92 protein-coding genes and 4 pseudogenes (2 of these 96 only partly in view) are annotated in these 115,343 nt (G+C 71.6%); 48 read left to right on the top strand and 48 right to left on the bottom strand.

Going from position 1 to position 115,343, the window contains the following annotated elements; translation table 11 throughout:
* Positions 1 to 263 carry the 3' portion of a hypothetical protein gene (locus tag AC5L38_RS04555; RefSeq protein ID WP_495241467.1) on the top strand. The gene continues 4 nt to the left of window position 1, outside the view, so only the last 263 of its 267 coding nucleotides appear in the window; the start codon falls outside the window, past its left edge; its stop codon occupies positions 261 to 263.
* A 338-nt stretch (positions 264 to 601) separates the two neighbouring features.
* Positions 602 to 1,201, top strand: a complete 600-nt coding sequence (locus tag AC5L38_RS04550) for a hypothetical protein (protein WP_495241466.1) — start codon at positions 602 to 604, stop codon at positions 1,199 to 1,201.
* A 100-nt stretch (positions 1,202 to 1,301) separates the two neighbouring features.
* Here AC5L38_RS04550 and AC5L38_RS04545 read toward each other — a convergent pair whose 3' ends face one another.
* From AC5L38_RS04545 to AC5L38_RS04535, 3 genes and pseudogenes are all read right to left on the bottom strand, one after another.
* Positions 1,302 to 1,580, bottom strand: coding sequence for a hypothetical protein (locus tag AC5L38_RS04545; protein ID WP_495241465.1), 279 nt, complete (start codon positions 1,578 to 1,580; stop codon positions 1,302 to 1,304).
* Between the two features lie 263 nt (positions 1,581 to 1,843).
* Positions 1,844 to 2,281: pseudogene (locus AC5L38_RS04540) on the bottom strand (winged helix-turn-helix domain-containing protein); the annotation flags it as partial.
* Between the two features lie 160 nt (positions 2,282 to 2,441).
* Positions 2,442 to 3,833, bottom strand: a complete 1,392-nt coding sequence (locus AC5L38_RS04535) for an ROK family protein (protein WP_495241464.1) — start codon at positions 3,831 to 3,833, stop codon at positions 2,442 to 2,444.
* A 185-nt stretch (positions 3,834 to 4,018) separates the two neighbouring features.
* On the opposite strand from AC5L38_RS04535, the gene AC5L38_RS04530 reads away from it, so the two are divergent.
* From AC5L38_RS04530 to egtD, 10 genes are all read left to right on the top strand, one after another.
* Positions 4,019 to 5,236 carry an ABC transporter substrate-binding protein gene (locus tag AC5L38_RS04530; RefSeq protein ID WP_495241463.1) on the top strand — a complete coding sequence of 406 codons (1,218 nt, stop codon included), beginning with the start codon at positions 4,019 to 4,021 and terminating at the stop codon, positions 5,234 to 5,236.
* Positions 5,237 to 5,266: 30 nt separating this feature from the next.
* A complete protein-coding gene (locus tag AC5L38_RS04525) occupies positions 5,267 to 6,223 on the top strand; it encodes a carbohydrate ABC transporter permease (RefSeq protein ID WP_495241462.1) in 957 nt (318 codons plus the stop codon).
* Positions 6,220 to 7,068 (top strand): carbohydrate ABC transporter permease, encoded by an 849-nt coding sequence (locus AC5L38_RS04520; RefSeq protein WP_495241461.1) that lies wholly within the window; start codon positions 6,220 to 6,222, stop codon positions 7,066 to 7,068. The genes AC5L38_RS04525 and AC5L38_RS04520 overlap by 4 nt, the downstream gene beginning before the upstream one ends.
* Before the next feature lie 53 nt (positions 7,069 to 7,121).
* Positions 7,122 to 9,077, top strand: a complete 1,956-nt coding sequence (locus AC5L38_RS04515) for a DUF2264 domain-containing protein (RefSeq protein ID WP_495241460.1) — start codon at positions 7,122 to 7,124, stop codon at positions 9,075 to 9,077.
* A 329-nt stretch (positions 9,078 to 9,406) separates the two neighbouring features.
* A complete protein-coding gene (locus AC5L38_RS04510) occupies positions 9,407 to 10,057 on the top strand; it encodes an RNA polymerase sigma factor (RefSeq protein WP_495241459.1) in 651 nt (216 codons plus the stop codon).
* 117 nt (positions 10,058 to 10,174) lie between these two features.
* Positions 10,175 to 10,609 carry a zf-HC2 domain-containing protein gene (locus AC5L38_RS04505; RefSeq protein ID WP_495241458.1) on the top strand — a complete coding sequence of 145 codons (435 nt, stop codon included), beginning with the start codon at positions 10,175 to 10,177 and terminating at the stop codon, positions 10,607 to 10,609.
* Positions 10,610 to 10,829: 220 nt separating this feature from the next.
* Entirely contained in the window at positions 10,830 to 12,080 is a 1,251-nt protein-coding gene (locus tag AC5L38_RS04500) for a glutamate-cysteine ligase family protein (RefSeq protein WP_495241457.1), read from the top strand.
* A 107-nt stretch (positions 12,081 to 12,187) separates the two neighbouring features.
* Positions 12,188 to 13,597, top strand: coding sequence for an ergothioneine biosynthesis protein EgtB (gene egtB, locus AC5L38_RS04495; RefSeq protein WP_495241456.1), 1,410 nt, complete (start codon positions 12,188 to 12,190; stop codon positions 13,595 to 13,597).
* On the top strand, positions 13,598 to 14,314 hold the full coding sequence (egtC, locus tag AC5L38_RS04490; protein WP_495241455.1) for an ergothioneine biosynthesis protein EgtC: 717 nt from the start codon (positions 13,598 to 13,600) through the stop codon (positions 14,312 to 14,314).
* An 85-nt stretch (positions 14,315 to 14,399) separates the two neighbouring features.
* Positions 14,400 to 15,380, top strand: a complete 981-nt coding sequence (gene egtD / locus AC5L38_RS04485; RefSeq protein ID WP_495241454.1) for an L-histidine N(alpha)-methyltransferase — start codon at positions 14,400 to 14,402, stop codon at positions 15,378 to 15,380.
* A gap of 120 nt (positions 15,381 to 15,500) precedes the next feature.
* On the opposite strand, the gene metG is transcribed toward egtD, so the two are convergent.
* Positions 15,501 to 17,060 (bottom strand): methionine--tRNA ligase, encoded by a 1,560-nt coding sequence (metG, locus tag AC5L38_RS04480; protein ID WP_495241453.1) that lies wholly within the window; start codon positions 17,058 to 17,060, stop codon positions 15,501 to 15,503.
* A gap of 356 nt (positions 17,061 to 17,416) precedes the next feature.
* Between metG and AC5L38_RS04475 the strand changes: the two genes are divergently transcribed.
* From AC5L38_RS04475 to AC5L38_RS04455, 5 genes are all read left to right on the top strand, one after another.
* On the top strand, positions 17,417 to 17,653 hold the full coding sequence (locus tag AC5L38_RS04475; RefSeq protein ID WP_495241452.1) for a hypervirulence associated TUDOR domain-containing protein: 237 nt from the start codon (positions 17,417 to 17,419) through the stop codon (positions 17,651 to 17,653).
* Complete coding sequence (locus tag AC5L38_RS04470) at positions 17,646 to 17,996, top strand: DUF3140 domain-containing protein (protein WP_495241451.1); 351 nt, start codon at positions 17,646 to 17,648, stop codon at positions 17,994 to 17,996. The genes AC5L38_RS04475 and AC5L38_RS04470 overlap by 8 nt, the downstream gene beginning before the upstream one ends.
* A 187-nt stretch (positions 17,997 to 18,183) precedes the next feature.
* The gene (locus AC5L38_RS04465) at positions 18,184 to 19,140 is read left to right on the top strand and encodes an NADP-dependent oxidoreductase (protein WP_495241450.1); all 957 of its coding nucleotides are present in this window, start codon (positions 18,184 to 18,186) and stop codon (positions 19,138 to 19,140) included.
* Positions 19,141 to 19,366: 226 nt separating this feature from the next.
* A complete protein-coding gene (locus AC5L38_RS04460; protein ID WP_495241449.1) occupies positions 19,367 to 19,831 on the top strand; it encodes a cupin domain-containing protein in 465 nt (154 codons plus the stop codon).
* A 149-nt stretch (positions 19,832 to 19,980) separates the two neighbouring features.
* Positions 19,981 to 20,289, top strand: a complete 309-nt coding sequence (locus AC5L38_RS04455; protein WP_495241448.1) for a MiAMP1 family antimicrobial peptide — start codon at positions 19,981 to 19,983, stop codon at positions 20,287 to 20,289.
* A 228-nt stretch (positions 20,290 to 20,517) separates the two neighbouring features.
* Here the strand turns inward: AC5L38_RS04455 and AC5L38_RS04450 are convergent.
* The 4 genes and pseudogenes from AC5L38_RS04450 to AC5L38_RS04435 form a co-directional block, all read right to left on the bottom strand.
* Positions 20,518 to 20,850 (bottom strand): annotated as a pseudogene (locus tag AC5L38_RS04450) (NUDIX hydrolase); the annotation flags it as partial.
* Positions 20,851 to 21,156: 306 nt separating this feature from the next.
* Positions 21,157 to 22,860 carry a CocE/NonD family hydrolase gene (locus AC5L38_RS04445; RefSeq protein ID WP_495241447.1) on the bottom strand — a complete coding sequence of 568 codons (1,704 nt, stop codon included), beginning with the start codon at positions 22,858 to 22,860 and terminating at the stop codon, positions 21,157 to 21,159.
* Positions 22,861 to 22,996: 136 nt separating this feature from the next.
* Positions 22,997 to 23,446, bottom strand: a complete 450-nt coding sequence (locus tag AC5L38_RS04440; protein WP_495241446.1) for a DUF3237 domain-containing protein — start codon at positions 23,444 to 23,446, stop codon at positions 22,997 to 22,999.
* Positions 23,443 to 24,612 carry a flavin-dependent oxidoreductase gene (locus AC5L38_RS04435; protein ID WP_495241445.1) on the bottom strand — a complete coding sequence of 390 codons (1,170 nt, stop codon included), beginning with the start codon at positions 24,610 to 24,612 and terminating at the stop codon, positions 23,443 to 23,445. Before AC5L38_RS04435 ends, AC5L38_RS04440 begins: the two co-directional genes overlap by 4 nt.
* A gap of 72 nt (positions 24,613 to 24,684) precedes the next feature.
* On the opposite strand from AC5L38_RS04435, the gene AC5L38_RS04430 reads away from it, so the two are divergent.
* Positions 24,685 to 25,386 carry a MarR family winged helix-turn-helix transcriptional regulator gene (locus AC5L38_RS04430; RefSeq protein ID WP_495241444.1) on the top strand — a complete coding sequence of 234 codons (702 nt, stop codon included), beginning with the start codon at positions 24,685 to 24,687 and terminating at the stop codon, positions 25,384 to 25,386.
* A gap of 40 nt (positions 25,387 to 25,426) precedes the next feature.
* On the opposite strand, the gene AC5L38_RS04425 is transcribed toward AC5L38_RS04430, so the two are convergent.
* Positions 25,427 to 26,023 (bottom strand): DUF1349 domain-containing protein, encoded by a 597-nt coding sequence (locus AC5L38_RS04425; protein ID WP_495241443.1) that lies wholly within the window; start codon positions 26,021 to 26,023, stop codon positions 25,427 to 25,429.
* Positions 26,020 to 27,126: a Gfo/Idh/MocA family protein gene (locus tag AC5L38_RS04420; RefSeq protein WP_495241442.1), complete on the bottom strand. Its 1,107-nt coding sequence runs from the start codon at positions 27,124 to 27,126 to the stop codon at positions 26,020 to 26,022. Before AC5L38_RS04420 ends, AC5L38_RS04425 begins: the two co-directional genes overlap by 4 nt.
* A 460-nt stretch (positions 27,127 to 27,586) precedes the next feature.
* On the opposite strand from AC5L38_RS04420, the gene AC5L38_RS04415 reads away from it, so the two are divergent.
* On the top strand, positions 27,587 to 27,811 hold the full coding sequence (locus AC5L38_RS04415) for a hypothetical protein (RefSeq protein WP_495241441.1): 225 nt from the start codon (positions 27,587 to 27,589) through the stop codon (positions 27,809 to 27,811).
* A gap of 15 nt (positions 27,812 to 27,826) precedes the next feature.
* The gene (locus AC5L38_RS04410; RefSeq protein ID WP_495241440.1) at positions 27,827 to 28,210 is read left to right on the top strand and encodes a VOC family protein; all 384 of its coding nucleotides are present in this window, start codon (positions 27,827 to 27,829) and stop codon (positions 28,208 to 28,210) included.
* Between the two features lie 39 nt (positions 28,211 to 28,249).
* Here the strand turns inward: AC5L38_RS04410 and AC5L38_RS04405 are convergent, their stop codons facing one another.
* Entirely contained in the window at positions 28,250 to 29,452 is a 1,203-nt protein-coding gene (locus AC5L38_RS04405; RefSeq protein ID WP_495241439.1) for an ROK family protein, read from the bottom strand.
* A gap of 160 nt (positions 29,453 to 29,612) precedes the next feature.
* On the opposite strand from AC5L38_RS04405, the gene zwf reads away from it, so the two are divergent.
* The 8 genes from zwf to AC5L38_RS04365 all read left to right on the top strand — a co-directional run bounded on the left by zwf (position 29,613) and on the right by AC5L38_RS04365 (position 39,743).
* Positions 29,613 to 31,088: a glucose-6-phosphate dehydrogenase gene (gene zwf / locus AC5L38_RS04400; protein ID WP_495241438.1), complete on the top strand. Its 1,476-nt coding sequence runs from the start codon at positions 29,613 to 29,615 to the stop codon at positions 31,086 to 31,088.
* Positions 31,089 to 31,156: 68 nt separating this feature from the next.
* Complete coding sequence (gene edd / locus AC5L38_RS04395; protein WP_495241437.1) at positions 31,157 to 33,052, top strand: phosphogluconate dehydratase; 1,896 nt, start codon at positions 31,157 to 31,159, stop codon at positions 33,050 to 33,052.
* Between the two features lie 55 nt (positions 33,053 to 33,107).
* Complete coding sequence (locus tag AC5L38_RS04390) at positions 33,108 to 34,064, top strand: glucokinase (RefSeq protein WP_495241436.1); 957 nt, start codon at positions 33,108 to 33,110, stop codon at positions 34,062 to 34,064.
* Positions 34,061 to 34,672: a bifunctional 4-hydroxy-2-oxoglutarate aldolase/2-dehydro-3-deoxy-phosphogluconate aldolase gene (eda, locus tag AC5L38_RS04385; RefSeq protein ID WP_495241435.1), complete on the top strand. Its 612-nt coding sequence runs from the start codon at positions 34,061 to 34,063 to the stop codon at positions 34,670 to 34,672. Before AC5L38_RS04390 ends, eda begins: the two co-directional genes overlap by 4 nt.
* A gap of 283 nt (positions 34,673 to 34,955) precedes the next feature.
* Complete coding sequence (locus AC5L38_RS04380; protein WP_495241434.1) at positions 34,956 to 36,203, top strand: TIGR03118 family protein; 1,248 nt, start codon at positions 34,956 to 34,958, stop codon at positions 36,201 to 36,203.
* 1,243 nt (positions 36,204 to 37,446) lie between these two features.
* Positions 37,447 to 38,067, top strand: a complete 621-nt coding sequence (locus AC5L38_RS04375) for an AAA family ATPase (protein ID WP_495241433.1) — start codon at positions 37,447 to 37,449, stop codon at positions 38,065 to 38,067.
* 67 nt (positions 38,068 to 38,134) lie between these two features.
* On the top strand, positions 38,135 to 38,461 hold the full coding sequence (locus AC5L38_RS04370) for a cupin domain-containing protein (RefSeq protein ID WP_495241432.1): 327 nt from the start codon (positions 38,135 to 38,137) through the stop codon (positions 38,459 to 38,461).
* Positions 38,462 to 38,615: 154 nt separating this feature from the next.
* Entirely contained in the window at positions 38,616 to 39,743 is a 1,128-nt protein-coding gene (locus tag AC5L38_RS04365) for an AI-2E family transporter (RefSeq protein ID WP_495241431.1), read from the top strand.
* Between the two features lie 66 nt (positions 39,744 to 39,809).
* Here the strand turns inward: AC5L38_RS04365 and AC5L38_RS04360 are convergent, their stop codons facing one another.
* A complete protein-coding gene (locus AC5L38_RS04360; RefSeq protein WP_495241430.1) occupies positions 39,810 to 40,661 on the bottom strand; it encodes a LacI family DNA-binding transcriptional regulator in 852 nt (283 codons plus the stop codon).
* Positions 40,662 to 40,702: 41 nt separating this feature from the next.
* Positions 40,703 to 41,194: an Lrp/AsnC family transcriptional regulator gene (locus tag AC5L38_RS04355; RefSeq protein ID WP_495241429.1), complete on the bottom strand. Its 492-nt coding sequence runs from the start codon at positions 41,192 to 41,194 to the stop codon at positions 40,703 to 40,705.
* Positions 41,195 to 41,307: 113 nt separating this feature from the next.
* Here AC5L38_RS04355 and AC5L38_RS04350 point away from each other — a divergent pair, with 113 nt between their 5' ends.
* Positions 41,308 to 41,778 (top strand): DUF2000 domain-containing protein, encoded by a 471-nt coding sequence (locus tag AC5L38_RS04350; protein ID WP_495241428.1) that lies wholly within the window; start codon positions 41,308 to 41,310, stop codon positions 41,776 to 41,778.
* Positions 41,779 to 41,801: 23 nt separating this feature from the next.
* Here the strand turns inward: AC5L38_RS04350 and AC5L38_RS04345 are convergent, their stop codons facing one another.
* The 7 genes from AC5L38_RS04345 to AC5L38_RS04315 all read right to left on the bottom strand — a co-directional run bounded on the left by AC5L38_RS04345 (position 41,802) and on the right by AC5L38_RS04315 (position 47,970).
* Positions 41,802 to 42,653 (bottom strand): ABC transporter ATP-binding protein, encoded by an 852-nt coding sequence (locus tag AC5L38_RS04345; protein ID WP_495241427.1) that lies wholly within the window; start codon positions 42,651 to 42,653, stop codon positions 41,802 to 41,804.
* Positions 42,654 to 42,742: 89 nt separating this feature from the next.
* On the bottom strand, positions 42,743 to 43,555 hold the full coding sequence (locus tag AC5L38_RS04340; protein ID WP_495241426.1) for an ATP-binding cassette domain-containing protein: 813 nt from the start codon (positions 43,553 to 43,555) through the stop codon (positions 42,743 to 42,745).
* Complete coding sequence (locus AC5L38_RS04335; protein WP_495241425.1) at positions 43,552 to 44,418, bottom strand: ABC transporter permease; 867 nt, start codon at positions 44,416 to 44,418, stop codon at positions 43,552 to 43,554. The genes AC5L38_RS04340 and AC5L38_RS04335 overlap by 4 nt, the downstream gene beginning before the upstream one ends.
* Positions 44,415 to 45,380, bottom strand: coding sequence for an ABC transporter permease (locus AC5L38_RS04330; RefSeq protein WP_495241424.1), 966 nt, complete (start codon positions 45,378 to 45,380; stop codon positions 44,415 to 44,417). Before AC5L38_RS04330 ends, AC5L38_RS04335 begins: the two co-directional genes overlap by 4 nt.
* On the bottom strand, positions 45,377 to 45,619 hold the full coding sequence (locus AC5L38_RS04325; protein WP_495241423.1) for a hypothetical protein: 243 nt from the start codon (positions 45,617 to 45,619) through the stop codon (positions 45,377 to 45,379). Before AC5L38_RS04325 ends, AC5L38_RS04330 begins: the two co-directional genes overlap by 4 nt.
* Positions 45,619 to 47,181, bottom strand: a complete 1,563-nt coding sequence (locus tag AC5L38_RS04320; protein WP_495241422.1) for an ABC transporter substrate-binding protein — start codon at positions 47,179 to 47,181, stop codon at positions 45,619 to 45,621. The genes AC5L38_RS04325 and AC5L38_RS04320 overlap by 1 nt, the downstream gene beginning before the upstream one ends.
* 336 nt (positions 47,182 to 47,517) lie before the next feature.
* The gene (locus AC5L38_RS04315) at positions 47,518 to 47,970 is read right to left on the bottom strand and encodes an Lrp/AsnC family transcriptional regulator (RefSeq protein WP_495241421.1); all 453 of its coding nucleotides are present in this window, start codon (positions 47,968 to 47,970) and stop codon (positions 47,518 to 47,520) included.
* 111 nt (positions 47,971 to 48,081) lie between these two features.
* Here AC5L38_RS04315 and AC5L38_RS04310 point away from each other — a divergent pair, with 111 nt between their 5' ends.
* From AC5L38_RS04310 to glnII, 4 genes are all read left to right on the top strand, one after another.
* Complete coding sequence (locus AC5L38_RS04310; RefSeq protein WP_495241420.1) at positions 48,082 to 51,588, top strand: indolepyruvate ferredoxin oxidoreductase family protein; 3,507 nt, start codon at positions 48,082 to 48,084, stop codon at positions 51,586 to 51,588.
* A gap of 629 nt (positions 51,589 to 52,217) precedes the next feature.
* On the top strand, positions 52,218 to 53,738 hold the full coding sequence (locus AC5L38_RS04305; RefSeq protein ID WP_495241419.1) for a GMC family oxidoreductase: 1,521 nt from the start codon (positions 52,218 to 52,220) through the stop codon (positions 53,736 to 53,738).
* A gap of 445 nt (positions 53,739 to 54,183) precedes the next feature.
* Complete coding sequence (gene glsA / locus AC5L38_RS04300; RefSeq protein ID WP_495241418.1) at positions 54,184 to 55,818, top strand: glutaminase A; 1,635 nt, start codon at positions 54,184 to 54,186, stop codon at positions 55,816 to 55,818.
* 92 nt (positions 55,819 to 55,910) lie between these two features.
* On the top strand, positions 55,911 to 56,930 hold the full coding sequence (gene glnII / locus AC5L38_RS04295) for a glutamine synthetase (protein WP_495241417.1): 1,020 nt from the start codon (positions 55,911 to 55,913) through the stop codon (positions 56,928 to 56,930).
* A 68-nt stretch (positions 56,931 to 56,998) separates the two neighbouring features.
* Here glnII and AC5L38_RS04290 read toward each other — a convergent pair.
* Positions 56,999 to 57,328, bottom strand: a pseudogene (locus tag AC5L38_RS04290) (IS701 family transposase); the annotation flags it as partial.
* Positions 57,329 to 57,513: 185 nt separating this feature from the next.
* Between AC5L38_RS04290 and AC5L38_RS04285 the strand changes: the two are divergent.
* A complete protein-coding gene (locus AC5L38_RS04285; protein ID WP_495241416.1) occupies positions 57,514 to 58,245 on the top strand; it encodes a GNAT family N-acetyltransferase in 732 nt (243 codons plus the stop codon).
* A gap of 156 nt (positions 58,246 to 58,401) precedes the next feature.
* On the opposite strand, the gene AC5L38_RS04280 is transcribed toward AC5L38_RS04285, so the two are convergent.
* Together AC5L38_RS04280 and AC5L38_RS04275 are read right to left on the bottom strand one after the other, a co-directional pair.
* Entirely contained in the window at positions 58,402 to 59,445 is a 1,044-nt protein-coding gene (locus AC5L38_RS04280; protein WP_495241415.1) for a carbohydrate kinase family protein, read from the bottom strand.
* A gap of 59 nt (positions 59,446 to 59,504) precedes the next feature.
* Complete coding sequence (locus AC5L38_RS04275; RefSeq protein WP_495241414.1) at positions 59,505 to 60,569, bottom strand: LacI family DNA-binding transcriptional regulator; 1,065 nt, start codon at positions 60,567 to 60,569, stop codon at positions 59,505 to 59,507.
* 166 nt (positions 60,570 to 60,735) lie between these two features.
* On the opposite strand from AC5L38_RS04275, the pseudogene AC5L38_RS04270 reads away from it, so the two are divergent.
* The 3 genes and pseudogenes from AC5L38_RS04270 to AC5L38_RS04260 form a co-directional block, all read left to right on the top strand.
* Positions 60,736 to 60,906: pseudogene (locus tag AC5L38_RS04270) on the top strand (IS200/IS605 family transposase); the annotation flags it as partial.
* 40 nt (positions 60,907 to 60,946) lie between these two features.
* The gene (locus AC5L38_RS04265; RefSeq protein ID WP_495241413.1) at positions 60,947 to 62,131 is read left to right on the top strand and encodes an RNA-guided endonuclease InsQ/TnpB family protein; all 1,185 of its coding nucleotides are present in this window, start codon (positions 60,947 to 60,949) and stop codon (positions 62,129 to 62,131) included.
* A 331-nt stretch (positions 62,132 to 62,462) separates the two neighbouring features.
* The gene (locus AC5L38_RS04260; protein WP_495241412.1) at positions 62,463 to 63,752 is read left to right on the top strand and encodes an ABC transporter ATP-binding protein; all 1,290 of its coding nucleotides are present in this window, start codon (positions 62,463 to 62,465) and stop codon (positions 63,750 to 63,752) included.
* Between the two features lie 87 nt (positions 63,753 to 63,839).
* Here AC5L38_RS04260 and AC5L38_RS04255 read toward each other — a convergent pair whose 3' ends face one another.
* The 14 genes from AC5L38_RS04255 to AC5L38_RS04190 form a co-directional block, all read right to left on the bottom strand.
* Positions 63,840 to 64,589: a hypothetical protein gene (locus AC5L38_RS04255; protein WP_495241411.1), complete on the bottom strand. Its 750-nt coding sequence runs from the start codon at positions 64,587 to 64,589 to the stop codon at positions 63,840 to 63,842.
* Between the two features lie 230 nt (positions 64,590 to 64,819).
* A complete protein-coding gene (locus AC5L38_RS04250) occupies positions 64,820 to 65,458 on the bottom strand; it encodes an ACT domain-containing protein (protein ID WP_495241410.1) in 639 nt (212 codons plus the stop codon).
* Between the two features lie 94 nt (positions 65,459 to 65,552).
* Positions 65,553 to 66,815, bottom strand: coding sequence for a right-handed parallel beta-helix repeat-containing protein (locus tag AC5L38_RS04245; protein ID WP_495241409.1), 1,263 nt, complete (start codon positions 66,813 to 66,815; stop codon positions 65,553 to 65,555).
* Positions 66,816 to 67,029: 214 nt separating this feature from the next.
* Complete coding sequence (locus AC5L38_RS04240; RefSeq protein WP_495241408.1) at positions 67,030 to 68,061, bottom strand: SAM-dependent methyltransferase; 1,032 nt, start codon at positions 68,059 to 68,061, stop codon at positions 67,030 to 67,032.
* A 176-nt stretch (positions 68,062 to 68,237) separates the two neighbouring features.
* Complete coding sequence (locus AC5L38_RS04235) at positions 68,238 to 69,554, bottom strand: MFS transporter (protein WP_495241407.1); 1,317 nt, start codon at positions 69,552 to 69,554, stop codon at positions 68,238 to 68,240.
* Positions 69,551 to 74,050 (bottom strand): non-ribosomal peptide synthetase, encoded by a 4,500-nt coding sequence (locus tag AC5L38_RS04230; protein WP_495241406.1) that lies wholly within the window; start codon positions 74,048 to 74,050, stop codon positions 69,551 to 69,553. The genes AC5L38_RS04235 and AC5L38_RS04230 overlap by 4 nt, the downstream gene beginning before the upstream one ends.
* Before the next feature lie 8 nt (positions 74,051 to 74,058).
* On the bottom strand, positions 74,059 to 74,730 hold the full coding sequence (locus AC5L38_RS04225; protein ID WP_495241405.1) for a DUF6875 domain-containing protein: 672 nt from the start codon (positions 74,728 to 74,730) through the stop codon (positions 74,059 to 74,061).
* On the bottom strand, positions 74,727 to 76,154 hold the full coding sequence (locus AC5L38_RS04220; protein ID WP_495241404.1) for an FAD-dependent oxidoreductase: 1,428 nt from the start codon (positions 76,152 to 76,154) through the stop codon (positions 74,727 to 74,729). The genes AC5L38_RS04225 and AC5L38_RS04220 overlap by 4 nt, the downstream gene beginning before the upstream one ends.
* Positions 76,151 to 76,273 carry a hypothetical protein gene (locus tag AC5L38_RS04215; RefSeq protein WP_495241403.1) on the bottom strand — a complete coding sequence of 41 codons (123 nt, stop codon included), beginning with the start codon at positions 76,271 to 76,273 and terminating at the stop codon, positions 76,151 to 76,153. Before AC5L38_RS04215 ends, AC5L38_RS04220 begins: the two co-directional genes overlap by 4 nt.
* Before the next feature lie 345 nt (positions 76,274 to 76,618).
* The gene (locus tag AC5L38_RS04210; RefSeq protein WP_495241402.1) at positions 76,619 to 77,671 is read right to left on the bottom strand and encodes a LacI family DNA-binding transcriptional regulator; all 1,053 of its coding nucleotides are present in this window, start codon (positions 77,669 to 77,671) and stop codon (positions 76,619 to 76,621) included.
* Positions 77,661 to 79,289, bottom strand: coding sequence for a glycoside hydrolase family 13 protein (locus AC5L38_RS04205; RefSeq protein ID WP_495241401.1), 1,629 nt, complete (start codon positions 79,287 to 79,289; stop codon positions 77,661 to 77,663). The genes AC5L38_RS04210 and AC5L38_RS04205 overlap by 11 nt, the downstream gene beginning before the upstream one ends.
* Positions 79,290 to 79,339: 50 nt before the next feature.
* Entirely contained in the window at positions 79,340 to 80,209 is an 870-nt protein-coding gene (locus tag AC5L38_RS04200; protein ID WP_495241400.1) for a sugar ABC transporter permease, read from the bottom strand.
* Positions 80,206 to 81,219: a carbohydrate ABC transporter permease gene (locus AC5L38_RS04195; protein WP_495241399.1), complete on the bottom strand. Its 1,014-nt coding sequence runs from the start codon at positions 81,217 to 81,219 to the stop codon at positions 80,206 to 80,208. The genes AC5L38_RS04200 and AC5L38_RS04195 overlap by 4 nt, the downstream gene beginning before the upstream one ends.
* 3 nt (positions 81,220 to 81,222) lie before the next feature.
* A complete protein-coding gene (locus tag AC5L38_RS04190; RefSeq protein WP_495241398.1) occupies positions 81,223 to 82,515 on the bottom strand; it encodes an extracellular solute-binding protein in 1,293 nt (430 codons plus the stop codon).
* 366 nt (positions 82,516 to 82,881) lie between these two features.
* Here AC5L38_RS04190 and pulA point away from each other — a divergent pair, with 366 nt between their 5' ends.
* From pulA to AC5L38_RS04175, 3 genes are all read left to right on the top strand, one after another.
* Complete coding sequence (pulA, locus tag AC5L38_RS04185; RefSeq protein ID WP_495241397.1) at positions 82,882 to 88,707, top strand: pullulanase-type alpha-1,6-glucosidase; 5,826 nt, start codon at positions 82,882 to 82,884, stop codon at positions 88,705 to 88,707.
* 131 nt (positions 88,708 to 88,838) lie between these two features.
* The gene (locus AC5L38_RS04180; RefSeq protein WP_495241396.1) at positions 88,839 to 90,569 is read left to right on the top strand and encodes a carbohydrate-binding module family 20 domain-containing protein; all 1,731 of its coding nucleotides are present in this window, start codon (positions 88,839 to 88,841) and stop codon (positions 90,567 to 90,569) included.
* A gap of 107 nt (positions 90,570 to 90,676) precedes the next feature.
* The gene (locus tag AC5L38_RS04175) at positions 90,677 to 91,552 is read left to right on the top strand and encodes an AEC family transporter (protein WP_495241395.1); all 876 of its coding nucleotides are present in this window, start codon (positions 90,677 to 90,679) and stop codon (positions 91,550 to 91,552) included.
* Positions 91,553 to 91,565: 13 nt separating this feature from the next.
* Here the strand turns inward: AC5L38_RS04175 and AC5L38_RS04170 are convergent, their stop codons facing one another.
* Positions 91,566 to 92,522, bottom strand: a complete 957-nt coding sequence (locus AC5L38_RS04170; protein ID WP_495241394.1) for a GntR family transcriptional regulator — start codon at positions 92,520 to 92,522, stop codon at positions 91,566 to 91,568.
* Positions 92,523 to 92,762: 240 nt separating this feature from the next.
* Here AC5L38_RS04170 and AC5L38_RS04165 point away from each other — a divergent pair, with 240 nt between their 5' ends.
* Positions 92,763 to 93,641, top strand: coding sequence for an alpha/beta fold hydrolase (locus AC5L38_RS04165; protein WP_495241393.1), 879 nt, complete (start codon positions 92,763 to 92,765; stop codon positions 93,639 to 93,641).
* A 27-nt stretch (positions 93,642 to 93,668) separates the two neighbouring features.
* Here AC5L38_RS04165 and AC5L38_RS04160 read toward each other — a convergent pair whose 3' ends face one another.
* The 3 genes from AC5L38_RS04160 to AC5L38_RS04150 all read right to left on the bottom strand — a co-directional run bounded on the left by AC5L38_RS04160 (position 93,669) and on the right by AC5L38_RS04150 (position 97,918).
* A complete protein-coding gene (locus tag AC5L38_RS04160; protein WP_495241392.1) occupies positions 93,669 to 96,014 on the bottom strand; it encodes a WD40 repeat domain-containing serine/threonine protein kinase in 2,346 nt (781 codons plus the stop codon).
* Between the two features lie 147 nt (positions 96,015 to 96,161).
* Positions 96,162 to 96,812 (bottom strand): response regulator, encoded by a 651-nt coding sequence (locus AC5L38_RS04155; protein WP_495241391.1) that lies wholly within the window; start codon positions 96,810 to 96,812, stop codon positions 96,162 to 96,164.
* Positions 96,809 to 97,918, bottom strand: coding sequence for a sensor histidine kinase (locus AC5L38_RS04150; protein WP_495241390.1), 1,110 nt, complete (start codon positions 97,916 to 97,918; stop codon positions 96,809 to 96,811). The genes AC5L38_RS04155 and AC5L38_RS04150 overlap by 4 nt, the downstream gene beginning before the upstream one ends.
* Before the next feature lie 110 nt (positions 97,919 to 98,028).
* Between AC5L38_RS04150 and AC5L38_RS04145 the strand changes: the two genes are divergently transcribed.
* Entirely contained in the window at positions 98,029 to 99,021 is a 993-nt protein-coding gene (locus tag AC5L38_RS04145) for an ABC transporter ATP-binding protein (RefSeq protein WP_495241389.1), read from the top strand.
* Entirely contained in the window at positions 99,018 to 99,782 is a 765-nt protein-coding gene (locus AC5L38_RS04140) for an ABC transporter permease (protein ID WP_495241388.1), read from the top strand. Before AC5L38_RS04145 ends, AC5L38_RS04140 begins: the two co-directional genes overlap by 4 nt.
* 270 nt (positions 99,783 to 100,052) lie before the next feature.
* Here the strand turns inward: AC5L38_RS04140 and AC5L38_RS04135 are convergent, their stop codons facing one another.
* The 7 genes from AC5L38_RS04135 to AC5L38_RS04105 form a co-directional block, all read right to left on the bottom strand.
* A complete protein-coding gene (locus AC5L38_RS04135; RefSeq protein WP_495241387.1) occupies positions 100,053 to 100,850 on the bottom strand; it encodes an ArsR/SmtB family transcription factor in 798 nt (265 codons plus the stop codon).
* A gap of 171 nt (positions 100,851 to 101,021) precedes the next feature.
* A complete protein-coding gene (locus AC5L38_RS04130; protein WP_495241386.1) occupies positions 101,022 to 101,738 on the bottom strand; it encodes an MgtC/SapB family protein in 717 nt (238 codons plus the stop codon).
* Between the two features lie 60 nt (positions 101,739 to 101,798).
* Positions 101,799 to 102,071 carry a hypothetical protein gene (locus tag AC5L38_RS04125; protein WP_495241385.1) on the bottom strand — a complete coding sequence of 91 codons (273 nt, stop codon included), beginning with the start codon at positions 102,069 to 102,071 and terminating at the stop codon, positions 101,799 to 101,801.
* A 284-nt stretch (positions 102,072 to 102,355) separates the two neighbouring features.
* On the bottom strand, positions 102,356 to 102,706 hold the full coding sequence (locus AC5L38_RS04120; RefSeq protein WP_495241384.1) for a hypothetical protein: 351 nt from the start codon (positions 102,704 to 102,706) through the stop codon (positions 102,356 to 102,358).
* Positions 102,703 to 102,993 (bottom strand): hypothetical protein, encoded by a 291-nt coding sequence (locus tag AC5L38_RS04115; RefSeq protein ID WP_495241383.1) that lies wholly within the window; start codon positions 102,991 to 102,993, stop codon positions 102,703 to 102,705. Before AC5L38_RS04115 ends, AC5L38_RS04120 begins: the two co-directional genes overlap by 4 nt.
* Complete coding sequence (locus AC5L38_RS04110; protein WP_495241382.1) at positions 102,990 to 104,417, bottom strand: AAA family ATPase; 1,428 nt, start codon at positions 104,415 to 104,417, stop codon at positions 102,990 to 102,992. The genes AC5L38_RS04115 and AC5L38_RS04110 overlap by 4 nt, the downstream gene beginning before the upstream one ends.
* Positions 104,418 to 104,861: 444 nt before the next feature.
* Positions 104,862 to 108,383: a S8 family serine peptidase gene (locus tag AC5L38_RS04105; RefSeq protein ID WP_495241381.1), complete on the bottom strand. Its 3,522-nt coding sequence runs from the start codon at positions 108,381 to 108,383 to the stop codon at positions 104,862 to 104,864.
* A 273-nt stretch (positions 108,384 to 108,656) separates the two neighbouring features.
* Here AC5L38_RS04105 and AC5L38_RS04100 point away from each other — a divergent pair, with 273 nt between their 5' ends.
* The 5 genes from AC5L38_RS04100 to AC5L38_RS04080 all read left to right on the top strand — a co-directional run.
* The gene (locus tag AC5L38_RS04100; protein ID WP_495241380.1) at positions 108,657 to 109,619 is read left to right on the top strand and encodes an alpha/beta hydrolase; all 963 of its coding nucleotides are present in this window, start codon (positions 108,657 to 108,659) and stop codon (positions 109,617 to 109,619) included.
* Between the two features lie 197 nt (positions 109,620 to 109,816).
* On the top strand, positions 109,817 to 111,874 hold the full coding sequence (locus AC5L38_RS04095; RefSeq protein WP_495241379.1) for an N-acetylneuraminate synthase family protein: 2,058 nt from the start codon (positions 109,817 to 109,819) through the stop codon (positions 111,872 to 111,874).
* Between the two features lie 28 nt (positions 111,875 to 111,902).
* Positions 111,903 to 112,829: a glycosyltransferase family 2 protein gene (locus AC5L38_RS04090; RefSeq protein WP_495241378.1), complete on the top strand. Its 927-nt coding sequence runs from the start codon at positions 111,903 to 111,905 to the stop codon at positions 112,827 to 112,829.
* Complete coding sequence (locus AC5L38_RS04085; RefSeq protein WP_495241377.1) at positions 112,829 to 114,259, top strand: polysialyltransferase family glycosyltransferase; 1,431 nt, start codon at positions 112,829 to 112,831, stop codon at positions 114,257 to 114,259. The genes AC5L38_RS04090 and AC5L38_RS04085 overlap by 1 nt, the downstream gene beginning before the upstream one ends.
* Before the next feature lie 121 nt (positions 114,260 to 114,380).
* On the top strand, positions 114,381 to 115,343 hold the 5' portion of the coding sequence (locus AC5L38_RS04080; protein WP_495241376.1) for a serine hydrolase domain-containing protein. It continues 786 nt past the right edge of the window; the window shows 963 of its 1,749 coding nt (coding positions 1–963); it begins with the start codon at positions 114,381 to 114,383; its stop codon lies beyond the right edge, outside the window.

The raw sequence follows: 115,343 nt of genomic DNA, 5'->3' as shown, positions 1-115,343 counted from the left end.
CGGCCGAAGGACAGATGCCGGAAGAGACCTCGGCGAGCGGGAAGCCCATGGTGGCGGCCACCCCGCGCGACGTGGTCCACATCCGCCTGGGCTCGTTCGCCCTGATAGCGGTGATCGGCCTCGGGGTGCTCGGTTTCGTGGCCGGGATCACCTGGCTCACCGTCGCGATGGCCGTGCTGGCCGTGATCGCGATCGCGGACATCGTCCTGGCGATGCGCCGGCAGTCACGCACCGCTCCGGGCACGACGACGGAAGCGGGTTGAGAGCCGCCCCGAGCGGCTCCCGGGGCGCGCCCGCCGCGCGTCCTCCCCGGCCCGGACGGGCCCGGACGCCTTCCGCCTTCCGCCCTCCGCGCGTCCACCGCGCGGGGCCGGAGCGGGCCACCCCATTGATCACGCCCCCGTACGACGGAGGGCGTACGCGAGAAGCCACCCGGCGGAGGACGGCCCGGTGGACGTTCCCGGCCAGAGTGGAGTGGACATCACGACGATCCCGTCCCGCTCCCGCCGGGCCGCTTCGCCGGTCCTCCCACTTCCAGGCCACCTGACGGCCCGCGCGGCAGGGGCCGGTACGCGGTGCGGCACGTGCCCGGAAGGCGCCCATGCCCCCGACCGCCCCCTCCGACGACCGCGTCGCACGACGTCTCGCCCGCCGCCCCGCGCCGGCCATGTCGCCTCCGGTCCGCAGGACCGTCCTGACCCTGCACGTGGTGATCTCGGTCGGCTGGCTCGGGCTCGACCTGGGACTGCTCGGTCTCGGGGTCACCGCCCTGACGACCGGGGATCCGGAGACGCTGCGGGCCTCCTACCTGGCCATGGACGTCTTCGGTGACACGCTGATCGTTCCGTTAGGCCTCGGCGCGCTGCTGACCGGCGTGCTGCTCTGCCTGGGTACGCCGTGGGGGTTCGCCAGGTACCACTGGGTGCTGATCAAGCTGGTGACCACGCCGGCGGCGGTCACCGCGTCCGTGTTCGCGCTGCGCCCCCACATCGAGACGGCCGCCGCCGCGGTGTCCCGGGCCCTTCCCGCGGAACTGCCCTCCCTGGATCTCGGCGGCGTGGACCGCGTCCTGGTCGTCGCGCCGAGCGTCGCGCTGGCCCTCTACGTGCTCAACGTGGCGCTCTCGGTCTTCAAACCGTTCGGCCGCACGGCGTACGGGCGGCGACGATCGGCCCGGCCCGATCGTGCGGCCGGACCGTGACGGAAGGCGGCGACGCCACCGTCATCGTCACCGTGGACGTGAACGGCGCCCGGCATGGCTCGACCATGCCCGGCGCCGTTCACTCATGCCGTTTCAGGGTTTACCAGTGGGTGTAGAGAACCGGGCGGTAGAAAGGCCGGAAACCGAAAGGACCGAAGGTGTTGTAGACACCGAAAGTCGAATACCGGGGGTAGAAGCCGAAAGGACCGAAGGGGTTGAAAGGGTCGAAGCTGCTGCCGCCGGTGGTCACCGGAAGTGCCGACAGGGAGGCGACCTGCTGGGGCGCCGCGTTCGCGCCGGCGGGCTGAGCCGCCATCATCAGGCCGACGACCAGGCTGGATGCCACCAAGGTGCCGGCGGCGAGAGCATGCTTGAACATGAAGAATCACTCCGTGTCTGATGGTTGAACCCGGCGTGCCGCCAGGACTTACAGGGCGTCGAACAGATTTCCAGGAAATATGCTGAATCGACGTCACGTAAGACGCTAGTTCAGAGCCATAAGGACTTTCGCCCCAGAAAGGACAAAGCCTTGGTCGGGGATTGTCGCCGGAAAGGAAAGGCGGAGGTTACACCGGGGCGAGGATCACCGGCCCGGCTCCGCCCGCGATTCGCGCCCGGCTGTCACACCGCCCCGCGCCCCGCCTGCCGCCCCGTCCGGCGTACCGGCAACCGGAACCGGCCGGTCCACCCCAGCCGGTCCAGCAGGTAGGCCACACCGCGCGCGGTGTAGGAGACCTGGAACCTCTCCGCGATCAGCGCGGCGACGCGCTCGGTGGTCCAGCGGCCGTCGTCCCAGCCGTGGGCGGCGGCGCCCTCCTCCAGGGCCGCCTCCAGCCGCGCCAGCTGCTCGTCGGTGAGCTTGCGGCCACTGCCGGCGCCCTTGGAGACCAGCGCCGCCCTGCCGCCCCGACGCCAGAGCGCGTACCACTCGTAGGCGGACTTCCGGGTGATTCCCAGCAGCCGGGCCACCCGCGTCGGCGCGATCTCCCCCGCGAACATGTCGGCGGCCTGGAGCCGCACCCTTTCGCGCCTGGCTCGCTCCTGCGCGGACAGCCCACCACCCCTGTCTGAATATCTCATACTTTAAGGCTCTCACCTGGGCAAATAGGATCTAACAGGCACCCACCCCATGTCACCCCGGCCGTTCCTGGAGAGAGGCGGTGGCCGCGAAATCAGCGGGACGCGCCCAAGACGCCCAGCAAGCTCAAGACGCCCGGCGAGCCCAAGGCGTCCGGCGGGCTCAGGAGGGGTGGGCGTTCAGGAACTCGTCCAGGACGAGGGTGGCGGCCCCGTGGGCCACGGCGTCGGGGCCCAGGCGGCCCAGGACGATGGAGGTCGCCGCGTACGGCCGGGGCAGGGAGTTCTCCGCCGAGGCGGCGCGGATGTCGTCGAGCAGGTGCCTGCCGAGCAGGAGCCCGAGCCAGCCGCCGATGACGATCCGCTCGGGGTTGATGAGGTTGATCAGGTTGGACAGGCCGACGCCCAGGTAGGTGACGGTCTCGGCGATCACCGGCGACCCGGACTCCACCAGGGCGGACAGCTCGGCCTGCCAGTCGGCCGTGCGCGTGGGCACCCCGGCGCGGTCGAGGATGCCCCCGGCCCCGATGTAGGCCTCCAGGCAGCCGCGCCCTCCGCACCGGCAGGTCCGGCCGTTCACCACTATCTTGGTGTGGCCCCACTCTCCGGCGCTGCTGCTCACGCCGCGAAAGGTCATGTTGTCGGAGACGATGGCGGCCCCGACGCCGGAACCGATCAGCACGATCACCGCGTCACCGGACCCGCGTCCCGCGTCGCCGCCCTCACGTCCCGGCCCACCCGGGCGCGCCATGCCGTCCGGACCTCCCGGACCTCCCGGACCTCCCGGACCTCCCGGACCTCCCGGACCTCCCGGACCGAAAAGGCTACCGGCGACGCCGGTGCCGTACCCCGGCCCGCCGATCCCGCGCGCCGCGCCGTCACGCCACGGCTCGCCCCCGCCCCCGCCCCCGCCGGGGCGGGGGCCGGGCCACAGCTCGGCGCGGCCCAGTGCCCTGGTGCCGTTCTCGACGAACAGCGGGAGGGTGGTGCCCGCGCGTAGGAGCGCTCCCATGGGTACGCCGTCCCACCCGAAGGTCCTGGTGTGGATGAGCGCGTCGGGACCGCCCTCGACGATGCCCGGGACACCCACCCCCACGCCGAGTGCCCGGCCCGCCGGGACGCCCGCGTCGTCGAGGACGCCCTCGACCCCGGCGAGGATGTGGCGCACCACGAGCTCGATCTGGTGCCTGGCCGGACGCAGGGCGTACTCGACCCTGGCCCTCTCGTTCATCTCAAGGTCGAACAGCTCGACGCGCACGTGGGTCTCGGCGACGTCGACGCCGACCACGTGGCCGTACACGGGGTTGACGCGGAGGATAGCGCGGGGCCGGCCGCCGTCGGACTCGGTCTGGCCCGCCTCGACGACGATGTTCTCGGCGAGGAGGTCGCCCGTCATGCTGCTGACCGTGGCGGCGCTGAGGCCGGTGAGCCTGGTCAGCTCGTTGCGGGTCACGGGGCCGCTGAAGTAGAGGGTCCGCAGCAGCATGGCCCGGTTGCCCTTGCGCACGTCGCGGACCGTCCTGCGCTCGGGCCTCACGATGGCCCACCTCCCCATGTCACGGCACATGGTAATTGAGAACCGGAAGATCTCCGTCCGGCCTCCGAACCTCCGGACGCCCCCTGCCTCACGGGTGACGCACGTCCGCCTCTCCTCCGTGTTACCAAAGCGTTTCTTAAGGGGACTGAACTTTTTTCACATCTTACATTATCGTCCGTTGCACCCCCCATCAGGAGGAAGAAATGATCAGGAGAGTCACAGGGGCTGCGGCCGGTATGGCACTGCTCGCCGGACTCGTCGCCTGCGGCGGCGACAACGGGACGGCCTCGGAGGCCACGACACTGACCTACTGGATGTTCCAGGACCGCACCCCGCAGGCGGGGGAGGTCATCGAGAAGCTGCGTACCGACTTCGAGAAGGCCAACAACGTCACCGTCAAGATCGTCAAGATCCCCAAGGACGACTACAACACCAAGCTGGGCAGCGCCGTCGCCGCCGGGACCGTCCCCGACGTCGGCATCCTGGACCAGCCGCTGGTCGCCAGGTACGCCCTGGACGGCACCATCAAGGAGATGCCCGCCGGCACGGTCGACGAGAAGATCTTCTACGAGGGCGCCCTCAACACCAACAAGGTGAACGACAAGCTCTACGGGCTGCCGCTCGACCACACCGCCGTGGCGCTCTTCTACAACAAGAAGCTGGTGCCGACGCCTCCCAAGACCTGGGACGAGCTCAAGGCGACGGCCGCGAAGATCCACCAGGCCGACCCGAAGATCGCGGGCATGGTGGTGCCGAAGGGTGACGGCTACGGCGGCTGGATGTGGCCGGGCTTCCTCGGCGCCGCCGGCGGCTCCCTCGTCGACGAGAAGAGCAAGAAGATCCTGTTCGACCAGCAGCCCGGAGTCGACGCGCTCCAGCTCTGGGTCGACCTCCTGCCCTCGTCGCCCCGGCAGATCACCGACTCGGACAAGCCCTTCGAGAACGGCCTCGCCGGAATGATGATCTCCGGCCCGTGGGACGTGGCCACCATCAAGGCGGACTTCCCCGACCTGGAGTTCACCACCGCCCCGCTGCCGTACAAGACCCAGCCCTCCGGCAACATCGGCGGCGAGAACGCGGTGGTCTTCAGCAAGGGCAAGAACGCCGAGCTGGCGTGGAAGTGGCTCACCTTCCTGACGAACGCCCAGAACAACACCACGCTGGCGCAGGCGCTGGGCGGCTTCCCGACCAACATCGAGGCCGCCGAGCGGGACGCGGCCACGTTCGGGCCCGACCAGGCGGCGTTCCTGGAGCAGCTCAAGGTCGCCCAGGCCAGGCCCGCCCTGCCGGAGTGGATCCAGATCAACGACGAGATCATCGCACCCGCCATCGAGGCGGCGCTGAGCGGCAAGGTCACCTCCCAGCAGGCGCTGACCGAGGCCGCGGACAAGACGCGCGCGCTGCTCAAGTGGAACGGCTAACGCGAAAGCGAGGCAAACGTGGCATCTCCGGTGCTGGCTGACAAGCCCGCCGTGACGCCTCCTCCCGGGCGGCGGCGCCGTCGCCCGGGGTTCGGGCGACGCGACCACGTCATCGGGTGGCTGCTGATCGCCCCCGCGGTGATCTACTTCGTCATCTTCCTGCTCTACCCCGCCCTGGCCGCCCTCTACTACAGCTTCACCGACTGGAACCTGCGGACGGCGCCGAACTGGGTCGGGCTGGCCAACTACACCGACCTGCTGTTCGACGACGTGAAGTACCCGCACTTCTGGAAGTCGGTCCAGGTCACCCTGCAGTACACGCTGATCGCCGTACCGCTCACGCTGGGCACCGCGCTCGTGCAGGCGCTGCTGATCAACGCGATCCGCCGGGGTTCCAACATGTTCCGGCTGCTGCTGTTCCTGCCGGTCGTGACCGCCGAGGCGGCCGTGGGCGCCATCTGGCGCTGGCTCTACGACCCGCAGTACGGCCTGGTCAACACCATGATCGGCCTGGTCGGCATCCCGCCGCAGAACTGGCTCAACACCCCCGACCTGGTCATCCCCGCGTTGTCGTTCATAGCCGCCTGGCAGTGCGGCATCTCGATGATCATCTATCTCGCCGGGCTGAAGGGCATCCCCGACTCGATCCGCGAGGCCGCGATCATCGACGGCGCGGGGCCCGTCCAGCGGTTCTGGAAGATCGTCGTGCCGATGCTGCGGCCCACCACCTTCTACCTGCTGGTCACCGGCGTGATCGCGGCGCTCCAGGTCTTCGGCCTGGTGTACGTGATCTTCTCGGGCGGCGGCGGCAGGAGCGTCACCGGTGGCCCCGAGCAGTCGGGCCTGACCTACGTCCTGCACCTGTACCTGTTCGCGTTCCGCTACGACGCGATGGGCGCGGCCTGCGCGATGTCGTTCATCCTGTTCGTCTTCATCATGATCATTACTGCGCTGCAGTTCAAGTTCGTCAAGCAGGAGGCGTCGTGAAGGCCGCGAGGAAAGTACGGCTCGCGCCCATCTACATCGCGCTGGTGCTGCTGGCCCTGGTGTCGGTCGTCCCGTTCCTGTGGATGCTGGCGACCTCGTTCAAGCACGGCTCGGACGTCTACACCAAGGTGCCCAGCCTGCTGCCGCTCGACCGCAAGACCGGCGAGTTCTCCCCCACACTGGAGAACTACGAGCACGTCCTGCAGGTCAGCGGGCTGGGCCAGGCGTTCGTCAACAGCGTCTGGGTCTGCCTGATCCTGGTCCCGGCCAAACTCCTCGTGGACGCGCTGGCCGCCTACGCCTTCGCCAGGATCCCCTTCCCCGGCAGGGACAAGCTGTTCGTCGTCCTGCTCGCGGGCATGATGGTCCCCACGATCACGCTGCTGGTGCCGCGCATCCACGTCACCCAGGCGCTCGGCATGTTCGACTCCGGGTGGGGACTGATCCTGCCCAACATCGCCTCGGTGCTGGACATCTTCCTGCTGCGCCAGTTCTTCATGTCGCTGCCCACCGAGCTGGAGGAGGCGGCGCGCATCGACGGCGCGGGACGGATGCAGATCTTCTGGCGCATCATCATCCCGCTGTCGAAGCCGGTGCTGGCGGTCGTGACGATCACCAGCTTCATCTTCCACTGGAACGACCTGGTCTGGCCGCTGGTGGTGCTCAACGACCCCGAGCTCTACACGCTGCCGCTGGCCCTGCAGCAGCTGGCCAGCAGCGAGTCCGGGCGGGCGTACTACATCATGGCGGGCGCGGCCCTCGCGGTCATCCCGGTCATCATCGTCCTGCTGATCTTCCAGCGCCGCATCATGCAGGGGATCGCGTTCACCGGGCTCAAGAGTTGACCTCTCCGCCGGGTGCGAGTGGGGCGCCGTACGACAGCGAGGACCCGCCGGCCGTGGAGGACTCACCGGCCACGAGTGAGGCGGTGCGTGACCGCGAGGATCCGCCGGGAGCGGGCCGGACGGTGCGTGACCGCGAGGACATGCGCCGGCTCGTGACCGAGCTGGCCGAGCCGCTGGTCCCCCGCTTCAGCCCCGGGCGGGCGCGCCTGCGGCTCGGGGCCAACGCGGCCCACTACGGCGACGAGGCCGCCGAGCTGGAGGCGTTCGCCCGCCCGCTGTGGGGGCTGGCGCCGCTGGCGGCCGGAGGGGGGTCCTTCGGGCACTGGGAGCTGTGGCGGCGAGGGCTCGCCGCGGGGACCGACCCCGGGCACGGGGAGTTCTGGGGGGCGGCGGCCGACGTCGACCAGCGGCTGGTGGAGACCGCCGCGATCGGCCTGGCGCTCGCCCTCGCCCCCGAGGCCGTGTGGGACCCGCTGAGCGGCGCGGAGCGGGACCACCTCGCCGCCTGGCTGCTCCACGCGATGACCCGCGAGACCGCCGACAACAACTGGCGGTTCTTCCCCGTGCTGGTGGGGCTGGGGCTGGACCGGGTCGGGGTGCGCTTCGACCCCGCGCCCAACCTCGCCCGGCTGGAGCGCCTGGAGTCCTTCGCCCTGGGCGGCGGCTGGTACAGCGACGGCCCCACCGCGCAGCGCGACTACTACGTCCCCTTCGCGATGCACTTCTACGGCCTGGTCTACGCCGCCCTGGCCGGCGACCGCGACCCCGGGCGGGCCGAGCGCCTGCGCGGGCGGGCGGCGGCGTTCGCGCTCGACTTCCAGCACTGGTTCACCTCGGACGGGGCCGCCGTGCCCTTCGGCCGGAGCCTGACCTACCGCTTCGCCCAGGGGGCCTTCTGGGGCGCCCTGGGCTTCGCGGGGGTCGAGGCCCTGCCGTGGGGGGAGGTGCGGGGCCACCTGGCGCGGCACCTGCGCTGGTGGCTGCGGCGGCCGCTCCGCGACTCCTCGGGCCTGCTGACCCTGGGGTACGGCTACGCCCAGCCCGCCCTCGCCGAGCAGTACAACGCCCCCGGCTCCCCGTACTGGGCGATGAAGGCGTTCCTGCCGCTGGCACTCGCCGCCGACCACCCCTTCTGGGCGGCGGCCGAGGAGCCCGCGCGGGAGCTCCCCGAGATCAGCGTCCAGCCCGAGGCCGGTGTCGCGCTGATGCGGTGCGAGGAGGGCCGGCAGGTCGTCATGCTGAGCGCGGGACAGCACAACACGTGGGTACGGCACGGCGCGGCGAAGTACGCCAAGTTCGCCTACTCGACGTCCTTCGGGTTCAGCGTGCCCGCCGGATCGTGGGGCCTGGAGCAGGGCGCCTTCGACAGCACCCTGGCCCTGAGCGACGACGGGACGCACTGGCGGCCCTGCGAGGCGCCCGGGGACTTCTCCGAGCGTGACGGCCTGCTGCACGCCCGGTGGACGCCGTGGCCGGACGTGGAGGTCGACACCTGGCTGCTGGCCCGCCCCCCGTGGCACGTGCGGGTGCACCGCGTACGGTCGGGGCGGCGGCTGCTGTCGGCCGAGGGGGCGTTCGCGGTCGACCGCGACCCCGCCGCGCACCGCGCCGCCGAGGGGCCGGGACACGCCCGCCTCGACTCCCCCGCCGGGCTGTGCGTGATCGAGGACCTCGGCTCGGCGCGGGCCGGTGAGCTGGTCCGCCCCCTGCCCGGGACAAACGTCGTCGTGCCTCGCACGGTCGTCCCCACGCTGCGTGGCGAGCACCGGCCGGGCGAGCACTGGCTGGCCTGCGCGATCCTCGGCCTCTCGGGTTCAGGGCTTCCCGGCTCCGGTCCGCATGGTTTCGATCCGGACGATTCCGGTTCGCACAGGTCCCGGACGGCCGGCTCCGGGCTCTCCGGGCTTTCCGGCCCTGGAGCCGGATGGCAGGCGGGCTGGCCGGAGCCGCCCGGCCTGGACGGCGTCCTGGCACTCCTGCCCGGCGGCCATCCCTTCGGGACCGGCTGACCGGCCGACCGGCACGCCAGGAAGCAGGGGCGCGACCCCCGGTACGGCAGGGGTCGCGCCCCTGCCGTACCCGGCCACCGGAGGCGTGACCACGCTGGAGGCCACCCTCAGAGTCGAAAGCGACTTCGTAGACGAAAAGGTGTCGAACCAGGTCAGAACGGGAATTTTCTCCCAGAGCCACCATTCCCCCGGCGGCGTTCTCGATCAAGAGGGCGCCACGACGACCGGACCGCCGAACGGAGCGCCGCGTCGCCACCACGACCCGCGAGCGCCGCGCGCCGACCGCGCGAGCCGGCGGGTCCGCGGATGCCCACCGGGAGGAGGCGACCGTGAGGTCCTTCACAGACGGCGCGTTGCCCTCGGACGATGTCGTCGTCGCGGCCCTGCGCGCCGGGGATGAGGCGATGTTCACGGCACTGCTGGACACCTGGTCGCGGGGGATGCTGTGGCTGGCCCGCGCGCACGTGTCCACCAACGACTCGGCGGAAGAGGTCGTGCAGGACACCTGGCTGGCGGTGATCCGGGGCATCGAGGGCTTCAAGGGCCGCTCGTCGGTGAAGACCTGGGTCTACCGGATCCTGGTCAACACGGCCAGGAGGCGAGGCGTGCGCGAGAACCGCACGGTGCCCTGGAGCAGCGCCTTCGAGCGGGAGAGACAGACCGTCGACCGTTCGTGCTTCCAGGGGGCGGACGACCCCTTCCCGGGACATTGGAAGGATTTTCCCGCCGCCTGGCCTACCCCGGAGAGCGAGGTGCTCGCCGCCGAGGTGCGCGGCCGGATCGCCGCCGCCCTGTCCGAGCTGCCGATCAGGCAGCGCACCGTGATCACGCTCCGCGACGTCGAGGGGTGCACCTCCCAGGAGGTCTGCGAGATCCTGGAGATCTCCGCCGCCAACCAGCGCGTCCTGCTGCACCGCGCCCGCGCGGCGGTGCGCGAGCGGCTGGAGGATTACTTCGAGACGGCGAGACGACCGGCGTAGCGCGGGCGGCGCGACGGGTTCGCCCAAGGGTTCGGTCACATATTCGGTCACAGATCCGGTCGGCCAGGTCCGGTCGGTCACAGGTTCAGTCACAGGTCCGGTTGTCGGGACGGTGAGGTGGTCAAGGTTGTGAAGCGGTTCAGCTGCGAGGAGGCGGTGGAACTCGTCACCGCCTTCCTGGAGGGCGAGCTCGGCGAGCCCACCCGGCACCGGTTCGAGGAGCACCTGGACAGCTGCGAGGGCTGCGAGCGCTATCTCGGCCAGTTCCGCGTCACCGTCGAGGCCCTCGGACGTCTCCGGGCCACCGGGGCCCCCGAACGGCTCCGCACCGCCACCGGTACCGCTGACACCGACGAGACCACCGAAGCCGGCGACCCGCGCCACGACACCCCCGGCGGCACCGTCGACGCCCCCGATGCCATCGACGCCGCCGACGCCACCGGCACCGCCGACGCTCCCCGCGTCACCCCTGGCCCGGGCCTGCCGGAAAGCCTGACGAAGGGTACGCGCGACCGGCTGCTGGCCGCCTTCCGTGCCGGGCGGCCCACCTGAGCCGGTGGAGACCCCGCCTCCCCCGACACCGTTCCCCCGGCCGGACCGTTCGGGAGCCAGGGCACGATCTCCGGTTCCACGACCGGGCACCTCCGGAACACCGCCCTGCCGCCGGAAGGCTCACCCCTCGCCCCTGCCCCCTCGCCCCTGTAACGCCTGGGCGCCTCGCGACTCTGTAAATCCGTACACATCTGGACATATCAGGTGAAAGGGGATGAGGATGACCGGTCTGGCGACCGAGGACACACTGATCCGGAGCATCTCGGATGTGGAGACCTTCGCACGACGCTGCTTCCTCGGCTCCCCCGGCGACCGGGTGGGGATCGAGCTGGAGTTCCTGGTCTTCGACCGTGCGGCTCCCGCCCGGCAGGTCCCGATGGCCAGGATCGCCGACGCCCTGCCCCCGCTGCCCGGCGGGAGCCTGGTGACCTTCGAACCGGGAGGTCAGCTGGAACTCTCCGGGCCACCCGGCTCGCTGCCTGGCGCGATCGCCCTCCTCACCGCCGACGTGAACGCCGTGCGCCGGGCGCTGCGGGACGCCGGCCTGGCTCTGGGCGGGACCGGCCTCGACCCGCTGCGCCCGGCCAGGCGGCAGCTGCGCCTGCCCAGGTACGAGGTGATGGCGCGCTTCCTCGGCACGCCGTACGGGTCGCTGATGATGTGCTCGACGGCGTCGATCCAGGTCAACCTGGACCTGGGCGAGCGGCCCGCGGCGCGGTGGGAACGCGCCCACCTGCTGGGGCCCGTCCTCGTGGCGGCCTTCGCGAACTCGCCGCTCAGCGAGGGCCGGCCGTGCGGGTCGATGTCGGGGCGCCAGGCGGTGTGGGAGCGGCTCGACCACACCCGGACGGCCGCCGTCCCCGCGAGCGGCGACCCCGCGGCCGCGTGGACCGAGTACCTGCTCGACGCCCGTCTCATGGCCGTACGCGAGAGCACCGGAGCCGTGGGCGGGAACGGCGCGGAGCCGTACCGCCCGGTCCTCGACGGCTCGACCTTCCGCGACCGGCTGGCCTCGTCCGGACACCCGCCGACCCTGGCGGACCTGAACTACCACGCCACGACGCTCTTCCCGCCCGTACGGCCGCGCGGCTGGCTGGAGATCCGCTACCTCGACGCCCAGCGCCCGGCGAGCTGGCCGGTGTGCGTGGCGGTGACCCACGCCCTGGTGATGGACGACCGCGCGGCCGACGCGGCGCTGGCCGCGGCCGGGCCGTGCGCGGGGATGTGGTCGGCGGCGGCGCGCCACGGCCTGACGGAGCCACGGCTGCGCAGGGCCGCCGCCGCCTGTTTCCGTGCCGCCCTCTCGGCGCTGCCCCGCCTGGGGGCGACCCCGTCCCTGGTCTGCGAGGTGGCCGCGTTCGCCGACCGCCACGTGGCGCCCGGCCGGGCCCCGGCCGAGGACCTGCTGGATCTGGCGAGAGGACCGGGAGGGCGCCTGCGGGACTGGCTGGCCGAGGAGGGACGGATCTGAGTTCTTCCCGGAACCGGCCCGGGTCCTGATTCGGACCCGGACCGGCCCGGAACCGGATCGGGAGCCCGGGCCGGAAGAGCCCGGGGTCTCCACGCTGGAGGTATCTGATGAGCGACTTCAAGGAACGGATCGCCGCCGAGCTGACCGCCGCGCGGAACCGCTCCACCGCCTACACCGACGCCGAGGACGACCTGCTGGTCACACAGCACTCGCCGCTGATGTCACCGCTGGTGTGGGATCTGGCCCACGTGGGCAACTACGAGGAGCTGTGGGTGCTGCGGCAGGTCGGCGGGATCGAGCCGCTCCGCCCGGAGATCGACGAGCTGTACGACGCGTTCAAGCACCCGCGCGCGGACCGCCCGTCCCTGCCCATCCTGGGACCGGTGGAGGCGCGCCACTACATCGAGGGCGTGCGCGGCCGGGTGCTGGACGTCCTGGACACGGTCGACCTGCACGACCCCGACCCCCTTCGGCGGTACGGCTTCGTCTTCGGCCTGGTGATCCAGCACGAGCACCAGCACGACGAGACGATGCTCGCCACCCTGCAGCTCTCGGGCCGGCCGGGGCTGGTCCGCGACGGCGAGCTGCCGCCCGGCGGATCCTGGCGGACGCGGGGCCCCGACGAGGTGTTCGTCCCCGCCGGCCCCTTCATGATGGGCACCGACACCCAGCCGTGGGCCTATGACAACGAGCGCCCCGCCCACCGGCTCGACCTGCCCGGCTACTGGATCGACAGGCTGCCCGTCGGCAACCGCGCCTACGCGGACTTCATCGAGGACGGCGGCTACGAGGACCCCCGCTGGTGGGCCCCGGACGGCCTGCGCTGGCTGCGGCGGACCCGCGCCTCCGCCCCGCTGTTCTGGACCAGGGACGGCGACACCTGGTGGCGTACCCGTTTCGGCAGGACCGAGCCCGTCCCCATGGACGAACCCGTACAGCACGTGTGCTGGTACGAGGCCGACGCCTACGCCCGGTGGGCGGGACGGCGGCTGCCCACCGAGGCCGAGTGGGAGAAGGCCTGCGGCTGGGACGCCGAGGCCGGGCGGTCGCGCACGTATCCGTGGGGCGACGACCCGCCGGGGCCCGGCATGGCGAACCTCGGGCACCGGGCGGCACGGCCCGCGCCCCTGGGCGCCTTCCCCCTGGGGGCGGGCCCCTGCGGCGCCGAGCAGATGATCGGGGACGTGTGGGAGTGGACCGGTTCGTGGTTCCTGCCCCACCCCGGCTTCCGCAGCTTCCCCTACCGCGAGTACAGCGAGGTGTTCTTCGGCGCCCACTACCGGGTGCTGCGCGGCGGATCCTGGGCGTCGGACCCGGCCGTGGTCCGCACCACGTTCAGGAACTGGGACCGCCCGGCCCGCAGGCAGATCTTCTCCGGCTTCCGATGCGCCCGCTCGGCTTCGCCGGAGCACTCCCCCGGGCCTTCCTCCGAGCACTCGCCGGAGCCCGCGAGGCGCTCCCCGGGTTCCACGGGACGACCCCCGGGACGCTCGGCGGGCTCGGCGGGGCGAGGGTAGATGTGCCGTCACGCGTCCTGGCTGGGTGCTCCCCGTACCCTCGCCTCGCTGATCCACGAGCCGGTCCACGGCCTGCTCCGGCAGTCCTACAAGCCGCGCCTGCAGCGCCACGGCTCGATCAACGCCGACGGCTTCGGCATGGGCTGGTACGACGCCGCCCGCACGGAGCCCGTCCGCTACCGCCGGACGATCCCCGCCTGGACGGACGCCAACCTGGCGGGGCTCGCGTGGACGGCCCGCTCCGGCTGCATGCTGGCCGCCGTACGGTCGGCCAGCGTCGGGATGCCGATCGAGGAGACCGCCACCGCGCCCTTCGCCGACGGGCCGTGGCTGCTCAGCCACAACGGCTACGTCGCGAGGGAGGCGGTCAGGGAGCTCGCCGACGACTCGGAGAGCTCCTGCGACTCCGCGTGGCTGGCCGCCGCGGTGTTCCTGCGGCGGCGGGCGGGCGACTCGCTCGGTGAGGCCCTGGCGGAGATCGTCACCCGCGCCGGGCTGAAGGATCCCCTCGCCCGCCTGAACCTGCTCGCCTGCGACGGCACGTCGGTCGCCGCGACCGCCTGGGGCGAGACGCTCTTCCTCCGCCGCGACAGCCACCCTCACGACGGGGTGCTCATGGCGAGCGAGCCGCTGGACGACCGGCCCGGCTGGCAGGCCGTACCGGACCACACCCTGGTCCTCGCCTCACCCGACGGGGTGCGCGTCCAGCCCCTGTGAGCGGGCGGAGCCGGACCACAGGAAAGCACAGCACCCGGCCACGGACCGGCGAGCGGGACCGTGGCCCACACACCCAGGAGGCCCCGTGTCCGTCAGCCAGTCAGCCATCCACCTGGTCAACCATCTCGGCCGCGACCATCTTCGCCAGGCACTCGAACACGACGTCCGCGCCGGGCTGACCTCCACACCGAAGTGGCTGCCGCCCAAGTGGTTCTACGACGAGGCGGGCAGCGAGCTGTTCTCCCGCATCACCCGGCTGCCCGAGTACTATCCCACCCGCCGCGAGCTGGCCATCCTGCGCAGGGAGGCCCTCGACATCGCCGTGCGCGCCGGCGCGGACACCCTGGTCGAGCTCGGTTCCGGGACCAGCGAGAAGACCGTGCTGCTGCTGGACGCCCTCGCCGTGACGGGGAGGCTGCGCGCCTACACGCCGGTGGACGTCGACGCGGCCACCCTGGGCGAGGCCGCGCACCGGCTCGCCAACCGCTACCGTGGCCTGGCCGTGAACGCGATCTGCGCCGACTTCGAGGTGCACCTGGGCCTGCTGCCCCGTACGGGACGGCGGTTGGTGGCCTTCCTCGGCGGGACCATCGGCAACCTGGCCCCGACGGCACGCGAGGTGTTCCTGAAGGAACTGCGCGCCACGCTCCGCCCCGGTGACACCTTCCTGCTCGGCGCGGACCTGGTCAAGGACACCGACCGGCTGATCGCGGCGTACGACGACGTGAGCGGGGTGACCGCCGCCTTCAACCGGAACGTCCTGCACGTCATCAACAGGGAGCTGGACGCCGACTTCGAGCCGGACGCCTTCGAGCACGTCGCGCTGTACGACGCGCGGCGCGAGTGGATCGAGATGCGGCTGCGCGCGACCCGCGCCATGCGCGTGCGGATCGGCGACCTCGGCCTGCGGGTCTCCTTCGCGGACGGTGAGGAGATGCGGACCGAGATCAGCGCCAAGTTCCGTCCCGAAGGCCTGCGACGGGAGCTCGTCGCGGCCGGTTTCGGGATGATCCGCCAGTACACCGACCCGACCGGCGACTTCGTCCTCGTCCTGGCCCACCCGTGACCCGCGGCCACCGCGACACGCCCGCCCCGCCCCTGGCCGTCGTGTCGCGGTGAGCGCCAGGACGCGGGTCCGGGCCACGGGTCCGGGCCGCCGCGCGCGGCGCGGATCGGAGCACGGGAATCAGGACGCGGGGCCCGGCTCCCGAACGGTGAGCCGCCGGAAGAGCGGGCGTGCCTCGGGAAGCCCGCCCTCCCCGGCCGTGCACTGCGCGGCGATCCGGGCGGCCGCACCGGGCAGGAAGGGCGCCAGCTGGCCGGCCAGCGTCTCGCAGGCCCGGACGAGCGCGGCGAGGACGGCGTCGAGCCGTGCCGTGGCACCGGGAGCACCGGGGCCGCCGGGGTCGCCGTCGCGTTCGGCCCGGGCCAGCTCCCAGGGCCGGGCGCGCTCGACGTAGCGGTTGGCCTCGTCGACGATGGCCCAGACCGGCGCGGTGGCCCTGCGGAACGCGAAGTCGTCCAGGGCCGCGCGAACGAGATCCGGCGCCCGGCGGCAGGCCTCCTCCAGACCTTCCCCTCCCGGCGCGCCGGTTCCGGGCTCCGTCCGGGGAACGCGCCCGTCGCGGTAGCGGTGGACCATGGTGACGACCCGGTTGACGAGGTTGCCCAGCCCGTTGGCGAGCTCGTCGTTCGCGCGGGCGACGAGCCGGTCGACCGTGAAGTCGGCGTCCCCGACGCGCGGCACCTCGCGCAGCAGCCACCACCGGACGGCGTCGGTGCCGTACTCCCCCGCCAGGGCGACCGGATCGGCGGTGACCCCACCGGATTTGCTGATCTTGCGGCCCCCGGCGGTCAGGTAGTCGTGCACCACCACGTCCGTGGGCGGCGGCTGCCCGGCCGACAGCAGCATCGCCGGCCAGTAGACGGCGTGGAAGCGCAACACCCCCTTGCCGACCAGGTGGACCCGGCGGTCGGCGCCGGTCCACCAGCGGCCGTAGCTCTCACCGCCGGTGCCGTAGTCCAGGGCCGTGACGTAGTTGCCGAGCGCGTCCCACCACACGTAGACGACCTGGCCGGGGTCCCCCGGAACGGGGATCCCCCACCCCCGGGCGCGGGCGGTCGACCGGGAGACCGAGAAGTCCTCCAGGCCACCGGCGATGAAGCCGAGGACCTCGTTGCGGCGTTCGGCGGGCTCGATCCTCAGGCGCCCGCCGGAGACGAGGTCGTGGAGCCGGTCGGCGTGGCGCGAGAGGCGGAAGAACCAGTTCTCCTCCGCGACCCGCTGGGGCTCGACGCCGTGTTCCGGGCAGCGTCCGCCGGTGAGCTCGGCCGGGGCGTAGAACTGCTCGCAGCCGACGCAGTAAAGACCCTCGTAGTGCCTGCGGTAGAGGTCACCGGCGTCGGCGCAGGCCCGCCAGAGCCGCTCCACCCCGACCCGGTGGCGGGGGTCGCGGCTGGTGCGGATGACGTCGTCGACCGCGAGCGCCAGCGGCTCGCGCAGCGCGACGAACGCCTCGGCGTTGCGGTCGACGAACTCCTGGACGGGAACACCCGCGGCCTCGGCGGCCAGGACGTTCTTCAGCGAGTTGTCGTCGGTGCCGGTCTGGAACCGCACCCGGTCGCCCCGCGCCCGGCGGAACCGGGCGAGCACGTCGGCCTGCACGAGCTCCAGCGCGAACCCCAGGTGGGGACGGGCGTTGACGTACGGGATGGTGGTGGTGACGTAGGTGCGCGTCGTGGTCATCGGAACCTCCGGAAAAAGGGGGCTCCGGCCGATGAAACGCGTCGAGGCCCCGTTGACAGGGCCTCGGAGACAATCGTCCGTGCGGCGTCAGCGGCCCCGTGAGCGGGGCATCGTCACCTGACGTGCGGACGCGTTCATGCGGTCAGGCTAACACCCGCCCACCGGCACGAGCCTTCGGTTTTACGACGAGCGAGAACCGGCGCCGGGCCGGGGCGGCAATCAGCGGGTAAGCACCGGCCAAAAACGAGCCCTCGACCAGCGCGCCCCGTCGATCGTTCAGGGCGATCCGATCCAGTGAAGTGCCAGTTCAGGCCCGGCGCGACGGGTTTCGGAGGGGGACGGGGTAAGGGTCGGCTATGACCGACAAGCGCAAGCAGAAGGACCCCGAGGTGGGTGACGACGTCACGTGGGAGAGCCACGGCTCGTCGACCTCGGGCAAGGTGGAGAAGAAGATCACGAAGCGGACGGAGGAGTCGGGCCGCGCCGTGAACGCCTCGGCCGACGATCCGCAGTACCGCGTCCGCAGCGACAAGAGCGGCAAGACCGCCGTGCACAAGCCGTCGGCACTGCACAAGAAGAACCGCGATGACTGACGAAAGAACGGCGACGACCGACGACGGCAAGCAGATCGCCGCGGACTTCGGCCGGGCGGTCAACATGACCGCCGCGGAGCTGGAACGCTGGCTGGACACAGAGGAGTCCAGGAGCGTGGGCGACAAGTCGGGCGGCGAGGAGTCGACGGGGCACCAGTCCGGCCGCCGGATCACCGAGATCCTGCGCAAGCGGAAGGACGACCTGGGAGAGGACGACTACGCCCACATGCGCAAGGTGATCGGCTACGTCCGCCGCCACCTGACGCAGCGTCCGTCCGGTGACGTCAAGGAGACCCGGTGGCGATACTCCCTCATGAACTGGGGGCATGACCCGCTCAGATGAGCGGTGCGCCCCGGCCTCCGGGACGGGCCGTCCCTCTCGCGGCCGCCTCCGGCGGGACCGGCCTCGAGGACCGGTCGTCCCCCTCGCGGCCACGCCGAGCCGCCCGGGGTCGTCGCCGCCGGGGAAAGGCGCCTGACGGCGATATCGGGATTGCCCGTCACGGCCCGGGCGGCCGGGGAGGACGGGCGTGGCCATCTCCGCCAACGGCAAGGACCTGCCCATGCGAGCCATCACCGTCCGAGACCGCGCCGCCGGTCTGGCCGGGCTCTCCCTCACGGAGGAGCCGTACCCCCATGCCGCCGAGAACGACGTCGTCGTCCGGGTGCACGCCGCCGGGTTCACCCCCGGAGAGCTCGACTGGCCGGGAACGTGGTCGGATCGCGCGGGCCGGGACCGGACGCCCAGCGTGCCCGGCCACGAGTTGTCGGGGGTCGTCGCCGAGCTGGGGTACGGAACCACCGGCCTCACCGTCGGCCAGCGGGTGTTCGGGCTGGCCGACTGGACCCGCGACGGCTCGCTGGCCGAGTACGCGGCGGTGGAGGCCCGCAACCTCGCGCCACTGCCGGCCGACGTCGACCACACCGTGGCCGCCGCCCTGCCGATCTCGGGGCTGACCGCGTGGCAGGGCCTGTTCGAGCACGGCCGCCTCGCCGCCGGGCAGACCGTCCTGATCCACGGCGCCGCGGGCGGCGTCGGTTCCGTCGCCGTACAGCTCGCGCGCGAGGCCGGAGCCCGGGTGATCGGCACCGGCAGGGCCGACGACAGGGACACGGCACTCGGCCTCGGCGCCCACGCCTTCCTGGACCTGCGGGCCGATCACCTTGAGGATGCCGGTCAGGTCGACGTCGTGCTCGACGTGATCGGCGGCGACATCCTGGACCGCTCGGCCGCGCTGGTGCGCGACGGCGGCACGCTCGTCACCATCGCCGCGCCGCCCACGACCCGGCCCCGGGACGGGCGGGCGATCTTCTTCGTGGTCGAGCCCGATCGCGCCCGACTCGCCGACCTGGTCCGTCGGGTCCGGGACGGACGGCTCCGCCCGATCGTCGGGTCCGTGCGGACGCTCGCCGAGGCGCCCTCCGCGTTCGCGCCCGCCCGGCGCGTCCCCGGCAAGACGATCATCAGGGTCACGGAAGGGGAATAGCCGGGCGGACGCCGCCTCGGCATGGGTTCCAATTCGGATCCGCACTTGAACGGACCGTCGCCAAGGCTTGGACCCGCCCGCGATTGGGCGTCGAAACGCCTGGACAGGATACTCAGGCGACGACACGGACCCTCCGGGTGGAAGCCGGGACACCTCGCGACTCCCGGGCGTCCCGGAGGCCGGCTCCCGGACGTATCGAAGACCGGAGCAGGACAGGAGGGCCGTCATGATCCGGGTACGGGTCGCCGGTGGCTTTCTCATCGGCGGCGCGGTGGCCGCGGCCACCGCGTGCACTCCCCCCGTGGAGCGTGCGACCGGCGAGGTGCCGGTGGTCGCCATGGTTTCGCGGCCACCGTCCGACAAGCTGTCGCCCCTCCTGGAGCAGGCGCTCCCGAACGTCAGGGGCAAGACGTTCACCTCGGCGATCGTGGACTTCCCGCCCGCCGCACGCGCGGCGCCGCACCGGCACGGCAGGGCTTTCGTCTACGCCTACGTGCTCGAGGGCAGCGTGCGCAGCCGGCTCGGTGGCGAGCCGGCGCGTACGTACCGCCAGGGCGAGAACTGGGTCGAACCGCCGGGCTCCCACCACGTGCTCGCGGAGAACACCAGCCGGACACGCCCGGCGAAGCTGCTGGTCATCTTCATCTCCGACACGGGAGACAAGATCAAGGTCGACGATCCGCCGGGTTAGCCCGCCGCCCACCCCGGTTCGCCGACCCGGTTCGCCGACCCGGCGACACTTTCCGCGAGCGATCCGGGTCACGCACGACACGGCTTGCATACTGAGAGTAATGTTTTGATTACTCTCAGTAGAGTGCTGAGATCGTCGAGAGGACCGTCATGAAGCGAATCGCCCTCGTCCCCCTCATCTCCGCCGCCATGGTCGTGGTCATGGGCGGCGCCGCCTACGCCTCGCAGTACGTGGCCTACGAGGGACCGGGCTTCACCGGCCGGTCGGTGGTCATCGACCGCTGCGGCCCGTCCAACATCCCCTTCCACGGGTCGTACAAGTGGTACGGCGACGGCCAGAGCGGCCGGATGTACAACCAGCCCGACGCGCAGGGAGTGACGCACTTCGAGCTGGCCTCCAACCGCACCGCGGAGCAGAGGACGCCCGTCGGCTGGAAGAGCATCTTCATCGTGTGCTGACCTTCGGAACGCGTGACCGGAAACCGGAGCCCGTCCGCCTTCCGGTCACGCGCCCGCTCTGGCGCGGGCCAGGCCTCCATCGCGTGGAGCCGGGCCCAGCGCGTCGACCGAACCACGACAGGGTCCAGAGGGTCACCGCGAGGAGGCGGGGTCGACCGGGCCGCATGGGGAGTGTCGACCAGGTGCCGGCCAAGAACGCGCGTCCGCCGCCCCTCGGGACGAGAACGCTCAGTGCCGGACCAGGCCGCCGACCGGGACGGGGTCGACATGGCCGGTCGCCGGAAGGGTCCGCGCCAGAGAGAGGCCGACATCGACCAGCGACGATCGGCGCAGGCGCGCGACGCCGGGAATCGAGGTCCAGAGCGACTCGGCGGTTTCGCCGTTCGGCTCGGGCCGGAGCCGGCCACCGGTGATGCGAACCTGATAGAAGACGCCGACATTCTGGTGCTCGGGCAGGCCGGGCAGACGGTCGGCCGCGGGTATCACCCTCGAATCCACACCCAGCAGGCGTTCGACCACCCCGTCACAGCCGGTCTCCTCGGCGACCTCCCGGATGACCGCGTCGAACGGATCCTCCCCGTGCTCGACCTTTCCGCCGGGAAGAGTCCAGGTCCGCGCCCTCCGGCCCCACGTGGTGAGCGAGCAGCACCCGTCCGTCCTCGATGCACACGGCGTACGCCGCCAGCCGGAAGCTCATCGACGCACGCTATCCCGACGCCGTCGATCCCGGCCGATCGCCGCTCCACCGGGAGCCTTCCCGTCCACCCGAACAGCGCGGTGAACGCGATCGGTTCCGGGCCCGCCCGGCTCCCTGTGACGATCGGTGCTGAGGGGAGGTCGCGGGCGCGGTCGTACGGCCCGGGGCCGTCAGCGGGGGACGATCGGGAGGGTGATGTAGGAGTCGGGGAAGACGGTCTGGTGCTGGAGGACCAGGTCGGCCTCGGTGGAGTCGGCGGAGGTCCGGCCGTTGCCGGGGTTGCGGTCGAAGCGGGGGAAGTTGGAGCTGGAGATCTCGACGCGGATGCGGTGACCGGTCTTGAAGACCTGGCTGGTGGCGACGAGGTCGATCTCGTGCACTCCGGACCGGACGGAGGTCCGGACGATGCCGTCGGTCACGCTCATGGCCCGGCCGTCGGGGTGGACGTCGACGAGCTTGGCCGTCCAGTCGGTGGAGAGCGCCGAGGTCTCGGCGTGCAGGGTGACGGAGAGGTGACCGGTCACCTCGACATCGGAGGCGAGCGCCTCGGTGGTGAAGCAGAGCACGTCGGGGCGGAGCTCGACGTCGCGCTGGTCCTGGGGGCCGATGTTCGTCACGTCGGGGAGCAGGAGGGGGCCACCGGTCGTGGGTACGGGGTCGCGGGGGTCGAAGGTGAAGGTGGACGGCTCGGCGTCCGAGGAAGGCCTGGCGTCCGAGGAAGGCCCGGCGTCCGAGTGGGACGCGACGTCCGAGGAAGGTCCGCCGTCCGAGCGGGACGCGGCGTCTGAGGAAGATCCGGCGTCCGCAGGGGGCTCGACGGACAGCAGGCCGCCGGTGTGCAGGTGGTAGCGGGTGTCGACCGCGCGGGACAGTGGCCATTCCTCCTCGTCCCGCCAGACGTTGTCGCCCATGACGAAGATCTTCACGGCCGGGCCGGTGTCCTCGCCGCGCAGGAAGTCCATCTGCCGCTGCGGCAACCCGACCCCCTGCGCCGAGGAGAAGAACCCGAAGTCCAGGCGGCCGGTGCCCGTCGAGTTGGAACCGTGCGACCAGGGGCCGATGACCAGCGGGCCGCCCAGCCGCCGGTGGTTCTCCAGGGTTCCGGCGAGGAACAGGTCGAACCAGCCCCCGACGTGCATCACGGGCACCTCGATCCGGTCGTGCCGCAGGGTCTCGGCCAGTCCCTCCCAGTAGGCGTCGCGGGTCGGGTGCGAGATCCAGTCGTTCCAGCCAGGCACCCCGGTGATGTCGCGCAGCGGCAGCGTTCGCACGGCGGTGGCCTGGTCTCCCAGTACGGGCAGAAGCGTGCCGAAGCCCGCGCCCACGTCCTCCCCCGCCTCCATCCCGTGCATCAGCCCGAGCATCGCCTGCAGCAGGCCCCAGTTCAGCGCCGAGCCGAGCGCGAGGGCCCCGCCGTGGTACTTCAGCCCGTCGTAGAAGTCGTGCGGGGTCATCGAGGCGACCACGGCCTTGAGCCCCGGCGGGCGCGTCGCGGCGGCCTGGAGCGCGCATCCGGCGAGGTAGGACATCCCGAAGGCCACGACCTCGCCGTTCGACCACGGCTGGGAGGTGATCCATCCGATGGTGTCGTAGCCGTCGTCGCCCTCGTCCAGCCACGGCCGGAACTCCCCGTCGCTGCTCCCGCGTCCCCGGCAGTGCTGGAGCACCACCGCGAAGCCGGCCTCCAGCGCGGGCATCTTCGGCGCCATCAGGAACGAGCCCGCGCCGTACGGCGTGCGGACGAGCAGGGCCGGGAACCGCCCGTCCGAGGCGGGGCGGTAGACGTCGCCACGCAGGATCGTGCCGTCGCGCACCGGCATCGGGGTGTCGTGCTCGGCGACGATGGAGAGCGGGGCGCGGTTCAGCTTCGGCATCACGAGTTCCTTGGGGTGTCCGCCGAGCCTCGGAGGGTCGTGCCGGGGCCGTGGTGCGGTTCGGGAAGGGGCGGGTCAGGCGTGGGCGTCGTACGGGAAGAGATCAGATCAGAGTGCGGGCGTCGCGCGGGAGGAGTCAGGTCAGGATGTAGGCGTCGTAGCGGACGGCGTCGGGCAGCCGGCCGCCCGTCCCCACGGCGAGGGTGCGGTTGAGCCACGAGTAGCGCTCGTCACCGGTCTCGAAACGGCAGAACAGCCGGAAGTAGTACTCCGACGGGTCCACCGGCTCGCCCCGGGCGAGGCGGGCCATGACCTCGGCGGGGCCGTGCCGCACGCCGGAGGTGGAGAGGTAGAGGTGGGCGCCGTCGTGGGTGCGCAGGGTGTAGCGGGTGTCGACGCTGGCCATGCCGTCGGCGTGCACGATCTGCCAGTCGGCCCCGCCGGGCAGGACGACGCCGGAGAACCGGGGGCCCTCGAACGACCCGCCCACGATGTTGATCACCCGTCGCCGGCCCCAGTGGGTGCCGCCGAGTTCGAGGATCGGGTCCAGCATCACGGTGAACGTGGCCAGGTGTTCGAGGTTCATCGGGCCACGCTCCAGGACGGGGACTCGTTCAGCGAGGCCGGGTCGAACCCCGCCGTGCGCTTGTAGGAGGCGGCGATCTCGGCCCGCTCCGCGTAGGGGATGACCCGCTCGATGTCGTCGAACCCGTCAGGGGCGCGCTCGTGGGCGAGCCTCATCACGATCTCGGGGCCCATCCGCCGGTTGGACAGCTGCAGGGTGGTCGTGGCGGGCCGCCGGACGGCCTCGTACGCCGCCAGGTCGCCGTGCGCGAGGGAGTGGGCCAGTACCCGGGCGTCGATGATCGCCTGGGAGGCGCCGTTGGAACCGATCGGGTACATCGCGTGGGCGGCGTCGCCCAGCAGGGTGACGTTCCCCTCGGTCCAGTACGGCAGCGGGTCGCGGTCCACCATCGGATACTCGTAGGCGACCTCGGCCCCGGCGATGATCCCCGGCACGTCCAGCCAGTCGAACCGCCAGTCCGCGAAGTGCTTCTCGACCTCGGCCAGGTCCGCCCGGCGGTTCCAGTCGCCCCGGTCGGGGGCCGCGCCGCCGAAGGGCTTCTCGGCGATCCAGTTGATCAGTGGCCGCTCGCCGGTCTCGATCGGGTAGGCCACGAACTTCTGCGTACCGTCACCGACCATGACCATGGAACGCCCGGTCAGGAACGGGGCGCCGTACGTCGTCCCGCGCCACAGGACCAGCCCGTTCCACGGAGGGGGCCCCTCGCCGGGGAACAGGCGCGCGCGGATCGCCGAGTGGATGCCGTCCGCCCCGATCAGCAGGTCCTCCGCGCCCGGGCCGGTGATCCGGCTGCCGGTGACGACCGACCGCGGTCCGAGCCGCTCGATCACGGCGTCCAGCAGCATCGTCTGCAGCCGTCCCCGGTGGACGGAGTACTGCGGCCACAGGTATCCCGCGTCGAGGCCCCTGGGCTCGGACCAGATCGCGGAGCCGTGCCGGTCGAAGTAGCCGAGTTCGGCGGTGGCGACGCCGATCGCCGCCAGCCGGTCGGCGAGCCCGAGCTCCGTCAGTTCCCGTACGGCGTGGGGCAGCAGGTTGATGCCCACGCCCAGGGGACGGATCTCCCGCACGGCCTCGTGGACGGTGAGGTTCTCGAAGCCCGCCGCGTGCAGGCTGAGCGCGGCGGCGAGGCCGCCGATGCCGCCCCCGGCGATGACGATGTCCACGGGCGCCTCCCGTCGATTGTTATGGCCGTAACAATATTCACGGTGAGGGCGCGCCTGCGCAAGACTTGTCCGGTGGAATCAGTGGAGCCGGCAGGCGGGAGACCGGCGCGCGCGGGTTCCGGCCGACGGGCCGGAGACCGGGGACGCGCCAAGGCGCCGGGCACGGCCGGCGACAAGGGGACGTCGCGGGCCGAGGGCGGCGGGGGGTCGCGGGCGGAGGACAGGGAAACGTCGCGGGCCGAGGGCGGCGGGGGGTCGCGGGTGGAGTCGGCGGGGAGGGCGGACCTGCGGTACGCCGCGTACGCGCGGGAACGCCTGGCCGGCATGCCTCCCCCCGCCGACCCCGAGGGGTTCGAGCTCGCCTACAACCTGCTGCAACTGGCCTACCTGCTGGTGACGGACCTGGAGACACGGATCCACCGCCCGCGCGGCTGGACGCTGCCCGGCTTCCGGCTGATGTTCAAGCTCTGGATCCTCGGCCCGACCCAGCCCGCCCGGCTCGCCGAGATCTCCGCCATGTCCCGCTCCGCGGTGACGAACGTGGTCAACACCCTGGAGCGCGACGGCCTGGTCGAGCGTCGCCCGGTGCCCGGCGACAGGCGCGCGGTGGTGGTCACGCTGTCGGAGAAGGGGGAGGCCGCCGTCCGCGAGACGTTCGCCGAGCAGACCCGCAGGGAGCAGCAGTGGTTCTCCCCCCTGGACCCGCGCGAGCAGGCCGAGCTCAGCGGTCTGCTCGCGCGTATCCTCACCGCCCGCCCGGCCGACACCCCATGACCCGGCCGCCGTCCCACGGCTCTCGGCGGGGGGAGGCGGGTTACGCGCCGCCGCGCAGGTCGGACAGGCGCTTGGGCGAGTACGCGATGTCCTCGAAGCGCACCGTGCAGCCCTCACCGGTGGGGCTCTGCGCCAGGAAGCCGACCTCCGGGTCCCCGTCGAGCGCGAAGTATCTGATGAGGTTCCAGAACCCGGACTCGTCGGCGACGTGGAAGGCGAAGGCGGAGCCGAGGCGGGAGAGGCGCAGCCGGATCTCCGTGCCGTCCATGGTCACGGAGTTGCAGTCGTCGGACACCCCGCGGGTGACCACCGTGACGATCGTGGGCCTGCCCTGGGGGGAGAGTTCGAGGCCGCACTTGGCCCACCGGTCGTCGCCGGCGTACAGCAGCAGGGCGGCCGCGTCGTAGGTGGACAGCAGGTCGAGCCTGACCCGCGTGCTGAGCGTGAAGTCGCCGTCCAGGCGGCCGACGAGAGCGGGGGCGTTGGCGTAGCGGTTCGGCTCCCCGGGGTCGGAGAAGAGGTCGGTTCCCGCTCCCGCGACGATGGAGAGCGCGTCGTCCTCGGCGCTCCAGTCCGCGGGCCGGTTCAGCCAGCGCAGCGGCGCGGGGAAGGCGGGCAGGGAGACGGTCTCGCTCACGGGTGTTCCTCCAGACGGTTTGCGAACGCGTAGGCGTCCGCGATGAGACGGTCGACGGCCTCGGCGTCGCGGACGGGGCAGACCGGATCGGCCCCGTCGCGGACACCGCAGGCGAAGTCGGCCATGAGGGGCAGGTGCGGGTTGTCCGGCGGGGGAAGGAACTCCTCGACGGCGGCCCCGTCGACGATCCCGCGTACGGTCCCCGAGTCGAGGGGGTCGAGTTCCAGGTGACCACCGTCGAAGGACAGGTGGAAGCGGTCGTGGCGGGCGCCGGGCGCCCACGCCGCCTCCAGCCCGGCCGTACCTCCCGACGGCCAGGCCAGCTCCACCTGGGCGAGGCGCTCCGCGCCCAGGTCGAAGGGCAGGCCCGTCCGCGCGCCGGTCACGACGGGCTCCCCCAGCAGCCAGCAGAGCAGGTCGAGGCGGTGACTGCCGATGTCGGCGAGCACTCCCCCGCCGGAGATCGCGGGGTCGGTACGCCAGAGCCGGGGGTCGTCCGGTCCCGGGTCGAAGTGGCTCCGGAACTCCACGACCGCGCGGTGGACGGCGCGCCCGCGCAGGATCTCGCGTACCCGCCCGAGCGCGGGCGCGAGCCGGCGGTAGTAGGCGACGCCCACGTGGGCGGTTGCCAGCTCCGAAGCCGTCCCACGGGGGTGGGCGACCCCTGCGTGACCGATGGCCCGCTCTGAAGCCGTCTCGCGGTGGCGGGCTACACCGGCGTGACCGATGGCCTGCTCCGGAGCCGTCCCACGGGAACGAGCGACACCGGCGTGGCCGGCGGCCGGGTGGGGAACCGCCCCGGCGAGTGGCTTCTCCACGAGGACCGGCAGGCCCGCGCGTACCGCCGCGATCGCGAGGGGGAGGTGGGCCGCGACCGGCGTGGCGATGTAAACGACCTCGGCCACGTCGAGCAGCGCGGTGTAGTCGGACGTGCCGAAGGCGCCGGAACCGCCGAACTCCTCGCAGGTCGCCCGGGCCCGTGCGGCGTCCCGGCCCCACACGCAGGCGACGGTCTCGCCGAGGGACAGCAGGGCGGGCAGTGCCTTCCTGCGGACGATGTCGCCGTATCCGGCGATCCCCCATCTCAGTCCGGGTCCGGGCATGTGGCCGTCTTCAGGGTTTCCGGGAGCGGGGCACGGCGTGCGGCGGCTTCACCGGCGAGGTCCGGGCCGGGGAGCGTCGAGCGCCCCGGAGGCCGGATGACGCCACCGAGGTCTCCGTCATGCCGCTTCCCTTCACCTGCACGAACTCTCCCGGCCGCGCGAATGCCGAACCCGATGTACCGTACCGCGATAGAAAATGCCTCACAAGAGGACTTGATCCACTTTGGAATATCATTTATGCTCCAGAGTGGGAGCGCTCCCACTCTGAGGCGCCATGCCTCCGATCCGAATTCGGCTTACTTGAACGCGCACATGAGCGACGTACCGACTTTGACGAACGAGGATCGGCCGATCGCGTCCTTCATGGCCGAACGGGGAGAGGGAGGGCCACCGGTCCGCGAGGTCCGGCGGCGGGAAGGGCCCGGACCGGGCCGCCCCTGACCAGGCAAGCGCTCCCGGCGTGGTCACAGACCACGAGGACCCGCCCGGGAAGTTCGTCGACGGGGAGATCGCCCGGCCCGTCCATATGCGCATCGGCATCATGGGCGCCTGCGATGCGCGCTGCGATTTTCGCGACCTCCGTTCGCCGGACGAGGAGAATTTCCACGACCTGTTCTCCGCCAAGGACGCGATTCCCACCGAAAAGAACGTTGAGCTCATGCGGAAGTGTTCGTCACCGGAATGATGGCATTCTCTATGCATGATCGGACGTCTCGAGAAGACAGTGATCGACTGCCCGGACCCGCGCGCTCTCGCGGAGTTCTACTGCCGGGTGCTCGGCATGAGGGTGAACGAGGACATCGAGGACAACGGCGGCTGGGTGGTCATCGGCCTGGAACCCGGCCTTCGACAGCTGGCCTTCCAGAGGGCGGCCCCATGGGTCACGCCGCGCTGGCCCGACCCGGCGCATCCCCAGCAGATGCACCTCGACATCCGCGTGAGTGATCCAGACCGGGCCGAGCGGGAACTCCTCGCCCTGGGCGCCACCCGTGTCCCGGGAGAGCGCGAGACGGGCTTTCGCGTCTTCACCGATCCCGTCGGTCACCCGTTCTGCATCGTCTTCGGTGGCCACGGCACAGGCTGAACCGGCCCCGGTGCCCTGAACCTCGAAGGTCCGGGACCCTCAGGCCAGGGAGCGGACGGAGCGGAGCGGCTGCCAGCCGGCGGAGTCGACGGCCTCGGGCGACAGGATGTTGTCCAGGACCATGTGGGCGCAGCCGATGATCCCGGCGCTGGGGCCGAGCCTGCTGCGCTCGATGCGCAGGTTGCGGGTGGCCAGGGCCGTCGAGCGGCGGTGGATGACCTCACGTACCCCCGAGACCATCGGCTGGAAGGTCTCCGCGACGTCGCCGCCGAGGACCACCACCGAGGGGTTGAGCAGGTTGACCGCGCTGGCGACGACCTCGCCGAGCATCCGGGCGGCGTTGCGGACCACGGTCATGGTCTCCGCGTCCCCGGCCCTGACCAGGCTCACCACGTCGGCCAGGGTCGTGACCTCGTGCCCCATGTCGCGGAGCCTGCGCAGGATCGCGGTGCCGCTGGCGATGGAGTCGACGCAGTCGATGTTGCCGCAGCGGCAGAGGACTCCCCCGCCGTCGCGGACCGGGATGTGCCCGATCTCCCCCGCGGCGCCCAGCGCCCCCCGCAGGATCTCGCCCCCGGCGATGACCCCGGAGCCGATCCGGGTGGAGACCTTGATGAACAGCAGGTCGTCGGCCTCGCCCGCGTAGATCTCGCGGTGCTCGCCGATCGCGATGACGTTCACGTCGTTGTCGAGGAAGACGGGGACGGGGAAGCGCTCGGCGATGATCGGCGGGATGGCCACGCCGGTCCAGCTGGCCATGATCCGGGCGCTCTCGGTGCGGCCGGCCGCGAACTCCACCGTGGCGGGGACCCCCAGGCCGACCCCGCGGACCAGGGAGGCGGGACGGTCGCCGAGCAGCTCGCTCCAGGTCTGCATGACCAGGGGCAGGACGACGTCCGGCCCCTCCTCCACGTCCACGGACAGGGCGGCGCCGGCCAGCACCTTTCCCGCGAGGTCGCAGACGGCGACCTGCGCGCGGCTCGCGCCCAGCGAGCCGACCAGGACGACCCCGCCGGAGGCGTTGAAGGCCAGGCGGGTCGGCGGGCGGCCTCCGGTCGAGGGGCCCTCGCTGTCCTCCACGACCAGGCCCCGGTCCAGCAGCTCGGTGACGCGCAGGGAGACGGCGGGTCTGGACAGACCGGTGACACGCCCTATGTCCGCGCGGGTGACGGCCTCGCCGGAGCGGATGAGGCGCAGCACCTCACCGCTGGTGGCCAGCGCGGCAGCGGGACGTCGAGGCATCCGCCAAGTGAATCACACCCACTTTGGAAATGAAAACTTCCTACTTTCTCATCTCAAATGACAAAACTCCGCTTGTGTAGAGCGCAAGATCTAGCTACTGTCCGATCTATACCTAATTTCGATAGATCACTACTGGTAGATCACTACGGAGCGCCGCCCCATGTCTGAGACCCCGCAACCCGCCGACCTCATCGTCTTCGGCGGCACAGGCGACCTCTCCATGCGCAAGCTCCTGCCCGCGCTCTACCACGCCGACCGCGACGGGCGTCTCGCCCCCGAGACCCGGGTGATCGCGATGTCCCGCGGCGGGCTCGACGACGCCGACTTCCGCGGCAAGGTGGACGCCGAGGTACGCGGCTCGGTGCCGGTGGACGACCTCGACACCTGGCAGCGCTTCCTCGGCCGCCTGCACCACGTCACCGTCGACATCGGCGGCCAGGACCCGACGGGGTGGGCGAGGCTCGCCGGGATGCTCGGCGGGCACGAGCACCGCGACCGGGTGTTCTACCTGGCCAGCCCGCCCATGACCTTCGGCCCGTTCTGCCGGGAGGCGCACCGCGCCGGCCTGGTCACCCCCGCCTCGCGGGTGGTGCTGGAGAAGCCCCTCGGCCGCGACCTGGCCAGCGCGCTGCGCATCAACGACGAGGTCGGCGCGATCTTCGAGGAGCGGCAGATCTACCGCATCGACCACTACCTCGGCAAGGAGACGGTCCAGAACCTCCTCGTGCTCCGGTTCGCCAACGCGTTCCTGGAGCCGATCTGGAACTCCCTGTGGATCGACCACGTCCAGATCACCGTCGCCGAGACCGTGGGCACCCCCGGCCGCCGCGGCTACTACGACCACGCGGGCGCGCTGCGCGACATGGTGCAGAACCACCTGCTCCAGCTGCTGTGCCTGGTGGCGATGGAGCCGCCGTCGCGCAACGACCGCGAGTCGATCCGCGACGAGAAGGTCAAGGTCCTCCAGTCGCTGCGGGCCGTCACCGGCGGCGAGGTGGACCGTTTCACCGTACGCGGCCAGTACACGGCGGGCGAGTCCGGAGGCGTCCGGGTGCCCGGCTACCTCGACGAGCCCGACAACACCGCGCCCACCGAGGACTCCCGCCGGGTGGAGACCTTCGCCGCGATCCGCGCCGAGGTGAAGAACTGGCGCTGGGCCGGGGTGCCGTTCTACCTGCGGACGGGCAAGCGCATGCCGAACCGCTGCTCGGAGATCGTGGTGCAGTTCAAGGACGTGCCCCACTCGATCTTCCCGGGCAGCACGCCCAACCGGCTGGTGCTGCGGCTGCAGCCGAGCGAGGGCATCCAGCTGAACATCATGGCCAAGGAGCCGGGCGCGGGCGAGGTGGCGCTCAAGCCGGTCCCGCTGAGCCTCAGCTTCGCCGAGACCTTCACCGGCCGGGTGCCCGAGGCCTACGAGCGGCTGCTCATGGACGTCCTCACCGGCAACCCGACCCTGTTCATGCGGCGCGACGAGGTCGAGGCCGCCTGGCGGTGGATCGACCCGATCCTCGCCGAGTGGGAGTCCCAGGGCACCCCGCCCGAGCCGTACCCGGCGGGCAGCGCGGGCCCGGCCTCCGCCCACGAGCTGGTCGGCCGCAGCGGCCGCGTCTGGCACGAGGAGGGGCAGGCGTGAGCGCGCGAGCCGAACAGCCGGACCCGAACGACCGAGAGAACCATGCCGACCACGACCGAGGAGGCCGGATGCATCCCGTGATCCAGGAGGTGACCGACCGTCTGGTCGAGCGCAGCCGCCCCAGCCGCACCGCGTACCTGAACCGGCTGCACGCGGAGGCAGAGGCGGCCCGCCTGCGCGGGCCCGCCAGGGCGAGCCTGGGCTGCGCCAACCTGGCGCACGGCTTCGCCGCCGTGGGCGAGAGCGACAAGCGGGACCTGCGCGCCAACGTCAAGCCGGGCGTGGCGATCGTGTCGAGCTACAACGACATGCTGTCGGCGCACCAGCCGTACGAGGCCTACCCGGCGATCCTCAAGGCGGCCGTCAGGAAGGCGGGCGGCGTCGCGCAGTTCGCCGGGGGCGTGCCCGCGATGTGCGACGGCGTCACCCAGGGCCGGGCGGGCATGGAGCTGTCGCTCTACAGCCGCGAGGTCATCGCGATGGCCACCGCGATCGCGCTCTCGCACGACATGTTCGACGCCTCCCTCATGCTCGGCGTCTGCGACAAGATCGTTCCAGGCCTGCTGATCGGGGCGCTGCACTTCGGCCACCTGCCCGCGATCTTCGTCCCCGCCGGGCCGATGACCTCCGGCCTGCCCAACAAGGTCAAGGCCCGCACCCGGCAGCTGTTCGCCGAGGGCAAGGTCGGCAAGGACGAGCTGCTCGACGCCGAGGCGAAGTCGTACCACTCCCCCGGCACCTGCACCTTCTACGGCACCGCCAACTCCAACCAGGTCATGATCGAGGTCATGGGCCTGCACCTGCCCGGCTCGACGTTCGTCAACCCGCGCACCGAGCTGCGCGAGGCCCTGACGAAGGCGGCGGGCAGGCGCGCGGTCGAGCTGACCGCGCACGGCCCCGAGTACACCCCCGTCGGCGAGGTCGTCGACGAGAAGGCGATCGTCAACGCCTGCGTGGCGCTGCTGGCGACCGGCGGCTCGACCAACCACACCATGCACATCGTCGCCATCGCCGCGGCGGCCGGCATCGAGCTCCTGTGGGACGACCTGGCCGCGCTGTCGAAGGCCGTGCCGCTGCTGACCCGCATGTACCCCAACGGCCAGGCGGACGTGAACCACTTCCAGGCCGCGGGCGGCATGCAGGTGCTCATCGGCGACCTGCTGGACGCCGGGCTGCTGCACGGCGACGTGCTGACGGTCGCCGGGCACGGGCTGGACCACTACCGCTCGGCCGCCGAGCTGAAGGAGGGGGAGCTGATCTGGGAGGAGCGCACCGAGGGCAGCACCGACCTCGACGTGCTGCGCCCGGTCTCCGACGCGTTCTCCGCCGACGGCGGCATCCACATGCTCGACGGCAACCTGGGCCGCGCGGTCAGCAAGGTCTCCGCGGTCAAGGACGAGCACCTGGTCATCGAGGCCCCGGCCAAGGTCTTCGACGACCAGCTGGAGCTGCTGCGCGCCTTCGACGCGGGCGAGCTGGACGGGCAGGACTTCGTGGCGGTCATCCGCTACCAGGGGCCCAGCGCGAACGGCATGCCCGAGCTGCACAAGCTCACCCCGCCGATGGCGGTGCTGCTGGACAGGGGCCAGCGGGTCGCGATCGTCACCGACGGCCGCATGTCCGGCGCGTCCGGCAAGGTCCCGGCCGCCATCCACCTGTCGCCCGAGGCCGCCGACGGGGGGCCCATCGCGCTGGTGCGCGAGGGCGACCCGATCCGCCTCGACGCGGCCGCCGGAACCCTGGAGCTCCTGGTCCCCGCCGGGGAGCTGGCCACCAGGTCGCCCCAGGGCGCGCCGCTCACCGACGCCCAGTGGGTGGGCACCGGCCGCGAGCTGTTCGGCGCCTTCCGCCGCGCGGCGGGCCCGGCCGAGCGCGGCGCGGGCGTCTTCGCCCTGAACGGCCACGCCGAGGCCGTCGCGAACGGCACCCGCCCGGCGACCGCCCAGAGCGGGATCCGTGCGTGAGGACGCACACCACCATCTTCTCCTTCACCCCCGAACGACCCGCGAAGGAGATCATGTGAGCCTCCCCTGGCTCGTCGCCGACATCGGCGGCACCAACGCCCGGTTCGGGCTGGTCACCGAGCCCGGTGGACAGCCCGAGGCGGTGGCCGTGCTCGCGGGCGCGGAACACGATGGCCTACCCGAAGCCGTAGCCGCCTATATCGCAGATCATGCGAGCGGAGTTCAGCCGGGAGCCGCGTGCGTCGCGATCGCGGGGCCCGTGGAGGGCGACCGCTACCGGCTCACCAACGCCGGGTGGACGGGGTCGGTACGCGACCTGGGCATCCCGAACGCCTGGCTGCTCAACGACTTCGAGGCCCTGGCCGCGTCCCTGCCGTACCTGCGGGGCGACGACCTGGTCTCCCTGGGCGGCCCCGAGCCCTCGCACGGCGTCAAGGCCGTGCTCGGCCCCGGGACCGGTCTCGGCGTGGGCGGCCTGGTGCCCGCGGCCGAGGGCTGGGTGCCGATCCCCGGGGAGGGAGGGCACGTCACCGCACCCGTCCTCGACCGGCGCGACCACGAGATCGTCCGGGCACTGCGCGCGGACGGCCTGGAGCACGTGGTGGCCGAGCACCTGCTGTCGGGGCCGGGCCTGTCGCGCCTGCACCGGGGGCTCGCGCTCGTCCACGGGACGGACGCGCCGACGCTGTCCGCCTCCGACATCGTGGCCCGGATGGACGACTCGCTGTGCGCGGAGACCATCGAGGTCTTCTGCGCCATGCTCGGCACGTTCGCCGGGAACGTCGCCCTCACCCTCGGGGCGCGGGGCGGTGTCTACCTGGGCGGCGGCGTGCTGCCGCGTATCGTGGACCGGGTCCGCTCCAGCGACTTCCGCCGTCGCTTCGAGGCCACCCCGACCCTGAACGACTACCTGTCCGGCATCGCCACGTCGTTGATCGTGGCGCCCCAACCCGCCCTGACCGGCGCGGCGGCCTGGCTGAACCAGCGCCTGTCCACCCTGGAGTACGCATGAGTCTGCTCGACATCGCCCCGGTCGTCCCGGTCGTCGTGATCGACGATCCGGAGACCGCGGTCCCCCTGGCCCGCGCCCTGGTCGCGGGCGGCCTGCCGGTCATCGAGGTCACCCTCCGCACCGCCGCCGCGCTGGACGCCATCGCGCGCATCGCCGCCGAGGTCCCCGAGGCGGTGATCGGCGCGGGCACCATCCGCACCCCGGCCGACGTGGCGGCCTCCGTGGCGGCCGGTTCCAAGTTCCTGGTCAGCCCGGGAACCACCCCGGGGCTGGTCGACGCCATGGAGGTCAGCGGCGTGCCGTTCCTGCCGGGCGTGGCGACCGCGTCGGAGGTCATGGCGCTGGCCGAGCGCGGGGTGACCGAGATGAAGTTCTTCCCCGCCGAGGCCGCCGGCGGCCTGCCGTACCTCAAGGCGCTCGGCGGCCCGCTGCCGCAGGTCAGGTTCTGCCCGACGGGCGGCATCAAGCTCGCGACGGCCCCCGACTACCTCGCGCTGCCGAACGTGGGCTGCGTGGGCGGGACCTGGCTCACCCCGGCCGACGCGCTCGCCACCGGCGACTACCCGAGGATCGAGAAACTGGCCGCCGAGGCGGCCGCCCTCCGCTGATCCTCCCCTGCCCCTCCCCTGGTTCTCACCGCTCGGCGGTACCTCGCGAGACCCCGCGGGCGCGTCCTCTCCTCCCTTGGCGCGCGCCGCGGCCATGAGTCGCCGTGACCCGGTGTGACGCTCATGGGAACCGGCCCGTGGCCGCCCGACCGGGCGGTCACGGGCCGCCCTTTTCGGCTCTCCCGGCTCCGCCCAGGTCCGGGCCGTTCAAAACGGACTGAACCGCGCACGGACCCCACGCGTATCTCGCGGCGAAAGGCACTCCCTCACAGAGGAGCCATGAATGCGAGTACGCATCGTCACGATCTGCGCCACGGTTCTGGTCATGGGCGTCGCCGGTACGGCGTCCGCCGGGACCCACCAGGCGCAGGCCGGAGCGAAACAGACCAAAGCCGGCAGCGGCCCGGAGAAAGCCGGCGGGCAGACCCTGCGAAACCATTTCGCGGTCACCAACCTGGTCTCGGACGTCAGCGGCCGGGCCGCGGTCACCGACCCCACGCTGGTCAACCCGTGGGGCCTGGCCATGGGCAAGACCCTGTGGGTCTCGGCCGCGGGCACCGGCCTGGCCACGGTCTACTCCGGCGGCGCGGGCACCGTGAAGCAGGAGAAGACGCAGGTACGCGTCCCCGGCGGCAGGCCCACCGGGCAGGTCGTCAACAAGGGCGAGGAGTTCGTCGTCAAGGGCCCCGGCGGCTCCGGACCGGCCACGTTCATCTTCGCCAGCCCCAGCGGGGCGATCACCGGCTGGAACGCCGAGGCCGACCCGGACGACGCGATCATCAGCGCGTTCGTCAAGGGCGCCGACTTCAAGGGCCTGGCCCTGGCCGAGACGAACCGGGGGGCGATGCTGCTGGCCGCCGACTTCGCCCACAACAAGGTCCACGTCTTCGACGGCGACTTCGACCGGATCTCGTTCGGCCGCCGCGCGTTCCGGGACCCCGGCCTGCCGGAGGACTACGCGCCGTTCAACGTGGAGGTCGTGGGCAACTCCATCCTCGTCGCGTACGCCAAGCGCGACCCCGAGACCGGCAAGTCGGTGGCCGGGCAGGGCAAGGGGTTCGTCAGCCAGTTCAACGGCTCGGGCCGGTTCGTCGGCCGCTTCGCCGCCCGCGGGGCCCTCAACGCGCCCTGGGCCATGACGCTGGCCCCGAAGGGCTTCGGAGCCCACTCCGGCGCCCTGCTGGTCGGCAACTTCGGCGACGGCCGGATCAACGCCTACAACCCGCGCAACGGCCGCCCGCTCGGCCCGCTGCGCACCTCCGACGGCAGGGCCATCACCCTGGGCGGCCTGTGGGACCTGGAGCCCGGCACCGAGGCCGTCGGCGGCACGAACGCCCTGTGGTTCAGCGCGGGCAGCGACGGCGGCACGCACGGCCTGCTCGGCCTGATCAGGCCTTCGGGAGCGGCCACCTCCTCCAACTCCCCCACGGGCAACGCGTCCCCTTCGCCCTCCTCCTCGCACCCGAGTTCCCACAACTCCGGTTCCAACAACAACTCCAACTCCAACAACTCCAACAACTCCGGCTACTGAGCTCGTCCGTGGTGCCCCGGTGTGCACGCCGGGGACGACACGGCTGCCGCTCTTTCGTGCGGCGGAGTGAGAGACAGACGGCCCTCGCGGCGGATCGGCGCTCGGCGAGGTGCCCGCGTCAGGTACCGCCGGACGGGCGGGAACGGAGTTCGTGAGAGCTCGAAAGCCTGTGGAGACCCGGTAAGACCATCTCGGTGGCCCAGGTCGGTGAAGCAGGAAGCCTCAGAGGTGCCGCGGGAGCGGCACGGGCTGGACCCTCGGCGCGCACGCCGAGGAGCGCGTCGATGACGAATCCCCGACGGGCGTCAGTGCCCGGGGTATCTCCGGCGGCGCCGGCACTCCCACACCAGCGGGCCGCGAGGCCGAGCCGACAGGCCGGCTCGCGCGGATCGCCGGGGGTGCCGGCGCCGCGGCGCGTCCGGACCGGTGGTCGGTGGCCGGTGGCCGGTGGCCGGTGGCCGGTGGCCGGTGGCCGGTGATCGGTGGCCGGTGGCCGGGAATCGGTGGCCGGTGGCCGGTGGCCGGTGATCGGTGGCCGGTGGCCGGGAATCGGGACTTCCCGCTCCCTCCGGAGAGCCCCGGCGCGACGTCGTCCGGGAGAGTCACCCGCCGGTGACCGCGCCACCGCCCGCTTTCCTTTAACCTTGAACGAACGAGGGGAGTACTTCCCAAGAACCGGCCCGGTCAATACGGACGTCCTGTGGCGTCCCCGGACGGTCGCCCGTGAGGTGCGGGTGAAGGAGACCTCGAATGGCCGAGCGCATTCGAGGAGCGAGCATGCCCCTGACAGTCCACCCCCCCTCCGGGCACCACCTCACCGGCGTTCCCCCGCCACGGCACCCTCCCCTCCGGGGCCGTGTTGCCGGGGCATCCCGGATTTCCCAAATATCCCGGACATCCCGCGTTCGCCGGGCGTTCCCTGCCAGCCGGATGTCTCGTGTCCACCGGGCGTTCCCTGCCCGCCGGATGTCTCGTGTCCACCGGGTCTTTCGGGTCTTTCCGCGCGACGCCCCTCCTCGCCGTACCCCCGCGGCGACCCGTCCCGCGGCCGTCGCCGGTTCGTGCCGTTCCGGCCGCCGCCCGCCGGCATCTCCGGACGCGCCTCACGAGTAGCCCTCGGTCCGACCTTCGCCAGGTTCGTCCCCTCCGGTGACCGCCGGATCGACGGCCGACTCGATTCCGCCACTGGAAGGCTGCGAGACGCAATATGAGAGAAGTTCCCCATACCAGCGAGGTGCACGTGATGGCCAGCACACCGGCCGGCCGGTCCTCCGTCGAGGATCTGCGCTATCCGGCGGGATCGCTGGTGCTCCTCGCCGGGCTCCCCGGCGCGGGCAAGAGCACCCTGCTCGACCGGCTGTACGGGCTGCGCGGCGACGAGAGGGAGCCGGTGCGCGCCGGTGAGGCCCGCGTCATCGACTCGCGCCAGTCCCGCAACTGGTGGGCCCGCTACCTGGGCCCGGTCCCCCCGAGGGCCCGCATCCCGCTCGTGCACACCACCCACGTGGTGCGGATCGCCCGCGCCCTGCTGAAGGGGCACTCCGTCGTCGCGCACACCCGCGGCACCTGGCCGCACATCCTGTACGGGTTCGCCTGGCTGGCCCGCAGGGTCGGCAGCGAGGTCCACCTGATCCTGCTCGACGTGGAGCCGAGGCTGGCCCGCGAGGGGCAGCTCTCGCGCGGCCGGGTCGTCACGAGCGCGACCTTCGCCCGGCACTGCCGCCGCTGGCGAGTGATCATCGATCGCGCCCGCGGCGGAACGTTCCCTCCGGCCGCGAGTGTCACGATCCTCGACCGTCCCGCCGCCGACCTGCTCAGGGCCATCCGTTTCGACGAGCGGCCCCCCACGCGGCGGGACGGATGACTTTACCTTCGCCTGACTCTGCGCCTCACCCGCCCAGGGCAGGTTCAGAGCGACCGGAAGGAACCGAATGATCGACGTACTGGCTCTCGCCGCGGAGCACCTCAACCTCGCCAGGGCGAGCTCGCACGGCCGCAGCGCCCACACCTACCTCAACGAGGGCACCCTGCGTCAGGCGATCATCGCGCTGACCGCGGGAACGGCCCTCGGCGACCACGACGCCCCACCGGCCGCGAGCCTGCACGTCCTGTCGGGGCGGGTCCGGCTCATCGACGACGAGCGGACCGTCGGGCTCGGCGCGGGCCAGGCCGCCCCGATCCCGCAGCGGCGGCACTCTCTGGAGGCCGACGACGACTCGGTGGTCATCCTCACCAGCGTCGTCAACATCGGCGACTGAGGACGCCCGCGCCGCCCGCCCCTCGTCGGCCAGGGCCGGGGCGATCAGGGGTACGTCCGGCCGGGACGGCCAGGTTCGTCCCGGGTTCGTCCCGGTTCCGTCCCGGTTTCCCTCGCGGGTGCGGGCCTGATCCGACTTTGTCTAGGGTGTTCTCGTGCCTGCCACGCTGAACTCTAAGAAGACCCGCGCCGCGCTGCGCACCTCGGCGCGCATCTCCCTGGAGATGCTGCTCGTCGTGTTGATGGCCTCGGTGGTCCTGTGGATCCTGGGCCAGATGTGGTCCGTCATCTGGCCGCTCGTGATCGCCCTGCTCCTGACCACGCTGACCTGGCCCGTGACCCGCTTCCTGCGCCGGCACGGCTGGCATCCCACCCTGGCCGCCTCGGTCGTGACCGTGCTCTTCCTCCTGGTCGCCGCCGGCACCGTGGTGCTGATCGCCGTCCCGGTGGCGTCCCAGTCGGGCGAGCTGGCCACCGGCGTGGGCAACGGCATCAAGCAACTGCGCGACTGGGCCTCCGGGCCGCCGCTGAACCTCGGCGACGACCAGCTCAGCAAGGCACTCGACACCGCGGTGACCCGCATCCAGGCCAGCGTCGGCAGCATCGTCACCGCCGCCCTCACCGGCGTGGGCACCGTGGTCAACGGCCTGATCACCACCGTCCTCGCGCTCTTCCTGATGTTCTTCTTCCTCAAGGACGGCCCGCGGTTCCTGCCCTGGCTGACCCGCCAGCTCCCCGGCCGCCTCGCCACGGACGTGCCGGCCCTGGCCACGCGCGGCTGGAACACCCTCGGCTCGTTCGTGCTCTCCCAGGCCTTCGTGGGCCTGCTCGACGCCGTCTTCATCGGTCTCGGCCTGTGGATCGTGGGTGTGCCGCTGGTCCTCCCGCTGGCCGTGCTGACCTTCGTGGCGGCGTTCATCCCCATCATCGGGGCCCTGTTCGCCGGTTTCGTCGCGGTCCTCATCGCGCTGGTGTCCAACGGCCTGACGGACGCGCTGATCGTGCTCGCCATCATCGTCGCCGTGCAGCAGCTGGAGGGCAACGTCTTCCAGCCCATGGTGCAGAGCCGCGGTCTCGGCCTGCACGCGGCGGTGGTCCTGCTGGCGGTGACGCTGGGCGGCAGCCTGGCGGGCATCGTGGGCAGCCTGCTCGCCGTGCCGGTCGCCGCCCTGATCGCCGTGGCCTGGGACTATCTCCGCGAGCAGCTCAGCGACCCGTCGCCCCCGCCCCCGCCCGCGGAGCCGGACACCGGGGCGACCGTCCCCGCGAAGAAGCCCGCCTGACGCACGCGCCGCCCGCTCGGGCCCGCGGCGACGTCCGGGCCGCCGGGGGCACGTGGGCGGCGGGGCTCACATGGGCGGCGGTGCCGTCGAGCGGCGCGTGACGAGTCTGGGCGTCACGGAGAAGCGCACCGCCGACACGCGGCCCTCGATCCGTTCCAGCAGCAGCCGTCCCGCCGTGCGCCCCATGACCGCCCCGTCCTGGTCGACGCTGGTCAGCGCGATGTTGGGCAGGGCCGCGAGCAGCGTGTTGTCGTAACCGGCGATCGAGACGTCGCCGGGGACCGACAGGCCCGCCTCGTGGACCGCGGCCAGCGCGCCGATCGCCGCCTGGTCGGCACCGGCGAAGATCGCGGTCGGGCGCGGGGAGCGGCTCAGCAGCTCGCGCGTCCCGTCGTAGCCGCCCTTCTCGTGGTAGAAGGCGGTCGCGACGGCGATCTCGTCGCCCAGCCCGTGCTCGCGCATGACGCGCCGGTAGGTCTCGGCCCTGATGATGTGCAGCAGGTCGTCCGGCTGGGCGATGCTGTTGTCCTGGTGGGTGATGTGGGCGATCCGGCGGTGCCCGAGCTCGATCAGGTGCCTGACGACCGCCTCGGCGCCCGTGTCGTCGTCGTCGAAGACCGAGTCGTAGACCGTCGACTTCTCGTGCCGCGCCAGCACCACGGTCGGCGTCTCCCGCGCCACCTCCTCCATCCGCGTCCTGGAGGCGAGGGGGGCGACCATGATGATGCCGTCCACCTGCCGGTCCACCAGCGCGTCGACCGCCTGCCTCTCGACCTTGCGGGTGACGCCGCCCTGAACCATGATCGGCTGATAGCCGGTGCCGTCGAGCCGCTCGCAGAGACCGTCGAGGATGTCGGCGAAGAACGGGTTCCTGATGTGCGGCAGCACCATGCCGATCGTGAAGGTGCGCCCGCGCATCCCGAAGAGTTCGCGGGCACGAGAGACGCGCGGGCGCGCGTTCAGCGCCGGCGGGTCCGCGGCGGGCTGTGCCGCTCGGGGGGCAGGACCTCCACGGAGGTCTTGCGGATGTGGTCGTAGACCAGCGAGGTGCGCACGTCGGCGATGTTGCGGTGCCGGGAGACGTGGTCGAGGACGAAGTCGCGCAGGTGGCCGGTGTCGCGCACGGCCACCTGGATGATGAAGTCGTCGCCGCCGGACACCACGAAGACCGCGAGGGTCTCGGGGAGCGCGGCGACGTGGTCGCGGAAGCCCTCGACCGCCTCCCTGATCTTCGGGTGCAGCCGGACGTTGATGAGCGCCTGGACCGGACGGCCGATGGCCGCGAGGTTGACCTCCGCGTGGAACCCCTCAATCACCTGCCTGCTCCGCAGGGACCGCACCCGCTCCAGGCAGGTCGAGGGCGCGATGCCGAGCCGCTCGGCCAGCTCGCGGTTGGTCTGGCGGCCGTCACGCTGGAGTTCGGCGAGGATGGCCGTATCAAGTTCGTCCACGGACACATTTTCCCACGAATCCCCGAACCTTCTTCGGAAAGAGCGAGACGGAGTTGTGATACCTACGGAGTGGGTGCGAGCGTCCTCCCACAAGTTCGGAGAGAGGAACGCGAATGACCATGACGGCCGACTGGATCGACACCCTCGACCGCCGGACCGACCTGCCCACCCGGCGGCTTCCGGTGAAATGGGTGATCGTGATCGACCATGACCTGCCCCGGGGCCTGCAGGCCAACGCCGCCGCCTGCCTGGCCGCGTCCGTGGGCGGGGCCGTTCCCGCGATCCTGGGCTCGGCGGGCACCGACGCCTCCGGCCACGCCCACGCCGGGCTGCCCTGGACCGGGTGCACGGTGCTGGCCGCGCCCGGCGACGTCGTCCGCCGGGTCAGGAACGAGGCGGCGGGGGAGGCCGAGCTGGTCGTCGCCGACATGGCGGCCATCGCGCAGCGCACCAACGTCTACGACGAGTATCTGGCCGGGCTGGCCCGCGCCGACGGCGAGGACCTCTCGTACTACGCGGTGAGCCTGCTGGGCCCGCGCCGGACCGTGGAGCGCCTCACGGGCAAGCTCCCGCTGCTGCGCTAGGGCGGGCGCGGCGGGGAGAGCCGTCAGGCGGTGGGGAGTCTCGGCACGCTGTCGATCAGGCGCCGGGTGTAGGGGTGGCGCGGAGAGCCGAGCACGGTGGCGGTCTCGCCCTGCTCCACGATCCGGCCGCGTTCGAGGACCGCCGTGTGGTCGCAGAGCATCGCGACCACGGCGAGGTCGTGGGAGACCATCACGACGGTCAGCCCGTGGCTCTCGCGCAGCTCGGCCAGCAGGTCGATGACCCGTACGCGCGTGGAGACGTCCAGGGCGCTGACGGGCTCGTCGGCGAGCAGGACGCGGGGCTCGCACACGATGGCCCGCGCGATGGCGACCCGCTGGCGCTGGCCGCCGGAGAACTCGTGCGGGTAGCGGCGCGCGGCGTCGGCCGGCAGCCCGACGGCCTCCAGCGCGGCGGCGACGCGCAGGTCCGCGGCCGAGGAGTTCCACCGCGCCGCCGGTACCAGCCCGAGCGAGCGGAGCGGCTCGGCGACGATCCTGCCCACGCGCTGCCGGGGATCGAGCGAGGAGTACGGGTCCTGGAACACGGTCTGCACGCTGCGGCGGAACGCGCGCATCCGCCCGCGGTCGCGCGGCGACAGCGGCGTCCCGTCGAAGAGGATCCGCCCCGCGGTGGGCACGGCCAGGCCGAGCAGCAGGCGCAGCAGCGTCGTCTTGCCCGCCCCCGACTCCCCCACCAGGGCCGTGCTACGCCCCGGCAGCACCTCGAAGGAGACGTCGGAGAGCACCGGGGCCGCCGCCCCCCGGTAGGCGAAACCTACCTGGCGTGCCTCCAGGACGGGCCGGACCGCCTCGCCCCTGACGCCCCCGGTCCGGTCGGCGACGTCCGGCCCGTTCTTCGCATCAGCGGCGGGCACGGCGGGTGCGGTGGGTGCGGTGGGTGCGGTCGGCGCGGCGGGCCCGGACGGCTCGGTGGGTTCGGACGGCTGGTCCGGGAGGGGCCGGGTCAACGGTTCGTCCAATCCAGTGCGTTGTCGAGGTGCCGGGCGCCCGCCACCAGCGACCGGGTGTACGGGTGGCGCGGCGCGTCCACGATCTCCCTGACGGTTCCCGACTCGACGGCCTCGCCGTCCTTGAGGACGAGGACGCGGTCGGTGATCCCGGAGACGACCGCGAGGTCGTGGCCGATGAACAGCAGGGCCATGCCCCGGGCGGTGACCAGGCCGCCGAGCAGGGCGAGCACCTCCGCCTGCACCGTCACGTCGAGGGCCGTGGTCGGCTCGTCGGCGATGAGCAGCGCGGGCTCGCAGGCCAGGGCCATCGCGATGGCGACGCGCTGGCGCTGGCCGCCGGAGATCTCGTGCGGGTACGCCCGCGCGACCCTGCCGGGTTCGGCGATCCTGACCTCCTGGAGCGCGGCGGCCACGGCGGCGCGCAGGGCGGCGCCGCGCAGCCCCCGCCTGCGCCTGATGGGCTCGGCGAGCTGGCGGCCGACCCTCATCAGCGGGTCGAGGGCCGTCAGGGGCTCCTGGAAGACGACCGACACCGCCCGGCCGCGCAGCCCGTTCAGGCGCCGCTCGGAGGCGCCGACGATCTCGGACGGGCCCGTGCCCGGCGCGTCCAGCACGACGCTGCCGGACGCGGTCATGCCGGACGGCAGCAGGCCCATGACCGCGAGGGCGGTCAGCGACTTGCCGGACCCGGACTCGCCGATCAGGCCGAGCCGCTCCCCCGGGCCGATCGTGAAGGACAGGCCCCTGACGAGGTCGTGGCCGTCGGCGGAGCGCACGCGCAGCCCCGTGACGTCGAGCAGGCTCATCGCGTCCTCCGCCGGGTCGGGTCGGCCACGTCCCTGAGGCCGTCGGCGATCAGGTTCACGCCGACGACGAGCACGACCAGCAGCACGCCGGGCGCGACGGCGCCGGCCGGGGCGGTGAGCACGGTCGCCTGGGCCTCCTGCAGCATGCGCCCCCAGGAGGCGTTCGGCGGGGGCGGGCCGAGCCCCAGGTAGGACAGCGACGCCTCGGCCAGCACGGCGAGCCCGAGCTGGAGCGCGAGGTTGACCAGCAGCGTCGGCCAGATGTTCGGCAGGACGTGCTCGGTCACCACGCGCGGCCAGGAGGTCCCCGACGTGCGCGAGGCCGTGACGAAGTCCTGGGCCAGCACGCGCTTGACGAGCACCCGGGTCAGCCTCGCCACGATGGCGGACATGCCCAGCCCGATCGCGAGGATCGCCGAGCCGAGCGACGCCGAGCGCACCGCGACCACGAGCATGGCCAGGAGCAGGGTGGGGAAGGCGATGAGGATGTCGAGCAGCACCGAGACCGTGTCGTCGAGCCACCGGGTGGCGAACCCGGCCGCGAGACCGGCGAGCAGGCCGAGGACGCCGCCGAGCAGGACCGAGCCGACGCCGACCGTCAGCGCGATCCGCGCGCCGATCATCAGCTGGGTGAGCAGGTCCCGGCCCAGCTTGTCGGTGCCCAGCGGGTGGGCGGCCCCCGGGGGCATGAGCCGGTTCCCGGAGGTGTCGTCCGGGGCGTACGGGAGCCACAGGAGGGAGACGACCGCGATGACGACGACCAGGCCGGCGAGCACGCATCCGATCACGAGCGTCGTGGACCTCGTGGACCGTCGTGACCGGGCGGGGGCATCCGGTACGGGGATCTCGGGCACGGCCTTCATCGCGGGCCTCCGGAGACGGTGCCGCGCAGCCGGGGGTCGATGAGCCGCTGGGCGAGGTCGGCGGCGAAGCCGATCAGCAGGACCGCGAAGGTGCTGACGAACAGGATGCCCTGGATCACCGGGTAGTCGTGCTGGGCGATCCCCTTGACCAGCATGCCGCCGAGGCCGGGGAGGGCGAACACGCTCTCGACGACGACGGCCCCGAGGAAGGTCGTGGCGAGCTCGATCCCGAGGACGGAGACCACGGGCACGGCCGCGTTGCGCAGGCCGTGCCGCCACATCGCCCCGGTGAAGGAGGAGCCGAGCGCCCTGAAGGTCCGCAGGTGGTCGCTGCCCAGCACGTCCAGGGTGGCGGAGCGGACATAGCGGACGAGCGAGGCCGACATGACGAGGGCGATCGTGACGACGGGCAGCGCCAGCGAGGTGAGGGCCGCGACCGGGTCGGCCCAGTCGTCCCTGGGGAAGCCCCCGGCCGGGAACGCCCTCAGCCGGAGCGAGAACACCGTGATCAGCAGCATCCCCACCCAGAAGGCCGGGACCGCGATGCCCAGCTGGGACAGCCCGCTGAGCAGGGACCCGTACCAGGTGCCCGCGCGGTGGGCGGCGACGAAGCCGACCGGTACGGCGACGGCGACGGCCAGCAGGAAGGACAGCAGGGTGAGCGGGACGGTGACGACCAGGCGGGAGGCGATCTCCGGGCCGACCGGGAGGGTGCTGATGAACGACTCGCCCAGGTCGAGGGTGGCGAGCCGTCCGATCCAGGTGGCGAACTGCTCGGGCAGCGGGCGGTCGGAGCCGATCTGGTGGCGGGCTGCCTCGATCTGCTCGGGGGTGGCCCCGACCGACAGCAGCGCGTTGGCGGGGTCGCCGGGCAGCAGGCGCAGCAGCAGGAACAGCACGACGCAGGCCAGCAGGAGCGAGACGACGAGGAAGGCCGCCCGCCGCAGCAGGTAAGTGATCATGACAGGGGGCTCCGTACCGGCGGGCACGCGCGCCGGAGCCCGGCCCGCCGCACGGGGCGGCGGGCCGGGCGGGCGGGGAGCGGTACCTGGCCCGCGAGGTGGCGGGCCGGGCGGGCGGAGTGCGCGGGGTGCGGTGCCTGACCGGTGAGGAGGCGGGCGGGGTGCGGTACCTGACCCGCGAGGTGGCGGGCCAGGCCGGCGGGGTGCGCCGCCGGGTCGGCGGGGTGCGGGCCGGACATCAGCCCTTCTTGATGCCGTAGGCGTGGAACTGCGAGTTGAGGCCGTTGACCGGGTAGCCCGACAGCGACGACGAGGCCACCACGATCTGCGGGTAGAGGTAGAGCCAGTCGCTGGCGGCGTCCTCGGCGATCTTCCGGTTGGCCTGCTTGAGCAGCTCGGTCTGCTGCTCGACGGTGTCGCTCTTCTCGGCCTCGTTCACCAGCTTGGTCACCTCGGGGTTGTCGTAGCCCCAGTAGAAGTCAGGGTTGCCGTACCAGACGACGTCGCGGTCGTTGACGTGCTCCTGCAGCGTCGCGGTGAAGTCCCGGTTCTTGAACACCTTGGTGTACCACTCGTCGGCGGTGATGACGTTGATCGTCACGTTGACGCCGATCTTGGCCAGCTCGCCCTTGATGAACGTGGCCGCGGTGGGGTGCGGGTCGTAGTTCGGGGTGTCGAGCGTGAAGTCGAACCCGTTCGGGAGACCCGCCTCGGCGAGCTGCTTCTTGGCCAGTTCCACGTCGTAGGGGTCGACCGAGGTGAGGTCCTCGTACCAGGGGTCGCTGGGCGGGACCATCGAGCCGATCGCCGTACCGTAGCCGCCCCAGACGGAGTCGAGCAGCTTGCGGTCGTCGATGGCGGAGCCGACGGCCTTGCGGACGAGCTTGTCGTCGAACGGCTTGGCCTTGTCGTTGAAGGCCAGCAGGAGCTTGGTCGTCGACCGGCCGTCGTTGACCTTGTAGTTCGGGTTGTTCTTGAACTGCTCCAGCGCGTCCGGGCTCTGCTCGCTGGTCACGACGTCGACGGCGTCGGTCAGCAGCGCGTTGTTGAGCGCGGTCGCCGAGGTGAAGTAGTGGAACACCACGCCCTTGTTCGTCGGGGCGGTGCCCCAGTAGCCGTCGAACGGCGTCAGGCTCAGCGTGGAGCCGCGCTTCCACTCGCCCAGCCGGTACGGGCCGGTGCCGTCCTCGGACTTCGCCAGGTCCTTCGCCGTGTCGTTGATGATCCAGATGTAGCTGAGGTTGTAGACGAACGAGATCGACTTTTCCTTCAGCTTCACGACGACCGTCCTGTCGTCGGGGGTCTCGACGCTCTCGACGACGGCGAAGTTGCCCTTGCGGGCCGACTGCGACTCCTTCGCGGTGACCCGCTCGATGCTGCTCTTCACGTCGGCCGAGGTGAGGGGGTCGCCCGAGTGGAACTTCACGCCCTCGCGCAGGGTGAAGGTGTAGGTGAGGCCGCCTGCGCCGACCTTGTGACTCTCGGCGAGCAGGTTCTCGACCTTGCCCTCGTCGGTCAGCTTGAACAGGCCCTCGTAGACGTTGCCGTTGAACGCCTCCGTCACGCCCTGCCCGCCGCCGCCGGTGTTGTCGAGGTTCTGCGGCTCGTAGAGCGAGCCGACCTCGATCGTCGCGGCCGGGTCGAAGGCGGCGGCCGACCCCGCGGGCGCGGCGCTGCCCCCGGAGCCGGAGCCGGAGCCCGAACCGGAGCCGGAGTCCTGGCCGGAGCCCGAGCCGCATCCCGCGAGGACGAGCGCGGCCGCGATCACGGCTCCGATGAACGGCGTCGTCTTCCTGTTCACTGTCTCTCCTGATGGCCGTCCGCGCCATCGGGCCGCACCAGCCGCACGAGAGGCGTGGGGGCCGTTGCGGGCATGGTTTCGGACAGCTCACTTCGTCGCGTTCGGCGAGGGCTCGCCGTGGGGGTTTCCTGCGGTACGGCACCGGCGGCGCGTCGTAACACGTCGTCAGCGCCTTCTCCGCTAATCCTACAGAAATAGTAGGCTTTTTCCAATTTCGGACAAAAATTGGCTTTACGGCCAGCCCTCTACCGGCGAAACGGCACAGCACCTCTCCGGGAGGCCCCGGTCCACGGCCGGTTCACGGCCGGTCGCCGGTCCACGACCCGGCCCGCAGGGTCACAGGGGCAGGACGCCGCCTGGCTTGAGGGCCTTCATCGCGATCTGCGAGGTGAGCTTGTCGAGACCGGGCAGGCGGCCGAGCCTCTCCAGGCAGAGCTGGCTGTAGGCCTCCATGTCGGGCACCGCCACCCGCAGCACGTAGTCGGGGCGGCCGAACATGCGCAGGCACTCCACCACGTCGTCGATCTCCATGACGGCGGCCTCGAAGGCGGTGACCGTCTCGGCGTCCTGGCCCTCCAGCTCGACGTAGGCGACGACCTGGAAGCCCCGGCCCACGGCCGTGGGGTCGATGACGGCGCGGTAGCCGGTGATCACTCCCGTCTCCTCCAGGTTGCGGACCCGGCGCAGGCACGGCGAGGGCGTCAGCCGCACCCGCTCGGCCAGCTCCAGGTTGCTCAACCGCCCCTCCACCTGCAGGAGACCGAGAATTGCGCGATCCGTCACATCCATGACATCGGATGCTAACGAGACACGCCAACCTTGGAAAGTTTGACATCGAGTTTCGTTCTACCTGGCATAACCTTGCGGCAACGCAGGAGCGACGACGACGGGACCCAAACCATGACGATCTTCGCAGACGCCCGTGAGATCTCCCCCGACGACCGCTACCTGCTCGACGAGGGCCAGGTCTTCATGACCGGCACCCAGGCCCTGGTCCGGGTGATCATCGACCAGATGCGCGCCGACAGGCTCGCGGGTCTCCGCACCGGCACGATGGTGTCCGGCTACCCCGGCTCCCCGCTCGGCGGCTTCGACCAGGAGCTGGCCCGCTCCCGCCGGCACACCGAGCCGCTCGGCGTGGTGCACCGCCCCGGGCAGAACGAGGAACTCGGCGCCACCTCCGTCTGGGGCAGCCAGCTCGTGCCCTCGCTCCCTCTCCCGCGCACCTCCGGCGTGCTGGGCGTCTGGTACGGCAAGGCGCCCGGCGTCGACCGCGCGGCCGACGCGTTCCGGCACGGCAACTTCGTCGGCGCCCACCCCGAGGGCGGCCTGATCGCGCTCTGCGGCGACGACCCGACCTGCAAGTCCTCCACCCTCCCCTCGGCGACCGAGGGCACGCTCGCCACGCTGGGCATGCCGATCGTCCACCCCGGCAGCGTCCAGGAGCTGCTCGACCTGGGACGCCACGCGATCGCGGCGTCCCGGGCGAGCGGGCTGTGGGTCGCGGTGAAGGCCGTCTCCAACGTCGTGGACGGCACCGGCACCGTGGACGTCGGGCATGACCGGGTCGTCCCGGTCATGCCCGACGTCGACTACCAGGGCAGGCCGTACCGGCACGTGCCCGACGCCACGCTGCTCACCCCGTGGTCGCTGGAGATGGAGCGCACGCTCGTCGGCCCGCGCCTCGACCTGGCCCGCGCCTACGCCCGTGAGAACGGCCTCAACCGCGTCACCGCCGACCCCCGCGACGCCTGGCTGGGCGTCGTCGCCTCCGGGACCGCCTACTACGACGTCCGCGAGGGCTTCCGCAAGCTCGGCGTCACGCCGGAGGAGGCCGGTGTCCGCCTCCTGAAGATCGGCATGCTCTGGCCGCTGGACCCGGAGATCGTCCGGACCTTCGCCCGGGGGCTGACGGAGATCCTCGTCGTGGAGGAGAAGGCCCCGCTGCTGGAGACCTCGGTCAAGGACATCCTGTACGGGACGGCAGGCGCCCCCCGCGTGCTGGGCAAGCTCGACGAGAACGGCGCGCCGCTCATCCCCCGGCACGGGGCCGTCGACGCCGACCTGGCCGCCAAGGCGATCGCCTTCCGGCTGCGCCGCCGGAGCCCGAACGGCCTGGACGGCCTGAACGGCCTCGGCGAGCAGGTGGCGAGGGGGCTCTCCGTCATCTCGCGCCCGGCGCCGCTGACACTGCTCACCCCCAAGCGCACCCCCTTCTTCTGCTCGGGCTGCCCGCACAACCGCTCCACCGCCGTCCCCGACGGCGCGCCCGTCGGCGCCGGGATCGGCTGCCACACGATGGTGGTGCTCAACCGCGAGGGCAAGGGCACGCTCACCGGCCTGACCCAGATGGGCGGCGAGGGGGCGCAGTGGATCGGCCAGGCGCCGTTCACCGACACCCCGCACATCTTCCAGAACCTCGGCGACGGCACCTTCCACCACAGCGGCTCGCTCGCGGTCAGGGCGGCGGTGGGGGCGGGCGTCAACATCACCTACAAGCTGCTCTACAACAGCGCGGTCGCGATGACCGGCGGCCAGACGATCACCCCGGCGCTGTCGGTGCCCGACCTGACCCGCTGGCTGGAGACCGAGGGGGTGCGCAGGGTCGTCGTCACCACCGACGAGCCCGAGCGCTACCGGGGTGTCAAACTCGCGGGCATCGCCGAGGTGCGCGACAGGACCGCGCTGGAGGACGCCCAGCGCGAGCTGGCCGCGATCCCAGGCGTGACCGTGCTCATCCACGACCAGCAGTGCGCGGCCGAGAAGCGGCGGCTGCGCAAGAAGGGCGACCTGCCCGACCCCGCCAGGCGGGTGGCGATCAACCAGCGGGTCTGCGAGGGCTGCGGCGACTGCGGGCAGAAGTCCGAGTGCCTGTCCGTGCTGCCGGTGGAGACCGAGTTCGGGCGCAAGACCGAGATCCACCAGTCGTCCTGCAACAAGGACTACTCGTGCGTGGAGGGCGACTGCCCCTCCTTCCTCACCGTCCTGCCCGCCAAGGGCAAGGCCGCCTCCAGGAAGCGTGCCCCGCTGCCCGCGCCGCCGGACATGCCCCTCCCCGAGGCGCGCACCGGGGAGACCTCGATCAGGCTGGTCGGCATCGGCGGCACCGGCGTGGTGTCGGTCGCGCAGATCCTCGGCACCGCCGCGATGCTCGACGGCAGGCGGTCGCGGGGGCTCGACCAGACCGGCCTGGCCCAGAAGGGCGGCACGGTCGTCTCCGACATCCTCATCTTCGACGGTGACGGCGACCGCTCGGCGCGGGGCGGCGCGGCCAGCGTGGACGCCTACCTGGCGCTGGACCTGATCGGTGCCACCGACCCCGCCCACCTGGCCGCCGCCGACCGCGACCGTACCGTGGCGGTGGTCTCCACCAGCCTGGTGCCGACCGGTTCGATGGTGCTCGACCCGGCCACCCACCTGACCGACACGGCCTCGCCGATCGGCGCGCTGGAGTCGCGGACCCGGCGCGAGCTGAACGTCTACCTCGACGCCGAGGAGATGGCGCAGGCGCTGTTCGGCGACCACATGCCGGCCAACACGATCATCGTCGGGGCCGCCTGGCAGCGCGGTCTCATCCCGCTCGGCCTGGAGTCGATCGAGCGGGCCATCCGCGCGGGCGGCGGCCGGGCCGCCGAGCGGACCGTCGCCGCCTTCCACTGGGGGCGCGCGGTGGTCGCCGCCCCCGAGGCCGTGGCCGCGGCGACCCGCCCCGCAGCCCCGGCCGCGCCGCCCCCCGCCCCGGAGGCGGCAGGCCTGGTCGACGCGGTCGCCGAGCCCGGCACCGAGCTGCACCGGATCCTCGCGGTCCGGGTGCCCGACCTCGTCGCGTACCAGAACGCGCGCTACGCCGCCCGGTACGCCGACGCGGTCCGCGCGGTCCTCGCCAGGGAGCGGGAGGTCTCCCCCGGCAGCACCGCCGTCACCGAGGCCTACGCCCGGCAGCTGCACCGGCTGATGGCGTACAAGGACGAGTACGAGGTGGCGCGCCTGCACCTCGACCCGGCCGAGCGGGCGCGGATCGCCGCCGAGTTCGGTCCCGGCGCGCGGGTCTCCTACAACCTGCACCCGCCGTTCCTGCGCGCCCTGGGCATGAGGCGCAAGCTCCGCCTCGGCCCCTGGTTCGACCCGGCCTTCCGCCTGCTGTACGGCATGCGCGTGCTGCGCGGCACCCGCCTGGACCCGTTCGGCCTGGGCGGGGTGCGCGGGACCGAGCGGGAACTCGTCGCCGAGTACACCCGCGACGTGCACCGCGCGCTGGACCACCTGCGCCCGGAGACCGGGGAGCGGGTCCGCGAGCTGGCCGAGCTGCCCGAGACGATCCGCGGCTACGAGCACGTGAAGCTGCGCAACGTGGCCGCCTACCGCGCCTCCGCCAGGGCCGTCCTCGACGAGCTGACCGGCGCCTAGGGTCTGTACGGACTCCGGATCTTCAGAGGGGTCGAAGGCCTCGGATCCACAAGATGGCTCCTCGTAGACGAAGACCGGCGAGGTAGCTTTCGGGGGGGCTTGTCGAAGCGGGCCGATTGATACGGCGTTCCGCCGTGTCGCGCTGCCTGTAAAGCTCGGCGGCGGCGTTCCAGCAGCCGGGTGGGCCGCTCGGGCGCGATCAGCCGGCGCCGGCTGAGGGGCGGGACAGAAGCCGGTGTCCGGCCTCGGCCGTACGCGGAACGTCTTGCCGAAGTCAGTAGGGCGAGCCTGCTGGAGACGGACGGCCACAGCTCGCTCCAGCAGCCGTCGCAGGCGTGGCTATCGCTCTGACCTCCTACTTCCCGCGAGCGGTCCTGTTTGACACCTCCACACATCATGGGCAATATATTGCATACCGGGTTGGTGTAGTGAACCACCGGTGGCGTCAACGGGCGGGTGCTCCGAGCCCGGAGCAACGCCCTTCCCCCCGGGGCCGGCCGATGCGATGGATCGCCGACCCTCAACCCAGCCCCCCGAAGAAAGACAGAGAAGCCTCCGCTGTTCAGACCGCTCTGTGGTCGATCGGAGTGAACCGGACACGGTGAAGGGTAGAGAGAAAGGTATTCGTGGTGAAAAGGTACGACTATATTGTGGTGGGCGCCGGGTCAGCGGGTTGTGTTGTGGCGGCCAGGCTCTCCGAAGACCCGAATACGCGAGTACTGCTCCTCGAAGCAGGCGGACAGGATTCTTCGGAACTCATCCACGTACCGCCGGCGTGGCCTGGGCTGTGGGGCACCGAAGTCGATTGGAATTACAGTACGGAACCGCAGCGCGGCACGGCTGGATCCGTTCACGCGTGGCCGCGCGGGAAGGTGATCGGCGGCTCCAGCAGCATCAACGCGATGGTTTACCTCCGAGGACACCGTGAGGACTTCCACCAGTGGGAGCAGGGAGGCGCTTCAGGCTGGGGCTACGCGGATGTGTTGCCGTACTTTCGCCGTATGGAACACGTGGAGGGGCGTGAGCCGAACTATCGAGGTAGTGGCGGCCCGATACGTCCCAGTACCGCTGTCCATCCGAACCCTCTGTCCTCTGTTTTTCTGGAGGCCGCCGAGGAGTTGCACCACCCGATCACCGCGGACTTCAACGGTTCGGCCCAAGAGGGTGCCGGATGGCATGAACTGACGATTTCCGAAGGCAAGCGGATCAGCACGGCCGGTGCGTATATACACCCGATTGCGGACCGCCCGAATCTCACGATCCTCACCGGCGCGCGGGCGCGTCGCCTCCTCTTTCAAGGGCGGCGACGCTGCGTCGGCGTCGAGTATCAGCGTGACGGGGAGTTGGGCAGCGCAGGGGCCGATGCCGAGGTAATACTCTGCGCGGGTGCGATCGAATCACCGCGGCTGCTTCTGGCGTCCGGTGTCGGGCCGGCCGATCACCTGCGGGAAGTCGGCATCGAGGTAATTCATGACCTCCCCGGGGTGGGAATGAATTTGCACGATCATCCCCTGCTCGGGTACGTCGTGGAGTCCAGTCGGGAGATCCCGCCCGGTACGGCGAACCATGCCGAGGTGTCGATGCTCTGGAGAAGCGATCCAGGGCTCCCTGGGCCGGACATGCAGTTCATGTTCATTCACGTCCCCTTCCACCCGCCTACGGTGCGGGCGCCGGCGAACAGTTACACATTCGGCATCGTTGCCGTTCCGCGGAGCCGTGGTTGGATCAAGCTCGCGAGCGCCGACCCGGATCAGCCGCCATTGATCAACCCGAACTACCTCGATGACGAAGACGACGTACGGCGTCTGCTGCTCGGTCTTGAAAAGGCACGAGAGCTGAACGCGACGAGCGCGTTCGCCGCCTGGCGGAAGAACGATGTCCTTCCCGAGAGCGACATCCGGGATGAGGCGAGACTTCGTGAATTCGTGGCTCGCGGCACCGGGACTTACTACCACCCGGTCGGCAGTTGCAAGATGGGCGTCGACGACATGGCCGTGGTCGACTCTCGACTCGCAGTCCATGGACTGCAAGGTCTGCGCGTGGCCGATGCGTCCGTGATGCCATCCATCGTGTGTGTGAACACCAACGCGGCCACCATCATGATCGGTGAAAGAGCCGCCGACCTGATTCGGGAAGACTCCGCCGCATGACACCGACAGCGGCCTCCGGCGTCGTTCGTCGACGCCGGGGTTCGCGGCCGGTGGAGGGTTGACACCGCAGCCCCGGTGTCGGCGTCGACGACCCCTCACAGGTGCCCCCGGACCGCGCCCTGGAACTGATCGGTGGTTCGGCCCTCGGACCGGTGTTCCGGCCGGCCGACCACTCGAACGGGTTCTCACCGTACGTGCCCAACGAGATGGAACGGTCCATGCGCCCCTCGCACAGGCCCGGCACACCCGTGCGCCCCCCGGGGGACCGGAATTGACCCCCCGTCAGCCGACGTCGATCTCCGGAAGATAGTGCCTTGCATTCCTCATGGCGCGGAATGCTTTTCCCGGACGCCGGGAGAGAGCGCCTCCCGCAGGAGGCCGAAATCCGCCGACGTTCGTGACAGGCTATTGATCTTTTTGTCCACGGAGAATGGAAAGTCAAGTCATGCCCACGGCCAGGAAAGCCGGACCCCGGCTGCACGACACAAATAGCGAACCTTCCCCAGGGCCCGGCGCGAAAGCCGCGGAGGGCGATTCGGGAACCGGGTACTACCACAAGCTCTTCAAGTCGTTCGGTGTCGACGCGGACGGCCGGATCGCCGCTTCGGAGCTGGCCACACGGCTTCGGGAGTCCGGTATCTCGGAAACCGATCCACGGGTCACGGAAATGTGGGCGGCACTACGCCGGGGAATCGACATCGAGGGGCAGTCCCGGATCGACCTGGACCGTTTCATCAGCCTGTGCCAGAAGGGCGGCAGCGTCGTCGCGAAATCCATCAGGGGAGACTTCGTCATACCCGACTTCGCTGCGCTCCAGACGGAGATAGCCGGGATCTACGAAAGCCTGCGGCGCGTCGACGCAGGACATGTCGCCGACTACATTCCGCAACTCGGCCGCGTCGATCCGGAGAATTTCGGGATCGCACTCTGCACGACCGACGGGCAGCGTTTCGCGGTCGGTGACGCGGACACCATGTTTTGCGTGCAGTCGGTGTGCAAGCCGATCAACTACTGCCTGACGCTGGAGGAACACGGCGCGGACGTCGTGCACCGGCACGTGGGTCGGGAGCCCAGCGGCCGCGGCTTCAACGAGCTGACGCTGAACAGTGACGGCCTGCCGCACAACCCGATGATCAACTCCGGCGCCATCATGTCGTGCTCGCTCATCCGTCCGAAGCACGACACAGCCGACCGCTTCGAATACGTCGCCGAGACTTGGCGCAGACTCGCCGGGGGCGGCACCGTCGGCTTCAACAACGCCGTCTACCTCTCCGAGCGCCGCACCGCGGACCGGAACTTCGCCCTGGGCTACTTCATGCGGGAGCACGGCTCCTTCCCCGAGGGCACCGACCTGGTCGAGACGCTGGAGTTCTACTTCCAGTGCTGCTCGATCGAGGTCGACGCACGGTCGCTGTCGGTCGTGGCGGCCGCGCTGGCCAACGGCGGGGTCAACCCGCTCACCGGAGAACGCGTTTTCTCCGCCGACACCGTACGCAAGTGCCTGTCGCTGATGTCCTCGTGCGGGATGTACGACTACTCCGGCGAGTTCGCCTTCACCATCGGGCTGCCGGCCAAGAGCGGCGTCTCCGGCGGTCTGATGATCGTGGTCCCCGGCGTCATGGGCATCTGCGTCTGGTCGCCGCGGCTGGACGCGCTGGGCAACTCCGTGCGCGGTGTCGCCTTCTGCAAGGAACTGGTGGGCCGCTTCAACTTCCACGTCTACGACTCCTTCGCCGCCGGAGAGATCTCCGGCAAGCGCGATCCGCGCCGCGGCAAGAACGAAGAGGAGATCACCTCGACGATGCGCCTGCTGTGGGCGGCCAGCCAGGGCGACCTGGACGACATCCGCATCGCGCTGGCGACGGGGAAGGACCCGAACTCCACCGACTACGACAAGCGGACCGCGCTCCACCTGGCCGCCTCCGAGGGACATCTCGAGGCCGTCCAGTACCTCCTGGACCAAGGCGCTGACCCGAAGATCAACGACCGCTGGGGCGGGACCGCGCGCTCCGACGCCGAACGGGGAGCCCACGAGCGCATCGTGAAGCTCCTCACGCCCAGTCCGGCCGTTGCGGGCTAGCCGCTCCACCCGTCCGTCCGCGGCGGCACGTTCCACCTCCACCACCCACGTCCTGCCGACCCACGGCAGGCCATCCGAAGGAGAAGACACAAGTGGCTTACAAGGCCGAGTACATCTGGATCGACGGTACCGAGCCGACCGCGAAGTTGCGCTCGAAGACCAAGATCCTCGCCGACGGCGCCGAGCCGGGCATCTGGGGCTTCGACGGTTCCAGCACCAACCAGGCCGAGGGCCACGCCTCGGACCGCGTGCTGAAGCCGGTGGCCGTCCACCGGGATCCCATCCGCAACGGTGACGACATCCTCGTGCTGTGCGAGGTCTTCAACATCGACGGCACCCCGCACGAGTCGAACACCCGCGCCCTGCTCCGCCCGGTCGCCGAGAAGTTCGCCGCCCAGGAGCCCCTGTTCGGCATCGAGCAGGAATACACCTTTTTCCAGGGCTCGCGCCCCCTCGGTTTCCCCGAAGGCGGCTTCCCCGCCCCCCAGGGCGGCTACTACTGCGGGGTGGGCGCCGACGAGATCTACGGTCGTGAGATCGTCGAGGCCCATCTGGACAACTGCCTGAAGGCAGGTCTGGGCATCTCGGGCATCAACGCCGAAGTAATGCCCGGCCAGTGGGAGTTCCAGGTCGGCCCGCTCTCCCCGTTGGAGGTCGCCGACCAGCTGTGGATCGCGCGCTGGCTGCTCTACCGCACCGCCGAGGCCTACGGCATCTCCGCGACCTTGGACCCCAAGCCGGTCAAGGGAGACTGGAACGGCGCCGGCGCCCACACCAACTTCTCCACCAACGCCATGCGCGAGGGCTACGACGCGATCATCGAGGCGGCCGAGTCCCTCGGCCGCGACGACAAGCCCCTGAAGCACATCAAGCACTACGGCGTCGGTGTCGAGGACCGCCTCACCGGGGCCCACGAGACCGCCCCCTGGAGCGAGTACAGCTACGGCGTCTCCGACCGCGGCGCCTCGGTCCGCATCCCCTGGCAGGTCGAAGTCGACAAGAAGGGCTACATCGAAGACCGCCGCCCCAACGCCAACGTCGACCCCTACACCGTCACCCGCCTCATCGTCGACACCTGCTGCACCGCCCTGGAAAGGGCCGACCTCCTCTGAGGACGGCCGTGACGGACCGGCGTGCCCGGCTCCGAATCAGGCGCGCCGGTCCGTCCCTCATGGATCCCGATCGCACTCGTGTCGCCGGCGATCGGTATCCCCTCGGCGCGACCCGGATGCGACAGTACATGGGAGCGGACTTCGTCGCGCAGGGCGTTGACGTCCCATTTCGCGCGGTCCAGCAGGTGCTCGAACCGGTGGGCGGTGCGATGGCCGATGTGGTCGGCCGGCTGCCGGGAGTTCTTACGCGGCACGTCGGCCGACAGGGCGCGCACCAGGTCGGTGAAGGTCTGTCGCGGCTCGGGGCGGGTCGACAGGGGGTCGGCGATGCGCGCCGTCAGCGCCGTCGGTTCCGCATCCCAGCACAAGACGCGATCGTAGGTCAGAGCGTACGTCACGCACCGCCGATGACCCGACCACATCCCGTGGCGGAGCCAAACGAATCAAGACCTACGAATGTAGTACCTGTATGTGAACTTTATATACATATAGCACTGTGTGTCGTTATGCATACAGCGGGACAGCACCTCCCTCTAACGTCTGAGACGTTCGAGTACGGCACTGAAACAGGGGGAAGCACCTCATGTCCTTCATGCGCATCCGCACCACCGTCGACAGGCGGCCCGGCCACCTCGCCTCCTTCGCGTCCGCCCTGACCCGGCGTGGCGGTGGAACCATCGGCCTGTTCGTCCGGTCCGGCACCGGGAGCGAGGCGCACGCGTCCGCGGCCGGGATCTCCGCCGCGGCCGGCGACGTCGAGGCCGCCCGCGCCGCCGCCTTCGCCCGCCGCACCCGGTCCCCGGCAGGACCGGCCGTCGGCGAGCGCGCCCTGTGCCTGACGGACGGCACCGAGGTCCTCGTCCGCGCCCTGACGCCCGTTTCCGAGGAAGCGGTCCGTGGCCTGCACGAGCGCTGCACCCCGGACTCGCGCTGGTTCCGCTACTTCACCGCCATGCCGGTCCTGCCCCGGCGCATGTTCGACCGGCTCTGCGACCGCGACCGGGGTGAGTCCGTCATCGCCTGCCACGACGGCCAGGTCCGCGCCATGGCCAACCTCATGTACTGCGCCGACCCCGGCACGGCCGAGCTCGCCCTCCTCGTCGAGGACGACTGGCAGGGGCGCGGCCTGGGCGCCGAGCTCGCCCGCGTTCTCGTCGGCGTCGCCCGCGACCGCGGTCTCACCGAGGTCCACGCCGTCATTCTGTGGAACAACCAGCGCATGCGCCGCCTCATGGTCGGCCTCGGCTCCACCGTCGGCCCCACCGACGACCCCGGGGTCGTCGAGGCTCGCCTGCCTCTCGCCGCCACGGTCTGACCATGGTGCGGCCGCGCGCGGCGCGCGATTCCGCCTGACGCCGCCCTCCACGCGTCATAGCGACGGCCTACCAGGGCCGCGGACCACCGCGCAGGCGAATCCCGCTGATCTCAACCCCGTACAGGCCCCAGCCTCCGCGCCCCGGTGCCGGCGCGGTCAGCGGGCGAGGAGGTCCGGCGCGGTGATGGGGTTCTCGTGGGTGCCCGCCGACGTGCAGGCGTGGGCTCCGGCGACGGCGCCGAGAGGGATGGAGTCGTCGAGGGAGCGCCCGGAGAGCAGCCCGTACAGGACCCCCGAGACGAACGCGTCGCCCGCGCCGTTGCTGTCGACCACCGGTCCCGGGAGGGGTGCGGCGGGGAAGCCGCGGAAGCCGTCCGCGTCCAGGACGCGGCAGCCCTCGGCGCCCTCCGTGCAGACCACGGCCCTCGCCCTGCCGCGCGCCAGAATGTCGCGCATGACCTCGTCGCGGCGCGGGCCGAGTGCGGTGGCCGACAGGAATACCAGGTCGGAGGAGTAGGCGAAGTCCCTGTGGTGGTCGTTCTCACCGTCCCAGTCGTGCAGGTCGGTGGAGACGGACCCGCCGCCCGCGACGATCCCGGCGACCGGTTCGTGCCCGGTGACCCGCCCGGGTCCGGTGCTCGGGGCGGATCCGGTGCCCGGGTCGGGGCTGATGCTCGGCGCTGCGCCGCTGGCCGGGCCGGGTCCGATGCTCGGCGCTGCGCCGTTGGCCGGGCCGGGGGCGGTGCGCAGGTCGGGGTAGACGTGCCGGGAGAAGTCGGTGATCGACACGTGGACGTGCCGGGCCGCGCGGACCGCGTCCAGGTAGAGCTCCCTGGGCAGCCGCTCGCCCGGCGCCGCACGCGGGTCGAACAGCGAGGTGCGCCGCCCGTCCGGGCCGACGAGCAGAATGCTGCGCCGGGTCCCCTGCGGCGCGAGCGCCCAGCCGGTGTCCACCCCCCGCTCCGCGAAGTGGGCCCGGATGAACCGGCCCTGCGGGTCGTCGCCGATCAGGTCGACCAGCTTGACCCTCAGCCCGAGCGCGTGGCAGCCGAGGGCGACACCGCTGCCGGTGTTGCCGATCCGGTCGACCACCGGCGGGACCGCGTAGGTGTCGGCGTACGGCAGAGGGAGCGCGGGCACGTAGGCGGTGGTGTCGACCCCGGTGCCGCCGATGACGACGACGTCGTGACCTGTGTTCATTCGAAATCTCCCGGAAGCGTGGAGACCCAGGGCTCCGGCCGCCCGGCCGGACGCCCGCCCTAGCGGCTGACCAGGGGGCCGGAGCCGGTCGAGCGGCGGACGACGAGCTCGGGCTGGAACATCAGCTCGACGTGTTTGGCGCGGACCCCGTTGATCTCCTCCAGGAGGGTCGCCACCGCCGCCGAGGCCATCGCGCCGATGGGCTTGCGCACGGTGGTGAGCGGCGGGTCGGTGAACGCGATCAGCGGCGAGTCGTCGAACCCCACCACCGACACCTCCACCGGGACCGACAACCCGCGGTCGCGGCAGGCCCGGATCGCGCCCAGCGCCATCAGATCGGACGCGCACACGATTCCCGTGCATCCCCGCGCCAGCAACTGCGCCGCGGCTGCCTGGCCGCCCTCCACCGAGAACAGCGAGTGCGAGATCAGCTCGTCGGTGTCGGTGACGCCGAGCAGCTGGGACATGGCCTGCCGGTAGCCCTCGATCTTCCTGATCACCGGTACGAACCGGCGCGGCCCCACGGCCAGGCCGATGCGCTCGTGTCCCAGGTCGACCAGGTGCTGCACGGCCAGCCGGGCCGCGGCCCGGTCGTCCGGGGAGATGAAGGGGGCCTCGACGCGCTCGCTGTAGCCGTCGAGCAGGACGATCGGCAGCCCGCGCTCGATCAGGCGCGTGTAACGGTCCATCTTCGCCGTGGTGTCGGCGTGCAGTCCGGAGACGAAGACGATGCCGCTGACCCCGCGGTCCATCAGGAGTTCGGTGAACTCGTCCTCGGGGGCGCCCCCGGGCAGCTGGGTGCAGAGCACCGGGGTGTAGCCGTGCTGGGTCAGCGCCTTCTCGATGGCCTGGGCGAAGGCCGGGAAGATCGGGTTGTCCAGCTCCGGGGTGACCAGGCCGACCAGGCCGTTGCTGCGCTGGCGCAATCGCTGCGGGCGCTCGTACCCCATCAGGTCGAGAGCCGTCAGCACCGCCTGCCGGGTCGACTGCGACACGCTGGGCTTGCCGTTGAGCACCCGGCTGACGGTGGCCTCGCTCACCCCGGCCTGCGCGGCGATGTCGGCCAGCCGGATCGTCGTCCCGTCGGAGCGGAAACGTGAGGTCTGCGCGAGCTCACCGTCCATCAGATCCTCCCGAAGGGACCGTCGCCTTTGGGCGACGGGGGAGTCGGGAGCGGGGGGCCGTCAAGGCCCGAGCGTGGCCTGGCCGGTCAGGTCTGCGCATGGGGGGATCTCCGATCGTCGCGCGTTAGATGGACGGTGCTGTCATATTGATGGCGTGACTCGTCAGGTGCGCACCTGCCCCGGCGCGGCGTACGACCTCGGGTACCACGTGGTGTGGTGCCCGAAGTATCGCCGCCCGGTTCTTGGTGGGCGGGTCAAGGGTCGCTTTGGGGAGTTGATTCGCGCCAAGGCCGACGAGCACGGCCGACAGCTCGTGGCGCTGGAGGTGATGCCCGAATCGAGACCCGATACGAGCACCCCCACCGGTGGGGGTGCTGGTGCGCAGGTCGTTTAAGTTCCTGCTGCGTCCGACCGTCCACCAGCAGGTCGCGCTCACCGCGTGCCTGGATGACCACCGCGCCCTGTACAACGCCGCGCTGGAGCACCGCCGCACCGCCTACCGCAAGGCAGGCGTGACGGTCCGCTACGGCGAGCAGTCGGCCGACCTCAAGCACATCCGCGCCGACGACGCCGACGGTCAGGGCCGGTGGTCGTTCTCCTCCCAGCAGGCCACCCTGCGCCGCCTGGACACGGCGTTCGCCGCGTTCTTCGCCCGCCTCCAGGCCGGGCGCACACCGGGTTACCCGCGTTTCAAGGGCCAGGGCCGGTTCGACACGGTGACCTGGCCCAAGGACGGCGACGGCTGCCGGTGGGACTCCCAGCGCGAACACCCGTCCGCGACGTTCGTCCGCCTCCAGGGCGTCGGGCATGTACGCGTTCACCAGCACCGCGCGGTGCGTGGCATCGTGAAGACGATCAGCGTGAAACGTGAAGGTTCGCGCTGGTATGTGATCCTCGCCTGCGACGACGTACCCGCCGAGGCCCTGCCCGCCACGGGCGCCACCGTCGGGATCGACCTGGGAGTGGCGTCGCTGGTCACCACCAGCGACAGAGACCACCTGGACAACCCGCGCCACCTGGCCGCCTCCGCAGAGCGCCTCGCCGTCGCGCAGCGGGACCTGGCGGGCAAAAAGCGGGGCTCTGCGCGGCGCCGCAGGGCCGTGGCGCGGGTCGCGGCTCTGCACAGCAAGGTGCGCCGTCAACGCCTCGACGGCGCGCACAAGGCGGCCCTGCGCCTGGTTCGCGGCTACGACGTCATCGCCTACGAGGACCTGCGGATCGCCAACATGACCCGCTCGGCGTCCGGCACCGTGGAGGCACCCGGCACGAACGTGGCGCAGAAGTCCGGCCTGAACCGCAGCATCCTGGACGCGGGTTGGGGGGTGTTCCTGACGATCCTGTCGCACAAGGCTGAAAGCGCCGGTCGAGAGCTGATCGCGGTGAACCCCGCCAACACCTCCCGCACGTGCGCCGCCTGCGGCCACGTCGCGAAGGAGAACCGCGTCACCCAAGCCGGGTTCCATTGTCAGCGGTGCGCTCATACGGCGCACGCCGACGTCAACGCAGCGATCAACATCCTGCGGGCAGGGCTTGCCCTTCGCGACGTCGCGCAAGCGGCTTAACGAGAAGCCGCTCCCTTCAGGGAGCGGAGGAGTCACCAAGCAGTCACCCCACCATGCGATTCAACCAGGCGCGAACCGATCGGCATCCGGCTCCCTCTATGAAATTCGTTTCTGCAACTTTTCGCAAACTGTAACATTTCAACCTTCCTGCCGGCACTCCAGTAAAGGTTCGATGTCACGACTCACCGTCACATCGAGAAACGGGGAAGTAACCATTAGATGAGCAATTTCTAACGACATCTATGGACACACGGGCAAGTGTCGCGATGTACTACCTCATCAATCACACGGCTGGGATCCGGGCGGGGGCGTCCGGGAGGAACGAGCGCGCATGAGTACCGTCGTCCTCGACAACGTGAGCAAGGTATACCCGGGCGGATACCTCGCGGTCGACCGCATGAGCCTGCGCGCGGAAAACGGGGAGTTTCTCGTACTCCTGGGCCCCTCCGGCTGCGGCAAGTCCACCCTGCTCCGGATGATCGCGGGTCTGGAGGAGGTCACCGACGGGGACCTGTGGCTGGGCGGCACGCTCGCCAACGAGCTCGCCCCCCGCGACCGCGACGTGGCCATGGTGTTCCAGAACGGCGCGCTCTATCCGCACCGGACCGTACGCGGCAACATCGCCTTCCCCCTGGAGATCGCGAAGGCCGACCCCGCGATGGTCAGGGAGCGCGTGACGGAGCTGTCCAAGGCGCTGCACATCGACGAGACGCTGGAACGCCGCCCTGGAACGCTCTCCGGTGGCCAGCGCCAGCGCGTGGCGATGGGCCGCGCGATCGTCCGCCAGCCCTCGCTCTTCCTGATGGACGAGCCGCTCTCCAACCTGGACGCGGGCATGCGCACCGAGCTCCGGATGGAGATCTCGTCGCTGGTCCGCTCCCTCGGGGTGACCACGATCTACGTGACGCACGACCAGGTCGAGGCCCTGACGCTGGCCGACCGGATCGCCATCATGAACCGCGGCGTCCTGCAGGACGTCGGCACTCCCGGCCAGGTCTACAACGACCCCGCGACCGCCTTCACCGCGGCCTTCCTCAGCTCCCAGCAGATCAACCTGCTCGCGGCCACCGTCCGCACCCCGCAGAACCAGTTCATCCTGCTGGACTTCGGCCCGCACCAGATCATGATTCCCTGGACCGATCCCAGGGCCTACGTCATCTCCCAGCACGTGGGCCGCCAGATCATCGTCGGCCTGCGCCCCGACTGCCTGGCCCCGGTCCCCGACAGCTTCGAGGGGCCGACCTTCCTGGGCCGCGTCCGCGCCCTGGAGTACCACGGCCACGAGTGGCTCGCCTACGTCGAGAGCGGGCTGACCTCCGTGGCCGTGCCCGAGCCCCCCGACCCCCGGCACAAGGCCAACGGCCTGGGCGCCCCCCTCGTCGGCGGCCGGGTCCGCTCGGTCCTGCGGCGGCTCATGCCCGGCATCCCCTTCGACGAGGACGCCGAGCCGCAGCAGGCGCAGGAGCAGGTCAGCGGCAACCACCGCCGGGCCGACCTCATCGTCCGCCTGGGCTCCCGCCCGGTCTGGCGGGCCGGGGAGTCCGCCCGGGTGGGGGTCGACGTCACCCGCCTCATGCTCTTCACGATGGACGGCGCCCGCATCGACCCGCCGCAGCGCTGACGCGGCACGGGCCGGGAACCTGTCGTCAGGGCGGGAAGCCTGTCGTACGGAACCGAGATGCCCGCCGTGCCGGAAGCGGGACGGTCGTCAGAGCGGCCTGATCGTCTCGCCGATCCGGTCGAACAACTCCTGCTTGCCCTCGGTGTCGGTGCTGAGCGTGACGATGCAGGTCCTGTCCGCGACCGGCACGTAGTACTGGGTGCCCCGGACGTTGACGCCGTTGCTCTCGAACGAGTAGACGATCCGCGCCGCCTCCCGGGAGCCGAGCCGCACCTTCCCCGCCTCGACGACCTTGGCGTTGAGCTGTTCCAGCTGGGACCTGGTCTCCCTGAGCAGCTGTTCCGTCGAGATCTGCCGCCCGGCCTGGCAGAAGGCGTTGAGGTTGGTGGGGAACCCGTTCTTGGAAGACTTGGCCGATTTTGTGTCCGACGCCCACAGGCCGTTGTTGTCGACCAGGGTCTGCAGGCTCTTCTTCGCCTGTTCCAGCGTGGGGCCCGACAGGCCGCTGCTCTGCAGCCCCTTGTCGAGGTCGTCCTTGGTCAGGTCGAGCGCGACCCAATCCTTCGGGATCGCGACGACGACACCGTTGGCGGGGCCCCCGATCCGCTTGAACCCCTCCGGCACGGGTACGGCGCCCTCGGGAGGGGCGGCGGTGGGGGTCGTGCTCGCCCCCGGTTCCGCGCTCCGCGAGGGGCCGGGACTTCGGCCGAGGTCGAGGCCCCGCGCGAGGGCGGCGGGAGCGGCGTCCGTGACGGCCGGGTTCCCTCCCGCGCAGGCCGTACTCGCCGCCAGGCAGGACCCCAGCAGGATCATCGTCACGACGTGGCGCTTAGGCATCAGGCTGCCCTCCTCCCGGACCCGCGAGGGCCCGGTACCGATACGACCGGCGGTGTCATCGGGGGGAGATCTGATGCGGGTGCGCGACGGCCACCGTCCCGCCGGACGAGCCCGGCCGCCCTCGGCGGGCGGGACCGGACACGACGGACGGGAAGGCGCGGTCACGGAAGGTGGCGCCGAGTCACTCCTAGTTTCCTACCCCATAACCGACATATCGGAAACGCTGGGATTCAAGAGGCGCGGCTCATGACGGAGACGATCTCCAGAACGCGGGTGGCACGATCCAGTTCCGCGCGATGGAAGGGCGGACCGTCGGTCCTGGCCAGGATCAGGTGCCGGCTCGTCTCCGGCACCGGGAGGCTCATCAGCTGGTGCCGCCCGGAACCGAGGACGGCGGGGCGCAGCGTGGCGAGGTCGGCCGCCTTGACGCCGACGAGGCCCCCCGTCTCGTCGAGGGCCGCCGGAGCCTGCCAGCTGCGGTGGACGAGATCCTCGCTCTCCGGCGACAGGATCACCGCCCACTCGGCGCTCACCAGGTCGGGCATGGCGTCCACGAGGGTCTCGAAGGCCCTGCCGGGATCGGCGGCGACGTGCTTGAGCAGGTCGTAGTCGGGCGCGGTGCCGGGGATCTCGCGCGTGGGCCAGACACCCTCGACGCGCATCCCCGGGACCCCCGAGAGGCGGTCCCTGACCGTCTCCGCGTCCACGGTGCCGGGCCAGGAGACGGTGAAGTCGTCCACCGCCCTGCCGAGTTCACGTTCCAGGACCGTCACCTGGAGGATGTCCGCACCCAGCGTGCCCAGCACCCGGGCCGCCTGGCCCAGGGTGCCCGGCCTGTCGGGGAAGGAAACGCGTAGCCGCAACATCATGCCGATCACCTCGCTCTACGCACCAGACTGTCCTAGCCAGGTTTCACGAAGGTTCCGGGGAGATGTCCAGCATAAGACCCAAAACGCGTAAAAATCAGGATTGATAAGCCCCGGCGGCGGGGGTCGCGGACAGCTTGGCGCCGGAGAGGTCACGGGCCAGGCCCGTCCCTCCGTACCAGACGGGGCCGAGCTTGACGCCGCGGCCGAGCGCCGGGGAGCCGGGGCGCAGGCGCAGGTCCGTCCGGCTCCTGAAGCGGGGGTCGGCCATGATCGACCTGGGGCCGAGCTTGAACTTGCGGGAGCGGCCCTTGTAGACGCCGGCGTCCTCGTCGGCCCCCTTGCCGTCCTCGAAGCCCACCTCGCCGCCGACCACGATGACGTTGTTGCGCAGCTTCAGGATCGCCGGGGAGCAGCCGTCGTGGCAGGCCCAGCCGAGGGTCTTGCGGGCGGGCAGGTAGACCGAGTTGTGCACCGCGACGGTGCCCTTCACCGGCCCGACCACGTGGCCGGCGCCCCGGGTGACGAGGAAGGAGGCCCTGCGCGAGGAGGTGACCACGTTGTGGGCGAAGACGTTGCCCCCGGCGGTCTTGCCCTTCTGCGCGCCGAGCTCGACGAAGGTCTCGTTGTTCCTGGCGACGTTATGGGTGATCCGGTTGCGGTCGCCGTTGAACACCTCCACGGCGGCGCCGTCGGTGCCGTAGTCCTTGCTGCTCGCGTAGCTGCCGGTGATCAGGTTCCCGGTGACGAGGTTTTCGTCGCCGTTGAGCAGCACGCCGAACGCGCCGGAGTCGTCGTCGCCGCCCTCGTCGTTGACGCTCATGCGGTTGTTGTCACGCAGGACGCTGTTCTTGACGACGTTGCTCGCGCCGACGAAGTGGACCCCGGTGATGTTGCGGTCGGCGATGACGCGGTCGAGCTCGTTGCGGTTGCCGCCGACCTCGAAGCCGGCCCACTGGCAGTTGCTGGCGTGCACCCCCACGACCCGCACGTAGGAGCCCGAGATCACCACGCAGGCCGCGTCCCTGCCGCTGATCCTCGGGGCGGCGCCCTTGCCGTACGGCTCGACCGAGATGGGGCTGGCGGCGGTGCCCCTGCCGGACAGCGTCAGCGCGCCCGGCCAGCTGCCGCCGCGCTTGAGGCGCACGGTGTCGCCGGGGCCCAGGGTCGCGGCGTTGACGTTGTCCAGGCTGCGCCAGGCGGCCGAGGCCGAGGTCCCGGCGGCCGCGTCGTCTCCGGACCTGGAGTCGACGTAGTAGACGGTGCCCGCCGCGGCGGTGGCTCCCGGTACGGCGACGAGCATGTTTCCGGCCACGAGAACCCCCGCCACGGGAGCGGCCCACAGCCTCGTCGAGTTCATTTTGCTACGCTCCATCGCCGTTCCCCGCCAGTACGTCAGCGCAGATCTTCGCACACCCGGGGTTCACTCAGCGATCCGAGCGAAGGACGCACAGCCGACCGTTACCTCCGCTTCACTTCGGCGGGCCGGGCGGCGTCGCGGAGCCGGGCGGACCCGGCCGCCCCCGCCCGGCTCACACCCGACTCACACCCGGCTCACCCCCTGGTCAGGACGGTCATGCCCTGGTGGCGACGATCAGAAGGTGCGCCGGGGAGCGCGTCAGGACATACTCCTGCGGATCATGACAACCGGCCTCCGCGAGCCACCGGGTGACCGTCTCCGGGGAGTACAGCCGCCCGCCCTGGGTGTGGTGCAGGTTGAGCTCGAAGAGCGGGGTGAAGGCCCGCGCCGCCGCGTCGCCCGGATGGCCGGGATCCCTGTCGAGGACCAGCACGACCCCGCCGGGGCGCAGCGTGCGCGTCGCGGCCCGCAGCAGGGCCGAGGCCTGCTCCTCGCCGAAGCCGTGCAGCAGGTTGAACAGCAGCACGGCGTCCTGGTCGCGGTACGGGAGGTCGCCCAGGATGTCCCCGTCGAGAAGGGTGACGCGGTCGGCCAGCCCCGCCGAGGCCACCGCCGAGCGGCCCGCGTCGAGCCCCGGGGACAGGTCGACGACGGTGGCGCGCAGCTCCGGCCGGTCCCGGCAGTAGGCGAGGCTGTAGCGGGCGTGCCCGCCGCCCAGGTCCAGCAGCCGGGAGGCGCCGCGCGGCAGGGGGGCGACGGCGGCGATCTCCTCCGCAAGCCACCCCGCCTGGTCCTGGAGCAGCCGCTGGAAGCGGGCCAGCGTCTCGGGGCGCCCGGCCAGCCAGGTGTAGAAGTCGGCGCCACGCCTGCCGGAGCGCACCGACTCCTCCAGCCCGCCCCAGAGCCCGGCCAGGACCTCCTGCCAGAACAGCAGCGTGTTGCCGTACCCGCCGAGCAGCGGGCGGGACACGGCGGTCAGCGCGTACCCGCCGGGCTCAGAGGTCACGTACCCGGTCGCGGCGAGCGCGCCGAGCAGGACGCGCAGGCCGTCCCGGTCGGCGCCGAGCCCGGCGGCCAGCTCGGGCAGTTCCCTGGGCCCGTCCGCCAGGGCCTCGAACAGGCCGAGCCGGAGCCCCGCCGCGGCGGCGTGCGCCGACATGGCGCCGATCACGTCGAGATGGGGACCGGGCGCCTCTCCGCTCTCCAGGTAGCGGCGGGCGTCCTCGGGTGTCAGGTGCAGCGGCATCGGACCTCGTTCGTAAGGGTCGCGGTTCGTGTGGGGCGCGGTCGGTGAGGGTCGCGGTTCTGAAGGGCTTGTGAAGGTCCCGGTTCACGGAGGTCGCGGTTCGCGGAGGTCTCGTGGCGGTCGCGGTTCCGAGGACCGAGGACCGGGGGCAGGGGATTGGGGTCAGGGGACCGGGCTCAAGGGACCGGGGCGGGCGCGGCGTCCGCTCTGGGGGCGTCGGGGATCTCGCGCTCCAGGCGACGGAGCCGGGGAAGGACGAAGGTGACGACCGCGAGGGCGACGAGCAGGAGCCCGTCGATCAGGTAGATCAGGGCGATCCCCCTGCCGGGGCCCGTCCCGATCAGCTCCCCGACGCTCCCGGCGAGCGCGCCGCCCGGCATCAGCAGGGGCCCCGTCAGGTGTTCGGCGGTGGGCGCGGCGCTCAGGTAGGCGATGGGCATCGCGCACTGCGACAGGGTCCGCGCCGTGGCGAGCACCCGGCCGAGCGCCCCGGCCTCGGTCTTGAGCTGCAGGATCGTCATCACGCAGCCGTTCACCACCGGCAGGACGAACAGGAACGCCGGGGCGACCACCGCGATGAGCGCCACCGAGGGGGACAGGCCGTGCGCGGCCAGGGCGAGCCCGCCCAGCGCCATGAAGAGGCTCATCCCGGTGATCCTGCGGCGCGGCCCTCCCCACAGGCCCATGACCAGGCTCCCCGCGAACAGCCCCGCCCCTCCGGCGAACACCAGCACCCCGAGCGTGGCGGGCCCGGTGAACGACAGGATGAGCGGGCGGATCAGCACCCCCGCGACGGCGAACAGGAGGTTGAACGCGGCGAAGACCGCCACCAGCGGGAACAGTCCGTGGGAGCGCAGGTGCCGCAGCCCGAAGAGCAGGTCGGTGCCCAGCGACGGCGGGCTCGCCACGGCCTCGGGCCGGGTGACCGACCGGGGCAGCCTGGTCGCCAGGACCACGACCGTCGCCACGGCGAACGACAGGAGGTCCAGCAGGAGCACGCCGCGCAGTCCCACCACCTCGAGCAGCGTCCCCGCCGCCACCGGGGCCGCGATCTGCAGCCCCCAGGTGGCCTGCATCAGCCCGTTGGCCCGTCCCAGGTGGCGTTCGGGGACCAGCAGCGGCGTCATCGCCTGGTAGACGGTGAGATGGAAGGTCCCGCAGATCGCGCCGACGGCGGTGGCGACGTAGACGTGCCACACGGCCAGGTTCTGCGCCTGGACGATCAGCAGCAGCGCGGCCGTCGACAGCGCCGCCCCGCAGTCGCTCAGCACGAGCACCCACTTCCTGTCGAAGCGGTCGACGATCACCCCGGAGAAGGGGGTGATGAGGATGCCGGGCAGCGTGGCGCAGAGCATGGTGAGGGCGAACTGGGTCTCGGATCCGGACTCCTGGTAGACCCAGACGCTGAGCACGAAACCGGTGAGGCTGGAGCCGATCACCGACACCAGCTCGGCGGACCAGATACCGGCGAACCTCAGCGCGTCGGCTCTCAACGGAGCCCTCCTTCCACGGACGTTTCGGCGGACGTCCCGAGGGGCGTCCCGGCGGTTCTCCCGGTGACGATCCCGGCGGGCGGCTGTGGAGCCGTTCCGGGAAGCGGAGCCCTTCCAGGAAGCGGAGCCGTTCCGGGAAGGAGGCCGGGGCACGTTTCGAGGAACGCGAGATAGCGGCCGATCAGCGCGGAATCGGGCGGCGGGCAGGTGAACGAGGTGTCGAACCTCGGTCCGCGCGGCCCCGGCGGCCTCTCTCCCATATCGGCGGCGAACGGCCCCATGGCGACCGGCTCCCCCTCGGCGGAGCGCCGCAGGATCTCCCCCCGCCAGCGCTCCCAGGGGACCGTCTCGACGTCGTACCCGTGATCGGCCAGGGCCGCCGCCATCTGCCGGTAGGTGATCCCCTCGGCGTCGAAGTAGTGGAAGTCGCGCCCCGCCGACGCCGGGTCCAGGAGCCGCGCGGCGACGGCGGCGGCGAGGCGGTCGACGGGGACGACGTCCTCGGCGACCGGGATGTCGGGCACCATGCGGAGCTGGACGAACGTGGCGAGCAGCCGGTTGAGGTAGTCGGCGGGGTCGCCCCGGCCGGTGAGGCTGTGGCCGCCGACCCGCGCGGGCCGGTGGACCGTCACGGGCAGGCCGTGCTCGCGGGCCTCCCGCGCCATCGCGTCGGCGACCCACCTGGTCTGGTAGTACGGGGACTCCAGCCCCGCGGGGTCGTCCGGGGCCTCGTCCTCGGTGATCGGCCGATCCCGGCCCGACCAGCCGAGATACACGCCGAGGGTGGAGACGGTGTGCAGCGGGATCGGCCGCGGGCGCGCGGCCAGCCGGACCATCTCCACGGTCCCGCCGACGTTCACGGGGCCGAGCGTCCGGTACGGCTGGACGAAGCTGACGACCCGCCCGGTGTGGCAGATCAGGTCGACCCCCTCCGCCACGGCGTCGTGGGCGCCGGTCTCCAGCCCCAGCCGGGGCAGCGTCAGGTCACCGGCCAGACCGGTGACCCTTTCCCGGTAACCGGGCCTCCAGAGGCCGTGCCGGGTCAGGACATCCCGGACCCGGTCGGCGGCGACCCGCTCGTCCCCCGCCCTGACCAGGCACATCACCTCGGGGACGCCCCGATCGAGCAACTCGGCCAGCAGATGTGCCCCGAGGAGGCCCGTGGCCCCCGTCAGCAGCACCCGCGCGGGCCACCGCGCCGCCGCCCCGCCCGGCACGGAGCCGATCGAGCCGGGGACACCGCGCCCGCCGGACGCGTCACGCCCGTCCCCGGACGCGTCGCGCGCCGAGGTGAGGGCGTCGCGTACCTCGCCGGGCAGCGCCGCCAGCGCCCTCAGGTCGTCGTCGCCGAGGGCCGGTTCCGGCGTGGCCGCGGAGGCGGCGAACTCCGCCAGGTCGGCCGTCTCGAAGAGACCCCCGAGGGAGAGCTCGGCCCCGGTCTCCCCGCGGACCTCGCCGAGCACCCTGGCGGCCAGCAGCGAGGACCCGCCGAGGGCGAAGAAGTTGTCGTGGCGCCCCACCCGGGGAAGGTCGAGCACCCTGGCCCACACCCCGGCCAGCGCCGTCTCCAGCGGGCCGCGCGGCGGGACGTACCCGGGCGCGTCGCGCGAGGCGTCCGGGAGCCGCCCGGCGTCGATCTTCCCGTGCGGCGTGCGCGGGATCTCGTCGAGCGGTACGAGCACGGAGGGCACCATGTGCCGGGGCAGCCGCCCGCGCAGGAAGGCCCGCAGCTCCTCTGGGTCGGTGGCGCGCGGCGCCACGTAGCCGACGAGCCGGTCTCCCTCCGGGGAGGCCACCACGGCCGCGTCCCGCACCCCCGGGTACGCCGTGACGGCGGACTCGATCTCGGCGGGCTCGATCCGGTAGCCGTTCACCTTCAGCTGCCGGTCGACCCGCCCGAGGAACTCCAGCGTCCCGTCGGGCAGGTATCTGGCCAGGTCCCCGGTCCGGTACATGCGGGCCCCCTCGCGCCCGGCGTGGGGGTCGTGGACGAACCGCGCCTCGGTCTCCTCCGGCCGCGCGACGTAGCCCCGGGCGAGGCAGTCACCCCCCAGGTGGAGCTCGCCCGGCGTCCCGGTGGGCGCCAGACCGCCCCTGCGGTCGAGGACGTAGGCGCGGACGTGCGGCAGGGGGCGCCCGATCGGCAGGTGTTCCCGCCCGGCCGCCTCGGCGCCGTCGCGGGTGCGGTGCACCGTGGCGCACACGGTCGCCTCGGTCGGGCCGTAGTGGTTGAACAGCTCGGCCCTGCCACCGGTGGCGGCGGCCCAGGCGCGGACCGCCCAGAGCGGTACCCGCTCCCCCCCGACCATCATCGTGGTGACCGGCCAGTCGCCGGGCACCGCCCCGGGCTCCAGCCCGGCCGCCCACCCCCGCCACAGGGAGGCGGCGGTGTCGACCGCGGTCACGCCGTGCCGCGCGCAGAAGCGCACCAGCTCCGGCCCGTCGAGCAGGGCGGGGTCGGGATGCAGCACGACGGCGGCCCCCGAGCACAGGGCGGGGAACACGTCCCCCACCGAGGCGTCGAAGGTCAGCGGCGGCAGCATCAGCACCCGCCCGCCGGGCCCGAACCCGTGGACGACGCGGAACGACTCGGTCAGCCGGGCGAGGGTCCCGTGGGTCACCATCACCCCCTTGGGCCGCCCGGTGGACCCCGACGTGTAGATCACGTACGCGAGGTCGTCCGGCCCGGCGGGCGGCACCTCGCCGAGATCGCCCGTGTCGCCGTGACCACCGGCGTCCCCGACGGTGAGAACCGCGCCGGGGTAGCCCGCGAGCGCCTCCCGGTGCCCGTCGGAGGTGACGGCGGCGACCGCTCCGGCCTCCAGGAGGATCCCGGCGATCCTGTCCGGCGGGTCGGCCGGGTTGAGCGGCAGGTAGGCGGCCCCCGCCCGCAACGCGGCGAGCAGGGCGACGACGGCGTCCCCGCCGTTGGGCAGGACGACGGCGACGACGGACTCGCGCCGGGCCCCCGCCTCCCGCAGCCGCGCCGCCAGCCGCGCCGAGCGGCGTTCCAGCTCGCCGTAGCCGATCGTCCCCGCCTCGCAGACCATCGCGGGAGCGCCGGGAGCCTCGGCCGCCCACCGGGCGATGAGCTCGTGAACCGCCGTGAAGCCCTCCACAGGCTCTGTGGGCTCTGTGGACGGGGAACCGTGGACCTCGTCGTGCAGCGGGATCTGCCAGACCCGCAGGTCCGGTGTGGCGGTGAAGGCGGACAGGAAGACGACGACGTGGCGCAGGAACCGGTCGACGGTTCCCTCGTCGTAGAGGTCGGCGGAGTAGTCGGCGTGCAGGTCGATCCCTCGCTCGCTCACGCTCACGACGAGGGTCAGGTCGAAACGGGCGCCGGGCGAGGACTCGTCGAGTTCCCAGGTCTCCGTGGTGAGGTTCGCCGCCCGCTCGGTGGCCCGGCCTCCCTCCCCCATGACGAGCAGCGTCTGGAAGACGGGGTTCCTGCGCAGGTCCCGGGTGGCCCCGGCCAGCTCGGCGATCTCCTCGAACGGCGTCGCCTGGTGGCCGAGCCCCCTGATGACCGAGCCGCGCACGGCGCGCAGGAGCTCGGCCAGGGTGGGGTCGGCCCGCAGGTCCGTCCGTACCGGGATGAGGTTGATGTAACAGCCGACCGAGCCCTCCAGCTCGACCAGGTGCCGGTTGACCAGGGCGGTGCCGACGACCACGTCCTCCTCGTCGGAGTGCCTGGCCAGGGCGGCGGTCATCGCCGACATCGCGATGACGAACAGGGTGACGCGCCGCGCCTTGACGAGGGCGTACAGGTCCGCCACCAGGGTGTCGGGCAGGCGCAGGGAGCGGCGGGCCCCGCCCAGTACGGGTTCGCGGGGCCGGGCGCGGTCCAGTGGGAGGGTGGTGACGGCGGGCGCGCCGGACAGGTGCTCGCGCCAGTGGGCCAGCCCCTCCTCGCGCCCCGCCGCCCCCTGCCCGGCGAGCCAGGCGGCGTAGTCGGGGAACTGGGCGGACACCGGCTCCGGCGGCTCGGCGCCGTCGACCAGGACCCGGTAGCAGGCCCAGAGGTCCTCCTCCAGGATCCCGAGCGAGGGCGCGTCGCACATGATGTGGTGCAGGCACCAGGCCAGAACGTGCTCCCCGGACGCGAGCCTGACCAGCACGGCCCGGTGCAGCGGGGCGCCGTCGAGGGTGAACCTGCGCGAGAGCACGTCCCTGACGATGTCGCGCGCCCGCTCCTCGTCGGGCGCGTCCACCACCCGCAGCTCCGGCCCGCTCTCCCGTACCACCTGGGCGGGTCCCTCGACTCCCCCGGCTCCCTCGACGATGACCAGGCGCAGCGCCTCGTGCCGGCCCACGACGGTGGTGAAGGCCGCGCGCAGCGCGTCCGGGTCGAGCGGCCCGACGAGGCGCTGGAAGGTCCAGCAGACGTAGGACGCCCCGCCGCCGGCCCCGGCCCGGTCCAGGAACCACAGGCGCGCCTGGGCGGGGGTGAGCGGGATGGGCGCTGCGGGGTCGCGGCGCGCGGGCGGTGTCATGGGCGGTGTCATTCGACCCCTTCCATGATCGTCTCCATGACGATCTCCCGCAGGTGGGCGGGCACCCTGCCCTCGAACCGGGTCAGGTACGCGCGCCGGTGGGCCGGGTCCCCCCACAGGAAGGGCAGGTCCGTGGCGACCATGTGGCGGATCGCGAGCAGCGGCACCGGACCGGCCAGGGGACGCAGCGACGGGTTCCACAGGCCGGGCTTGTCGGGCGGCCCGTCGTGGAACTCCCCGATCATCAGGCCCTCCTCGACGAAGGCGTCCTTCAGCGCGTTCTGCGCTCCGTCGACGAGCGCCAGGCGGTCGCCGAGGCCGGGCAGGAGCAGCAGGATCGTGGTGAACACGCTCTCGGGCCCGGCCGGCGGCGCGAGCCGGGTGAACCAGGCCCGGTAGGGCTCCACCGCGGCGACGACGTCCTCGACGGTCTCGACGGTCTCCCCGGCGCGGGGCACCGCGAGGTAGAACCTGTTCCGGCTCAGCGAGCCCTGGGCGTACGGGCAGACCGGGCCGTTGCGGCCGAGGTCGGGGTGCGGGCGGCACAGGTAGGTCCCGGCCCAGTCCACGACGGCCCGCAGCGCGTCCCCGTGGGCGAGGACCTCGGGCGGCGGTGACGGGGCGTCGAGGTCGGCGACCTCGACCAGGCGGAGCGACGGGTCGTCGGGGTGCGCGATCACGGGGCCGTCCTCCGCGGGGAGGTGCCGATCCGCACGGCCGCCAGGGCGGCCCCCGCGGCCCCCGCCGCCAGCGCCGCGCCCGACCAGCGCAGCACGCGGTCCTGCCGGCGAGCCCGGCGCAACGCCTCGCCGTAGGGCATGTCGGTGTGCGAGACCATGGTGTAGAGCGGCTTCCACAGGGTCGGGAAGGCGCGGTTCAGCGCGAGGTCGGCCTGCCTGCGGGCCAGGCGCAGCGGTGAGCGGGTGCCGTCTCGCAGGTCGGCGAAGTTCTGCTCCGACAGGTCGGCCAGGATGTCGGTGTGCGGCTTGCGCAGCCGCTGGTACTCCTCGAACGCGGCCGCGCGGTCGCGGGGGTGCCGGGCGAGGCAGCCGTCGAGCACCAGGCAGTCCTCCAGGGAGGAGTTCATGCCCTGGCCGTAGAACGGGTAGACCGCGTGGGCGGCGTCGCCCGCCAGGACCACCCGGTCACCGTGCCGCCAGCGCGAGGTGCGGATGGTCACCAGGTTCCCCACCGGGTTGGCGGCGTACTGGGCGGCCAGGTCGGGCACGAGGTCCAGCACGCCGGGGAACACCCGCAGGAAGAAGTCCGTGACGTCCCGCTCCCCGGTGAGCTCGGCGAAGCCGGGGGCGCCGGAGTGCGGCAGGAAGAGCGTCGCGGTGAGCGAGCCGTCCACGTTGGGGTGGGCGACGATCAGGGCGTTCTCGCCGGGCCAGACGTGCAGCGCCTCCAGCGGGACGCGGGAGCCGCCGCCGGGGGCGGCGGGGATCGTGAGCTCCTTGTACCCCCATTCGAGGAACTCCTGGCGGTAGTCGGCGGCGAGCCCCCGCTGCATGGCGGCGCGTACGGCGGAGAACGCTCCATCCGCGCCGATCACGAAGTCCGCGCGGGCCTCGCGCGTCTCGCCGGTGATCGCGTCGGACAGGGTCAGCGCCCCGCTCTCGCGGTCGACCCCCGCGCAGCGGACGCCGAAGAGGTGCCGTACCCCCTCGTGTCCTGCCGCGCTCTCGACCAGGAGGGTGGTCAGCTCGTCCCTGTCGACCGAGTAGAGGATCTCCTGCGGGTCGGTGCCGTACGCCTGGAAGGTCGCGGCCCTGCCCGGACGGTGGATCATCCGTCCCCGCATGGGCACGAGCCTGTCGCCGAGAGCGTTCCACAGGCCGACGTGCCGCAGGGCGCGGATGCCACGGGCCGACAGGCCCAGGTTGATCGAGCGTCCCTCGCCGTCGCCCTTGCCGTCGCGCGGGTCGGGGCGCATGTCGTAGACGTCGACCGGGTGGCCCCGGCGGGCGAGGAGGATGGCGAGCAGTGATCCGGCCGGGCCCGCGCCGACGACCGCGGCCCTGCCTGCGGGGGCGGACTCGGTGGCGGGGTGGGTCTCGTGGCGGGGCGAGCCGCCGGTCGAGCCGGGTAAGTGGGAGATCACGGCGTCTCCTCCGGTTCCACGGCGCGGCACGGGGGCGTGCCCGCGCGGTCGCGGGCCGGGAGGGTGAGCCGTGAGGGATCGGCGGTCATGGGGATCTGGGCGGTGTCGTGCACACTCAAACCGGCCTCCTGGGGGCGCGCGAGGTCGACGGATCGTACGAGGGTGGGTTCCCGGGCCGCGGGCGACCCGGAAAACACGGATGACGCGGATGCCGAGGGTGAGGACCGGCGGCTGTGGCGGCCTTCGCGATGTTCGAGGGGACCGGCGGCTGTGGCGGCCTTCGCGATGCCCGGGAGGACCGGCGGCTACGGTCTTCGCGGTGTGCCGGAGGACCGGCGGCTGCGCCGGTCTTCGCGGGGTGAGGATTTCGGAGTATAGAGATCGACAGGCATGCCGGGGAAGCCCGTGACGGTGGCAGAAATGGGCGGAAATGGATCCTTGCGCAATGCCGCCGGGCGGGACGTTCAGCGAACGATCTTGGGACCCGAGCCCGTCGAGCCCCGCACGATGAGTTCCGGCTGGAAGATCAGCTCCGAGTGCTGGCCGGGCGCCCCGGCGACGGCCTCCAGGAGGGTGTGCACGGCGGCGGTGACCATCGGCTGCACGGGCTGGCGCACGGTGGTGAGCGGCGGGTCGGTGAACGCGATCAGCGGCGAGTCGTCGAACCCCACCACCGACACCTCCCCCGGCACCGAGAGCCCCCGGTCGCGGCAGGCCCGGATCGCGCCCAGCGCCATCAGGTCCGAGGCGCACACGATGCCGGTGCAGCCTCGCTCCAGCAGCTGTGCCGCCGCGACCTGGCCGCCCTCCACCGAGAACAGCGAGTGCGAGATCAGCTCGTCGACGTCGGTGACGCCGAGCAGCTGGGACATGGCCTGCCGGTAGCCCTCGATCTTCCTGATCACCGGCACGAACCGGCCGGGGCCGACGGCCAGGCCGATTCGCTCGTGTCCCAGGTCGGCCAGGTGCTGCACGGCGAGCCGGGCCGCGGCCCGGTCGTCGGGGGAGATGAACGGGGCGGGCACGTCGGCGGCGTGCCCGTTGAGCAGGACGATCGGCACGCCCTGCCCGATCAGCTGGGTGTAGCGGTCCGAGCGCGCGGTGATGTCCGCGTGCAGCCCGGAGACGAAGATGATCCCGCTCACCCCGCGCTCCACGAGGATCTCGGTGAACTCGTCCTCGACCGCCCCGCCGGGCAGCTGGGTGCAGAGCACCGGGGTGTAGCCGTGCTGGGTGAGGGTCTTCTCGAACGCCTGGGCGAAGGCCGGGAAGATCGGGTTGTCCAGCTCCGGGGTGACCAGGCCGATCAGCCCGTTGCTGCGCTGGCGCAATCGCTGCGGGCGCTCGTACCCCATCAGGTCCAGGGCCGTCAGCACCGCCTGCCGGGTGACGGCGGAGACGCCCGGCTTGCCGTTGAGCACCCGGCTGACGGTGGCCTCGCTCACCCCGGCCTGCGCGGCGATGTCGGTCAGCCTCGCGGTGCCGGCACTGCCGTGGCCGAGGGTGCTATGCGGCATCGCATTCCCACCAGACGGCGGAGTCGGGGGCGAGCCGTGCCACGCCGCCGGTGACGGCCGTCTCCGCGCTGGCCAGCAGGATCCGCCCGGGGGCGGGCAGCTCCACGGGCTCGCCGGTGAGGTTGACCGTGCAGGCGAACCCGTCGCCCCTGGTGAAGGCCAGGGTGCCCTCGGGGGAGGCGAGCCAGGTCAGGGGGGCGTCGTGGGAGGCGTCGGCGAAGGAGCGGCGCTCGCGCCTGATCCGCAGCGCCTCCCGGTAGAGGTTCAGCGTGGAGACCGGGTCGCCGAGCTGGGACGCGACGCTGAGCGGCCCCCAGGAGGGCGGCATCGGCAGCCAGGTTTCCTCGGCGCCGGGCAGGCTGAAGCCGAAGTGCGGCTCGCCGCCGGACCACGGGAGCGGCACCCGGCAGCCGTCGCGGCCGTCGTCGGGGTTGCGCAGGCGCTGCGGGTCGCGCTGGAACTCCTCCGGCAGGTCGAGGACCTCGGGCAGCCCGAGCTCCTCCCCCTGGTAGACGTAGGCCGAGCCCGGCAGGGAGAGCGTGAGCAGGGCGGCCGCGCGGGAGCGGCGCAGGCCGACCTCGCCGCCGCCGTACCGGGTGACGTGGCGCTTGACGTCGTGGTTGGACAGCACCCAGGTGGAGGGCGCGCCGACCGACCCGGCCGTCGTGAGCGACTCCTGGATGACCGCGCGGAACGTGGCGGCCTCCCAGGGGGCGACGAGGAAGTGGAAGTTGAACGCCTGGTGCATCTCGTCCGGGCGGACGTAGTTGGCCAGCCGCTGCGAGGAGGGCGCCCACGCCTCGGCGACGCCGATCCGCTCGCCGGGGTAGGAGTCGAGCAGCCTGCGCCAGGCCCGGTGGATCTCGTGCACGCCGTCCTGGTCGAAGAACGGCACCACCTCGGTGCCGATCATCCCGACCTGGTCGGGGTGGCCGACGTCGGGCAGGCCGTCGGCCTTGACCATGCCGTGGGCGACGTCGACGCGGAAGCCGTCGACCCCCATGTCGAGCCAGAACCGCAGGATCGACTCGAACTCCGCGTGGACCTCGGGGTTCTCCCAGTTCAGGTCGGGCTGCTGGGGGGCGAACAGGTGGAGGTACCACTCGCCGCCGGGCAGCCGGGTCCACGCGGGTCCGCCGAAGACCGACTCCCAGTCGTTGGGCGGCAGCTCGCCCGCCGCGCCCCGGCCCTCGCGGAAGATGTAGCGCTCCCGCGCGGGGTCGCCGGGGGGCGCGGCCAGGGCCTCCAGGAACCAGGCGTGCCGGTCGGAGGTGTGGTTGGGCACCACGTCCACGATGACCCGCAGGCCGTGCCGGTGCGCGTCGTCGATCAGCGCCCCGGCGTCGGCCAGCGACCCGAAGATCGGGTCCACGTCCCGGTAGTCGGCCACGTCGTAGCCGAAGTCGGCCATCGGCGAGGTGAAGAACGGGGTGAGCCAGATCGCGTCGACCCCGAGGTCCGCCAGGTAGGGGAGCCTGCCGCGCACGCCGAGCAGGTCCCCCACGCCGTCGCCGTTGCCGTCGGCGAAGCTGCGCACGTAGACCTGGTAGATCACCGCGTCGCGCCACCATCGGGTGGCGGTCCCGGCACCCGGTTCCGCCCGGACAAGCTCGGTCATATTAAATCCCCCGATCGGATGACATATCAGGACGTAGTAGCACAGTGGTGTTACGACTTCGTGGCACCGGCGGTGAGCCCGGTTACCAGATGCCGCTGGACGAGCAGGAAGACGACCGCCGCCGGGACCGCGATCAGCACCGCCGCGGCGGTGAGCAGGCCCCAGTCCGACCAGTGCTGGCCGACGAACTGCTGGAGCCCGATGCCGAGCGTGCGCTTCTCCTCCTGCGACATGAACACGGTGGCGTAGGCCACCTCGCCCCAGGCGGTCATGAACGAGTAGAACGCGGTGACCGCGAGGCTCGGCCTGGCCAGCGGCAGGATGACCCGCCAGAAGGTGCCGAACGGCGTCAGGCCGTCGACCAGCCCTGCCTGGTCGATCTCGCGCGGGATGGAGTCGAAGTAGCTCTTCATCATCCACGCGCAGAACGGCACCGCCACCGTCATGTAGGCGATGACCAGCCCGGGGATCTGGTTGAGCAGCCCGAGGCCCGCCATCAGGTTGTAGAGGGGGACGATCAGGATCGCCACCGGGAACATCTGGGTGACGAGCAGCATCCACATCACCCCCCGGTAGCCGGGGAAGCGGAAGCGGCTGATGGCGTACCCGGTCGTGGAGGCGAGGAAGACGCCGATGACGGTGGTCAGCCCGGCGACGATCACCGAGTTGAGCAGCCAGGTCGGGAACCGCGTCTCGGTGAGCACCCGGACGTAGTTGTCCAGCGAGGGCTGGTTGAAGATCTCCAGCTCGCTGGAGAGCCAGCCGTCGCGCGGCTTGAGCGAGGTCAGGACCAGCCAGACGATCGGGAACAGCGAGGTGGCGACCGCGGCGAGCAGGGTCGCGTGCAGCAGGATCGACTTGCCGACGCTACGCTCCCCGCGCCCCCGGACGCGTCCGGTGGCTGTGGTGGCTGTGCTCACCAGACCTCCCCTTGCTTGCGCAGCGAGCGCCGGTAGACCACGGCCAGCACGACGAGGAGCAGGAGGATGATCACTCCCCATGCCGCGGAGTTGGAGTAGTTGCGGACGCCGGTGAAGGCCTCACGGAAGGCGTAGGTGACCAGGATCTCGGTGGAGCTGCCCGGCCCTCCCCCGCTGATCAGGTAGATCACCGGGAACATGTTGAACGTCCAGATCGTGCCCAGCAGGACAACCGTGCTCGACACGGTACGCAGGCCGGGAACCGTGATGAAGCGGAAGCGCTGCCACGGCGTGGCGCCGTCGACCTCGGCCGCCTCGTACAGCTCGCCGGGGATCGACTGGAGCCCGCCCAGCACGGCGACCATCATGAACGGCACGCCCATCCAGACGTTGACCGCGATGACCGCGATCTTCGCCGTGGTCGGGTCGTCGAGCCAGCCGACCGCGCCCAGACCCGCGGCCCGCAGCATCGCGTTGATCACGCCGAAGTCGCTGTTGTAGAGGTAGCGCCAGATGAACGCCGAGACGAAGCCCGGGATCGCCCACGGCAGGATGAGCAGCAGCCGGTAGGCCGAGCGGAACCTGACCTTGCGGTTGAGCAGCAGGGCCAGGCCGAGGCCCAGTCCGTAGTGGAACGCCACGCAGGCGACGGTCCACACGACCGTCCAGGTCAGCTTCTCCCAGAACAGTCCGCTGGTCAGGATCGTGACGTAGTTGTCGAACCAGGTGAACTCATACGTCGAGGGGATGACGTTGACGCCGATCGTGCGGCCGATGTTGGCCTCGGTGGCGTCGGTCAGCGACAGGTAGACGCCCCTGGCCAGCGGCCAGCCGACCAGCAGGCCGGTGACCAGGATCACCGGGGCGACCATGGCCCAGGCGTACCAGTGCCTGCCCGTCGCCCGCCGGAACGGGCCGGGTTCCCTACCGCGGCCCCGGCCGCGGGCGCCGTCGGCGCCCGCGGCCCGGTCCCTGGCCGTGCCGTTCACACGACCGGTCGAGAGCGCCACGGGTCAGCTCCAGTCCTTGAAGATGCCTCGGTACTGGCCGTCGACCTTCTTGAGCATGTCCTCGGGGGTCGCGGTGCCGCCGACCAGCGACTGGTAGCCCTCAAGGAGCGGCTGGAAGAGCTGGCCGCCCTCGGGGATCCACGGCCGGGCGGTCGCGGTGTCCATGATGGGCTTGAAGACGGCGACGTCCTTGTTGGCCTGCACGTCGGGGTTGTCGTACGCCGAGACGCGGGTCGGCAGGAGGCTGATCTCCTTGGCGACCCTGGCCTGGGACTCGGGGGTGCTCATGAAGCGGACGAACTCATACGAGGCGTCCAGGTTCTTGGAGCCGGCGTAGATGGCCAGGTTCCAGCCGCCGGTGGGGGCGCCGGCCTTGACCGAGCCCGCCGGGACGGGGGCGATGCCCAGGTTCTCCTTGTCCTTGAACTCCTTGCCCTGGTAGATCTCCGACAGCGCCCACGGGCCGTTGTAGATCATCGCGGCCTTGCCGTCCTTGAGGGCGGTCATCGCGTTGGCGTAGCTGTCCTGGATGGCGGGTTTGGGCGCGGCGCCGGAGGTGATCAGGTCGGCGACGGTGGCCATCGCCTTCACGTTCGCCGGGGAGTTGACGGTGATCTTCTTGTTCTGCACGTCGAGGAGGTCGCCGCCCTCGCCGTACATGAAGGGCAGCAGGAAGTAGGAGTCGACGTTGAGCGCGAGGCCGTTGACGCCGGTCTTCTCCTTGACGTCGAGCGCGGCCTTCTTGAGCTCCTCGACCGTGGTGGGGGCCTTCTCGTGCCCGGCCTCCGCCAGCAGGCGCTTGTTGTAGATGAGCGCGAGGGTGTCGGTGACCTGCGGGACGGCGTACGTCTTGCCGTCGTACTTGGTGCTGCTCAGCGGCCCCGGCAGGAAGTCCGTCTCGTTCTCCACCGCGCGGGTGCCCTCCAGCGGCTGCAGGTAGCCGAGCGAGGCGAACTGGGAGGTCCAGGCGACCTCGGAGCGGATCACGTCCGGCGCCCCCGCGCCCGCCTGCGCCGCGGTCTGGAACTGGTTCTGCGCCTGGTCGGAGGGGACGTTGACGTACTTGACCTTGATGCCCGGGTACTTGGCCTGGAAGTCCTTGATGAGCGCCTGGAAGGTCGGGCCCTCGCTGTCGGGCCGGACGGTGTCCCACCAGGTGATCTCACCGGTGATCTTCGACGGGTCCGTCGCCGCGGGCTGGCTGGGGGCCGCCGTACCGGCGTCACCGCCACCACAGGCGGAGACCGCCAGGGCGAGGGCCGCGACAATCGTCGCGGCCGAGAAGGCTCGCCGCATGTTCTTCTCCTCGTTTTCAGGGGGCGGCCGGGACCGATGAGCCGTCCGGCCGGGTCTGGAGTACGCCGGACGTTACGCCGCCGCGAACCCCATTGGAAGAAGTTTCTGCAAGAGTCTGCAAAGTCGTTACAAATCCCTCCAAAGCTGAGGAGTCACCCCACTCTCCTGCTCGACCGACGAGCACCTGTATCGCCCTCTTAGTGATGAAAAATCACTATTTGTACGTTTTGGGCGGCCGATTGGGCCCCCTTCCGGACGGCCGCGAATTGCCGGGATTCAGAAAATTGCCGCAAGGGATTGCACAGACCATTCCCAGTGAGTAACTTCCGGGCAATACCCTCGAAACAACTCCCGTGGAGGCCCTCCGTGGTCTGGCCGTTCCCCCCACGGCGCGCGAGAACGACCTTCCTGACGGGGGCCGCGCTCGCGGTGACCCTGATCGCCACCCCCCTCGCCGCCACCCCGCTCCCCGCCGCCGCGTCCACCTCCCCGTCGGTCTCCCCCGCGACGCCGTCCCCGTCCGGCCCCGTGGTGTCCGCGCTCAGCCGCACCGCCGAGCCCTCCGACAGGGACCTCGCCCGCGACGCGCTCCGCGCCGACCTGAGCCGCGAGCGCTTCTACTTCGCGATGACCGACCGGTTCGCCAACGGCGACACCGGCAACGACCGGGGCGGCCTGTCCGGCGACCGGCTCGCCACCGGCTTCGACCCGGCGCACAAGGGCTTCTACCAGGGCGGCGACCTCAAGGGCCTGCTCGGAAAGCTCGACTACGTCAAGAACCTGGGCAGCACCGCGATCTGGATCACCCCGGCCTTCGTGAACCGTCCCGTGCAGGGCACCGGCGCGAACGTCTCGGCCGGATACCACGGCTACTGGATCACCGACTTCACCAGGATCGACCCGCACCTGGGCACCAACGCCCAGATGAAGGAGCTGGTGCGCGAGGCCCACCGGCGCGGGATGAAGGTCTTCTTCGACATCATCACCAACCACACGGCCGACGTGGTCGACTACGCCGAGAAGACCTACTCCTATCGTTCCAAGGGCGCCTACCCCTACGTCGACAAGAACGGCGTGCCGTTCGACGACCGCGACTTCGCGGGCAAGGACACCTTCCCGAAGGTCGACACCGGCTCGTTCCCGTACACGCCGGTCGCACCGAGGAACGTGAAGACCCCCTCCTGGCTGAACGACCCGACGATGTACCACAACCGGGGCGACTCCACCTTCAGCGGCGGCGAGAACGACGAGTACGGCGACTTCTTCGGCCTCGACGACCTGTGGACCGAACGTCCCGAGGTCGTCAAGGGCATGACCGACATCTACAGGACGTGGGTGCGCGACACCGGCCTCGACGGCTTCCGCATCGACACCGCCAAGCACGTGAACATGGAGTTCTGGGAGAAATTCTCCCCGGCGCTGCGCGGCTACGCGGCCCAGCGGGGCAACAAGCGGTTCTTCATGTTCGGCGAGGTCTACTCCGGCGAGCCGTCCTTCACCAGCCGCTACTCCACCCGGGGCGCGATGAACGCCACCCTGGACTTCCCGTTCCAGGAGGCCGCCCGCTCCTTCGCCGGCGGCACGGCGGACGCCTCCAGGCTCGCCCGGCTGTACGCGGGCGACGACTACCACACCGACGCCGACGGCAACGCCTCGTCGCTGCCGACCTTCCTCGGCAACCACGACATGGGCCGCATCGGCCGTTTCGTCGCCCAGGACAACCCCGGCGCCCCCGACTCCGAACTGCTGCGCAGGGACCTGCTCGCCCACGAGCTGATGTACCTCACCCGGGGCCAGCCGGTCGTCTACTACGGCGACGAGCAGGGCTTCACCGGCAAGGGCGGCGACCAGGACGCCCGCGCGTCCATGTTCGCCTCCAAGACGGAGAGCTACCTGAGTGACGACCTGATCGGCACCGACTCCACCCACGCCAGGGACAACTTCGTCCCCTCCCACCCGCTCTACCGGGGCATCTCCGCCCTCGCCGCGCTGCGCGACGCCCACCCGACCCTCGCCGACGGCGCCCAGGTCGAGCGGCTGGTCTCCGGCGGCGTCTACGCCTTCTCCAGGATCGACGCCACCCGGCAGGTCGAGTACCTGGTCGCGGTCAACAACGCCGAGCAGCCCGCCACCGCGAGCGTGCCCACCTTCTCGGCGGGCACGGCCTTCACGAAGGTGTACGGCGAGGGCGCCGCCACCCTCACCACCGGCACGGACACGAAACTGGCGCTCACCGTCCCCGCCCTGTCGGCGGTGGTCTACAAGGCGCCCGCCAGGCTCAAGGCCCCGGCCGCCGCCCCGGCCGTCTCGATCGCCCTGCCCGGGACCGAGATCAGGGGCACCGCCGAGGACGGCAGGATCCCGGTCGTCGCGACCGTGCCCGGCACCGGCTTCGACCAGGTCACCTTCGCCGCCAAGGCCGGAGACGGCGCCTGGAAGGTGATCGGCACCGACGACGCCCCTTCAGGCCGTACCTTCCGGGTCTTCCACGACCTGCGCGGCATCGCGGCGGGCACGAAGGTCTCGTACAAGGCCGTGGTGAAGGACTCCGCGGGCCGGTTCGCCTCGGCGGGCGCGCAGGCGACCGTCAGCGCCGAGCCCGCGCCCGAGGAGCCCGGCGCGGTGAAGCGTGACTGGCTGGTCGTGCACTACCAGCGCCAGGACGCCGCCGACTACGACGGCTGGGGCCTGCACGTCTGGGGCGACGTGGAGAACCCCACCGACTGGGCCAACCCGCTCCCGCTGACCGGCGAGGACTCCTACGGCCGCTTCGCCTGGATCAGGCTCAAGCCGGGCGCCACCAGCGTCGGGATCATCGCCCACAAGGGCGAGGAGAAGGACGGCGGCGACCGGGTCGTGAACCCCGCCAGGAACGGCGAGGTCTGGCTGGCGAAGGGGAAACCCGAGACCCACCTGTCCCGCGCGGCGGCCCAGGGGTACGCGACCGTCCACTACAGCCGCCCGGACAAGGACTACGACGGCTGGGGGCTGCACCTGTGGGGCGACGGGCTCGCCGACGGCGTGCCCACCGACTGGGCCGCGCCGCGCCCGGCGGACGGCGTCGACTCCTACGGCGCGTTCTGGAAGGTGCCGCTGAAGGACGCCTCCCTCCCGGCGAACTTCATCGTGCACAAGGGCGACACCAAGGACCCCGGGCCCGACCAGTCGTTCACCCCCGCGCTGCAGCCTGAGGCCTACGTCGCCTCGGGCGTGGCGAAGATCCATCCGACCCGGGCGGCGGCCGAGAACGTCGCGATCCTGCATTACCACCGGCCGGACGGGAATTACGACGGCTGGGGACTTCATCTGTGGGGCGACGTGGCGAATCCCACCGAGTGGGGCGCGCCGCTGCAGCCCGCGGGCGAGGACGGGTTCGGCGTTCACTTCCGCGTCCCCCTGACCGAGGGGGCCAAGACCGTGAACTACATCATCCACAAGGGCGACACCAAGGACCTGCCCGACAACCAGTCGCTGGACCTGACCTCGACCGGCCACGAGGCGTGGCGGGTCGCGGCCACCGAGGGCTACCTGCTGCCCCAGCCCTCGGCGCGCGGGGCCGACGCCGACCTGTCGAAGTCGTCGGCGCACTGGATCGACCGTGCCACCGTCGCCTGGAAGATCGACCCCTCCACCGCGAACCGCTACTCCCTGGCCTTCTCCGCCAAGGGCGGCATCGCCTACTCCGGAGGTGACCTGACCGGCGAGCTCAAGCTCATCCGCCTCGCCCCCGGCGCGCTGACCGAGGCGCAGAAGGCGAAGTGGCCGCACCTGGCCGGGCACGCCGCGTTCACCGTCGACCCGCGCGACGCCGACCTGGTACGGGAGGCCGTCCGGGGCCAGATCGTGGCCGTCGAGCGCGACCCCTCGGGCGCGCTGCTCACCGCCACCGGCGTGCAGTTCCCCGGCCTGCTCGACGACCTGTACCCCAAGGCGGCGACCGCCGAGCTCGGGCCCTCCTGGAGCGGCGGCACGCCCCGGCTGTCGGTCTGGGCGCCGACCGCGGGCAAGGTCGAGCTGGCGCTCTACCGCGACTCCTCCGGCGGGAGCCGCACCGTCCATCCCATGCGCCGCGACGACGACACCGGCGTCTGGTCGGTGCGGGGCCAGCGCGACTGGAAGGACCGCTACTACACCTTCCTGGTCACGGTCTACGTACCCGCGGAAGGCAAGGTCGTCGTCAACGAGGTGACCGACCCCTACAGCCTGTCGCTGTCGGCGGGCTCGGGCCGCAGCCAGCTGGCCGACCTGTCCGACCGGGCGCTGCGGCCCGACGGCTGGTCCTCGCTGGCCAAGCCGAAGGCCGTACCCCAGCAGAAGGCGTCGATCTACGAGCTGCACGTGCGCGACTTCTCCGCCTCCGACACGACCGTCCCGGCGGCGAAGCGCGGCACGTACGCCGCGTTCACCGGCGACTCCAGCGACTCCGCGGGGATGAGGGAGCTGCGCGGGCTCGCCAAGGACGGGCTGACCCACGTGCACCTGCTGCCCGTCTTCGACATGGCGACCGTCCCCGAGAGGAGGGCCGACCGGACCGAACCATCCTGCGACCTGGCCTCGATGCCCCCCGACTCCGAGGAGCAGCAGGCCTGCGTCGCGCTCACCGCGGCGAAGGACTCCTTCAACTGGGGCTACGACCCGCTGCACTACACCGTGCCCGAGGGCTCCTACGCCTCCGACCCGGACGGTTCCTCACGGATCAGGGAGTTCCGGAGCATGGTCGGCGGGCTGAACGGGGCCGGGCTGCGGGTGGTGATGGACGTGGTCTACAACCACACCCACGCCGCCGGCCAGGACCCCACCTCGGTGCTCGACCGCCTCGTGCCCGGCTACTACCACCGGCTGCTCGACGACGGCACGGTGGCCACCTCCACCTGCTGCGCCAACACCGCGCCCGAGCACGCCATGATGGGCAGGCTCGTCGTCGACTCCGTCGTGACCTGGGCCCGCGAGTACAAGGTGGACGGCTTCAGGTTCGACCTGATGGGCCACCACCCGAAGGCGAACATGGTCGCGGTCCGCGCGGCCCTCGACAGGCTCACCGTCGCCCGCGACGGCGTCGACGGGAAGTCGATCATCCTGTACGGGGAGGGCTGGAACTTCGGCGAGGTGGCCGACGACGCCCGCTTCGAGCAGGCCACCCAGGCCAACATGGCCGGCACCGGGATCGGCACCTTCAGCGACCGGCTGCGCGACGCGGTGCGCGGCGGCGGCCCGTTCGACGCCGACCCCCGCGTGCAGGGCTTCGGCTCGGGGCTCGCCGGGGCGCCCAACGGCTCACCGGCCAACGGCGACGAGGCGCAGCAGCGGTCCCGGCTGCTGAACTACCACGACCTGATCAAGGTCGGGCTCGCCGGCAACCTCCGCGACTACACCTTCACCGCCTCCGACGGCAGGCTTATCAAGGGCTCGGAGGTGAGCTACAACGGCTCTCCGGCCGGGTACGCCGCCGCGCCGGGCGAGACCGTCACCTACGTGGACGCCCACGACAACGAGACGCTGTTCGACGCGCTGGCGTACAAGCTGCCACCGGCGACCGCGATGGCCGACCGGGTGCGGATGCAGTCGCTCTCGCTGGCCACGGCCGCCCTCGGGCAGGGCACCTCGTTCGTGCACGCGGGCAGCGAGCGGCTGCGGTCCAAGTCGCTCGACCGCAACTCCTACGACTCGGGCGACTGGTTCAACCGGCTGCTGTGGGACTGCTCGGCGGGCAACGGCTTCGGCGCCGGGCTCCCCCCGAAGCCCGACAACGAGGACAAGTGGCAGTACGCCAGGCCGCTGCTCGGCGACCCGGCGCTGAAGCCCGACTGCGCGGCGATCGGCGCGGCCCGCGCCCGGTACGGGGAGCTGCTGAGGATCCGCTCCTCCTCGCCGGTCTTCGGCCTCGCCACCCTGGCCGAGGTGCAGAAGCGCGTCACCTTCCCCACCAGCGGCGCCTCGGAGACCCCGGGTGTGGTGACCATGCACCTGGACGCCACCGGGATCGACCCGCGCTGGAGGTCGGTCACCGTCGTCTTCAACGCCACCCCCGAGGCACGGACGCAGACCGTCGCCGCGCTGAAGGGCGCCCAGGTGACGCTGCACCCCGTCCAGGCGGCCGGCGACGACGCCGTCGTGAAGCGGTCGGCGTTCGACCCCGCCACGGGCACGCTGACGGTCCCGGCCCGCACGGTCGCCGTCTTCGTCCAGCCCTGACCCTCACGTACCCCGGAAAGCCGTCTTCGTCCAGCCCTGACCCCGCAGACCCCGGAAAGACGGCCGGGCCAGGTGTTGCAGCACCCGGCCCGGCCAGGGAACCCGTCCATCGATCCTGGAGGCCCCCACCCATGAAACCCTACAGAGTCGTCGTCGCCACGGCGTTGAGCGCCCTGGTGAGCGCCGCCGTGCTGGTGCCCGGCGTGCTGAGCGCCCCGGCGCAGGCGGCGCCGCCCACCCCCGGCCCGATCGTGAAACTGTGGAACTGGAACTGGAACTCCGTCGCCAGGGAGTGCACGGACGTCCTCGGCCCGGCCGGGTACGCCGCCGTGCAGGTCTCCCCGCCCAGCGACTCGATGTCCAGGGGCGGCGCGGTCTGGTGGGACATCTACCAGCCCGCCCGCTACACCCTCACCAGCAAGTTCGGCGACGAGAACGCGTTCAGGAACATGGTGAACGCCTGCCACTCCGCCGGGCTCAAGGTCCACGCCGACGCCGTGATCAACCACATGACCGGCCAGGGCAGCACCAGCTACGGCGGCTACACCTTCGGCAAGTACAACTACCCCGGCCTCTACTCCGCCGCCGACTTCCACTCCCCCACCTGCGGGATCAACGGCTCCGACTACACAGGCGACGGCTGGCGGGTGCAGAACTGCGAGCTGGTCGGCCTGGCCGACCTCAACACCGGCTCCGAGTACGTCCGCACCCAGATCGCGGGCTACCTCAACAAGCTCACCTCCCTGGGCGTGGACGGCTTCCGCGTCGACGCCGCCAAGCACATCAACCCCGGCGACCTCGCCGCGATCAAGGGCAAGCTCACCGGCTCGCCGTACATCCACCAGGAGGTCATCCAGGGCGACGGCGAGGCGATCAGCCCGAGCCAGTACACCGGCATCGGCGACGTGCACGAGTTCGTGTACGGGCGCAAGCTCAAGGAGCAGTTCAACGGCGGCCAGATCAGGAACCTGCAGTCCTTCGGGCAGAGCTGGGGCCTGTCGGTGCCCAGCGACAAGGCCGTGGTGTTCATCGACAACCACGACACCGAGCGCAACGGCTCGACCATGAACTACAAGTACGGCGACGCCTACCGGCTGGCCAACGTCTTCATGCTCGCCTGGCCGTACGGCACGCCGAGGGTCTACTCCGGGTTCACCTGGAGCAACGCCGAGGCCGGCCCGCCGTCGGCAGGCGGCGGCTTCGCCACCGACGCCAACTGCGGCAACGGCCAGTGGACCTGCTTCCACCGCCAGATGAACGGCATGGTCGGCTTCAACCGCGCCGTGCAGGGCACCTCCGTCGGCAACTGGTACGACAACGGCAACAACGTGATCGCCTTCAGCCGGGGCGCGAAGGGCTGGGTCGCGATCAACAACGAGGGCGGCGCCGTCACCCGCACCTTCTCCACCGGCCTGCCCGCCGGGACCTACGCCAACGTCGCGGGCGGCGGCTCGGTGACCGTCGGCTCGGGCGGCTCGGCCTCGGTGACCGTCCCGGCCAGGGGCGCGGTCGCCATCCACACCGGCGCCTCGGGCCCCGGCCCCAGCCCGACCCCCACGGTCAACCCCGGCCAGGTCGCCACCACGTTCAACGCCACCGCGACCACCACCTGGGGCCAGAACGTCTTCGTCGTCGGCAACGTCGCCGCACTGGGTTCCTGGAACCCGGCGAACGCCGTCGCCCTGTCGTCGGCCGCGTACCCGATCTGGAGGGCCACGGTGAACCTGCCGTCCGGCACCGCGATCCAGTACAAGTACATCAAGAAGAACTCCGACGGCTCGGTGACCTGGGAGAGCGACCCCAACCGCTCCTTCACCACCCCCTCAAGCGGCACCGCGACACGCACCGACACCTGGCGCTGACCCCTGGCACTGACCTCCACCCGGCACCGGCCGGCGCGACCTGGAAAACCGCGCCGGTCGAGGCCGGGCCTCCGGCCTCGTGCGAGGACCCGGATACGGTGTGCCGGGTGCAGGCGGTTATTGCGGCATTTATCCCCATATGGTTTATCGGTGCCCTCGGCTGGCTCGCCGCCCGGTTCGAATGGGCGGGCGACCAGGCCCGGCAGGCGCTGACGCGGTTCGCGTTCACCGTCGCGATGCCCGCGGTGCTGTTCACCACGCTCAGCCGTACCCCGCTCGACCGGATCCAGCCCGGCCCGCTGCTCGCCTTCGGGGTCAGCACCTTCGCCGTCGGCCTGCTCGCGCTCGCGCTGTTCCGCGGCGGGCTGCCCGAACGGGTGCTCGCCGCGATGTCGTCGTCCTACGTCAACGCCGGCAACCTCGGCATCCCCGTCGGCCTCTACGTCCTGAACGACGCGACGTTCGTGGTGTCGGTCCTGATGTTCCAGGTCCTGACGGTCTCCCCGCTGATCTTCCTCGGCCTCGGGGCCGGGCGCGCGTCCTTCCTCGCCCCGCTGCGGACGCCGATCGTGATCGCCTCGTTCCTCGGCCTGGGTGTGTCGGCCCTCGGCCTGCGGCTGCCCGACCTCGCGCTGCGGCCCCTGGAGATCCTCGGCGGCGCCGCGGTGCCCCTGGCGCTCTTCTCGCTGGGCATGTCCCTGAACGGCACGGCCGTCTCCTGGCGCAGGACGGCACCGGTGGTGATGTTCAAGCTGCTGCTCCAGCCGCTGGTGGCCTTCCTGGTCGGGCGCTTCCTCCTGCACCTCGACGGCCCGGCGCTCTTCGCGGCCGTCCTGTTCGCCGGGCTCCCCACCGCCCAGAACACCTACGTGTACGCCGCCGAGTACGGCCGCCCCACCGACCTGCCCCGCGACGCCATCCTCGTCTCCAGCGTCCTGTCCCTGGGCACCCTGTCCGTCATCGCCCTGCTGGGAGCCCCCTGATCCGATGACGGGACTACGGGCGCGTCCGCTCCACCAGGACGGCGAACCCGTCGAGGTGACGCGCGAGGCTGTACTCGAACAATCCGTCCACGTCCGGCACCTCCTCCCCGGTGAGCGTGGCCAGCAGCGGGAACCGCCCGGAGTCGAGGAGCTCGTCGGCCCGCTCCCGCCGCGCCAGCCACCACCGGTCGAGCGTCACCCCGGTCTCCTGCTCGGCCTCGGCCTCGTCCGCCATGGACAGCGCGACGCTGATGACCAGCGCGGGCAGCGTGAGCGCCTCGCGGATCCGTGTCGCCATGGGCAGCCCGAGCCCGTCGAGCGCGCGCAGGGTCCACTCGGTGTGCTCCATCACGTTGGGCGCCAGCGACGGGCGGACGAACGAGACGGCCCTGGGCAGCCAGAGGTGCCGCCGGCACAGCTCCCACTGCAGGCGGGAGACGAGTTCGAGCTTGGCCCGCCAGCCGTCCGGCCCCGGGACGGGCAGCTCGGGTTCGCCGAAGACCTCGTCGGTCATCTGCGTCACCAGCTCCTCCTTGCTCGACACGTGCCGGTACAGCGACATCGGGCCGACACCGAACTCGGCCGCGAGCCGCCGCATGGACACGGCGTCGAGCCCCTCGGTGTCGGCGATCGCGATGGCGGCGCGGAGCGTCCGCTTCCGGCTCAGTGCCTGCCTGGGAACGCCCGCCCGCCGTGGCCTGGCGGGAGCGGCCATGCCGACCGGCTGCTTCCGGCCCGTGGAGGCGCTGACCACCGTGCCGGCGCCGACCCTCGTCTCGACCAGCCCCTCGTCGCGAAGGGTGGCCGTCACCCTGGTCGCGGTCGCGACCGCGACACCCCATCGCTGAGCGATCTCCCTGATGGACGGCACCCGCTCCCCCGGCCGCAGGTCGCCGCCGAGGATCCGGGCCCGGATCTCCGCGACGATCTGCCGGTACGGCGGTTCCGGCCGCTGCGCTGACGACGACATGGATCCCCGATCTCCCGTGGTTGCTGCCCGCCATGAGTGTACTAGTTCAATTTTTCCGTACCAGTTCACTTCCGCTCGCTCATGCCTCGAAAAATGAACGTTTATCAGCCCCGCTTCGTACGCTGTACTCATGACAGCCGATACACCGTACGCAGGCGGACGGCCCGCCCCTGTGGCCGATGTGGCGTCCACCGCACCGCTGACCGTCCCCTGTTCGGCAAACAGAAGGAGAGAACATCGATGACGACGAACCGCGACGCCGACCGGCGGCAGCCGACCCTGGTGCTCGTCCACGGCACCCACTCCTCGTCGGCCTGGGCCTCCGGGCTCACCACCGAGCTCACCCTGCGCGGGCACCGGTGCGTGGCCGTCGACCTTCCGGGGCACGGCGCCGAGGCGTTCTATCCCCGTTCGTACCAGAGCCCGCAGAACCTTGAGGAGCTGGCGACCGAGCCGTCACCGCTCGCCAAGATCACCATCGACGACTACGTCGAGCGCGTGGTGGACGTGGTGCGCCGCGCCCGCCGCCACGGGCCGGTGATCCTCGCCGGCATGAGCCAGGGCGGCGTCACCGTGAGCAGGGTCGGCAACGCCGTCCCCGAACTGCTCGACCGGGTCGTCTACGTCGCCGCGTACTGCTGCGTTGACCTGCCGAACATGGTCGCCTACCTCGACACGCCGGAGAACCGCGACAGCCTGCTCCCCCGGATCTCCGAGACCGTGGTCGCCGATCCGGCGGTCCTGGGGGTGACCCGGCTCAACTGGCGCTCGGCCGACCCGGCGGTGTTCCACGCCGTCAAGGACGCCCTGGCCGGGGACTTCACCGACGAGGGGGTGCGGCGGCTGCTCAGCGTGCTGGAGCCGGACGAGACCGCCGGCATCCCGCTGGCCGAGGCCAGGGGCGAGGCGCACACCTGGGGACGGATTCCCCGGACCTACGTGCGCTTCACCCTCGACCGGCTGATCCCGCCCGCGTTGCAGGACCGGTTCATCGCGGAGGCCGACCGCCTCACCCCGGACAACCCGACCGACGTGCGGAGCGTCGCGGCTCCCCATGTCGGCCCGTTCGACCGGCCCGAGCTGGTGGAGATCTTCTCGGAGCTCGCCTCCGGTCGCTGACCCGCTAACCGGGCACCGGGAGACCGGTCAGCGCAGGCGCCAGACGCGGACGGTGTCGTCGCCGCCCCCGGTGACCGCGACGGGGCTCCCGTCGAGGTCGGCCACCGCGGCGGCGAACACGTTGTGGTCGTGGGCCCTGAACGGCCGCCCCGCCCGCTTCCCGGTGTCGAGGTCGTGGACCTGCGCGGTGGAGTCGTTGCTGCCGGAGACGACGACGGTGAACGACCCCACCCGGCCGACGGCCAGGGAGTAGACCCAGCCGCTGTGGCTCCGGATGGGCGGGCGCGCCTCACCCGCGCCCGCGGCGTCGTCGATGTGGATGTCCTGCGCGCCGCCGGCGGACAGCACCACGAGCCTGCCGTCCAGCTCGGCCGTGGTGACGGCGGTGACCTGGCCTCGCTGGGTGAGGATCGTCTCGCCGGGCCCGGAGCGCAGCGGCCAGCGGCGCACCGTGCCGTCGCCGCCGCCGGTGAACACGACGGGCTCGCCGTCGAGCTCGGCGGCGGCCAGGCCGAACACGGCGCCGTCGGAGGCACGGCGGGCCTTGCCGATCGCGGCGCCCGTCCTCAGGTTCCACAGGCGCAGGCTCCCGTCGCGGCCTCCGGTCACCACGACGGGCTCGCCGTCGAGGGTGGCCAGGGCGAGGGAGAAGACGGGCGCGGCGGCGTCGATGGCCCTGCCGACCGGCTTGCGGGTGGCGAGGTCCCAGCGGCGTACGGTGCCGTCGTCGCCGCCCGACACCACGATCGTCCTGCCGTCCAGCTCGGTGACCGCGACGGAGCGCACCCAGTTGGTGTGCCCGGCGAGCGTGGCCAGCGGCCTGCGGGTGGCCAGGTCCCACAGGCGGACGGTGCGGTCGTTGGCACCGGAGACGATCACGGACCTGCCGCCGACCCGGGCGATCGCCACCGACTGCAGGTCGTCGCGATGGCCGCGCAGCGGGCCGCCGACCGGCGCGCTCCTCCAGTCCCCGGTGACGGAGGTGGGGGTGGCGGCGGGAGACGGGGAACCGCTGGGGGACGGCGAAGCGGTGGGCGGTACGGACGATTCGCCGGGCGAGGGGGATTCCCCGGAGACCGGCGGGGAGCCGGTCAGCGCGACGGGGGTGGGCCCCACGGGTTCCTCCCCCGTCCCCGCCAGCAGCGGCGGGAGCACGAAGACACCCGCGGAGACCGCGACGGCGGTGGCGGCGACGGCGGCCCCGATCCACCACGGGCGCGACCGTCCGGCCCTTCCCGGCAGGGTCACCCCGGGAGACCCCTCCCACGCCCCACCGGGAAAGGCGGGTGTCCCGGGATCCGACGGCCGCCACTGTCCCGGAGCGGGAACAGGGCCGGCCGGCGGCTGCCCGGCGTACGGCGGCTGCGGCTGCGGCTGCTGAGAGGACGGGAGCCCGGACGGCTGCCGGGGCTCGGTACCCCACGCGGACGGCGGCTGCCCGGACTCGCCCTCCCACCCGGGAGACGGCTGGGGTGTCGGTGGCCGCTCGGCCCACGAGGGCTGCCGGGACGACGGCTGGTCCCCTACCCGGTGCCCGGGGAACGAGGAGGGTGGGGCGGTGCCCGCCGAAGGCTGGCGGATCAGCCGGAACAGCAGGTCGGAGGCGACCGGCCGGTCGGCGGGCGCCTTGACCAGGCAGGCGCTCAGCAGCGGCCGCAGCCCCTCGGGCACCCCCGACAGGTCGGGCTCGGCGGTGAGGATGCGGTGGAGCACGGCCGGGATGGTGTCCCGGCCGAACGCGGGGCTGCCGGTGGCGGCGAACACCATCGTCACGGCCCAGCTGAACACGTCGGAGGGGGCGGCGGCGGGCTCGCCGTGGATCTGCTCGGGCGACATGTAGGTCGGGGTCCCGACGACGCCGCTGGTGTTGCCGGGCGTGGCGTCCAGTGCCTTGGAGATGCCGAAGTCGATGACGCGCGGGCCGTCGGAGCCGAGGAGCACGTTGGCCGGTTTGAGGTCGCGGTGCGCGATCCCCGCCTGGTGGATGGCGACGAGCGCGGTGACCGTGCTGATCGCGATGCGCTGCAGGGCGGCGCCGTCGAGCGGCCCGTCCTTCTCGACGGCCCGCTGCAGCGACGGCCCGTCGATGAATTCGCTCACCACGTAGAGGTGGTCGCCACTCTCCCCCGCGTCGAGCACCCGGGCGGTGCAGAACTCGGCGATCTGCCGGGCGACGGCGATCTCCCGCTGGAAGCGCGCCCTCGCGACCTGGTCGGCGGCGAACCTCGGGTGCAGCACCTTGACCGCGACCCGCTCACCGGCCTGGTCGCGGCCGAGGTAGACCGTGCCCTGCCCGCCCTCGCCGAGCCTGGCCTCGATCGCGTACGGGCCGAGGCTCGCGGGATCACCGGGCCGTAGCGCCGTGCCGGCCATCGTGCTCCTCCCCGCCGCGAACCCGCCGCGGGCCCGTCCGAATGGTCCGGCGGCCGGCGCCCCGCCGCGCGCGCCGGGTTCCGGGCAGCCGAGTCCCGCAGAAGAGGATGCCAGTATCGGCAGATTAGACCAAATGACCGCTGACCGTCAGTCGAGGATGTCGGCGTGCAGGGCGCGCAGCACCGCGTTGGTCCGGTCGCGCGCCCCGAGTTTGAGCAGCATGGTCGAGACGTGGTTCTTCACCGTGCCCTCGGCCAGGAACAGGGCCCGGGCGATCTCGCGGTTGCTGTACCCCTCCGCGACGAGCCTCAGCACCTCCAGCTCCCGTTCGGTGAGCCGCTGGATCGGGGGCAGGTCGTCGTCGTCCGCCGGCCGGCGGCGGTGCACCGCGCGCAGCAGCCGGTCGGTGATCGACGGCGAGATCAGCGTCCCCCCGCCGGCCAGGACGCGGATGGCCCGGGTCAGCCGTTCGAGCGTCACGTCCTTCAGCAGGTAGCCGCACGCCCCCGCCCGCATCGCGTCCAGCACCAGGGTGTCGTTGTCGAACGTGGTCAGCACGAGCACCGGCGGCGAGCCGTCCGCGCGCTCCTGCAACGCCCTGAGCACCCAGATGCCGTCGTGGCGGGGCATGCGAAGGTCGAGCAGGACGACGTCGGGGGCGTGCTCCCCGATCGCCGCCAGCGCGGACATGCCGTCGTCGGACTCCCCCACCACCTCGATGTCGTCGGTCAGGTCGAGCAGGCTGCGGATGCCCTGCCGCACCAGGGTCTGGTCGTCGACCACGATCACCCGGATCATCGCGCCGGCACCCTGGCGGTGACGCGGAAACCGTCGCTGCCGTCGAGCCGCACGTCGCCGCCGACCGCGCCGATCCGCTCGCTCAGGCCGCGCAGCCCGTTGCCCGGCCGCAGCTGGGGACTGCCGCGCCCGTCGTCGACGGAGGTGAGCCGCACGCCCCGGTCCGGCGTGCTCTCGATCCGGATGCGCAGCGAGGTCGCGCCCGCGTGCCGGACGGTGTTGGTGACGATCTCCTGGACGACGCGGATGAGCGTGATGGTCACCTCCTCGGTGGGGCGTACGTCGTCGTCGATCCACACGCCGATCTCCAGGCCGGGGATGTCGCGTACCACGTCGGTCAGGGACTCGCGCAGGTCGGGCGCGTCGGCGCGCAGCTGCCCGACGGTCGTGCGCACGTCGCGGAGCAGGTCCCGCGCCACCCGGTCGGCGCGCTCGATGTGCACGCGCGCGCCGGGGCCGTCGCGGTGCCGGGCGACCTCCAGCTCCAGGGTGAGCGCCGTGAGCTGGTGCCCCATCAGGTCGTGCAGTTCCCGGGCGATGCGCAGGCGTTCGTGAGCGCGTGCGGTGTCGGCCAGGATGACGCTCGCCGCCCGCAGCTCCAGATGCGCCTCGCTCAGCTCGCGGCGCATCCGCTGCTCCCGGATGATCGCCAGCGAGCTCAGCAGCGTCGCGGTCTGGATCAACAGGTACAGCAGCGCGCTGAGACCGATCTCGGGCAGGGCGGCCTCGGTGCGGCCCACGGTCACGGCGATGACGACGGTGTTGAGCACGACCACCGGCGGGCCGACCCACGGCGGCGCGACGTACGCGCCCAGGGCCGCGGTGAAGACCAGCAGGATCGGCAGCCACCCGGCGCCGGGCGCCGTCAGGATCGTCAGCCACCCCAGCACGACGGCCGTGCCGTAGCAGGCCCACGCCCGTCTCGGCCGGCAGTCCTCCCAGAGCGCGGCGGTCAGCGAGGTGACCACCAGCGCCACGAACAGCACGCCCCACACCGGCCGGGGCACCCGTGTCTCGGCCGCGCCGAGCAGTATCGGGGTGCCCACCGCGAGGCACACCAGCAGCCCCGCCAGGCCCGCCCACACGTCCGGCTCGATTCGCCGCATACCAGCACTCTACTGGCGCTCGCATCCGCGCTGAGGTGCCGAAAGTCATGGGTACCGATGCTGACCATCGGCACAGGCGCCAGGGGCTCGCCCTTCCTAACGTCGACGGCATGCACACGACAACGTCATCTCCCGCCGTCGAGGCGGACCGTCTGCACAAGCGCTACCGTTCCAAGGTCGCCGTCGAGGAGGTCAGCCTCTCGGTCGCCGCCGGCGAGATCTTCGGCATCCTGGGACGCAACGGAGCCGGCAAGACGACCACCGTCGAGCTCATCGCCGGGCTCAGGCGGCCCGACCGCGGCACCGTCCGCGTGCTCGGCCTGGACACCCGGCGCGACCGGGCCCGGCTGCGCCACGTCCTCGGGGTCCAGCTGCAGGAGGCCGCCCTGCACTCCGCGCTCACGGTCACCGAGCTGGTCCGCCTGTACGGGACCTTCTACCGCGACCCGCTGCCGGCCGGCGACCTGATCGAGTCGGTCGGCCTGACCGCCTCCCGCCGCACCCGCTTCGAGAACCTCTCCGGCGGCCAGCAGCAACGGCTGTCGATCGCCCTCGCCCTCGTCGGGCGGCCCCGGGTGGTGATCCTCGACGAGCTGACCACCGGGCTCGACCCCGAGGCGCGCCGCCAGATGTGGTCGACCCTTGAGCGGCTGCGCGAGTCCGGCGTGACCGTCCTGCTCGTCAGCCACGCCATGGAGGAGGTCGAACGACTGTGCGACCGGGTCGCGCTGCTCGACGAGGGACGGATCGTCGCCCTCGACTCGCCCTCCGGGCTCGTGCGGAGGGCCGGGTTCGCCCAGCGGGTCACCTTCCGCGCCGTCACCCCCGTGCCTGGCGGGCTGCTCGAAGGACTCGACGAGGTCGAGCGGGTGCGCGCCGACGGCGACCGCGTCGTCGTCGAGGGCCGCGGTGACCTGCTCCAGGCCGTCAGCGTCGCGCTCGTACGCGCCGGCGTCGTGGCGACCGGGACGCGCGGCGAACAGGCCGGCCTGGACGACGCCTTCGTCGCCCTGACCGGGCACCGGCTCGACACCGACCTCGACACCGACCTCGACACCAGGTTCCGCACCGGGCTCGGCACCGGGAAGGAGACGATCCGATGACGGACATCGTCGCCCACCGTCCCGGGCCGCGCGCCTGGGTCGCGCTGCTGGTCTGCGAGCTCAAGATGGTCGCCCGCGACACCGCCGGGCTGATCGTGCCGATCGGCCTGCCCGTGCTCATCCTGGTGATGAACGCCTCGGCCGCCGGGCGGGAGACGGTCGCGCATGGCCGCACGGCGTTCGACGTCTACGTGCTGCCGCTGGTGTTCACGATGGTCGTGGCCACGACCGGCATCGTCAACATGCCGAGCTTCCTGGCCTACTACCGTCGCAGCGGCATCCTGCGACGCCTCGGGGTGACACCCGTCTCGCCCGCGCTGGTCCTCGTCGCCCAGGCGGCCGCCGGCGTGCTGCAGATCGCCGTCGGCGTCGCGGCCGCCTGGATCCTGGCCGTGCTGGCGTTCGGCGCCAATCCCCCGGTGCGCGTCGGCGCGGCGCTCGGCGTGCTGGCGCTGACGGTGGCCGCCATGTACGCCGTGGGCCTGATCGTCGCCGCGCTGTCGCCCACCCCGAACTCCTCCGTGGCGATCGGCCTGAGCGTCTTCTTCGTCCTGGGTGCCGCGGGTGGCATGTTCGGCGGGCGTGACAGCCTCCCGGAGGTGATCACGACGATCGGGCAGTGGCTGCCGTTCGGCGCCGGGAGCCAGGCCCTGTCGGCCGCCTGGATCGGCGCACCCGTCGAGGCCGCCAACCTGATCGGCCTCACCGCGACCCTGGTGTCCGGCGTCGTCGTCGCGGCCGTTCTCTTCCGCTGGGACTAGTCGTACCTCCCGTCGGCGGGCGGCTGACGGGACGGTCCGCGAGCCGGCCCCCGCCAGGCTCGCGGCTCTCCCCGCAGCCGGTACGACACCCGCGAAACGATGCCCCCCGTGGATCGGTCAGGACGGGTTTTTCCGAACGCTAGGCGGGGCCGCTGCGGAAAGCATGAGTAACCCCTACTCATCCCACCGGATCCTCGCGTAACAAAATTCGCAAACACCCATATATCAACGCCATAGGCCGCTGGAGGGCCGTGGAGGCCGCACCCGCGTCTAGCCGAGCGGCAGTGTCTCACCCGATTCCAGCAGGGTCTTCAGGTTCGACAGGATCTCGGGCCAGCCCTCGCTGACACCCTTGATCATCTCGCTGCCCGCGACGAGGCCCTCGTGGGTCACGGTCAGCTTGACCGTGGCCCCGCCGGCCGGCTCGATGTCGAAGGTGATCTTCGAGATCGGCTCCTTCCTGAGCTCGGCGAGCTTCTCGTCGCTCCAGCCGAACAGGTCGGCCACTTCCTGCTCGTAGTTGTGCCAGGTGTACGACAGGCGTTTGCCGGGCTCGGCCTCGATCACCCGCTGGCCCCAGTCGTTGAACTCGCCGTCCGCGGTGACCTTCCACTCGATCGGGGCCCCCGGCGTCCAGTCGGATCGCGGGCCCCCACCGCCGAAGTAGCGACTGATGAAGGCCGTGCTGGTGAGGGCCTCCCACAGCCGGTCGGGAGTCGTCCTGATGTAGCTGACGTAGACGAAGCTGGTCTCGGACACGTCCGTACCCTCCAGGGCTCGTTTCAGGTCGGCGAGCGCGCGCGCCCGCTCGCGGTCGTAGCGGCCGATCCACCGGTCGGCGATCTCGTTGATGGGCGCGGCGTTGAGGTGGTGGAGCTTCTCCCTGCCGCGTTTGACCGTCTCCACCAGCCCGGCCGCCTCCAGGACGGACAGGTGTTTGGTCACGGCCTGCCGGGTCATCTCCAGCCCCGCGCACAGCTCGCGCAGGGTCTGGCCGTTGCGCCGGTTGAGACTGTCGAGCAACCTCCGGCGACTGGGGTCGGCGAGGGCCTTGAATACCGCGTCCATGCCGTCTCACAGAGTTAGGCAACCTTTTGGGTGCATGTCCGAATATAGGGAACTTTTTGGTTGCATGTCAATGCGGGCGTCGCGGCCCTCGCCTCAAGATGTCTCGCGGGGTGACGAGCACGGCGGCCGCGGCGACGCCGGAGAGCGGTCACCGAGGACGCGCGACCGCGGTCAGGGCACCGCCGTGTTGGCGTCCCGGCTCACCACGGCGAGCACCCCGTCGATCTCGGAGAGTGCCGTGGTCAGCTCCGCTATCGGACCGGAGCCGCGCACGGTGAGCCAGAGCGACACGGTGTCGAGGTCCTGCCCCGCGGGACGCTGATCGACGAACAGCTCGTCCACGGCGAACCCCCGGCTCGTGCATTCGGCGAGCACCAGCCGCAGCACGCCCCGCCCGTCGAGGTAGCGCAGCCGGAGCCGCGAGGGCGCGTACTTGGACCGGGGAAGCCGGTCGGCCAGGGGCGTGAGGACGAACAGCGTCGCGAAGTAGCCGATGGTCACGACGATCGCCAGCAGCCACAGCCCGGCCCCCGCCGCCATGCCCACCCCGGCGGTGAGCCAGGTCGCCGCGGCGGTGGTGAGGCCGCGGACCGCGTCACCGCGGACGAATATCAGGCCCGCGCCGAGGAATCCGATACCGGACACGATCTGGGCGGCCACCCGGGAGGGATCGAGCCCGACGTTGTTTCCCAGAACGTCGTAGAAGCCGTACTTCGACACCAGCATGATCAGGGCGGCGGCGAAGCCGACCAGGGTGTGGGTGCGCAGGCCCGCGCTCTTCTGGCGGACCTCCCGCTCCAGGCCGATCATCGCCGAGAGCACGAAGGCCAGGAGCAGCGCCCCTATCTGCGCCCAGCCCTGTCCGGCGAGTTCACCGAGAGGCGCCATCCCCCTCACCCCCGGCCCCGGCGTTGGCCTCGGTTCCGGGGGGAACGCCCCCGGAACCGGTTACGCCGCCTCGGCGGCCAGTCCGGCCTGCCGGAGGGCGGGGAACACCCGCTGTTCCGAGAGGTAGTGGCCGACTCCGACGACGAGCGCGACGGGCCATTCGATGACTCCAAACGCTCCCAGCGCGCCCAGCACCCCGTAGAAGACCAGCCGATCCGGTGTCGGCAGGGTCAGCGTGCCGATCACCGGCACGGTGATGTGCGGTGGCGGCTGTTCCCCGCCCACCTGGACGTGCGTCCTGCCGTTCGAAGCGGTGGTGGTTGTCCTGACCATGGCGGCCTCCGTGACTCACGACACACCACGCCAATCCCCGGCCCCGCATGCCCCGTAACACCCTTTGGCCAGGACTTTGCCCATCCCACCAGCCATTGGATCACCAGGAGGGGACGAATTCCTCCCGACCCGGCACGTCGATCGAGGCTTGGTCCGTATGGCGGTATGAGTGTCTTCGTTGACGCCCTCGGGCACCTGCCAACGCTCGTACCCGGTAGAGGGAGCCGGTTGGCTCCTGGTACGGCGCACCTATGAAAGAGGAGCCGCACCAGGAACCGGCTTACTCACTCCCGTTGTTCGATGATCGCGTCGATGTCCGCGACCAGCCGCTTCCAGCTCGGCAGCCCCGAGACCGGACCCGCGCAATCCAGCCTTTCCAGGAGTTGACGGCGGTGCTGAAAGAAACGCTTCGCGACACGGTCATGACGTCGTCCGGCCACATCCGCCGCCTTGATGAGGCATTCCTTCAGCAGACGCTTCGGATCGGCGACGTCCTCGACCTCATGGGCCTTGGGCAGCCTGAGGTCATGTCGTCCACGGGGGTTACCCGCCACCTGACGTATTCCGTCCTCGTCGAGCAGCAGCCATGCCTCGGTCATGCGCACCGGTATCACCGGGATGACGGAGGAGGTCACTCCGCCTCCAGAACAGCGGCTTCGATCTCGGTTCGGCGAACCGCGTGACCCACGTTGTCGGAATCTCGATGCACGACGACAAGATCAACCGGGTCGCGCAACAGCTTCAGGCCGGCGGTGACCCGCGACCTGACATCCTTGGGAACCTTGTCGAGAAGCGAGAAGTCCGGCTTGCTCAATCTGAGCGCCACATCTCTGGCGACGAACAGGGATTCGACGAGGTCGGCCAGCGGCAGATCCGAGCTTCCTTCGGCGATGAACAGCCCTCTGAGCGATCGTGAACTCACCCTGCCACATCCAGGGGCAGACGAAGTCGGGCACCGGGAGGCGCGACCAGATAGGCGACCACGTCGCCCTCGGAAAAGGAAGGTTCGCCGGACGTCGCCCTCCACGAGCCGCTGAAGGGAACGAGAGAGAGCGCCGTGGTCACCGATCCGTCCGGGGCACGCAACGGGCGCCCCTCGGCCAGCAACAGGTCTGCGGGATCACAAAGCTGCACGACGCCCGGAGCATGCGTATTGATGATCACCTGCCGGAAAGGATTCGCGGCGTCAGGCGCCTCTTGAGGATCCACCGCCAGATCTCGCACCAGATCCACCATGGCGGGGAGGTTCGCCGGGTGAATGCCGTTCTCGGGCTCCTCCATACAGATGAGGCCGGTCACCGTCGGATCCTCAAGGAGGACACACAACGCCAGAAAGCGCAGGGTCCCTTCGGAGAGTGCCCTGGCCGGCAGGCGAAGACCGCCCCGCTCCTGCAAAAAGAGCGTGAAGACCTCACGAACCGGATCTGACTCGACGCGCAGGCTTTCCACCCCGACGGCGGCAAGGTCTGACAACCGGTCGGCGACCTGCGCGTAAACGGCGTCAGCGTCGGGGGCTCCCACCAACCGCCCACTCTCGTTGGCGATACGGAAGAGAGTCGCGGCGAGATGACGACCGTCCGCGTCAAGTGTCCGGGAGTCTCCGAAATTGTCAGGGGCACGCAAGGCTGACGGTTCCAGCGCGAGACGACGCCAGCTCTCCATCTCCCTTCGGGCGGCCAGAATTGTTGGATAGTCGTTCGTGGTCACCGTGCTGAGGACCGTGCGGCCGGCCCTGGCGGCAGCCCGTGGTTGCGGCTTGCCGAAACTTCCCCCGTCGCCGTGGACGTTGACGACGGTGCCGCTCTTCCGTTTCTCCGTGGACAGGAACGCTCCGCCCCTGCGCTGTCCCAGGACAACGGCGTTCCGGAAGTTCTTCGCACTGTGCGGGAAGCGAAGGTGTTTCCCCGCGTCTCCACGGTTGATGTGGTGAAGATCCTCCCTGGCCAGAACCAGGCGTCCCACACTGCTCTCCCCCTCGGGAGGCGTGTATTCCAGCTCCAGTTCATAGCGGAGGAATGTCGTCGTCGCCTTGGCCGGCGCTCCCAGATCGTCTTCGACCTCGGCCGGAACGACCATCTCGGCGGCGAGGGAGATGCGCCGTTGATAATCCCTGTATCCGTCCCAGAAGAGATCACGTGGATCGCCTCCGCGTATCCCGGAGGCCCCGCGGACCCGCTGGGAGGCCTCGACCAGGGTGTCCGTGGCGAGATGGGACAGGAACTCGATGGCGTCGAACACATTCGACTTGCCGATGCCGTTCGCACCGGCGATGCAGGTGAACGGGCCGAAGTCCACCCGAACGTCCAGGAGGTTCTTGAACCCCCGCACCTCAAGCCGGGTCAACACGTAGCACCACCACCGATCAGCGCCGTACCTCTATGGCTACCCATCTGAATCATCCATGGCCTTCGCACATCCGGCGTCGGCGAGAGCGGGGAACTTCAGTGGGAGCGCTGGAAATCGACAGCGATCTCTCAGGCGGCGATGTGGGGAGACCTGGCGAGTCACCACGTCCCGCCTGGAGTGAACGGGCTCTGCCTGCTGCTGCTTCACAAGCGAATCAGCCTAGCGTTCTTCCGCTGAACTCCGATGCGTACTGAGGCGGTGTCCGGTCCCAGTTCGTACCCGAACGCCGCCCAAGCCGTTTTCCGCTTCGGCCACATCGCGGAATCGTCGGCCTCGTCGGCCTCAGCGGCCCTCCTTGAGATGGCCGACAGTCCCGGACGAGCAACGGCCCGCCCCGCGGGGAAGGCGGGACGGGCCGTCGAACCGTCGGCGGGATTCAGGCCGCTACGGGGCCGCCCTGTCGGGGCGCTCGGAGACGCGGATGCTGTTGAGCACGGTGTCGCCGGTCCGCTTGGCGAACCGCACGTTGAGCTGGCCGTCGGTGACCTTCACCGTGTACTGCCGGGTGGTGGCGGTGTACGCGCCGGTCTCCAGGGCGAGGTCCAGCGCGGGGATCGCCAGCTGGCCCTCGACGATGACGTCGAAGACGCGCTGGCCCTCACGCTTGCCCCGGGTCTCGGCGAAGCCCAGCTCGACGGTGTAGGTGCCGTTGGGCACCTGGTCGAACCGGTACTCCAGCATCCCCTCGCGGACGCTCCTGAACAGCGCCTGCTCGGTGGTGCCGGTGATCGTCCTGCTGGTCGTGTTCGTCTTGGTGCTGGTGCCGACGTAGCCGTGACCGCCGGTGGTGTGCTTGCGGTCCGCGCTCCAGCGGTCACCGGCGGCGTCGACGACGTCCCTGGTGGCGCCCACCTCGACGGCGACCTGGTGCTTGGGCACCACGACCGTCACGACGATCTCGATCTGCGGGTTGCGCCCGCTGGCCGAGCGCACCAGCACCTTGCCGGTGCGTACGGTGCCCGGCGTGACGCCCGCGCTGGAGGCGGTCACCTTCAGCGTCACCGACGCGCCCTTGGCGAGCTCGCCGGTCGCGGGCGTCACGCTCAGCCAGCCCTGGGCGGGGTCTGTCAGCACGGTGTAGGCCGTGCCGACGCCCAGGTTGGACAGTTCGACCGAGCCCGTCCGGGTGGTCTCCGCCGGTTGCACCAGGGTCAGCTCGGCGACCGAGGCCGTCACCCTGCCGGTGGCCAGCGCGGTGTCGGCCCGGGTCACGCCCCCGGCGGTGACGGTGACCTCCTGGGTGAAGGTCCCGTAGTTCTCCTTGGAGACCTCGACCTGGTAGTCGCCCAGCAGGATCTGCCCGAGGAACCTGCCGTCCGCCCCGGTGGTGAAGGTCGCCACGTCGCCGACCTTCACCGTCGCGCCCGCCAGCGGCTCGCCGTCGTTGGCATCGGTGACGACGCCGGTCAGCAGCCCGTGCCGGCTCGCGGTGAAGGTCAGGCTCTGGCCGTCGCCGATCGCGGCGCTGTTGAAGGAGTACTGCAGCGCGTCGGTGCCGTCGGCGTTCTCGATGCCCACCGTGGCGCCGATCCCGGCGTCGCGCTCGCTGTCGACGCTGTCGTAGCGGTACCCGACCGACCCGTTCTCGCCGAGCAGCGCGGAGAACGTGACGCGCTGGGTGGCGTCGGCGTAGAAGCGGGCGTTGCGCCACTCGACGACGAAGGTCCGGTTGGGCGCGGTCCCGACGGTGGCGGTGTAGATCCCGGACTGGTCGTCCAGCACGAGGTCATCCCAGAAGGCGTAGAGCGCCGCGTTGGGCGCGCCGGAGGCCGGCAGGGTCACGTTGCCCGCCAGGGCGGTGCTCTCCCTGAAGGACAGGAACCCGTTGGTGCTCACCCAGGCCCCGTTGTAGCCGGTGCCGTAGAAGGGGAAGGTGAACGGCAGCGTGATCTGCTGGACCGCGTCGTCGCCGGTGAGCGTGCTCTTGGCGGTGCCCGCGACGAACGCCTCGGCGGCGCTGTCACAGGTGTAGCCGAAGGAGTCGGCGCGGCGCGGCAGCTCGACGTCCCTGGTCAGGTCGCCGTCGACGGTGAGCGGCACGGTGAGCTCCCCGGCGCACCGGGAGCCGGGGGTGACCTTCAGCTGGTAGTCGCCGTCGGGCAGCGTGAGCTGATAGCGGCCCGCCGCGTCGGCGACCGTGCTGACCGGGGTGCCCACCGCGGTCAGCGTGGCGCCCGGCTCGGGGGTTCCGGCGGCGGTGACCGTGCCGGAGACCGTGCCCGAGGACAGTCGCGTCACCGACACGTCCTCGGTGACCGTCTGGTCGGACACGACGGTGACGGTCGCGACGGTGGCGTCGTCGTACCCGAACTTCCTCACGGTGAGCTGGTAGTCGCCCGCGAGCAGGCGGGGCAGCGCGTACGTCCCGTCCTGGGCGGTGGTGGTCGCGCGGTTCAGCGGCCCGGTGACGGTGACGGTCGCCGAGGCCAGCGGCGTGCCGCCGGAGGTGACGGTGCCGGCCAGCCCGCCGAGCTCGGCGGTGGGGGTGGCCTGGACGGCCGCGAACGTGTCGAGCCTGCCCTCGCCCCAGATGTTGTTGTCCGCGGCGGTGCCGCCGCAGCGCGTGTCGTTCACGTCGATCGCGGTCCGGTCGAGCAGGTCGCGCGTGGTGGCGATGTCACCCAGCAGCGGAGGGGACGCCGACCACATCAGCGCGACGGTGGCCGCCAGGTGCGGCGCGGCCATCGACGTGCCGGAGTTGGAGCCGTAGCCGCCGTTGGTCACGGACGAGCGCACGTTCACGCCGGGTGCCGCGAGGTTGGGCTTGATCTCGCCGTTCTCGCCGGTGCCCCGGGTGGAGAAGGTCGCGATGGTGTTGTTGACGTCGAACGCGCCGGCGCTGTAGCTGGCGACGTACTGGCCGGGCGAGCCGCTGGAGTTGCAGCCCGCGTTCGTGACGTTGCCGTTGGAGAAGACCGGGAAGATGCCCGCCGCGACCCACGCGTCGACGATCTCCTTGTACCAGGGGTCGAAGCCGGCGCCGCCCCAGGAGTTGTTGACGACGTGCGGCGCCAGGTCGGGACGCGGGTTGCCGCCCTCCAGGTCGGTGGGCGCGAGCACCCACTGACCGGCGGCGAGCAGCGAGGCGTCCGAGCAGGTGGTGGACTCGCAGCCCTTGACGGCGATCCACTTCGCGGCCGGGGCGACGCCGATCGTGTTGGCGCCGCCGTCGTCTCCCACCATCGTGCCCATGGTGTGGGTGCCGTGGCCGTTGTTGTCGCACGGCACGGGGCCCGAGCAGATCCCGGCCGGGTCGAACCAGTTGTAGTCGTGGTCGACGACGCCGTCGGCGCTCCTGCCGCGGTACTTGGCGGCCAGCGCGGGGTGGTCGAACTGCACGCCGGTGTCGATGTTGGCCACGACGATGCCCTCGCCGCGGACGCCGAGCTCGTTCCAGACCCGGGGGGCGTTGACGCGGTCGATGTTCCACTCGATCGCGTCGACCTTCGCCACCTCCTTGCCGGGCAGCGGCTCGGGCACCTTGGCGACCCGGCCGGGCTCGATCCGCTCCACCTCGGGCCGCCGGGCGATCTCCTCGGCCAGCTTGGCGTTGCCGGTCACCTGGACGGCGTTCGCGATCCAGAAGGGGGTGAAGTCGACGCTCTCGGCGGTGAGGAACTCGCGCAGGCCCGCCTGCGAGGAGGCGGCGAGCTCGGTCTTGGCCCGGAAGACCTGCGCGGCCTTCTCGGTCTTCGTCTTCGCCCTGCGGGCCGCGCCGAGGTCGGCGTCGGCGTTCAGGCGTACCCAGAAAGTGGCCTTGTCGTCGGTGGCCAGATCCGCCAGGACGGTCTTGTCGATCTTGTCGGGGGCGGGTGCGGCCTGGGCCACTCCCTGGGGGAGCACGAGCATCAGGGCGGCGGCGATCCCGATCAGGGCCGATCGCCGGTGTCGAGGGGTGTGTGACACACGATCTCCTTCACTCCGGGCGGGAGTGTCCCGCCGGGCAGAGCGCCGTGGGAGGTACACGATCTTTACAACCCACGTGGAGAATCCTGAATAGATCTTGTGTAATTTTCAAGCTTTCGGGTTACTAAAACGCCATATGTCATCAGAATTAACATGAATAGACCGACCCAAAACGGCGGGCCGTACCGGCTCGCGGACTCCCCGCCCCCGCCGCGAGCGCCGTTACGGCATGTGGGCTTCACGCGATCAACAGGACACGGGAGGATTGGCGGCGTGAACCGCACCGCTGTACGTCTGGGAGTGCTCCTGCTGGCCGCCGTCGCGGTCGTGGCGGTGCTGCTCGCCCTGCTGCCCCCGTCCTCGACCGGCACGTACGGCGAGGAGGACGTCAAGGCCTCCCCCGTCGAGGTGAGGAAGCTGGGCGAGCGCGACCACGAGCTCACCGTCACCTCCGCCGCGCTCGGCCGCGAGGGCAAGGTCAGGGTCCTGCTGCCCGAGGGGTGGGCGCCCGGCTCGGGCCCGTGGCCGGTTCTCTACCTGCTGAACGGCTGCTGCCAGTCCGCGTACGACACCTGGATCACCAAGGGCGGCGCCGCGGAGCTCACCTCGGGCTACCGCGCGCTCGTGGTCATCCCCGAGGGCGGTCCCGTCGGCTTCTACTCCGACTGGCGCGAGGGCCCCGGCTGGGAGAGCTTCCACCTCACCGAGGTGCGGTCCGTCCTGGAGCGCGACTACGGCGCCGGGGACCGGCGGGCGGTGGCGGGGCTGTCCATGGGCGGTTTCGGGGCGATGTCGTACGCGGCCCGCCACCCCGGCATGTTCCAGGCGGCGGCCTCCTACTCCGGGGTGCTGCACACCCGCGATGGCAACGGCGGCGTCGACTGGCTGCTCGGGCAGTACGGCGAGGAGTCGGTGAAGCTCTGGGGCTCTCCCCAGGATCCGGAGTGGGCCGCCCACAACCCGTCCGACCTCACCGGCGCGCTGCGCGGGGTGCGGCTCTTCGTCTCCAGCGGCGACGGCTCCCCCGGCCCGCTGGACGACGCCTCCGAGGCGCGCGACGAGGGCGAGGCCTCACTGCTGCTGCAGGCCGTGACGTTCGTCGAGCGGGCCAAGGCGGACGGCGCCGAGGTGGCGGTCGACTTCTACGGCCCCGGCACCCACTCCTGGCCCTACTGGCGCCGCGGCCTCGAACGTTCGCTCCCCATGCTGATGGGCTCCATCGGCGCGGCCGTCTAGGGGCCGCCGCCCTGTTATCTTCCCGTGCCGTCCTGTGCCGTTCACGGCGCCTCCAGCCTGGCGCTCCCGGTCGCGCGCAAAGTTAAGACGGGCGACTCTGGACGTTCAACTCAGACACCCCTTTCCGGTCACCCCCGTGGCTAGGTTCCAATGACACCCCAGCTCAGGGGCGTTCGCCGTATGTCTGAGGAGCCACCTTGCGAGTCCTGGCAGTTGTCCCCGCCCGTGGAGGTTCGGTGGGGGTCCCCCTGAAGAACCTGGCCGCGGTGGGCGGCAGTCCCCTGGTCGCCCGTGCGGTACGGGCCTGCGTGCGTGCCGAGCTGGTCGACGAGGTCGTGGTCAGCACCGACCACGAGGGCATCGCCGAGGCGGCCCGCGCCGCGGGCGCGACCGTGATCGACCGGCCGGACGAGCTGAGCGGCTCGACCGCCTCCAGCGAGTCCGCCGTGCTGCACGCGCTGGACCACGTGTCCGAGGTCCCCGAGGTGGTCATCCTCGTGCAGTGCACCAGCGCGTTCATCGACCCCGCCGACCTGGACAGCGCCATCTCCAAGGTCCTGGACGGCAGCGCCGACGTGGTGTTCTCCGGGCTGGAGACGCACGAGTTCCTGTGGAGCTCCAGCGGCGCGGGCGTCAACCACGACCCGTCCTACCGCCCCCGCCGCCAGGACCGCGAGCCGCACTTCCGCGAGACCGGCGCGTTCTACGTGATGCGCGCCGAGGGCCTGCGCGAGCACGGCCACCGCTTCTTCGGCGCCGTCGCCGTGCAGCAGGTGCCCTCGCGCCACGCCATCGAGATCGACACCCCCGAGGACCTGGAGATCGTACGGGCGCTGGCGCCCTTCGTCGACGAGCCCGAGCCGATCGACGTGGACGCGGTCATCACCGACTTCGACGGCGTGCACACCGACGACCGCGCCTACGTCGACCAGGACGGCCGCGAGATGGTCGCGGTCAGCCGCTCCGACGGCATGGGCATCTCGCTGCTGCGCCGCTCCGGCGTCAAGCTGATGATCATGTCCACCGAGCACAACCCGGTGGTCGCGGCCCGCGCCCGCAAGCTCGGCGTGCCCGTCCTGCAGGGCCTGACCGACAAGCGGACCGTGCTGCGCGACTGGCTCGCCATCGAGGGCATCGACCCGGCCCGCGTCGCGTACGTCGGCAACGACGTCAACGACCTGGGCCCGATGAGCGACGTCGGCTGGCCCGTCACCGTCCCCGACGCCCACCCCAAGGTCCGCGCCGCCGCCAGGACCGTGCTGACCAGGCCCGGAGGGGCCGGGGCCGTACGGGAGCTGTGTGACCGGGTCCTCGCGGCCCGCCCGCTGGAGGAGGTCGCCACCGCCCCCGCGCCCCGCGCCGAGCTGCGGCTCACCCCGGTCGCCAAGCCGGTCCAGATCGGCGACGCGCTGGTCGGCGCCGGCCAGCCGGTCTACATGATCGCCGAGATCGGCATCAACCACAACGGCGACCTGGACATCGCGCGCAGGCTGATCGACGTGGCCGCCGAGGCGGGCTGCCAGGCGGTCAAGTTCCAGAAGCGCACGCCGGAGATCTGCGTGCCGCTGGAGCAGCGCGACCAGATCCGGCAGACGCCGTGGGGCGAGATGACCTACATGGAGTACAAGATCAGGACCGAGTTCGGCCTGAAGGAGTACACCGAGATCGCCAAGTACTGCCAGGAGCGCGGCCTCGACTGGTTCGCCTCCCCGTGGGACGTGCCGTCGGTGGAGTTCCTGGAGTCGATGGACGTGGTCACCCACAAGATCGCCTCGGCCAGCGTGACCGACCTGGAGCTGCTGCGCGCGCTCGCCTCCACCGGCAAGCCGCTCATCCTGTCCACCGGCATGTCCACGCTGGAGGAGATCGACAAGGCGGTGGAGATCCTCGGCACCTCCAAGCTGGTGATGATGCACGCCACCTCCACCTACCCGCTGCCTCCCGAGGAGGCCAACCTGCGCGCGATCGTCACCCTCCAGGAGCGGTACGGCGTGCCGGTCGGCTACTCCGGCCACGAGCGCGGCCTGCAGATCTCGCTCGCGGCGGTGACCCTGGGCGCGGTGACCGTGGAGCGGCACATCACGCTCGACCGCACCATGTGGGGCTCCGACCACGCCGCCTCGCTGGAGCCGGCCGGGCTGGAGCACCTGGTCCGCGACATCCGGATCATCGAGACCGCCCTCGGCGACGGCGTCAAGCGCGTCTTCCCCGGCGAGGAGGCGCCCAAGTCGCGCCTGCGCCGCGTCACCGTCTGACCCCGCGACCCGGATTGGGAAGAACAACTTGATCAAGCTGTCCGTCGTCGTCCCGGTGCGGGACGCGGAGGCCTACATCGGTGACGCGCTGACCTCGCTGGTCAGGAACGCGCGCCGGGACTTCGAGTTCATCGTGGTGGACGACGGATCCGCGGACGCGACCGGGCAGATCGTCGAGGACTTCCGCGACGACCTGCCCGGTCTGGTCGTGCTGCACAACGAGACGCCGGTCGGGCTGGCCGACGCCCGCAACCTCGGGGTGTCGCTGGCCTCCGGCCGCTACCTGACGTTCATGGACGGCGACGACTGGCTCGCGCCCGGCTACCTCGGGGACCTGGTCGGGGCGATCGAGCGGCTCGGCTGCGACTTCGTCCGGGTCGACCACGTCCAGGTGGAGGGCAGGAAGCGGGTGATCCACCGGGCGCCGCTCGCCACCCGGGAGGTGGTGCTGAAGCCGCGCGACCACATCCTGCCCGCCCGCTCGAAGACCATGGTCGACTACCCGTACGCCTGGGCGGGGATCTACCGCCGCGACCTCGGCGAGCTGCTGACCTTCCCCGGGCACCTGCACACCGCCGAGGACAGGCCGTGGATCTGGCGGCTGCACCGCGCCGCGGGCTCGTTCGCGGTGGTGTCGCTGGCCGGGCTGTTCTACCGGCGGATGGTGTCGGGCTCGCTGACGCAGATCGGCGACGCCAGGCAGCTGCACTTCTTCGACGCCTTCGACCTGGTCTTCGAGGGGCTGGAGGAGGAGTTCACGCCCAAGGCGGTGCGGATGTTCCGCGCGCTGCTCGCCCACCACCTGGAGATGGGCGAGCGGTTCTCCCCCGAGCTGCGCGCCCGCTTCGAGGAGCGCGGCGCCGCGACCCTGAGGCGGTTCCCCGCGGACCTGCTCGCCGAGACCCGCCTGGATCCGGAACGCGACCAGATCCTGCAAAGACTCCTGGAGGGCTGATGACGCAGCTGTTCTACGCCTCGACCCTGTTCGGCGCGATGACCCTGGCGGCGGGCGTCGACGCCGGCCGCTTCGGTCCCCGCGAGGGGCGCCGGATCCTGCTGGTGTCCAACAACGCGGCCATCCCGGAGATCACCCCGCCCCTGGACGAGACCCCCGGCTTCGCCGCGCTGCGCCCTCACTTCGACGAGCTGTACTCGTGGAACGAGATCGTGGCCCCGCTGCACCCCTCGGACTGGAAGGCCCGCGTCATCGAGGTGCCGATGCTGAGCCGCCTGGTCGGCTCGCACCTGTCCCTGGGCGACGGGCCCGCCGAGCTGATCCTGGAGTCCGTCGCGGTCCCCCCGGCCAGGACCCTGGGCGGGCTGGTCAAGGACTGCCCGATCTCGGTCTACTCCGACGGCCTGATGAGCTACGGCCCGACCCGCGACCCGCTGCCGCTGGAGATCTCCGGCCGGATCACCCGCCTGCTCCACCTCGACCTGGTCCCCGGCCTGACGCCGCTGCTGCTGTCGGAGTACGGGGTTCCCGCCGAGATCATCCCCGACCGGGCCTTCCTCGACGTGATCGGGCGAGTCGGCGGGAGAACCGGCGAGGCTCCCTCGGGCCTGTCCGGGAGAACCGGCGAGGCGCCCTCGGACCGAACAGGGAGCACCGGCGAAACGGCCGGCGCCGCGCTCCCGGACCGGAGCGGGAAGACCGGCGAGACGCTCCCGGACCGGACCGGGAGAACCGGCGAGGCTCCCTCGGGCCGGGCGATGATCCTCGGGCAGTACCTGTCCGCCCTCGACCTCGTCACCCCCGAGGAGGAGGCGCGGCTGCACGACGACATGCTGCGCGGCCTCGCCGCCCGGGGGTTTCGCAGCGTGTTGTTCAAGCCCCACCCGGCCGCCGGTCGCGGGCACGCCCGGCGGCTGCGCGAGACGGCCGCCGAGCTGGGCGTCGAGCTCGAGGTGGTGGCGGAGACCGTGCCCGCGGAGGCGTGTTTCGCCGAGCTGCGGCCCGAGCTCGTGGTCGGCTGCTTCTCCACCGCCCTGATCACCGCGAACCGGTACTTCGGGCTCCCGGTGGCGACGGTGGGCGGCGAGCTGGTCCTGGAGCGGCTCACCCCGTACGAGAACAGCAACCGGATTCCCGCCACCGTCACCGACGCCCTGCTGCCGCGCCTGTCGGCGGACGGCTCGCTGGAGGAGCCGCCGCCGGTCGACCTTCCCGCCCTGGTGGGCGCGGTCGGCTACTGCATGCAGGCCGAGGTGTATCCGGGACTGCGCGAGAGCGCGGCCGCCTACCTGGAGGCGCACGGCCCCGCCCGCTACTTCAAGCGCCAGCGCCTCGGCGCCCTGGACCTGCTCACCCCCCGGAGCACCGCCGCCCGGGAACGGAGCACCCTGGGCAGGCTCCGCGACCGCCTGTCGAAGGCGTTCCCTTAACTCCCCGGACGACCCCCGTAACTCCCCGGCCGCCCCCCCGGCCGCCGCGACGGCCGGGGAACGCGCACGGTCGTGGAGCCGTTCACATCAGGTTTGCAAGGGAGAGCCTAGCTTCGCCCCCATGCGCAGATCTCTTCCGGCGATCACGGCCCTCGTGCTGGCGACATCCCTGGCGGCGTGTGTCGCCGGGTCAGGCGGGCCGGGCGGCCCGCGCCCGCGACAGGCCGCGGACGCCACCCCGGACGCCACCGCCGAAACCCCCGCCAGAACCGCCGCGACGCGGTGCGACCCCCGGCTGGACACCGCGTTCGGCGCGTGGGCCGGGGCCGGGTTCAGCGGATCGATCGCGATCCTGAAGGACGGCGAGGTCGAGTGTCTCGCCGCCTACGGCACGGCGGACGACGCCACGGGACGGCCGAACACCCCGGAGACGGTGTTCAGCGTCGGGTCGGTCACCAAGGCGTTCACCGCGGCGGCCGTGTTCGCCCTGGTCGAGGAGGGGAGGCTGTCGCTCGACGACCGGGCGGGGCGGATCCTGCCCGAACTGGACGGCGCCGCGGCCAGGGCGACGGTCGGGCAGCTGCTGCTGCACACCGGCGGGCTGAACGGCTCGCACGCCGAGGGCGACCTCGAGCCGCTCGGCAGGGACGCCGCGGTGGCCGCGATCGGCGCGCTGGAGCGGGCGTTCGAGCCCGGCCGCGGCTACCTGTACTCCAACGCCGGCTACACGTTGCTGGCGCTCGTCGTGGAGAAGGCGTCCGGCCGGGGGTTCCGCGACTACCTGGCGGAAAGGATCCTGCGGCTGCCCGGCGGACGGGTCGCGGGGGGATTCTGGGACGGCGAGCCGGCCGCGGCCGGCCCCCGGGCCGTCGGCCGCCTCGAGAACGGCACGACCGGCCACCCGGGTGGTTTCGGCGGGCCGTACTGGGCGGTGGAGGGCAACGGCGGCCTCGCCATGACCATGCGGAACCTGGCGACCTGGACGCACGCGCTGTTCACCGGGCCGCTGCTCTCCCGCGAGTCGGCCGAGGCCGTCGGCAGGCCGGGGCACGACCTGGGCGGCGGCAGGTCGGAGACCCCGGGG

The sequence above is a fragment of the Streptosporangium nanhuense genome (genome assembly GCF_059358815.1).
This window is presented reverse-complemented; position numbering and strand designations above follow the sequence as displayed.

What these genes read in the sequence shown, in the direction of transcription:
- AC5L38_RS04285 (WP_495241416.1), top strand. Translation starts at nt 57,514, where the DNA reads ATGTCCTTCATGCGCATCCGCACCACCGTCGACAGGCGGCCCGGCCAC.
- AC5L38_RS04310 (WP_495241420.1), top strand. Translation starts at nt 48,082, where the DNA reads ATGACGATCTTCGCAGACGCCCGTGAGATCTCCCCCGACGACCGCTAC.
- AC5L38_RS04545 (WP_495241465.1), bottom strand. Translation starts at nt 1,580, where the DNA reads ATGTTCAAGCATGCTCTCGCCGCCGGCACCTTGGTGGCATCCAGCCTG.
- AC5L38_RS04460 (WP_495241449.1), top strand. Translation starts at nt 19,367, where the DNA reads ATGATCCGGGTACGGGTCGCCGGTGGCTTTCTCATCGGCGGCGCGGTG.
- AC5L38_RS04530 (WP_495241463.1), top strand. Translation starts at nt 4,019, where the DNA reads ATGATCAGGAGAGTCACAGGGGCTGCGGCCGGTATGGCACTGCTCGCC.
- AC5L38_RS04155 (WP_495241391.1), bottom strand. Translation starts at nt 96,812, where the DNA reads ATGATCCGGGTGATCGTGGTCGACGACCAGACCCTGGTGCGGCAGGGC.
- AC5L38_RS04360 (WP_495241430.1), bottom strand. Translation starts at nt 40,661, where the DNA reads ATGCGCGGGCGCACCTTCACGATCGGCATGGTGCTGCCGCACATCAGG.
- AC5L38_RS04160 (WP_495241392.1), bottom strand. Translation starts at nt 96,014, where the DNA reads ATGGCCGGCACGGCGCTACGGCCCGGTGATCCCGCGAGCCTCGGCCCG.
- AC5L38_RS04420 (WP_495241442.1), bottom strand. Translation starts at nt 27,126, where the DNA reads ATGCCCGGACCCGGACTGAGATGGGGGATCGCCGGATACGGCGACATC.
- AC5L38_RS04245 (WP_495241409.1), bottom strand. Translation starts at nt 66,815, where the DNA reads ATGAACTCGACGAGGCTGTGGGCCGCTCCCGTGGCGGGGGTTCTCGTG.
- edd (WP_495241437.1), top strand. Translation starts at nt 31,157, where the DNA reads ATGCATCCCGTGATCCAGGAGGTGACCGACCGTCTGGTCGAGCGCAGC.
- AC5L38_RS04135 (WP_495241387.1), bottom strand. Translation starts at nt 100,850, where the DNA reads ATGGACGCGGTATTCAAGGCCCTCGCCGACCCCAGTCGCCGGAGGTTG.
- AC5L38_RS04085 (WP_495241377.1), top strand. Translation starts at nt 112,829, where the DNA reads ATGACGCAGCTGTTCTACGCCTCGACCCTGTTCGGCGCGATGACCCTG.
- AC5L38_RS04475 (WP_495241452.1), top strand. Translation starts at nt 17,417, where the DNA reads ATGACCGACAAGCGCAAGCAGAAGGACCCCGAGGTGGGTGACGACGTC.
- AC5L38_RS04375 (WP_495241433.1), top strand. Translation starts at nt 37,447, where the DNA reads ATGGCCAGCACACCGGCCGGCCGGTCCTCCGTCGAGGATCTGCGCTAT.
- AC5L38_RS04255 (WP_495241411.1), bottom strand. Translation starts at nt 64,589, where the DNA reads ATGCCTAAGCGCCACGTCGTGACGATGATCCTGCTGGGGTCCTGCCTG.
- AC5L38_RS04455 (WP_495241448.1), top strand. Translation starts at nt 19,981, where the DNA reads ATGAAGCGAATCGCCCTCGTCCCCCTCATCTCCGCCGCCATGGTCGTG.
- AC5L38_RS04440 (WP_495241446.1), bottom strand. Translation starts at nt 23,446, where the DNA reads ATGAACCTCGAACACCTGGCCACGTTCACCGTGATGCTGGACCCGATC.
- AC5L38_RS04340 (WP_495241426.1), bottom strand. Translation starts at nt 43,555, where the DNA reads ATGAGCCTGCTCGACGTCACGGGGCTGCGCGTGCGCTCCGCCGACGGC.
- AC5L38_RS04230 (WP_495241406.1), bottom strand. Translation starts at nt 74,050, where the DNA reads ATGACACCGCCCGCGCGCCGCGACCCCGCAGCGCCCATCCCGCTCACC.
- egtB (WP_495241456.1), top strand. Translation starts at nt 12,188, where the DNA reads ATGAGCGACTTCAAGGAACGGATCGCCGCCGAGCTGACCGCCGCGCGG.
- AC5L38_RS04535 (WP_495241464.1), bottom strand. Translation starts at nt 3,833, where the DNA reads ATGGGGAGGTGGGCCATCGTGAGGCCCGAGCGCAGGACGGTCCGCGAC.
- AC5L38_RS04380 (WP_495241434.1), top strand. Translation starts at nt 34,956, where the DNA reads ATGCGAGTACGCATCGTCACGATCTGCGCCACGGTTCTGGTCATGGGC.
- AC5L38_RS04325 (WP_495241423.1), bottom strand. Translation starts at nt 45,619, where the DNA reads ATGTCCGGCCCGCACCCCGCCGACCCGGCGGCGCACCCCGCCGGCCTG.
- AC5L38_RS04275 (WP_495241414.1), bottom strand. Translation starts at nt 60,569, where the DNA reads ATGGACGGTGAGCTCGCGCAGACCTCACGTTTCCGCTCCGACGGGACG.
- AC5L38_RS04145 (WP_495241389.1), top strand. Translation starts at nt 98,029, where the DNA reads ATGCACACGACAACGTCATCTCCCGCCGTCGAGGCGGACCGTCTGCAC.
- AC5L38_RS04550 (WP_495241466.1), top strand. Translation starts at nt 602, where the DNA reads ATGCCCCCGACCGCCCCCTCCGACGACCGCGTCGCACGACGTCTCGCC.
- AC5L38_RS04210 (WP_495241402.1), bottom strand. Translation starts at nt 77,671, where the DNA reads ATGCCGCATAGCACCCTCGGCCACGGCAGTGCCGGCACCGCGAGGCTG.
- AC5L38_RS04140 (WP_495241388.1), top strand. Translation starts at nt 99,018, where the DNA reads ATGACGGACATCGTCGCCCACCGTCCCGGGCCGCGCGCCTGGGTCGCG.
- AC5L38_RS04410 (WP_495241440.1), top strand. Translation starts at nt 27,827, where the DNA reads ATGATCGGACGTCTCGAGAAGACAGTGATCGACTGCCCGGACCCGCGC.
- AC5L38_RS04335 (WP_495241425.1), bottom strand. Translation starts at nt 44,418, where the DNA reads ATGAAGGCCGTGCCCGAGATCCCCGTACCGGATGCCCCCGCCCGGTCA.
- AC5L38_RS04370 (WP_495241432.1), top strand. Translation starts at nt 38,135, where the DNA reads ATGATCGACGTACTGGCTCTCGCCGCGGAGCACCTCAACCTCGCCAGG.
- AC5L38_RS04240 (WP_495241408.1), bottom strand. Translation starts at nt 68,061, where the DNA reads ATGCCGCTGCACCTGACACCCGAGGACGCCCGCCGCTACCTGGAGAGC.
- glsA (WP_495241418.1), top strand. Translation starts at nt 54,184, where the DNA reads ATGCCCACGGCCAGGAAAGCCGGACCCCGGCTGCACGACACAAATAGC.
- AC5L38_RS04250 (WP_495241410.1), bottom strand. Translation starts at nt 65,458, where the DNA reads ATGATGTTGCGGCTACGCGTTTCCTTCCCCGACAGGCCGGGCACCCTG.
- metG (WP_495241453.1), bottom strand. Translation starts at nt 17,060, where the DNA reads ATGACCACGACGCGCACCTACGTCACCACCACCATCCCGTACGTCAAC.
- AC5L38_RS04445 (WP_495241447.1), bottom strand. Translation starts at nt 22,860, where the DNA reads ATGCCGAAGCTGAACCGCGCCCCGCTCTCCATCGTCGCCGAGCACGAC.
- AC5L38_RS04150 (WP_495241390.1), bottom strand. Translation starts at nt 97,918, where the DNA reads ATGCGGCGAATCGAGCCGGACGTGTGGGCGGGCCTGGCGGGGCTGCTG.
- AC5L38_RS04170 (WP_495241394.1), bottom strand. Translation starts at nt 92,522, where the DNA reads ATGTCGTCGTCAGCGCAGCGGCCGGAACCGCCGTACCGGCAGATCGTC.
- AC5L38_RS04130 (WP_495241386.1), bottom strand. Translation starts at nt 101,738, where the DNA reads ATGGCGCCTCTCGGTGAACTCGCCGGACAGGGCTGGGCGCAGATAGGG.
- AC5L38_RS04405 (WP_495241439.1), bottom strand. Translation starts at nt 29,452, where the DNA reads ATGCCTCGACGTCCCGCTGCCGCGCTGGCCACCAGCGGTGAGGTGCTG.
- AC5L38_RS04165 (WP_495241393.1), top strand. Translation starts at nt 92,763, where the DNA reads ATGACGACGAACCGCGACGCCGACCGGCGGCAGCCGACCCTGGTGCTC.
- AC5L38_RS04125 (WP_495241385.1), bottom strand. Translation starts at nt 102,071, where the DNA reads ATGGTCAGGACAACCACCACCGCTTCGAACGGCAGGACGCACGTCCAG.
- AC5L38_RS04315 (WP_495241421.1), bottom strand. Translation starts at nt 47,970, where the DNA reads ATGGATGTGACGGATCGCGCAATTCTCGGTCTCCTGCAGGTGGAGGGG.
- egtC (WP_495241455.1), top strand. Translation starts at nt 13,598, where the DNA reads ATGTGCCGTCACGCGTCCTGGCTGGGTGCTCCCCGTACCCTCGCCTCG.
- eda (WP_495241435.1), top strand. Translation starts at nt 34,061, where the DNA reads ATGAGTCTGCTCGACATCGCCCCGGTCGTCCCGGTCGTCGTGATCGAC.
- AC5L38_RS04180 (WP_495241396.1), top strand. Translation starts at nt 88,839, where the DNA reads ATGAAACCCTACAGAGTCGTCGTCGCCACGGCGTTGAGCGCCCTGGTG.
- AC5L38_RS04190 (WP_495241398.1), bottom strand. Translation starts at nt 82,515, where the DNA reads ATGCGGCGAGCCTTCTCGGCCGCGACGATTGTCGCGGCCCTCGCCCTG.
- AC5L38_RS04330 (WP_495241424.1), bottom strand. Translation starts at nt 45,380, where the DNA reads ATGATCACTTACCTGCTGCGGCGGGCGGCCTTCCTCGTCGTCTCGCTC.
- AC5L38_RS04280 (WP_495241415.1), bottom strand. Translation starts at nt 59,445, where the DNA reads ATGAACACAGGTCACGACGTCGTCGTCATCGGCGGCACCGGGGTCGAC.
- AC5L38_RS04500 (WP_495241457.1), top strand. Translation starts at nt 10,830, where the DNA reads ATGACCGGTCTGGCGACCGAGGACACACTGATCCGGAGCATCTCGGAT.
- AC5L38_RS04470 (WP_495241451.1), top strand. Translation starts at nt 17,646, where the DNA reads ATGACTGACGAAAGAACGGCGACGACCGACGACGGCAAGCAGATCGCC.
- AC5L38_RS04205 (WP_495241401.1), bottom strand. Translation starts at nt 79,289, where the DNA reads ATGACCGAGCTTGTCCGGGCGGAACCGGGTGCCGGGACCGCCACCCGA.
- AC5L38_RS04350 (WP_495241428.1), top strand. Translation starts at nt 41,308, where the DNA reads ATGACCATGACGGCCGACTGGATCGACACCCTCGACCGCCGGACCGAC.
- AC5L38_RS04260 (WP_495241412.1), top strand. Translation starts at nt 62,463, where the DNA reads ATGAGTACCGTCGTCCTCGACAACGTGAGCAAGGTATACCCGGGCGGA.
- zwf (WP_495241438.1), top strand. Translation starts at nt 29,613, where the DNA reads ATGTCTGAGACCCCGCAACCCGCCGACCTCATCGTCTTCGGCGGCACA.